We start from the raw sequence: 115,343 nt of genomic DNA on the forward strand, positions 1-115,343 counted from the left end.
GGATCACGTGAATGTCGCTGGCGTGCCAGTGCAGAGGCACCTCCTGGCCTGCGCGCAGGTCGCGGGCCTGGGGGCCGGGAATACGTACGCGCAGGGGCGTGGCGCCGACACGACCGATGGCCAATACGCTGTCGCCGTAATTCACCGCGCTGTCGATGCGCAAGGTGGCGCAGGGCGGTTGGTCGCCGGCCAGGCGGATCATTTCCGGGCGCAGCAGCAGGTCCACCGGGCTGCCATCGGCCAGGGCCAGATCACAGGCCTGCAACGGGCCCAGTTCTGCCACGCTATACCGGCCGGCGCCCAGGGCGGTGGCGCTGATCAGGTTGTTGTCGCCGATGAACGAGGCGACGAATCGAGTGGCCGGGCGCAGGTACATGTCCTGGGGCGCGGCGATCTGCTCGATGCGGCCCTGGTTGAACACGGCGATGCGGTCGGACATGGTCATAGCCTCGGTCTGATCGTGGGTGACGTAGACCATGGTCACGCCCAGCTCGCGATGGATGCGCTTGAGCTCCACCTGCATGTGCTCGCGCATGTTTTTGTCTAGCGCGCCCAGAGGTTCGTCCAGCAGGATAAGGTCGGGCTCGAACACCAGGGCGCGGGCCAGGGCCACCCGCTGCTGCTGACCGCCCGACAATTGCGCCGGCTTGCGTGCGGCCAGGGCGCCGAGGCCAACCATCTCCAGCGCGGCGCCAACCTTGCGGTGTTTCTCAGCCTTGCCCAGGCCGCGCATGCGCAGTGGGAAGCCGACATTGTCGGCCACGCTCATGTGCGGGAACAGCGCGTAGTTCTGGAACACCACACCGATGTTCCGGGCATGGGCGGGCATCTTGTCAATGGTGCGTCCGGCCAGGTGAATGTCGCCGCTGGTGGGTTGCTGAAAGCCGGCGATCATCATCAAGGTGGTGGTCTTGCCCGAGCCCGAGGGGCCCAGGAAAGACACGAACTCACCGGGTTCGATCTGCAGCGACACGCCGTCCACGGCAGGTTGCAAGTTGTCGTAGCGTTTGACCACATGGTGCAGAGAAAGGGAACGGGCGGGCATGACGGTACTCCGGTAAGTCAACGGGCAAGGTGGCCGGCGGCGCTGCCGCTGGAGCGCCGGGTCAGGCGCACGGCCAGCGGCAGCAGCAGGGCGGCCAGTACCAGGATGAACAGGAACGAGGAGGCGGCAGAGATCACCGGGTCTGCCTCCATGCGGAAGCTGTTGAACATCTGTCGCGGCAGGGTCGCGGTGTCGCGGCCGGAGATGAACACGGCGATCACTGTTTCGTCGAACGACTGGATGAACGCGAACAACCCCGCCACCAGCACCGCCGGGCGCAGCACCGGCAGGGTCACCAGCCAGAAGGTCGTTAGCGCCGGCGCGCCCAGGCTGTGGGCGGCATGCTCCAGGTTGGCGTCGAAGCTGCGCAGGGCAGCCGTTAGTATCAGCGTCGCCACTGGGATGCCCAAGCAGGTGTGGACGATGATGATGCCGGTGAAGCTCTGGGTCAGGTGCAGGCGGCCGAAGTACAGGTAGTACCCCAGCGCCATAACGATCTGCGGCACGATCATCGGCAGCATCAGCAGCAAGTTCAGCGCCGTGCGGCCGATGAAGTAATGGCGCACCAGGGCGAACGAGGCCGGGATCGCCAGCGCGAGGGTCAGCAGCGTGGTCGCCAGGCCGATGTACAGGCTGTTGAACAGCGGCTGCATCCAATTTATGTCACTGAAGAAGTGCTGGTAGTTGCCCCACCAGTAGGCGCTGGGCGGGAACTGCAGCGAGGCATTGGCGCTGAACGACATGGGCACCACGATGAACAGCGGCACGGCGATGAACAGCGCGATCAGCACGGCAAGGGTCTTGAGGCTTTTCATGATCAGCGACTCCACAGGCGGTCAAGGCCGACGAAGCGGTGGTACAGCCAGAACAGGGCAAGCACCACCAGCAGCAGGATCACCGACATGGCCGAGGCTGCACCGAAGTCCAGCACCTGTTCGATCTGATCGCCAATGACGCCCGAGATCATCTGCTGGTTGGGGCTGCCCAGCAGCACCGGCATCACGTAGAACCCCAGGGTGGTGATGAACACTAGGGTGCAGCCGTTGACCACCCCCGGCAGGCTCAGCGGCAGGTACACCAAGGCGAACGCCCGCAGCGGATGGGCGCCCAGGCTCTGTGCGGCGCGCACGTAACGCTCATCGATGCGCTTCATCACCGCGTACACGGCCATGACCATGAAGGGCACCATGGCGTGGGTCATGGCTACCGTGGCGCCGGTGCTGGTGAACAGCAGGCTGGGCGGTGGCCTCCAGCCCAAGCTGGCCAGCCAATGGCTGAGCGGGCCCTGGCGGCCGAAGATGACCATCCAGGCATAGGTACGTACCAGAAAGCTGGTCCAGAAGCTAAGGGCGATCACCCCCAGCAACACCCCGCCCAGGCGCCGCGCGGGACCGGCGGCGACGTAGGCTAGCGGGTAGCCCAGCAGCAGCGCGCAGACCGTCACTAAAGCGGCGGTTTGCAGGGTTTGCAGCAGCACCATCAGGAAATGCCGCGAACCCAGCAAGGCGGTGAAGTTGCCAAGCCCTGGCCGCGGTTCGGTCAGGCTCATGACCACTACGTAGCCCAAGGGCACTATAAAAAAGGCAAGCAGGAACAGAGCGGCCGGCAAGTACAGCGGCAGTGGGCCCTTGAGCAGCGCGCGCAGCAGGCCGGCGGCAGCCGTGGTGCCGCCCGGCCGAGGCACACCGTCGGCGCCCTGCAGGCTGGATGTTTCGTTCATGTCGGTCCCCCGGACAACGGGTGAGTGGAGTGTGCCGGCCCCGCCATGGGGTGCCGGCCTCAGCGGGTCGCGGTGCTCAGCTGCTGATCCAGCGGTCGAAGCGCGCGGCGATCTCGTCCAGTTGCGGTAGCAGCGCCACGCCGTCCAGCACTACAGCCTTGCTCAGGTGGGCCTGGTTGGTGGGGGCGTTGGCCGCACTCTTGGCGTCCATGTGGGCGAAGGCCTCGGGATTCAGCGGCCCAGATTCGTCCACCGCGCAGAACTTGGCCATGCCTTCGGCGTTGTGGGCGATGGACTCGATCAGCCGCCAGGCGTTATGCGCACGCGGCGTGCCCTTGGCCACCACCCAGCAGCTCTTGTCGATCAGCGCCTGGTCCCAGATCACCTCCACGGGTTGCTCGGAGCTTTCCTGAATGTTGGTGGCGTAGTCGTTCCAGATGCCGATCATGTCCACCTCGGTGTCGCGCAACAGTTGCTGGGACTGCGGGCCTTGGGTCCACCACACGCGGATCGCCGGTTTGATGCGGTCCAGGGCAGCGAAAGCGCGGTCCAGGTCATAGGGGAACAGCTGTTCGGGCGGCACGCCGTCGGCCATCAGGGCAAAGGCCAGTACTCGCACCGGGTAGCGCTGCAGGCTGCGGCTGCCGGGGAATGTTTGCAGGTCCCAGAAATCCGCCCAGTTGTGCGGATGGCCGTTGGGGAAGCTGTTCTTGTGGTAGGCGATCAGGTTGGCGAAGGCATGGGTGGCCACGCCATTGGCGTACACTGCGCCGGGCCACAGTTTGCTTTCGTCGATGTTGCCCTGGGCCGGTTTGATCAGGTTGGCGGCATTGGCCCGGGCGATTTCCGCCAGGCCCAGGGTTGTCACGTCAAACTCGTACTGGCCGCTGCGGGCCTGGGTGGCGAGCTTGGCGAACGAGATAGGCGAGACGGTGCGAATCTGGATACCGGTGTCGTGTGTAAAGGGGGCGAACAGGAACTCCTGCGCCGCCTTTTCCCAGTTGCCGCCCCAGGTGTTCACGTACAGTACGTTGTCGTCGGCTTGCGCCTTACGCATGAACGGCGGCAAGGCGGCCACTGCGGTACCGGCCAGGCTCGCGCCGAGGAAGTGGCGGCGCGACAGTTCAAACTTGCTTTCACGATCACTCACGGATGTTTTCCTTATAGAGCTGGTTCGTGGCAGATTCAAAAAAAAGTGGCGTTTAGCCAAAGACTTCCTGGTACAGGCGTAGCCAGTTACCGCCGAGAATCTTGTGCGATTCTTCTTGATTGAAACCGGCGCGGCTCAGGCCATCGGCGACCACGTGCAACTGCCCGGCCTTGAGCAGCCATTCGGGTTTGCGCGCAGGGCCTGGGCTTGCGGCCGAGCCGGCGCCGTACTGCACAGTGCGGGTCCAGCGGCCCTTGCGCATCCAGTCGTAGTCGCGCGGCTGCATGTTGTGGCTATAGTCGGTGCCGATGCCCACGTGGTCGATGCCAATCAGGTCCACCGTGCGGGCGACCATCTCGCACCAGCCGTCCACTGTGTCGCAGGCGGCCTGAGGGGTGATGTTGCGGTAGGCCACGCAGCCGATCACGCCGCCATTGTCGCGCAGGGCGTGCAGCACCGCGTCGCTCTTGTTGCGCGTGTGGGCGAACAGGCTGGCGGCGTTGGCGTGGGTGATGGCCACCGGCTTCTGGGACCACTGGATGGCTTCCAGGCTGGTGCGATCACCCACGTGAGACAGGTCCACCACCATGCCCACGCGGTTCATTGCGCGGATCACTTCGCGGCCGAAGCGTGCCAGGCCACTGTCCACTTCTTCGTAGCAACTGCTGCCCAGTTCGTTCTGGTTGTTGTAGGTGAGCTGCACCACGCGCACGCCCAGCTCGGCGAACAATTCGACGAAGGCGATGCGGTTGTCGAACAGGTTGCTGTTCTGGTAGCCCAGTACCACGGCGATGCGGCCGCTGCGCTGGGCTTCGCGGATGTCATCAGTGGCGCGCGCGATCAGCATCAGGTCGCTGCACTCGCGGGCCATGTGGCGCCAGTGGCCGAGGGCGTCAAGGGACTCGATGGCGCCTTCCCAGAAACCCAGGGTAGGGGTCACGCAAGCGTAGCCGCCGGCCTTGAGCTCTTCGAACACCTGACGATCGAAATGGCCGCACTGCAAAGCATCGATAAGCATGGTCTTGCCTCCTCGGTCAATGGGTGGGCGCAGTGGTACCGGCAGCGACGCCGGCCATCAGCAGCGACAAATCGGTTTCGTCTTCGTCGGGGCGGCCCACCAGGCGGCCTTCGGCGTCGACCATGATGGAACCGGCGTGGCGCCGCGATTCGAAGGAGTCCGGTGCCAGCGCCTCGTTGGCGCGGTTGAACAGCGTCCACCATAGCCCCTCGTCCACGCTCAGGCCCTGGGCTCGTACGCGTTGTAGGGTGGCGGGCGCAATGGCGGCTCGGGGCTGGGCCTCGAGCGCGATGCCTTGGCCGGTGGTGCTTACGGTCACGTGCAGGCCATAGCGTTCGCCCAGGGCCTGAATCACGCGTAACTCGTCCGGGGCCTGGACGTTGGTGACTATCAGGCGCGCGCTGCCGTGGCACTGAAAGTCATCGGCCAGCAGGTCCAGCAGGCTGTCGGCCACGCGCCAGGCGTGCTGGCCGGTGCAGTCGATCACGCCGTGCGGATGGTCCTGGGTCAGGGGCGCCGCGGCGCTGTTTTCCAGCATGTGCAGGTGCTGTTGCAGGGCGTTGAAGCCGCCCAGCTCGAGTGCGGCCGAGTACAGCGCGCAGTCGCGCAGGGCCGGGACCATGCCGGGTGGGGTGCCGATGACTTGCATCAGGCGCTCAAGCACCAGGCGGCATTCACGCAGGCTGACCTGCAGGGTGTGGGGGCTGTGCGGTGTGTTCACAAGCTGGGCTCCGATGGGTAGAACCAGTGGTTGTCGGCGTTGCCGGCGGCCAGGTCCTCGGGGAGCGGGGCGCCGTGGAACAGCACGCCGCGCAGGTTGCGGTTGAGGTAGTCGCGGGTCTTGTCGATGCCATGCAGGCCGACATTGAGCAGGCGGGTGATGTGCGCAGGCACGAAGGCCTCGCTCATGATGTCGGCGTGGGGCGAGTGGTAGGGCGTGCCCGCCAGGGCCTGGACGCGGGTGACGATCGCCCGGTGCCAGGGGTGCGCCAACAGGAAGCGGGCGCTGCTCAAAGTAGCAGGCTGGCGAGCCAGGTCGGCATTCAGGGCGGTGATCAGGCGTGGCAGATCCAGGCCTAGGTTGGCTACCTCGCCAACGGCTTCGCGCGGGCCACGCCGTGGCTCTTCGGCGGTGGCCGATTTGTACCACACGTATTCGCCGGGTTGCTGGCCCAGGTTCATGGCGAAGGCCCAGGGGTATTCGCTGCACAGCAATTCGCGCAGGCGGGCGACCGGCATGGTCGGTTCACCCACCAGTTCTTCGTCGAGGATCAGCTGGCGGCATAGGCCGTCGGCGGTGTCGGGCACCAGTTCGATCAGCAGGCTGTGCAGGGTTTCCAGGGTTTCATCGTGGATGCGACCTTGCAGGGAGCGGCACAGGTGGTCGAACGGTAGGTCGGCGCGTGTGGCGAGGGACAGGCGTTGCGCCTCGCTGTGTACCTGGGCCAGCTCTTCGGCGACTTGGGCGCTGCTGACAAACGATTCGTACACGCCACGGTCCTGGCGGCGAAACACGGCGGCGCGTTGCAGCAGGGTCAGCAGGGTGGGCAGTTGCGCCAGTGCCTCGGCGGCGGGCAGTCCCTTGGCGGTGGCCAGGGCTTCCTCGCGCGCCCACAGCCACCGTTCGATCAGGCGCGGGTGGTTGTTGACGAACAGCATCAGGCCTAGGGCCGAGCCGTTGCCCACGCCCAGAAAGCGGCGCAACTGCGGGTCCATGGCGCAGGCCGTGGGCGAGGCGAGGCGGGCCAGGTGCTGCACCAGGTCCTGGGCGTACACGCGCATCATGTAGGCGCACAGCATCTGCGAGGCCAGCGACCAGCGCAGCGGGTGATCGGCCTCGTAGGCCAGGAAGCTCTTGGTGCCGAAGGTCCCGTTGCCGTCCAGGCCGGTGTTGCGCATCAGGTAGCAGGTTTCGGCCAGCACCCCCACGTCCGGCTGGCGGCCGGCGGCCAGGGCTTCCACAGCCTGGTTGAAGAAGCGTGCGCTGCGGTTGGAGCGGCACCAGATCAGGGTGCCGGGAGTGGCCCGGCCTTCATACAGCTTGGGCAGCTCTTCGCCGGTCTTCTTGAAATCCTCGGGGCTGATATCGCCTTCCACCAGGGCGCCGAGCATGTCCCACGAGCGGCCGATGATGCGCCCGGTGCGGCCTTGCGCCGACGGCTCGAAGGCGAACACCGGGAAGGAGAAAGTCCAGTCGCCGATGTCGATGCGGTAGCAGGCTTCGCCGCGGCCACGGGTGTCGATGTCGAACCGCGTGCAACTGATCTTCCAGCGCTGTTCGATGGCCTGGGCCATCAGGGCACGCGAGGCGCTGATGCGCGACGGCTGGATGACCGACAAGCGTTGGGGCGTCATCAACTCGGCCGGGCTGCGCATCAGGCGCGCCAGGCGATGGGCCGGCGATTCGGTGAGGGGGTTGGGTAGGGCGGTCATGCTTGGGCTCCACGCAGGCGCGCATTCACCACGTCCGCGGCGGCGGAGGCAATAGCAGCGCATTTATCGAGATCGAAACCGGCTTGCGGACCGGAGATCGCCAGGGTGGCGATGCACTGGTCATGACTGTCGAAAACGGGCACAGCCACCGCCGACACTGCACGTGGGCCGGACACCCCGGACACCGCATAACCCTGGCGACGGTACAGGGCCAACTCGTCTTCGCTGGGCAGCTTGACGCCTTCAGCCTGTAGCTGGGCGATGAGTTCGGGGCGAGCGTGGGCCATCAAGATGCGGCCCATTGCGCTCAGTTCCAGGCTCAGGCGAGCGCCGACGCGCAGGTCGGCGCGCAGTATGCCGTTGGATTCCACTCGCCGCAGGATCACCGCCTCGTGGCCTTCCAGCACCGCCAGCGAGGCGGTTTCCAGGCTGTCGGTGACCATATCCTGCAGCACGTCCGCCACGCGTTCGCCCAGGTTGCCCTGCTCCATGGCCATGCTGGCGTAACGCACGATGCGCAGTGTGAGGCGATAGGCGCCTTCCTCGGTCTGCTCGATCCAGCCACCGTCGGCCAGGGTGATCAGCCGCTGGTGGGTGGCGGCGCGAGCCTCCTCCAGCGCCTTGGCCACTTCGGTCAGGCGCACCGGTCGCGGGGAACTGGCGACGTAGTCGAGTACGGCGAGGGTCTTGGTGACGGAGGAAAGCGTACGTACGGCCATTTATTCTCACTCGCGTGATGTATTCTATTAGAATACGTTGTATTCATATGAAATAACTTTGACCCTGACCTTGGTGCATGTCAATGCCCCAGGCGTTTTTTTGTGGGCGTTGGAAAAAGTTGGCGGCTCGGAGTAAATGAATCCACGGCATGCCGGATCTTCGTCAGCGGGTGCTGCTGTCGATCGACGAGCATGCGCGTGTGGACGAAACCTGGTTTGTCAATTGAAAAGCGAGGAAAGCTACTTCGAGGAGGGTAATCGCCAACCGCTGTACGGCAGCGTGAATGCCCATGGCCGCCCGAAAAGTGCGTTCGTGACGGCCAAACCGTGCTGGTGGAGCAAGCTGGCGTTATCTTCCGCCAGATCTGAGGCAGAACCCGACAGCGTAAGGTCCATCTTAGATATCGGAAGCCATGACTGGAGACGCGATTGATTTAACTCGCGGGCGTATGCGACGTATTAGTGTGTTAGATCACGGCAGCCCATTAAGCGTCCTGGGTGATCTGGCTTCAGTGACCGCTTCTGGCGATCGCGTCCCTGGAGGTGGTGTAACTTATCATGGCTCTAGCCACTAAGTTTGCCATTTAGTTGATCATGGCCAACTTGGCCTGCGGATTATCGCTGACCGCCTCGAAGGCTTCCAACTGCATATAACGCCTTTGCAGGCACTACTCGTCGTTCTGCTCCAGCAACATCGCCCCGACCAGCCTGGTGATCGCCAGATCGTTAGGGAAGATCCCCACGACATCCGTACGCCGTTTGATTTACGCGTTAAGCCTCTCCAGCGGGTTCGTGCTGGGGAATTGCTGGCGATGAGCCCTCGGGAAGGCTATAAGTGCCAGCACTTCATCTTCACAGCCGTCCATTAGCGCTGCGATTTTTGGGTATTTCTCACGCAACTGGACGGCCGCCAAGCGCCACTGCTGATGGCATTCCTGACGGCTATCTTGAGCGAAGACGGTACGCAGCAAGGCCGCGACAACGTGATCAGAAATATTGCGACAAGCATAGTGCCAGCTATGACTAGTCCTAGAGCATCATGCCTATCTTCGTTACGTCTCGCCTCCCAGCACGGGCAAGGAGATCAGAGGCAATTTTGAAATCATCAGTCATATTTCAAAGCAGTCCCGCCCATTGGCCCTTATTGACCCAATGGCTGCCGGGCACGCCTGGCCGGCTGATTTCGATTACAAATAATCTACGGCAGTTTGACCGGGTACAGGGGTGCACGTCGAAGACGGGATATAGCCAACCACGCCTTGGCGCACTAGCTTTGCGGCGTTGCCCTTTAGCGATACTGCAACCGGTAACCCACCGGCCATGTGTCGAGCCGGTAGCGCGCTACGATGCGCTCGCAATAACTGGTGCGGGCCAAGTATGCCCCCGGCCCCTTGAGGAACATGCCGATGTCTGGGGCGGCACCGCAGGGTTCGAACACCCACCCTTTGAGCAAGCCTGCCGCCTGGCCTGAGCGTAACGCGCCCAGTGGCGTTTCGTCGGAGACGATCAGCGCCCCGGCGGGCGTGGCCCTTTCGTAGTGCGCGGCAAAGTCTGCCGCCGAGGTATCGCGCAGGTAAGGCACCATCAGGTAATGAATGTCGTCGCGGTAAGGCACCGATTGCGCGTGGGTGGGCAGCTTCACCCAACCATGGGCGTATAACATCCACATGGCCAATAACGCCAGCGGGCCGGCTACCAGCGAACCGTTGAACAACAGGCGGCCGCCGGCGTTGCGCGGCAACCAGGTGTCCAAGCGCAACACACCGAGGATACAGGCCAACGCAATGCCCGGTACGAAATAGGTAAAGCGGTCGAAGACGTTGTACGACGCCACGCCCACCACATTCAGCCACAATGCCCACCACAGCAGCCGCTGCTTGCCACAGGCGGGGCGGCACAGCAAGCCGAACACCTGCGGCCCCAGCAACGACAACATCAGCAGCAGCAGCGAATTCTTCTCGTGCCACATCAAATCGAAGCGCAGCAGAGCATTCTCGCGCCCGCTGCCGGGGGCCAGCGGCGAAAAGCCGGTAACGTAGTGCCGGGCGACCTCAATGGGGCGTAGGCCGCTGGCCAGCTCGCCGAACAGCGCCGGCCAGGCGGCAGCGAAGCCCAGCGCAGCAGCCGCCATGGCGACCGCCACGTACCCGCGATATAGCTGCGACAACTGCAGGTATAACGGCGCCAGCAATAACAAGGCCAGCGGGTGAACACTGGCACCAAGGCCGCTGCACAGGCCGATAGCGACCAATCGCTGGCCATCCCCCAGGCGCAGGCGTTGATCGAAGTGCAGGGCATAGGCCAGTAGTACCCACAGCGTGAGCAGCAAGAAGATATCGACCTTGCTTGCCTGCCAGAACGTGCCATGGGCGAGCAGCGCCACGGCCGCCGCAGCCCACGCCAGGTGGCGTTGGGCGCCCAGTGTGCGCGCCAACCAGAACACTACTGCCGCTAACGGCACCAGCAGGCCGGTATTGAGCCACACCACCACCGCGGGGCCGCCCATTTGGTACAACAAGGTGGTCAGGGTTTGGAACAAAGGGTGGTCCAACGGCCCGAAACCGTTGCTCAACCATTGCCCTGCAGCGGCGTTCGCCAGGTACTGGCCGTTGTCCATCCATTGTACGGGCCCGCTGGCGGCCCAAAAGCCCAACGCCACTGCCAGCAGCAATAGCACCATCGGCCACGCCTTGGCCGAAGGGTTGAATAGGGCCATTTAGGTTGCACTCCATTGCTTCAAATCATTTGTAAGCGAAATATACCTATAAAAACGATCGAATATTCTGAAATAAATCAATTCACACTTAGCAGCCCGCCATCGCCTTGACGCCAAAAAGCAAAGTTATACCAGTGGTATTCTACGCAAGCGTCAAAAGTTAATCCCTGTGTTCGGCGTGACACTGTTGTGATAGTTCTCTAAGATAGACGGCACACTGCTATATCCGGTTTTTCAATGAACGACTCCAGCTTACCGGCGCTCGACAGCACCGACCGCCAACTGATCGCCGCGCTGCAGCTCAATGCACGTGAAAGCGTCGCCACCTTGGCCCGCAACCTAGGCATCGCCCGCACCACCGTTACCTCGCGGCTGGCACGCTTGGAACGCACCGGGGCGATTACCGGCTATGGCGTACGCCTCGGCCAGCGAGCGCTGGAAGGCAGCCTGCAGGCCTATGTGGGGATTACCGTGCAGCCCCGCGCCAGCAAGGATGTGCTGCGCCGGCTCAATGCCATGCCGCACATCCAGCAGTTGTGCGCGGTCAGTGGCCAATTCGATTATGTCGCTTGGCTACGTTGCGAATCCCCTGAACGCCTCGACGCCCTACTCGATGCCATCGGCACTATAGAAGGCGTGGAAAAAACCACCACGTCGATCGTGCTTAGCACTAAAATCGATCGCGGCCGGGATTAAACTGCATTTAGCCCAACTGCGTCGTCGTTTTAAGTAAAACCGCCGTCATAATTCGTCATTTTCTGTCTTATTTTAGTGCTTCGCGCTTTCTAGAATAGCCCTGTGCTTTTCTATACCCATTCCCCCGGAAAGCCTGCGCGAGGCCCAACGATGCATAAGCCCAACCGCCACCCCAGCGGCAGCGAACCCCCTGTCACGCTGTTCGGCCCGGACTTCCCGTTCGGCTTCGATCACTGGTTGGAGCACCCGGCGGGCTTGGGTGAAATCCCTGCTGAGCACCACGGCAAAGAGGTGGCCATCGTCGGCGGTGGCATCGCCGGCTTGGTGGCGGCTTACGAGCTGATGAAACTCGGGCTCAAGCCAGTGGTGTACGAAGCCTCACGGCTGGGCGGGCGGCTTCGCTCACAGGCCTTCGAGGGTGCCGAAGGGGTGGTGGCGGAGTTGGGCGGCATGCGTTTTCCGGTGTCCTCCACCGCCTTCTACCACTATGTAGACAAACTTGGTCTGCAAACCCAACCGTTTCCCAATCCGCTGACTGGCGCGTCCGGTAGTACGGTGATCGACCTTGAGGGGCAAACCTACTACGCCGAGCACCCCAGCGACCTACCGGCCATCTTTCAGGAAGTCGCGCAGGCCTGGGCCGATGCCCTCGAAGAACGCGCGCACTTCAAGGGCATTGAACAGGCGATCCGCGAGCGCGACACCGCGCGCCTCAAAGCCCTATGGAACGAGCTGGTGCCACAGTGGGACGACCGCACCTTCTACGACTTCGTTGCCACTTCGCGATCCTTTGCCAAGCTCAGCTTTCAGCACCGGGAAATTTTCGGCCAGGTAGGCTTCGGTACCGGCGGCTGGGACTCGGACTTCCCCAACTCGATGCTGGAGATTTTCCGCGTGGTAATGACCCACTGCGACGACCACCAGCACCTGGTGGTTGGCGGGGCCGAGCAGGTGCCGCTGGGGCTGTGGCGGCATGCGCCGGAGCGTTGCGCACATTGGCCGGCCGGCACCAGCCTGAGCAGCCTGCACCATGGCGCTACCCGTGCCGGCGTGCAGCGTATCGCGCGCACGGCGGCCGGGCAGTTTGGCATCACCGACACCTGGGGCCATGAGCGCCAATACCCAGCGGTGCTGGTCACCTGCCAGAGCTGGCTGTTGACCACCCAAATCGAGTGCGAGGAGTCATTGTTCTCGCACAAAATGTGGATGGCGCTGGATCGCACCCGCTATATGCAGTCGTCGAAAACCTTCGTCATGGTCGACCGGCCGTTTTGGAAAGACAAAGACCCAGACACCGGCCGCGACGTGATGAGCATGACCCTCACCGACCGCCTGACCCGTGGCACCTACCTGTTCGATAATGGCGAAGGCAAACCGGGGGTGATCTGCCTGTCGTATTCGTGGATGAGCGATGCGCTGAAAATGCTGCCGTATCCGGTGGAAAAGCGCGTCAAGCTCGCCCTCGAGGCGCTGAAAAAAATCTACCCCAAAGTGGATATTGCCAGCCATATCATCGGAGATCCGATCACCGTGTCATGGGAGGCCGACCCGCACTTTCTCGGCGCCTTCAAGGGCGCGCTACCGGGGCATTATCGCTACAACCAACGCATGTACGCGCACTTCATGCAACAGGCGCTGCCGGCCGCGCAGCGGGGTATATTCCTCGCCGGCGACGATGTGTCCTGGACCCCCGCCTGGGTAGAGGGTGCGGTACAAACCTCGCTTAATGCGGTATGGGGCATCATGACCCACTTCGGTGGCCACAGCCCTGCCGAGAACCCTGGCCCGGGCGATGTATTCGACCGTTTGGGCCCGATCGCCTTACCCGATTGAGCCACTATGAAACTTGCCCTCTGCCAATGTACACCGCTACCGCTCGACAGCGCCGGTAACCTCGCCCGCCTGGAGCGCTTCGCGGCACAAGCCGCCGGCGAGGGTGCCCGACTGCTGGTGCTGCCCGAAATGTTCAGCAGCGGCTACAACATTGGCGCAGCAGCGGTACGGCAACTGGCCGAAGCCGCCGATGGGCCCTTCGCCCAGGCGGCTGCCGCCATCGCCCGGCGGCACCGGATTGCCCTGTGCTACGGCTACCCCGAAGCCGGCGGCGGTGGCGCCGTGTACAACAGCGCCAGGCTGCTCGATGAGCAGGGCGCGCCGCTGCTCAACTACCGCAAGCTGCAACTGTTCGGCGACCTTGACCGGCAACAATTCAGCGCAGGCGCTTGGCTGCCCACAGTGGCAATGCTGCACGGGTGGCAAGTGGGCCTACAGATTTGCTACGACATCGAGTTCCCCGAAGGCGCGCGCTACTTGGCGCGAGCTGGGGCTGAACTGATCTTGGTACCGACCGCCAATATGCGTGGGTTCGAATTCATCGCCGAGGTGACCGTGCGCAGCCGGGCCTACGAAAACCAATGTTTTGTCGCCTATGCCAATTACACAGGCGCAGAAGGCGCCCTTCAGTACTGCGGGCTAAGCAGCGTCAACGGCCCGGCAGCCAGCCGCGAAGCGATGGCTGCCGGGCAAGAAGGGCTGCTATACGCCGAACTGGACAAAGCTGAGCTGACAGTATCACGGCGTGAGAACCCTTATTTGGCAGACCTGCGCACAGGCGTTTTCCTTCCCCGGCGCTGATATAAGCATTTTTTTGACAGTGACCGATAGCGCGCCACCGCAGGAGCATTATTTTGGCGCCATAAACAGTAATGGCTAGTAGCCACTCCTTACGCTTTTTTTCACGCTTGCCAGCCTTGGTTAATGCCTCAGGCCCCCGCCAACTGGGGCTTAGCGGGTGGCCGAAGATCGCCTGCCGCAGAAAAAAACTAATGCGCCATCAATTTAGCGGCGCCAAAAAATAAATCCCATGAAAATCAATATAATAAGTAATTTATGTGCGCCAAAGGTGTTTAGGTGCCGCTTTTATGGCAAAACCGGTTGACACCGGTTGCGCCGCAGTCGATATATGGCCCACCCACGGCGCAGACCTGGGATGCCCAACCAACACTGTTCGACCGTTGACCTTTAGCCACCCTTTGGCTCACTCCCTACATAAAGTTCTAAACCCGTCTATGGGGCAATGCGGCATTACATTGCAAAGCACTCCGGCCTATGAACGGCTGAGCGGGCGATAGCCGAGTGAATGAAAGATAAGGAAGTTGCAACTTGTTTAACTGGCCCCGTGTAGGCCGTGCGGCATTGTCGCCCGCGTTTGAATGAGTTCACGTGACTGAAGTTTAACTTTAACAAGGAAGAGTGAATTGCCATGTCGCCATTGCACAACCTCGAAGACGCCGTAGCGCAACGCCTGGTCAACGATATGAACTGCCAGGGCTACGCGGTGCTTGAAGGCGCCATCGACGCCGAGGCGTTGCAAGGCTTGCGCGGATACGTCGACGCCCAGGCCGCGCGCCATGGCCAGCAGTACTTTGCCTACCATGGCTACCCGGCCTTGGCCGGTAGCGCTTTGGCGCAATTGGCCAGCGCAGCGGGGTTCAGCGCCACATTGGCACGCCTGCACCGCGGCGGTAGCGGCAAAGACGCGGCAGACACACAGGTATTCCCGGTGCTGCGCTGCGTACAGGGCGGCAGCGGGCGCAAGGAATCCAACGCATTTCACTACGACGCGACACTGATCACCATGTTGCTGCCGATCCACATTCCCAGCGAGGGCCAACAGCGCGGCGACCTTGTTTTGTTCCCCAATCTGCGCCGTGTGCGCCCCAGCGTGGTGCTGAACGTGCTGGAAAAAGCCCTGCTGCAGAATAAGTACAGCCGCCGCCTGCTGTGCGCCGGCATCGACCGGGGCTGGCTCAAGCCGACGGTGCTGCGCATAGAGCCGGGCAATGTGTATTTCTTTTGGGGCTACCGCTCGCTGCATGCCAACCAACCGTGTTCCCCCGAGGTGCGCCGCGCCACGGCACTGTTCCATTACGGCGACCCCCATGCCGGTAGCCTGGCTACCCGGCTGATGCTCAAGCTCAACCAACACCGGGCCCGGCGTGCCATCGCGCGGGCCACCGACACCGCCTGAACCCACCGCAATAACCCCGGATAGCCGACGTCCACACACGCGCATGGTTTGCGCATGGGAGTTTTGCATGATCAATGTGACCAAGCCCTACATGGGCAACATCGACAAGTTCAAGGCGTATGTCGACACCCTTTATGCCAGCCGCTGGCTAACCAACCATGGCCCGCTGTGCTGCGAGCTCGAAGAGCGGCTGAAGGAGCACCTGGGCGTGCGCAACATCGTGCTGACCAACAACGGCACCTCGGCGTTGCAAATCGCCTACCGGGCGTTGGGTATCACCGGCAGCGCGGTGACCACGCCGTTCAGCTTCGTGGCCACCAGCAGCACCCTGCAGTGGGAAGGCATCCGCCCGCTGTTCGCCGACATTGACCCGCACACGTGGAACCTGGCACCCGAACACATCCAGGCCGCACTGCAGCCCGACACCCAAGCGATCGTGGCCACCCATGTGTTCGGCAACCCGTGCGCGGTGGCCAGCATCGCCGAGGTGGCTGCGCACAACCAGTTGAAGGTGGTCTACGACGGTGCCCACGCCTTCGGCGCACGCCAAGGCGGGCAATCGGTGCTCAACTTTGGCGACGTCACGACCCTTAGTTTCCATGCCACCAAGCTGTTCCACACCATCGAGGGTGGGGCGGTCATCACCCACGACGACGACCTGGCCGAACGCGTGCGGCTGCTGTGCAACTTCGGCATCGCCGACTTCGAGACCATCGAAAGCATCGGCATCAATGCCAAACTCAACGAGTTCTCCGCCGCCATGGGGCTGTGCATCCTCGACGACATCGAACTGATCTTCGAACAGCGCGCCGAGATCGGCGACTTCTACGCGCGCACCCTGGGCGACTACCTGCAGTTACAAGAAGCCGCCGCCGACAGCCAAATCAACTACAGCTACTTCCCGGTCGCGCTGCCCAACCATGCCTCGATGCTGGCGGCACGTGCCGCCCTGCAAGGGCGCGGCATCAACCCGCGGCGTTATTTCTACCCCTCGCTTGACACCCTGCCCTACCTGCAACCGCAGCGGCCGCAAGCGGTTTCCCGCGACCTGGCCGAGCGCGTGCTGTGCCTGCCGATCTACCCGGGGCTGGCGCGCGAGGTGCAAGAAACCGTGGTCGAGACGCTGCTGCGCCAGCATGAGCCGCTGGCCGTGAGCCTGCTGGCCGGAACCCAGGCGCGATGAAACCAAGATGCCAAGGCAGGGTGCGCCCATGAGCCGCAAGCTTTCAGTTATCCATAACACCACCCTCAGCTACCTGGGCCAGGCTTACGCGTTGCTGGTCGGTATTCTGATCATGCCCTTTTACCTGGGGCATCTGGGTGCGGAAGTTTATGGCCTGATCGGCTTCTACACGGTGATGCAATCCTGGCTGCAGTTGCTCGACGTCGGCCTGTCGGCTTCGCTGGTTCGCCAGATCGCCCACCACCAAAGCTTGGCCGAACAAGGCCAGCGCAGCGGTGGTTGGTTAATGCGCTCGTTCGAGATCATCTTCCTGCCGATGACCCTTGGCACTTTGCTGGCCGTGTACCTCGGCAGCCCTTGGTTGGCCGAGCATTGGCTCAACGCCCAGGCCCTGGATACCCGCACCCTGGTCAACTGCATCGTGCTGATGGGCGCGATGGTGGGCCTGCGCCTGTACGCCACGCTTTACAAAAGCGGCCTGCAAGGGCTGGAAATGCACGCCTGGCTGAACCTGGCCAATGTGTTCATCGCCACCCTACGTTACTTCGGCGGCTTGTTCCTGGTGGCGTTCGTGTCCCAGCAGGCGCTGGTGTTCTTCGAATTCCAGTTGGCTGTAGCCATCATCGAAACGCTGATCTTCGCCACCAAGGCCTATGCGCGGTTGCCCGCGCCGTCGTTGTGGAGCGGCTTCAACAAGGCGCTGGTGCGCCCGATCATCCCGTTCGCGGCGAGTATTTCGTTTACCTCGGTGCTGTGGATCGTGCTCACCCAACTCGACAAGATGCTGCTCTCCGAGCAGTTGCTGTTAACCGAGTATGGGTACTTCTCGCTGGTGGCGTTGATGACCAACGGCATCCTGATGTTGATCAACCCGCTGGTGCAAACCCTGCTACCACGCATGACCGTGCTCAAGGCCGAGGGCCGCGACCAAGACATGCTGCAGCTGTACCTGGCGGCCAGCCGCTTCACTTGCACGTTCTTGTTCCCGCTGGCGGCGGTGATGGCGGTCCATTCGGGCGACCTGCTCTATGCCTGGAGCGGCGACCGCGAGGCCGCCGACTGGGGCGACCCGATCCTGTTTTGGTACGCCTTGGGCGCGGCGATCATGGCCGCCAGCGCGTTCCAATACCACCTGCAATATGCCCACGGGCGGATCCGCCTGCACGTGTGGTACAGCCTGGTTTCGGCATTGATCACGGTGCCGACCATGGCGGCGGCCATCTATTACCAAGGCGCACTGGGCGCTGCGGTGGCCTGGTTCGCGCTGCGCTTGGTGTCGTTCGCGCTGTGGCCGCAGGTGGTGCATCGCAGCCTGGCACCGAACATCCACCAGCCGTGGCTCAGCGACATCCTGCGCATCAGCTTTTTCACCGTAGTGGGCTTGGGCATCAGCCAGCCGTTGTACCGCGCGGTCGCCGGTGGTGGCCGCTTGAGCATCATCCTGGGCTTGGGTTTATGCGGCTTGCTGACATTGGCCCTGGTCGTGGCCAGCTACAAACCGATGGTCACGCGCCTTCTTCTTCTTCTGAGCAAGCCGAGCGTAGGCCGATGAGCAGTAGAACCGAACAACAGATCATGCAGGGCTGGGACCCGGCGGCGGAACCGCTGCTGACCATTACCTGCCCGGCTTACAACCAGCGCGAATACATCGCCCAGACCCTGGACAGCTTTCTTGCCCAGCAAACCGATTTTCCGTTCGAGATCTTGGTCAACGACGACGCCTCTCATGATGGCACCGCCGGGGTGATCGCCAACTATGCCGCGCGCTACCCACGCCTGATTCGCCCGGTGTTCCATCAACAGAACCAGTACCAACAGGGCAAGTATTGCTTCCCGGCGCTGTTCAATATGGCACGCGGCCGCTACATCGCTTACTGCGATGGCGACGACTATTGGTGCGACCCACTCAAGCTGCAAAAGCAGGTGGACTTCCTACAGGCCCACCCCGACTACGTGATCACCTACCACGACGCAGTGGTGGTGGATGCCCAGGGCGAACATGGCCTGCAATTGGGCCCGCAATTGCGCTGCAATGCCACCAACATGGACCTGCTGAAGGGGCGGCGTATCTCGACCCTGACCGCGGTGTTTCGCAACGTGCTGCACGAGTTGCCCCGGGAGCTTGAACAAGCGCCGATGCTCGACCTGTGCTGGTGGTCGCTGCTCGGCGCATACGGCAAAGGCAAGTACATGCCCGACATCGCCCCAGGGGGTTACCGCGTGCATTGCGGCGGCGTGTTCTCGATGCGCTCGAACAAGCGAAAAATTCACATGTCGCTGCAAACCCACATGGCGCTGGCCAACTACTACCAGCACCAAGGCGACCAGAAGCTTTACGAGCATTACCTGGTACAGGTGTTTGGCCTGGCCCTGGCGGCCATTTCCCCAGGGCAAAAGCTGCGGGCCCTGGCGCTGATGCTGCGCAACGTCACCTTCAACCTGTTCAAGCGCCTGAATTTCAGCGCCACGAGGGGGTAGGCGATGTTCAACAAAGTGTTGGTGCTGTGCGTGGGCAACATCTGCCGCAGCCCGATGGCCGAAGCGCTGCTTCGCCAGCGCCTGCAAGGGCGCAACGTGCAGGTGGCCTCGGCCGGCTTGGCGGCATGCGTCGGCGCCGGTATCGACCCCAGCGCCCAGGCGGTGCTGGCCCAAGCGCAGCTCGAGGCGCGCGAGCACCGCGCCTGCCAGGTCAGCATCGACATGCTCAATTGGGCCGAGTTGGTATTGCTGATGGACCAGCCGCAGGTCAGCAATGTGGTGCGCTTGGCGCCCCAGGTGCGCGGCAAAGCCTTCCTGATCGGCAAATGGCAGGGCGGCCTGGAAATCGTCGACCCGTTCCGCCGGCCGAAGAAAGTGTTTCAACAAACCTACCAGCACCTGTCGCGCTGCGTCGATGACTGGCTGCCGTATCTGAGTCATTAGGAGCTACACCCATGACTGTTGCAATGAGCCGCTCGAACCTTGAGCTGTACAAAGACCCTCAGATCGACATCGCCACCCTTCTGCGCATGCTGATCGACCATAAGTGGCTGATCGCCTCGATGATGGGGCTGTGCACTACGCTCGGCGTGCTCTACGCCGTAGTGGCCACCCCGGTGTACCAGGCCAACTCGATGATCCAGATCGAACCGAAGAAAACCGGCATCGATGCAACGCCCGTGGTCAACAGCAAGCCCACCTCGGTGTCGGAGGCGGCCACCGAGATCGAGTTGATCAAGTCACGCGCCGTGCTCACCCGGGTAGTCAATGACCTCAAGCTCGACATCACCGCCACCCCGCGCTACTTCCCAGGCATCGGCCGCTGGGCGGCGCGGCGCTATAAACCCAACGGCAGCGAAGCGCTGGCCGCGCCACCGCTGGGGCTGGGTGCCTACGCCTGGGGCGGCGAGCACATCGACGTTTATGCCTTCAATGTGCCCGATGCCATGCTCGGCCAACGCCTGGTGCTCACCGCCGGAGAAAAGGGCGCCTATACCGTGCGCGACAAAGACGGCGCCGTGCTGGTCGAGGGCCAGGTGGGTGATGAAATGAACCAGCACGGCGTGCAGCTTCAACTGGCTGAACTCACCGCTCGCCCGGGCACCGAGTTCTACCTGTCACGCCATCGCGAGCTGCCGACCGCGCTGGAGTACCAACAGCGCCTGAAGGTGGTCGAAGCCGGCAAAGACTCCGGCATCGTTTACCTGTCGATCCAGGACCCAGACCCGGCCAAAGCCATCGCTGTGCTCGAGGAAGTGAGCCAGCTGTATGTGCGCCAGAACGTCGAGCGCAGCTCTGCCGAAGCTGCCCAGCGCCTGGAGTTCTTGCGTTCGCAACTGCCGGTGGTACGCAAGGAACTGGAGCGCTCCGAGCAGGCCCTGAATGATTACCAAGCAAAGTCCAAGTCGGTGGATATCAGCCTGGAAACCCGCTCGGTACTCGACCAAGTGGTGAACTACGACAACCAATTGTCGGAGCTGCGCCTCAAGCGCGCCGACATGGACCGCTTGTACACCCGCCAGCACCCGGCCTCGATTGCCTTGGGCCAACAGATCAGCCAGCTCGAAGCGCAAAAGGCCAGCCTGCAAGAGCGCATCAAATCGCTGCCGCAAACCCAGCAAGAGCTATTGCGCCTGACTCGCGACATGCAGGTCACCACCCAAACCTACACCTCGCTGCTGAACAAAGCGCAGGAGCAAGACATCATCCGCGCCGGCAATATCGGCAACGTGCGCATCATCGACAAGGCCGACAGCAACATCGAGGAGCCGGTCAAGCCGATGCGTACACTGATCGTCGCCCTTGCCGCGCTGCTTGGCGCGTTGCTGGCGGTGGGCATCGTGTTCCTGCGCCAGGCGTTCTACCGCGGCGTCGAAAACCCCGAAAGCATCGAAAACCTCGGCATGCCGGTATACGCCTCGCTGCCGCTGTCACGCCGCCAAGAGCGCCTGAACAAACAGCGCAAGCCCAGCCGCCGGAGTAGCGGCCAACGCAGTGCCACTCAGCGCAGTGCCGCCCAACAAGATGCGGCCGCCCCACCGCGGCTGCTCAGCGTGGTCGAGCCCACCGAGTTGGCCGTGGAGTCGCTGCGTAGCCTGCGCACCAGCCTGCACTTCGCGATGCTCGAAGCGCGCAACAACGTGCTGATGATCACCAGCCCCACCCCGGGGGTGGGCAAGTCGTTCGTGTGCGGCAACCTGGCAGCGGTCATCGCCCAGGCTGGCAAGCGGGTGCTGTTGATAGATGCCGACATGCGCAAGGGCTACCTGGCCAAAACCTTCGGTTTGCAGCCCGAACTGGGCCTCTCCGATGCCCTGGCCAACCGTGCGGCGATCAGCCAAGTGATCAACGACACCGGTATCGACAACCTGCAACTGATCGCCTGCGGCTATGCCGCGCCCAATCCGTCCGAGCTGCTGATGCACGACAACTTCAGCAAGCTGTTGCGCGAGGTGTCGGTGCATTACGACCTGGTCATCATCGACACCCCACCGATCATGGCCGTGACCGATGCCGCGCTGGTCGGCCGCCAGGCCGGCACTACGTTGCTGGTGGCGCGCTTTGGCCTGAGCACAGAGAAGGAAATCGAAACCTCCAAGCGCCGCCTGGGCCAGAACGGCGTGCTGATCAAGGGCGCGATCTTCAACGCGGTGCTGCGCAAGGCCAGCACCGCCGAGTACGACACCGCCGCCTACGGCTACGACTATTCACCGCGCGGCCAGTAACGGCAACCGCCACGGAGGTAACGGGCATGACCACCACCCTTGCAATGATGCAGCCGTACTGGTTTCCCTACCTGGGTTACTTCCAACTGATCGCCGCCGCCGATGCCTTCGTGCTCGGCGACGACTTGCAGTACGTTAAGGACGGCTGGGTCAACCGCAACCGTATCCTCTGCGCGGGCCAGCCGTGGATGTTCAGCCTACCGCTGAAAAAGGCCGCCCATGGTTTGAACATCAACCAGCGGGAACTGGCCGACGACGCCCCGGCCAGCTTGGCGCGGTTGCTCAAGACCATCGCCCTGCACTATGCCCGGGCGCCCCAGCGGGGCGAGGTATTGCCGCTGCTGGAAACCCTGCTGCTGCACCCGGAACGCAACCTGGCCCGTTACCTTGAACACTCGCTGCGCAAAACCTGTAGCTACCTCGGGATCGACACGCCGATCCTGGTGGCATCGGACCTGCACATCCGCGAGGTGCAAAACAAACAAGACCGGGTGGTCAAAACCCTGCACAAGCTCGGTGGCCAGCGCTACCTCAATCCCATCGGCGGCCTCGACCTGTACGACGAAGCGACCTTCGCCGCCGCCGGGTTGCAGTTGCGCTTTCACCGAATGAACACCGTGCAATACCCGCAGTTCAAGGGGCCATTCGTGCCCTACCTGTCGATCATAGACGTGATGATGTTCAACCCCGTCGAAAGGATTCGCCAGTGGCTTGCCGATTTCACTTGCCTGCCCCCGCTGGGGTCACCGCCCTGCTGCGAGAAACGCCTGCCAAGCCTGAGCCTCGGGTAACCCCGGTGGCCTTTCTCGTGGCAGCGCCGCGCCCCTACACCAGCATCTTCAAGCCATTGTATTTGCATAGGAATGCACACATGAACGCGTTCACCCAGCCCGCCCCAGCCCAATGGTTTCTCATCCAGACCAAGCCCCGCCAGGAAGCCCGCGCCGAGGAGCACCTGCTGCGCCAACGCTTCGAGTGCTACCGGCCGCTGCAACCGAACAACGAAGCCCGCCGCGGTGCCGAGCCGGCGCTGTTTCCCGGCTACTTGTTCATTCGCATGGCGGCCCAGGATAACTGGTACCCGATTCGCTCTACCCGTGGCGTGACCCGGGTGGTGTCGTTCGGCACGTCCCCCTGCCCGGTGCCCGACGCGCTGGTGGAGCAAATCCGCCTGCGCCTGGCCAAGCCGTGTGCGCCCGTCAGCTTCGTCCAGGGCGAAGCCGTGCGGGTGAAAGCCGGCACCAGCGAACTGCAAGCCATCTTCCTGTGCGACGACGGCCAGGAACGTGCGGTGATCCTGCTCAACCTGTTGCAGCGCCAACAGCGGGTCAGCCTGCCCAAGCAGCAACTGGCCCGGCTGGTCGCCCATGCCTGTTGAGCCTTCACCTCTGCAACCGGAGCCGCTGATGAACGCCACCACGACCTTGGTCACACTGACCTACGGTGACCGCATCGACTACCTCAAGGCCTTGATCAGCCGCTCACTGGGCAGCCCGCACATTGCCCGGGTCATCGTGGTCAGCAATGCCTCGCGCTCGAACTTGCACAGCCTGCACTCGCAATGGCCAGGCCAGGTAGAGCTGGTGGAGCTGCCCGCCAATACCGGCTCGGCCCATGGTTACAAAGTGGGCATCCAGGCCGCCCTGGATCGCGGCGCCGAGCACATCTGGCTGATGGACGATGACAACGCGCCCACCCTGGGCGCCATTGAAGCCCTGCACCAGCGCCTGGCCGAAAGCCAAGCCGAGGTCGGCCAGGAAAACGCCGCGGTCATCGGCTTTCGCCCCACCCACCAGGCCGACATTGCCGCCGGCGTGCCACGCGCCTTCGCCGTGCAGTGGCGCTCCAGTTGCTTTGGTTTTCACATTGCCCAGTTGCCGTACAAGGTATGGCGCCGGCTGCCCTTTGGCCGCCCGCGGCCCAAGGCGCACCCAGTGCCGCTGGTGAAGTTGCCCTTCACCACCTATGGCGGCCTGCTCGCCCACGCCAGCCTCTTCCGCAAGATCGGCCTGCCGTTGTCGGCGTTGGTGCTGTATGCCGACGACACCGAGTACACCCGGCGCATTACCGCCAAGGGGGGCTGTATCACGCTGGTGACCGGGGCGCTGCTGGATGACCTGGAAGCCTCATGGAACATCAAGGCGCGCAGCAACAACATTTACGAAGCCTTCCTGCTCGGCAACTCCGACCTGCGCGCCTACTACACCGCGCGCAACCAGGCGTGGTTCGACAAGTACGTATGGGCAGGCCCGGCCTGGCTGTATCGGCTTAACCGCGCGCTGTTTTTATTCCTGCTGCGCCAGGTGGCACGGCGCAAGGGCACCGGGCACCGCTTAGCCCTGATCGAACAAGCCATCCGCGACGGCGAAGCCGGCCGCCTGGGCATGCATGAGGCCTTTCCTTTATGAAAATCCTGTTTCTCAGCAGCTTGTATTCGCCCCATGTCGGCGGCGGTGCCGAAATCGTGCTGCAACGCACTGTGGAAGGCCTCAAGGCGCGGGGCGCTGACGTAGTGGTGTTGGCCACCGGCCCGCAACCGGGGCTGCACGTGACCGAGGTACGCGGCGTGAAGGTGTACCGTGCCGGGCTGCTCAATACTTACTGGCACTTCAGCGAACAGCGCCCCAACGCCCTCGCGCGCCTGGGCTGGCACCTGCGTGACCGCTACAACAGCGGCATGCGCCGCTTCATCGCCGAGGTGCTCAGCCGCGAAGCGGTGGAACTGGTGGTGTGCCACAACCTGGCCGGTTGGTCGGTCGCGGCCTGGGATGAAATCGCCCAGGCCCGGTTGCCCAGCGTGCAGGTGCTGCACGACATGTACCTGTCATGCCCTGGCAGCAACATGTTCCGCAAGGGCAGCGCCTGCGCCAGCCCTTGCACCTTATGCCGCAGCTTTCGCCAAGGCCACGCCGAGCGCTCCGCGCAGGTGGATGCAGTGGTCGGCGTCAGCCGCTTCCTGCTCGATCGCTTGCGCAGCCAGCAGTTCTTCCGTGGGGCCCATGCACAAGTGATCTACAGCGCCAGCGCCCCGCCCGATGCGCTGGTGAGTGCGCGTTTCAACGAGCCGCGCCGTACCGACCGGCCGCTGCGTTTCGGCTACATGGGCACGCTCTCCGAGCAAAAGGGGCTGCGCTGGCTGATCGAGCAGTTTCGCACCTTGGCCTTTCCAGCCACCCTGAGCATCGCCGGGCGCGGCCAGGCAGATTACGAACAGACCCTCAAGGCCCTGGCCGGTACACCAAACATCACGTTCATCGGCTACCAGTCGCCAGAAAGCTTCTACCGCCAGGTTGACGTCGCGGTGGTGCCGTCGATCTGGAACGAGCCCTTCGGCCTGGTGGCGGTAGAAGCGTGCGCCCACTCAGTGCCGGTGATCGCCAGCAACCGCGGTGGCCTGCCGGAAATCATCCGCGATGGGACCAATGGCCTGCTTTGCGACCCCGCCCAGCCACGCTCGCTCGGCCAGGCCATGGCGCGCATGAATCGCGACCCGGTGCTGCGCGACCGGCTGGCCAGCCAGGCCCGCGCCAGCGTCGAACACTTCCTGGACACCGAGCAGATGCTCGACCGCTACCAGGCGCTCTTCCGCCAAGTTGTGCAAAACAGAAGCCCTCGCCATGATAACGACGTTGCCCTTTATAGCCTCTGAAACGTCAGCCCGGCGCCAGTGGCTGGCCTTTCACGTCTCCACCTTGATGGTGTGGTCCGCGATCAGCCTGATCGTGATCGAGACGTTCTCGGGGGCCTTGCGCTATTACCTGGACCTCGCCCACCTGGCGCCGTTGATGTATGTGCCCAAGGTGCTGTGCGCGGTGATGTTCACCTACGAACTGATGCGGGTGAAAGTCAGCCGCACCTTCTGGATGTGCATGCTGGCGCTGGTGGCGTCCAGCGTGTTGGCGATGCTGCACGGTGCCGCACTGAACAACGTGGGGTTCAGCCTGTTCATGTACAGCCCGCTGCTGTTCGGCATGGCCTGTGGCGTGCACCTGGAACACCGCAAGCGCTTGCTGGCGTGGGTCATCGGCCTGTGCCTGCTGGCGTCGATCCTGGGCGTGCTGCTCGACCGCTATTCGGTGGTGCCGTGGAAGGGCTACAGCTACACCCTCGGCGACACCGAACTGAGCGGCAACACCGCCTGGACCTCTGGCGACACCGACCGCTTGGCCGGTTTCGCCCGGCAATCGACCATGGCAGCCATGCTGATGGCGACCCTGGCGCTGTACCTGAGCGCTTACACCCGCTCCTGGTTCAAGCTGGCCGTGCTGTTCGCCGCCACCTTGGCGGCCATCTACATGACTACCAACAAGTCCACCGCTGCCGCGCTGTTCTTCACCCTGTTGCTGTTGCCGATACTGCGCATGCCTTGGGTGTGCCGGGCGATGTTCATCCTGGTGGTCGGCATCGGCCTGGCGCTGCCGCTGGTCAGCCTGGGGGTGGATTTCGACCCGCACAAAACCACCGGTGCGTCCGTGCTGGCCTCGTTCTACGACCGGTTGGTGAACACCTGGCCCTCTACGGTCAGCATGCTCACCGAGCAAGGCCTGGACTGGACACTGTTCGGCGCCGGCTTTGGCATGGTCGGCAGCAGCGTGGCGTTGTTTCCGGTGCTTGGCGCGCCGCTGCCCTCGGTGTGCGACAACACGGCCGTGTACCTGTGGGCGGCCTTCGGCCTGGCGGGCATCGTGCTGTACCTGGCGGTGCTGCCGCTGGCGGCTGGCCTGCTTGCCAAACGCGCCTCGCCCACCGCCGTGGCCTATCTGACCATCACCTTCTGCACCGTGCTGGTGAGCTGGACCACCGATGTGCTGGAGCTGTCGGTCTGCAATTTGTTCCTGGGGCTGGCCGTTTCCCACGTACTGCTGCGCAAAGCGATGCCCACGCACCCTTCATTGGCCGACCAGAGAGCAGTCGATCGTGACCACTACCGTGAACCGTTCAAAGCGCTTTAACCCCAGCGGCATGCTCTGCGGCCTGCTGCTGGGGCTCGCGGCCAGCGCACAGGGCGGTGAATTCATCGTCGGCGCCGGCACCCACTTGCTCAACCGTACCGGTGATGTGGCACCGGCCATGGCCATGGCCCAGCAGGCCGGCATCGCTTCGCTGCGCGACGACGCCTGGTGGAGCAGCATGGAGCTGCAACCCGGTGTGCTGCACACCCCTGCCGAATGGCGCAAATACCTGGCCGAACAACAACGGTTGGGGCTGGGCAACGTGCTGATCCTCGGCTACGGCAACCAGTTCTACAACCGCGATGCCAAGCCGATTGCGCAAACCGTGCGCAACGGCTTTGCGCGTTATGTCGATGAGGTGACCCAACGCCTCAAAGGCCAGGTGGATTACTGGGAAATCTACAACGAATGGGACATCGCCAAGCCGCGCTTGGCCGGCGATGCCGACAGCAGGGCCTACCTGAAGCTGGTCCACGACACCGCCCCACAGGTGCGCAAAAACGACCCCAAGGCGCTGCTGCTAGCCGGCGCCGTCACCACCGATGGCATCGAAAAAGGCTTCGCCGAGCGGTTGGTGCAGGGTGGGGTCATGAATATGGTCGATGGGCTGTCGCTGCACCCCTATGTGCACTGCGCCAAGGCCGGCGGCGGTAATACGCCCGAGCACTGGGCCGGCTGGCTGCGCGACCTCTCGCAACAGTTCGATCGGCTGGCCGGGCGGGAGGTGCCGCTTTACCTCACGGAAATGGGCTGGCACAGCACGGGCGACCGCCACCCCTGCGGCATTGCCAGCAACACCCAGGCGGCGTTCCTGGCGCGTAGTTTTCTGCTCGCCAAAACTGTCCCGGCCATCAAGGGCATGTGGTGGTACGACCTGGTTAACGATGGCGACGACCCGGCCGACCCGGAACACAACTTCGGCCTGGTGCGCCAGAACTTGTCACCCAAGCCGGCCTATGCCGTGCTCAAGGCGCTCAGCCCGCTGCTGCGCCAGGGCGTATTCGAAAGCCAGGCCACTGGCGCCGACAACAGTTACCAACTGCTGTTCAGCCTGGGCGGCGAGCAACAACTGGCAGCGTGGGCGCCGGGGCGCACCCGTGCGGTGACGATCCACGCCGGTGGCCCGCTCGATGGCCCGGTGCGGCTGCTCGATACCCGCCACCCCGAAGCCGGCAGCGTCGACAGCGACAGCCATTGGCAGTGCCAGGGTGAGCAGTGCAGCGCTCAGCTCGCCCTGGGCGAATTCCCACTGCTCATCAACCTCGGCAAAGCCCGCTGGCTGCCCCCCACCGCTGCGCAGGAATGAAGCCATGATAGTAATCAATGCGCGTTTTTTAACCCAAGAATTACGGGGTGTGCAGCGTTTTGCCGAGCAAGTGTGCCTGGCCCTGCGCGAGTTGCGCGACGACCTGGTATTCGTCTGCCCACCAGGCATCCGCATGCAAGCCACGGCCCAGGCACTGGGCGCCCACGTGATCGGCCGCCACGGTGGCCACCTGTGGGAGCAATGGGACCTGCCACGTTACCTGGCCCGCCAGGGTCACCCGCTGTTGCTCTCACTGTGCGCCACTGCGCCGTTGTTCTATCGCAATCAACTGGCCACCCACCACGACATTACCTACGTGCGCCACCCCGAGAGTTACAGCCGCGCGTTCCGCACCAGCTACCGGTTGATGACGCCCCTGCTGCTGCGTGCGGCGCATGGGCTGATCACCGTAAGCCAGTTTTCACGGCGCGAAATCAGCGAGCACTACCGCTACCCCAGCGAGCGCATCCTGGTGGTGGCCAACGCGGTCAGTGGCGCGTTCCAACCGGGCGAGCCGCTGCAGGCCGAGCCGAGTTACCTGCTGGCGGTCTCCTCGCCCAGCGCGCACAAGAACTTCGCGCGGATGATCAGCGCGTTTCTGGCCTTGGAGAACATGGACCACGTGGAGCTGCGTATCGTCGGCGCCGCCAATGGCATTTTCGCCGACCCCAGCCTGCAGCAGCAGGCGGCCGGCGATGGGCGCATTCGCTTTCTCGGCCGCCTGAGCGACGAGGAGCTGATTGCCCAGTACCAAGGTGCGACCGCGTTCGTGTTCCCCTCGCTGTACGAGGGCTTCGGTATTCCGCCGCTGGAAGCACAAGCCTGTGGTTGCCCGGTGCTGGCGGCCAACGCCGCGTCGATCCCCGAGGTGCTGCAGTCCAGCGCCTTGTATTTCGACCCACTGGACACCGAGCACATGGCCCGGGCGATGTCGCTGGTGCTGAGCAACCTCACCCTGCGGCAACACCTGCGCACGCTGGGGCTGCAAAACGTGGCGCGGTTCAGTTGGGAAGCGTCGGCGCGGCGAATCAGCGAGCGCATCGACAGCCTGCTGCAAAACCCGCAAGGCCAGCACCCTACACACAACGAAGAAAAACCACACCTACAAAGGCGCTGACCGCGCCAAGGAGCCTCCATGAAAATCGCCATCGTCCATGATTGGCTGGTGACCTTCGCCGGGGCCGAACGGGTCTTGGCCTCGATGCTGAAGCTGTGGCCGCAAGCCGACCTGTTCGCAGTCATCGATTTCCTCAGCGATGAAGACCGCGCCCGCCTGGGTGGTAAACGCGCCAAGACCACGTTCATTCAGCGCCTGCCCAAAGCGCGCAGCGCCTACCAACGTTACCTGCCGCTGATGCCCCTGGCCATCGAGCAATTGGACCTCTCTGGCTACGACCTGATCTTGTCGAGCAGCCACGCGGTGGCCAAAGGCGTGCTCAGCGGGCCGAACCAGCTGCACATCAGCTACGTGCATTCGCCAATCCGCTACGCCTGGGACCTGCAACACCAGTACCTGAACGAAAGCGGCATGGCCAGCGGCTTCAAGGGCAGCGTGGCGCGAATGGCCTTGCACTACATGCGCCTGTGGGACCAACGCACCGCCCACGGTGTGGATACCTTCGTGGCCAATTCAGCCTTCATCGGCCGGCGAATCGAAAAGGCCTACCGGCGCGAGTCCACGGTGATCTACCCGCCCGTCGATACCCGAGGGTTCAACCTGCAGGTAGAGAAACACGACTACTACGTCACTGCCTCGCGGATGGTGCCGTACAAGAAGGTTCCGATGATCGTCGAAGCCTTCAAGGCCATGCCTGACAAGCGCCTGGTGGTGATCGGCGATGGCCCGGAAATGGCCAAGGCCCGCCAGGTAGGTGCCAGCAACGTTACCTTGCTGGGCCAGCAGAGCTTCGAGGTGCTGCGCAGCCATTTGCAAAACGCCAAGGGCTTCGTGTTCGCCGCCGAAGAAGACTTTGGCATCAGCCCGGTGGAAGCCCAGGCGTGTGGCACGCCGGTGATCGCCTTTGGCCGCGGCGGCGTGCTGGAAACCGTGCGCGGCCTGGGCAGCGACGCGCCGACCGGCGTGTTCTACGACCAGCAAACACCTGAAGCGCTGATCAACGCCATCACCCAATTCGAAAGCCAGGCGCAGCGCTTTAGCGCGCAGGCATGCCGCGACAATGCCGAGCGTTTCTCGGAGCACCACTTCGAGCGGCAATTGCGCCAATTGGTAGAACAGCAACTGGCCAGTACCGGCCTCGGCGAACCTATCGCCCCGCGCTTGGCCCTGGCCGCCACCCACCCATTAGTGCCAGCCGCGGCCACCTCGGCCTGAGCCGCATTCAACCGCACGAGACGTTTGACTCTCCAAGGACGATCACCATGAAATGCAAAGTTTTGGTTGCTCTGATGTGCAGTGCAATTCTGCAAGGGTGTGCTTTCGCCCCCGGCCAACACATGACGCCGGGCGACGTAAAGGACGACGCCATCACCGACCCGGTGAACGTGGTGCAAATCACCAGCGCCACCGCCCACCAGCAACAGGTTATCTACTCGGCGCCGCCGGTGGCGCCGGAGCTGCTGGCTTACCGCCCCAGCGACTACCGCATCGGCCCGGGCGATGGTCTGATCGTCACCGTATGGGAACATCAAGAGCTCAATTCTCCCGCCGGCCAGGAACAGGGCAACTCCAGTTCGCGCATCGTGCGCAACGACGGCACCCTCTACTACCCCTACATCGAATCGATCAAGGCCGGCGGCAAAACGGTCGAGCAATTTCGCGATGACCTGCAGGCGGCGTTGTCCAAATACCTCACGGTGGCCAAGGTAGACGTGAACGTCGAAGGCTATAACAGCCAGCGGGTGATTCTGTCCGGCGCATTCCGCACCCCTGGCCCACAACCGTTGACCAACCTGCCGCTGTCGCTGGTCAATGCGGTGAGCCGCGCCGGTGGCGAGGCCGACAACGCCAACCTGGCCGGCCTGATTTTGCGGCGCGATGGCCACGAGTACGTGCTGGATGTGGACACCCTGAACCGGCCTGACTCGCAATTGGGTGGGATCTACCTGAAGGACGGTGACCAATTGCATTTGGGCAACAACCGCGCCAATACCATCTATGTGCTGGGCGAAGTGCATAGCCCACAGGCAATGACTTACGGCACCAGCACCTTCAACCTGATGCAGGCACTGGGCAACGCCGGTGGCATTGCCCAGGAAACCGCGGCCGCCGAGGCGATCTATGTGATCCGCAGCGCCCAGACAGGGGCCAACCAGCCAGCGACCGTGTTCTGTTTGAATGCGAAAAAACCCACGGCCTTTTTGCTGGCGCGCCAGTTCGACCTGCAGCCTTATGATGTGGTGTTCGTGGGCCCGGCCAACATCACCCGCTGGAACCGCTTCATCAGCCAATTGTTGCCATCAGCCACCGTGGTGGGCACCACCGCAGCGTTCAGAAACTGACCCGCGCCCCCGCAGCCCAGGCGGCGGGGGGTGCAACCCGTCTGGTTTTACCTGTTGTTACACCCTGCTTATCCGCTAGGATTGGTCCCTCTTGCCCACGGATCGGATCCTTGCCCATGTCGTTAAGCCATGCCAGCTGCAGCGAGCTGCTGCTCGAAAATGGGCTCAAGGTGCGCATCCTGCACGAGCCCCGGCTGCGAAAGGCCGCCGCCTTCCTGTGCGTAGATGCCGGCAGCCACGATGTCGACCCGGCGTGGCCGGGCATGGCGCACTTTCTCGAGCATTTATTTTTCCTCGGCACCGAGCGCCACAACGGCGAACAAGCGTTGATGGCCTACGTGCAACGCCAGGGTGGCCAACTCAACGCCAGTACCCGCGAGCGCAGCACCGAGTTTTTTTTCGAGGTCCCCCCCACAGCGTTGTCTGGCGCGTTGGAGCGGCTGTGCGACATGCTCGCCCGGCCACGGCTATCGGCGGCCGACCAGCGCCGCGAACGTGAAGTGTTGCACGCCGAGTTCATTGCCTGGTCGCGCGACGCCGAAGCGCAGCACCAGTTGTGGTTAACTGCGCCGCTGTCGTCACGCCACCCACTGCGCGCCTTCCATGCGGGTAACCGCTACAGCCTGCCGTTGGGCAGCGCCGAGTTCCAGGAGGGTTTGCTGGCGTTTCACCAGCGTTTTTACCATGCCTCGCAAATGACACTGTGCCTGGTGGGCCCGCAATCGCCCGATAAACTGCGCGCGGTGGCCCAGCGCTGCGGGCAGCTGTTGCCCGCCGGTACGCGCGCGCCACGGCCACTGCCACCGCCGCTGCGAGACGACAGCGGCGACCACCCGGCGCCCAGCGACCCGCGCCGCCTGAACCTGGTATTCGCCTGCGAGGGCCTGCCCGAGGGCACCGCCCCGGCTATCGACTTTCTCACCACCTGGTGCAGCAACCCGCAGCCCGGCGGGTTGTTCGCCGAACTGCAACGGCGCGATTTGGTCGAGAGCATGCAGGTCCGGCTGCTGTACCACTATGGCGGCCAGGCGGTCATCGATTTCGATTTCAAGTTGACCGCCGCGGGCGGCCCGGCCGCTGCCACCGTTGGCCACCTCTGCCTCAGTTGGCTGGAGTTCTTCGAGGCGCTGGGCGACTGGGGCCCCTTGCGCGAGGAATACACCCTGCTGCGCAAGCGCCGGCAGTTGGTCAGCAGCGCGCTGGAGCTCGCCCGCCAGTACATCGACGCGGCCGGTGACCCTGCCCAATTGAGCGAGCCCGTCACGCGCGCCCTGGCCTCTGTGTTAGCGCAGCTCAAAGCCGAGCAGTTGCTGCACCCGGTTCCGCTACCCAGCGGCGCCAACACACCGGCGGTGCAATGGCGGTTGCCGCAACGCAACCGTTTCTTGCGCCCCAACCGCCGCCCAGAGCAGCCGGTGGCCGACCCGCCCGCCGTGCAATACCGGCCCAGTGCCCCGAACAGCCCCCACGAAGGCGAATTGTTCGTACGTTGGAGCGCCCATGCCTCGCGCCATCCGGGTAGCACCCGGGTGCTTGACCGCAGCCTGCGGCGCCTGGCCGACGAAGCCCGCCAGGCCGGTGTGCGTTTGGCCTTCAACCGCCTCGGTGACGACTGGCAACTACGCCTGTCGGGGGTCGCCGAGCCGATGCCGGCATTGCTGGAGCAAGTGGCCGCGCATTTCAGCGCCCCGCCCACCGAAGCCTGGCGCCACCACGAAGCAATCCCGGCGGCGCCGCAAACCCCCATTCGTGAGTTGCTCAAGCGCCTGCCCGAACACTGCCTGGGCTTTTACCACAGCAGCCAACATGATGGGCGCGAGCAGGTGCAACCCGCCGCCCTGCAAAAACTCTGGGCCAGTGCTGGTTGGGAAGCCTTGGCGATTGGCTTCGACGGGGCTGCCCGCAGTGCATTGAACAACGCCCTGCGCCGCCTGCCCGGCCGCCCCGGCCAGGCCACGCCGGTACACTATCCACCGCTGGGCCGCCATTGGAGCACCGTGCCCGGTGGCAGCGGCGAGCATGCGCTGTTGCTGTTCTGCCCCGCCCCTAACGGCTCGATGGGCGACGAGGCGGCATGGCGGTTGCTCGGCCACCTGTCGCAGACGGCGTTCTACCAGCGCATGCGGGTAGAACTGCAACTGGGTTACGCCGTGTTCGCCAGCTTTCGCCAGATCAGCGGCCGCCCCGGGCTGGTGTTCGGCGTGCAATCACCCGGCACCGACCCAGCCGGTATCCTGGGCCATATCGAGCAATTCTTCGAGCAATTACCTCGTTGGTTGACCAATTTGGGTTCCAGCGCGGTCATGAGCCAAAGCCAGGCCATGGCTGCGCGCTGGAGCTTGGAAGAACTCGAGGCGCCCCAACTGGGCGAAACCCTTTGGCAAGCCCACCTGGGCGGGCACCCTGGCGACTACCTGGGCCAACTGCAACGCGCCCTGGCCGCCTTGCGCCCCGCGGATGTGATCAACGCCGCCCAACGCCTGCGCAGCGCCGACGCCGGCTGGCTGGCATTGGCCACGGCGGCAGCACCGGATGAGCGCTGGGTACCGCTGGGGTGAGAGGGCGGCTGGCGCCCCGCGGCTTGGCGGGTCACCCCATCATTCGGGCGGGTTCATCGCCGCCCGATAACGGGCCAAGTTCTGCTCGTTCGGCGGGTAAAGGCCTGGCAATGCCGCGCCCTTTTCAACCTGCCGGAGGTTCCAGGCCTCAAGGCGCTCTTGCTCCTCGGCGACCTCGACCACCTCTGCCAGCATGGCCTGCGGAATGACGACCACGCCGTCGTTATCCAGCACGATGATATCGCCTAGAAAAACTGCTACTCCACTATAGGCCACGGGGGCTTGCCAGCCAACGAAGGTCAGCGCCGCGACCGCCGGCGGCGATGCCGTACCCTGGCACCACACTGGCAGGGCGGTGGCGCTGGCGCCATCGATGTCGCGGATCACGCCGTCGGTCACCCGCGCGGCGACACCGCGCTGCTGCATCCTGGCGCATGGGCCCGCAGCATTTCCTCGGTGTCCATGGCCATCAAGTTGCGCAGGTACATGCTGGTGGGGTGCGGGAACGCCTCGGTGATGGAGATGGTGGGAATACCATCGGCAACCCGCCGGCCAGGAAGATGCCTCGCTTGGCCGCTTCGATCAGTTGGGCGAGGTTGCCATGGCAGGGGTTGTAACTGCTGAAGGTGTCGATGATCGGCCGGTCGAGCATATCGCTGGAATAGCCCGCCCCCTTTGATGAACGCCTTTCGCAGAAACAGGGAAAATTCGGTGTCGCCGTAATTGGCAAGCCCGTCGGCAAAGCCCTTTTTATTCATCGCTGGGTTATCCATCGGTGTGGTCCATTGTTGTTGTGATCGCCGGGCAGCTTGGCCGCCTGCGCGTGCACCCAATATGAACCGGCCGGCCGAGGCGAAAAACCTGCCCAGGCTAACTTCAACCATTAGTTGTTGTAAGGTGTGCCCGGTACAGCCACCGCCGCCCGCCAGACCGTTACCGTTGCGGTGAAACTGCATTGCAGTGTTTTCACCATCCGGGCCATTTCATTGGAGTAGAATTGGCGCACCGATCATTCGAACGCCTGCGCGTGGGCGTGGACTAAGATCTGTAGACACATCCCGCAACCTCGAAGGAGAGCTCCTATGTGGACCAAGCCTACCTACACTGACCTGCGTATCGGCTTCGAAGTGACCATGTACTTCGCCAGCCGCTGAGTTTTCAGCATCGCTGTACAGCGCCTCGGTCAGCCGGGGCGTTTTCGTTTTAAAGGCGCCTGCCGGAGAGGCCATGTTCATCCAAATTCTAGGTTCAGCCGCCGGCGGCGGCTTTCCGCAGTGGAACTGCAACTGCGCCAATTGCCACGGCCTGCGCAGCGGCACCCTACGGGCGACACCGCGTACCCAGTCATCCATTGCGCTGTCCGACGACGGGGTGAACTGGGTACTGTGCAACGCGTCCCCCGACATTCGCGCGCAGTTGCAAAGCTTTGCCCCGCTACAGCCTGGGCGTGCATTGCGCGACACCGGGATCCAGGCGGTGGTGTTGCTCGACAGCCAGATCGACCACACCACCGGCCTGCTCAGCCTGCGCGAAGGGTGCCCACACCCGGTATGGTGCACCGAGATGGTCCACCAAGACCTGACCAGCGGTTTTCCGCTGTTCAATATGCTGGAGCACTGGAACGGTGGCCTGCTGTGGAACCGCATCGAGCTTACCGGCCACTTTACCGTGCCGGCCTGCCCGAACCTGCGCTTCACGCCGCTGCCCCTGCGCAGCGCCGCCCCGCCCTATTCGCCGCACCGCTTCGACCCGCACCCAGGGGATAACATCGGCCTGGTGGTCGAAGACCTGCGCACCGGCGGCACGCTGTTCTATGCCCCAGGGCTGGGCCAGGTCGATGAAGCCTTGCTGGCGACCATGGCCAGCGCCGACTGCCTGCTGGTCGATGGCACGCTTTGGAGCGACGACGAAATGCAGCGCCGCGGCGTGGGCATGCGTACCGGCCGGGAGATGGGCCACCTGGCGCAGCACGGCCCCGGCGGCATGCTCGACGTGCTCGAGGGCCTACCCACACCGCGCAAGGTGCTGATCCACATTAACAACACCAACCCGATCCTCGACGAAGACTCCCCCGAGCGCGCCGAACTGGTGCGGCGCAACGTCGAAGTCGCCTTCGACGGCATGAGCATCGAACTCTAAACCGCGAGAACCCCATGACCACTGCCCTGACCCCCGCCGAATTCGAACAGGCCCTGCGCGCCAAAGGGGCCTTCTACCACATCTACCACCCCTACCATGTGACGATGTACGAAGGCCGCGCAACCCGCGAGCAAATCCAGGGCTGGGTCGCCAATCGTTACTATTACCAGGTGAATATCCCGCTCAAGGATGCTGCGATCCTGGCCAACTGCCCCGACCGTGAAGTGCGCCGCGAATGGATACAGCGCCTGCTCGACCATGACGGTGCCCCAGGGGAGGATGGCGGCATCGAGGCATGGCTGCGGCTGGGCCAGGCCGTGGGGCTGGACCCCGACCAACTGCGCTCGCAGGAACTGGTGTTGCCGGGGGTACGCTTCGCCGTAGACGCCTACGTGAACTTCGCCCGCCGCGCCAGTTGGCAGGAGGCGGCCAGCAGCTCACTGACCGAACTGTTCGCCCCGCAGATCCACCAGTCACGGCTCGACAGTTGGCCCCAGCATTACCCGTGGATCGACCCCAGCGGCTATGAATACTTCCGCACCCGCCTGGGCCAAGCCCGGCGCGACGTCGAACACGGGTTGGCGATCACCTTGCAGCACTACACCACCTACGACGCGCAGCAGCGGATGCTGGAGATCCTGCAGTTCAAGCTCGACATTCTTTGGAGCATGCTCGATGCCATGAGCATGGCCTATGAACTGCACCGCCCGCCGTATCACAGCGTGACCGGCGAGCGTGTTTGGCATAAGGGAATCACCCTATGAGTTTCGACCGCGAGCAAAAGCCCGCTTGGCGCCCCGGCTACCGCTTCCAGTATGAGCCGGCGCAAAAGGGCCATGTGCTGCTTTACCCCGAAGGTATGATCAAACTTAACGACAGCGCCAGTGCCATTGGCGGGTTGATCGACGGCCAGCGCAGCGTCGCTGAGATTATCGCCGCGCTCGAACAACAATTCCCCGGTGTACCGGAGCTGGGCGACGATGTGGAGCAATTCATGGAGGTTGCCCGTGAACAGCACTGGCTCGAATTTGCCTGAGCTGCCGGCCACGCCTGAAATAGGGCTGCCCTTGTGGCTGCTGGCCGAACTGACCTACCGCTGCCCGCTGCAGTGCCCTTATTGCTCCAACCCGCTGGACTTCGCCCAGCAGGGCCAGGAACTGACCACCGAACAGTGGAAGCAGGTGATGCGCCAAGCGCGTGAAATGGGCGCGGCGCAATTGGGGTTTTCGGGCGGCGAGCCCTTGGTGCGCCAAGACCTCGCCGAACTGATCGGAGAAGCCCGCAGCCTTGGCTACTACACCAACCTGATCACCTCCGGCATCGGCCTGAGCGAAGCCAAGATCGAGGCGTTCAAGCAGGCCGGGCTCGACCATATCCAGATCAGCTTCCAGGCCAGCGACGAAGAGGTGAACAACCTGCTGGCCGGCTCGCGCAAGGCATTCGCGCAAAAGCTGGAAATGGCCCGCGCGGTAAAGGCCCATGGCTACCCAATGGTGCTGAACTTCGTGACCCACCGGCACAACATCGACCAGATCGACCGCATCATAGAGCTGTGCGTGGCCCTCGAAGCCGATTTCGTCGAACTCGCCACCTGCCAGTTCTATGGTTGGGCGCATTTGAACCGCGCCGGGCTGCTGCCCACCCGTGCCCAACTGGAGCGCGCTGAACGCATCACCAACGAGTACCGCGCCCGCTTCGAAGCCGAGGGGCGCAAGGTCAAGCTGATTTTCGTGACCCCCGACTATTACGAAGAACGCCCCAAGGCCTGCATGAACAGCTGGGGCAATATCTTCCTCACCGTGACCCCCGACGGCACCGCACTACCCTGCCACGGGGCGCGGCAACTGCCGATCGCCTTCCCCAATGTGCGCGAACACAGCCTGCAGCACATTTGGTATGACTCGTTTGGTTTCAACCGCTTCCGCGGCTACGAGTGGATGCCCGAGCCGTGCCGGTCCTGCGATGAAAAAGAAAAAGACTTCGGCGGCTGCCGTTGCCAGGCGTTCATGCTTACCGGCGATGCCGCCCAGGCAGACCCAGTGTGCAGCAAATCGCCACACCATGGGGTTATACTCGCTGCGCGTGAAGAAGCCGAACACGCCACTGCCCCTCTTTCCGACCTGAGTTATCGCAATGAACGAAACTCACGCCTCATCGCCCGCGGTTGAAGCCATCAGCGCACGCGACGCCGTAGCAGCCAGTATCGACTTCGCCGAGTTACAAGCAGGCCAGGAAGGCCTGTTCTGGAACGAGTACCGCCCGCAAGACGGCGCCTGCCGCCTCTGGCGTTGGCAGCAGGGCCAGCCGGTATGCCTGACCCCAAGCGGTTTCAGCGTGCGCAGCCGGGTGTACGAGTACGGCGGCGGCAGCTTTTGCCTGGCCCCACAGTGTGTGGTGTTCGTCAACGACAGCGACCAACAACTCTACCGCCAAGCCCTGGATGGCAGCGCCCCGCAACCCCTGACCCACGGCCAGAAGCGCTATGGCGGGTTGGCCTATGCCGCAGGGCTGGTGCTGGCCGTGGAAGAAGAAGCCGCCAGCCCGATGGACATCCACCGGGTGGTCGCCATCGAACTAGCCGGCGGCGGCCGCACGGTGCTGGCCGAAGGCGCAGACTTCTATGCCAGCCCGATCCTCTGCGACGATGGCACGCGCCTGGCTTGGGTAGAGTGGAGCCGGCCCCATCAGCCGTGGGGCGAAACCCGCTTAATGTGTGCCGAGCGGCGCGCCGATGGCGGCTGGTTCAAGCCGGTGTGCCTGGCCGGCGACGGCCCGGAGCCCGAAAGCCTGCAGCAGCCGCGCTTCGATGCGCTCAGCCGGCTGAAGTGCCTCACCGATCGCAACGGCTTCTGGCAGCCGTGGGGTGAAAGCGGCGAAGGCTGGTTACCCCTGCCGAGCCTGCCGGCCGACCACGCCGGCGCCCCCTGGCAGTTGAGTGCCAGCAGTTGGCTGCCGTTGCCCGGCGATGAATTCCTCGCCACCTGGTACGACGACGGCTTCGCCCGCTTAGGGATCTGCCACGCCGACGGCCGCATCGAAGACTACACCGGTGCGTTCAGCCATTTTCGCAGCCTCGCCGCCGACACCGACCACCTTTACACCATCGCGCAATCGCCCCAGCAACCGGCCGCGGTAGTAGCCATCGACCGCCACAGCCATGCCTGCCAAGTGCTGGCTGGCGGCGCCAGCCCCTTACCCGCCGAAGCGGTGAGCCTGCCCGTGGCGCTGAGCTTCCCCAGCGGCAACGACTACGCCTATGCGTTCTTCTACCCGGCCCAGGGCCGCCAAGGCCCGGCGCCCCTGGTGGTATTCATCCACGGGGGGCCTACGTCGGCGTTCTATCCGGTGCTCGACCTGCGCCTGCAGTTTTGGACCCAGCGCGGCTTCAGCGTGGCCCAACTGAACTACCGCGGCAGCACCTGCTATGGGCGCGCCTACCGCCAGGCACTGCACCTGCATTGGGGTGAAACCGACGTAGAAGATGCCTGTGCGCTGGTGGCCTGGCTGGGCGAAAAGGGCCTGGCCGACCCCGCATCGGCGTTTATTCGCGGCAGCAGCGCCGGTGGCTATACCACCCTGTGCGCGCTGGCCTTTACCGACGTGTTCCGCGGCGGGGCCAGCTTGTACGGCGTAAGCGACCCGGCCGCGCTGGCCCGCGACACCCACAAATTTGAAGCCGATTATTTGCACTGGCTGATCGGCGACCCCGACATCGACCAGCCGGTGTATGCCGCGCGCACCCCGCTGCTGCACGCCGACCGGATCAACGTGCCGGTAGTGTTTTTCCAGGGCGAGCTAGACAAAGTGGTAGTGCCCGAGCAAACCCGCGCCATGGTCGATGCACTGGCGCAGCGAGGCGTGCCGGTCGAGGCGCATTACTACCCCGAAGAACGCCATGGGTTTCACCAAGCGGCGAACATGGCCGGGGCGCTGGAAGCGGAGTGGCGGTTTTATGAGGCGGTGCTGAACGCGCCAAACCCTTAGCCGGCCGCCGCGCGATAAGGCCGTGGTACCGGCGGCGTATTCCCGCCCATTAGCTGAACGGCGAACGGTTCAACCGGGCAGTAGGTGCTGGCGATGTTCGCTGGGGTTGCCGCGGACGCCACCCTGCCTCGTGCCCTGCTGGTAGACGAGTGGGACGCCAACCTCGATACCGCTCCGTGACCCGCGCAGCCAGTGGCTGGATGACGTGAGCCAGCGGCGGGTCATTGTCGAAGTCCGGCATTGGCGCGGTGGCTCAGAGGCTGGCATAAGAATGGCCGCGTGCTGGCTCAAAATACTACCGTTTAGCAATGATATACACCGCGTGCACGATCCCCGGGATATACCCGCACAGCGTCAGCAGAATGTTCAGCCAGAAGGCCCCACCAAAGCCCACCTGGAGGAACACACCCAGCGGCGGAAGGATAATGGCGATGATGATGCGGATCAGGTCCATGGCGGTCGCTCCTTGGTCAGCAGAAGGTGATTGCACTTCAGACCCCGGCGCCGGCGATGCGGTTCAGCCGCGAAAAAAACGCCCGGGCCGAAGAGGCTGGCCCGGGGCGAGGCGCAGAGACGCCAGACGGTATTCAGTGGGCGCGCTGCGCCTTTTGCAGCCGGGCCAGGGCGCGCCCCAGGCGCATGAGCATGTCGTCGATGTTACCCCGGCTTACCGTCAATGCCGGGGTGAAGCGCAGCACGTCGGCCTGCGCGGCATCGAGCAGCAAGCCCTCGTCGCGCGCGGCGCCGAGCACCTGGGCGGCGTGCCAACCGGGCATTGGCAGCCCCCAGAGCAAACCGGCGCCACGCGGCGCACCCAAACCGTAGCGCAGGGCCAGCCGCGCCAGGCCATCGCGCAGGTGCCCGCCAAGCGCCTGCACCTGCGGTAAAAACTCCGGCTGCTGCAAAGCCTGTAACACCGTGCTGGCGGCAGCACAGGCCAGCGGGTTGCCGTGGTGGCTGCCGGCATAATCGACCAGGCGCAAACCGCTGGCACGTTCGCGCACCAGTACGGCAGCCGCGCCTACGCCACCGCCCAGGCCTTTGCCGAGGGTGACGATGTCGGCGCGCACACCATAGCGTTGCTCAGCCAGCAGCGTGCCGCAGCGGCCCATGCCAGTGCCCACTTCGTCGAGAATCAACAAAATGCCCAAGGCCCGGCACAGCTTTTCGGCGCCCTTGAGGTAGGCTTCGCTGGCCGGGATCACGCCGGCTTCACCTTGCACCGGTTCGAGCAACACGGCCACGGTGTCGGCATCCACCGCCGCGTGTAGGGCGGCAAGGTCATTGAACGGCACTTGTTCGAAGCCTTCAAGGTTGGGGCCATACTGAAGCCGCGCGGTGCAGGAGCGCGCGCCCAGGCCATGGCCGTGGCAACCGCCGCGGGCGCTGAGTATCCGGTAAGCGCCACGACGATGGCGCCCCCCCCATTGCCGGGCCAGCAACACGGCGGCCTCGCACGCCTCGCTACCGCTGCCAAGCATATAACCCCGGGCGCTATCCGTGGCTTCGCACAGCTGCTGCAACAACGCCAACTGGCCATGGTGCTCAAAGCGCGCGCCCGGGTTAACCAATGCCGCCACCTGCGCTTGCACAGCCTCGACCAGCGCCGCGGGGCTGTGGCCGAGGCTGTTGACCCCCACCCCCTGAGAGAAGTCCAGGTAGGCCCGGCCGGTGTTGTCCCATAGCCATGAGCCTTGCCCACGCACGAACACCTGCTCCGGGCGGCTGGCCACCTGCAGGCGGCGGGCACGCGCGGCCTGTACGTCAAGCGCCGGGCCAAAGGGTTCGGCACGGCTCAGGCTGAACAGGTTCATGCGCGCAGGCCCTCTAACGGTAAGCCCAACAAGCGTGCGCTCCAGTCTTCGACTTGGCCGCTGCGCAGGCGCTCGCCCGCCAACTCGCGCCAGCGCTGCGACAACGCCGGGCAGGCCACCAGTTTGGCCAGGCCGCTGTGTTCGAGCGGCTCTTGGTAGAACGCGCGCAATGCCCAGGCCACCGTCAGGCCGGGGTAACTGCGTTGAATCAGTTCAAGGGTATCCTCGGCGCTGATGAAGCCTGGCCGCAACACCCGGTAAAACCAGCCACAGCGGCCATTGTCTTGTGCCTGCTGCGGCATGTTGTGCAAGCCGTGAGGGTGCACCAACCGGTAACAGGGCGAGCGCGGCTGGCTCACCTGCAACAGCGCGCCGCCAAAGCGAAAGATATCGCCCAAGCACACCTGCTCTTCGGTCACGCCCAGGGTGGAGAGGTTTTCACCGAAGGCCGGCGCCCGCCAGGCGATCTGTGGGTAGCGCCGCGCCCAGTGCTGGTAGTGCTCGGCGGGGTAATGGTGCAGGGCCCTGTCGGGACCGGTGTGAAAGCGCGGGTCGGCATGCTCGTCTTGGCCTAGCCCTTGTGGCCACAGCCACAGCCTTTTGGCAAGTGGCTGTTTGTCGGTATCGGTGAGCAAACCTTGCCCGAGGTTTTTCGCCCGGCCTATGTAAACACCCTCAATACGCACGTGGTTCATGTTTCCTCATCGGCTCTGGTGGCCCTTGAATACGGGTTAGACTAGGGTCAACAGGGCTCCACGGCCATTTCGTTTTAGCACCTTTTCCGATAAGTAAAAGTTATGGATTTTCGCCAACTGCGGTACTTCGTCGCGGTCTATGAAGAGGGCCATGTAGGGCGTGCCGCCGAGCGCTTGGCGATCTCGCAGCCGGCGCTGTCGCAACAGATCCGCCAACTCGAACATGGCTTGGACCTAGCCCTGTTCGAGCGCGGTAACAAGCGCCTGCTGCCTACCCTGGCCGCGCACACCCTGTATAACCACGCTCAACCGCTGCTCGACGGCCTGCAGCAGGCCCAACAAGCCATGCAGGCGTTCAAGGGCCGCGCCTTGCGCACCCTGGCCATCGGCGTATTGCAAACCGTACACCCCAGCCTGGTGCCGCAATTGATCGAGCGCATGCACCGGGCGCAGCCGCACCTGGTGGTGCAGATCTATGAGCTGTCAGGGCTTGAAATCGAGCGCAGGCTGCTCGGCGGCACCTTGGACATCGGCATTGGTTACCTGCCACCGCGCCAGCCCGGCCTGCACGGCGTGGCGCTGTACGAAGACGAACTGCAACTGGTGGTGCCGCGCAACCACCCGCTGCAAGCGTTCAAGAAGGTGTCCATGGCGCAAGCGGCGCAACTGCCGATGCTGCTGCTAGGCGAGGAATTCCAGATCCGCCAGGTCTGGCAGGCGCAACTGGCCAACCTAGGCCGCCGGCCACAAGTACAGGCCGAGTTGAATACCATGGCGGCGATTCTTGACACCCTCCCGCACACCCAACTGGCCACGGTGCTGCCAGGGCGTGCCCAAGTGATGTCGGCGGCGGCCGACCTGTTGTGGAAGCCATTGACCGAACCCCGGGTGCCGTTGAAGGTGGGGCTGGTATACCGCGATGCCCAGCGCCAGCAGGCGACGGTGGAGTTGTTGCGGCAGTTGTTGGAGGAGGTCATCAGCCCGTAAATAAGAAAGCCCCGCACGAGGGCGGGGCTTTGCAGACGGTTTCCCAGATTTCCTTATCGAGCCACCTTCCTGGCAGCATTCCTTGCGTGTCCCTGTTTTCCTTGGCGCTTTCCTGCGCAACGTCCTTGGAAGCCAGAGTACGCAGCAACGGGGCAAGGCGCCATAGCTGAACGCCACCACGTTGCGTAAGCCATGGCTTACACCCTTAGAACTCGGCCTCGTCCAGCATATATAACGGCTCACTACCTGCCTTGACCGAGGCGCTTAGCGAGTGAATACGCGGCAATAGGCGGGCGAAGTAGAACCGCGCCGTGCCAAGCTTGCTGGTATAGAACGCGCTGTCGCCCGTACCGTGCTGCGCAGCTTGGGCCATCCGCGCCCATAGGTAGGCATAGGCGGTGTAGCCGAACACATGCAGGTACTCGACCGAGGCGCTGCCAATTTCCCGTGGGTCGCGCTTGGCTGCGTCGAGCACCCAGGCGGTCAATGCGTCGAGGTTATCCAATGCGCTGGCCAGGGGTTGGGTGAACTCGGCCAGCGCCGGCCCAGCGTTATCGATGAAGTGCCATATTTCGTCGGCAAAGCGCTGGTAATAGGCGCCGCCGCTGCCCACCACCTTGCGGCCTACGAGGTCCAAGGCCTGGATACCATTGGTACCTTCGTAGATCTGCGTGATGCGCACGTCACGCACCAGTTGCTCCTGGCCCCACTCGCGAATGTACCCGTGGCCGCCAAACACCTGCTGGCCATGCACGGTGGTTTCCAGGCCCAGGTCGGTCAAGAACGCCTTGGCGACCGGGGTCAGCAGTGCCACCAGTTCTTCGGCATGCTGGCGGCTAGCTGCATCGTCACTGAACTTGGCGGTGTCCAGTTGCATCGCGACGTAGGTGGAAAACGCCCGCCCGCCCTCGTTGAACGCTTTCATCGTCAACAGCATGCGGCGCACGTCTGGGTGCACGATGATCGGGTCGGCGGGTTTGTCTTTGGCTACCGGGCCGCCGGGTGCGCGGCTTTGCAGGCGCTCGCGGGCATACGCTATGGCGTTTTGATAAGAACGCTCACCGGACGCCAAACCCTGGATGCCCACCCCGAGGCGCTCGTAGTTCATCATGGTGAACATCGCCGCCAGGCCTTTGTGCTCATCGCCGACCAAGTAGCCCTCGGCATCGTCGAAGTTCATTACGCAGGTGGCCGACGCCTGAATACCCATTTTGTGCTCGATCGACCCGCAGCTCACGCCGTTGCGCGCGCCCAGGCTCCCGTCGGGGTTAACCCGGAACTTCGGCACCAGAAACAGTGAGATACCCTTGGCCCCGGCCGGCGCATCGGGAAGCTTGGCCAGCACCAGGTGGATGATGTTCTCCGTCAGATCGTGTTCGCCGCCGGTGATGAAGATCTTCGTACCGCTCACCCGATAACGGCCTGCGCCCGCTGGGGTAGCACGGGTGCGGATGATGCCCAGGTCGGTGCCGGCGTGCGGCTCGGTCAAGCACATGGAGCCGGCCCAGGTGCCGGCATACAGCTTCGGCAGGTAAGTGGCCTTCAGCGCCTCGTTGGCGTGGGCGTGGATCGCCAAACATGCACCGGCGGTGAGCATGGGGTAAAGGCCAAAAGCCAGACTTGCCGAATTGACCATTTCCTCGACCTGGGCCGACACCACCTTGGGCATGCCCATGCCACCGTATTCGGGTGCGCCGCCTACGCCTACCCAACCGCCTTCGGCGTAATGCCGGTAGGCATCGATAAAGCCTGCCGGCGTTCGCACCGCACCATCGCGCCAATGGCAACCTTCTTCATCGGCCGCACGGCTAAGCGGCGCGATACCGCCGGCGCTGAGTTTGCCAGCTTCCCCCAGTACGGCCGCGACGGTATCGGCATCCGCCACCTCGGCCAAGGCGGGCATCCGCGCCCATAATGCGGGCACGTTGAACACTTCGTTGAGCAAGAAATGCATATCGCGCAGCGGCGCTTTGTAGTCGGCCATGGGCACCTCATCGCAGCAGAATAAGCAGGTGCGGCCAGTGTACTCCAACAACATTTCAGAGACGTAGCGTCATGGTGTGACCATACGGTACTGACCAGTCATGCCGTGCTGTTACTGCGCACGGCGCCGCGGCGTTGCTGGCCGGCGCTGATCACACAGTTGCGCCCGGCGCCTTTGGCGGCATAGAGCGCTTGGTCCGCAGCCTTGAGCACTTCTTCAGCGGTGCGGTGCTCAGCCAGGCGCTCGGCGACGCCGATGCTGACCGTTACCGATACCGCGCCGGTGGCATTCGCGCCGCGCTTCTGGCGGCCTTGCAGGTCGTCGCGTGGGCGGTCGGGCTGGCGCAGGTGAATCACATAGCTTTCGATCACACCGCGGATCAATTCCAGGTGCGGCAAGCATTGCTCCAGGCCTTTACCGGCGAACACCACGGCGAACTCTTCACCACCGTAACGGTAGGCCCGGCCGCCGCCACTCACCTGGCCCAGCTTGCTAGCCACCAGCCGCAGCACTTGGTCACCCACATCATGGCCGTGGGTGTCGTTGAATTTCTTGAAGTGGTCCACGTCGACCATGGCCAGTACATAATTGCGCCCCAGCCGCTGCAAGCGTTCGTTCAACGCGCGGCGCCCGGGCAAGCCGGTAAGCTCGTCGCGAAACGCCATCTGGTAGGTTTCGTGGGCCACGGAAGCGGCCAGCATCAGCATCACCTGGCTACACATGATGTTCAGGGTGAATGGCAAGATGAACGTTTTGGGCAACATCCAGAACAGCCCCACCAAGCCGGTGATCTGCGCCGCATGCAACGGCCGTGGCTTATGCACGTACAAACCCACCAGCACCGCGAACGCCAGGAGGAATACCGGGTAACACAGCTGGATCAGGTTCATCCAGCGCCAATGCAGCGCCGGCCAGTGAATGGTGGCCAGCCATTGCAGCAAGCCTTGGGGGAAGCTCTGCTCAAGCCCCACGGCTACCGCGCCCACCGCAACCAGCACGGCCAAGCGCGCCAACAGGTCTTGGGCCAGGTGCGTGCGCTCTTCCCAGAACCCGTAAAGGGCATACAGGGCGGGCAACAGCAGGCAACACAGGTGGAAAACCACCGCTGCGTCGTCGCGCACCCGGCCGTTGTCGCGGTAAAAGTCGGTCTGGGTATCGAGCAGGAAATACCCGATATACACCGTGACCATCAAGAACAGTTCACGCTGGCGCTTGTACACCGCGCAGTATGCCCCGCCCAGCAATAGCACCAGCGTGGGCAGCACGTTGAATAGCGACGTGAAGAACACATTGAGGTCGCGCACATAGGCCGCCGCCAGCCCGCCGATTAGCAGCACCAGCGAGGGCAAAAAGTGGCTGATGCGGTAGGCGGGAAGTCGCGGCAAGAAACGGCTCCGGTGCAGCGTACAGGTTCAATAGCATTGTGCCTGCATTTGTATCGACCGTGTGCGGTAAAAGATAAACCCTGCAATGAAGCGGGCGGCAGGTTTTCAAGCGGCCGGGGATATTGCGCCACTGGGCAGGTTGTATGCCCAGGCATGCCGCGCAGCTAAAAAAAACCGCGCCTGCGCGCGGTTTTAACCCGGTCGAAACGGCCTACCAACCCAGCCCAAAGGCCTCTTCACCCATGGCCATCACGTTGTCCGCACCGGACAGCATAGTCACCACCAAGGCGCGGGTGCGCGGCAGGATGCGCTGGTAATAGAAGCGCGCGGTATCGAGCTTGGCTTGGTAGAAAGCGGCATCGTCCGCCCCTTCGGCGAGTTTTTGCACAGCCACCCGGGCCATGTCGGCCCAGAAGTAGGCCAGGCAGGCATACCCGGAATACATCACGTAGTCCACCGAGGCAGCACCGACTTCTTCACGGTTCTTCATCGCTGCCATGCCGATTTTAAGGGTGATTTCGCCCCATTCCTTGTTCAGTTGGTTCAGCGGCGTTACGAATTCGGCGACGGCCTCGTTGCCTTCCTGCGCCTGGCAGAACTTGTGCACCACCTTGGTGAAGCCCTTGAGCGCTTCGCCTTGGGTCATCAGCACCTTGCGCCCGAGCAAGTCGAGGGCCTGGATACCGGTGGTACCTTCGTACAGCATGGAGATACGGCTGTCGCGCACGTTTTGCTCCATGCCCCACTCGGCGATGTAACCGTGGCCACCGTAGATTTGCAGGCCGTGGTTGGCGGCCTCGAAGCCGACTTCGGTCATGAACGCCTTGGCGATCGGAGTCATGAACGCCAGCAGGGCATCGGCGCGTTTGATGGCTTCTTCGTCGTCGCTGTATTTGACGATATCCACCAGTTTGGCGGTGAAGTACACCATCGCCCGATTACCTTCGGCGAAGGCTTTCATGGTCAGCAGCATGCGCCGTACATCCGGGTGCACGATGATCGGGTCGGCCGCTTTGTCGGGCGCCTTGGGGCCGGTCAGCGAGCGCATTTGCAAGCGGTCGCGGGCATACTTCAAACCGCCTTGCAGGGCCACCTCGGCGTGCGCCAGGCCTTGTAGCGCGGTGCCCAGGCGGGCAGTGTTCATGAAGGTGAACATACAGTTCAGGCCCTTGTTGGCCGGGCCGATCAAGTAACCGGTCGCGCCGTCGAAGTTCATCACGCAGGTGGCGTTGCCGTGAATGCCCATTTTGTGCTCGATCGAGCCACAGCTCACAGCGTTGCGCTCACCGATGCTGCCTTCGGCCGAGGGCACGAACTTGGGCACGATGAACAGCGAGATGCCCTTGGTACCGGTGGGGGCGTCGGGCAGGCGGGCCAGCACGATGTGCACGATGTTCTCGGCCATATCGTGCTCACCGGCAGAGATGAAGATCTTGGTGCCGCTGATTTTGTAGCTGCCATCGGCCTGGGGTTCGGCTTTGGTACGCAGCATGCCCAGGTCGGTGCCGCAGTGCGCCTCGGTCAGGCACATGGTGCCGGTCCATTGGCCGCTGACCAGCTTGGTCAGGTAGGTATGCTTTTGCTCGTCGGTGCCGTGCGCCGAAAGGGTATTCATGGCGCCATGCGACAGCCCCGGGTACATGCCCCAGGCCCAGTTGGCGCTGCCCACCAGTTCACTGACGGCAAGCCCCAGGGACTCCGGCAAGCCTTGGCCGCCATGCTCGGGGTCGTGGGCCAGGCTCGGCCAGCCGCCTTCGACAAATTGCCGATAAGCCTCTTTGAAGCCACTGGGGGTTTTTACCCCGGCTTCGCTCCAGGTGCAGCCTTCGGTGTCGCCCACGCGGTTCAACGGCGCCAGCACCTGCTCACAGAACTTGGCGCCTTCTTCCAGGATGGCATCGACCATGTCCGGGGTAGCATCCTGGCAGCGAGGCAGGCTTTGGTAATGGTCGCCATAGCCGAGCAGCTCGTCACGGACAAACCGGATATCACGCAGGGGGGCTTTGTACTCAGGCATCACGGAACCTCTGCTTTCGAATTCGGGAGGGCCCCGCCACAGGGCGGGTCAAACAGGTGTTTGAAACATACGTTTCCATGCGGAATATTGTCAAGGGGCTTACCCGGCCATGGGCTAGGGCAAAATTCCACCCACCGGCCCGCGCACCGCCTCCGCTGCGGATTGGCGCGGCAGGGGTGGTTTTATCGCAGACGAGCGGTGAGCTTTTTTATAGCGAACCGATGAAAGGTTACACGCTGGTGCCGCTTAGGGCGCCAGCAGCGCCCACTGAAGGCAGGCTGCAACCTGTTCGGCAGTGGCCCGCTCAAACCGCGGCACGCGCCCCAGGCACGGGGCGGGCAGGCGTTCGGCCAAGGTGGCGAGGTTTTCTTTCAGCCGCGACGTATGCGGGTCGATGATATTGGCCACCCAGCCGGCCAGCGGTAGGCCATCGCGCTCGATGGCTTCGGCGCTGAGCACGGCGTGGTTGATGCAGCCCAAGCGCACGCCAACCACCAGTATTACCGGCAAGCCCAAAGCAACGGCGAGGTCCGACAGGTTGGCCCGGCCGGCCAGTGGCACGCGCCAGCCACCAGCACCTTCGATCAAGGTGAAATCGGCTTGCTGCGCCAGCACCTGGCGCATCGGGGCGAGCAATGCGGCCACGCTTAAATCGGCCTGCGCTTCGCGGGCAGCCAGGTGCGGGGCGATGGCCGGTTCGAAGGCGAAAGGGTTGGCCAGCGTGTAAGGCACTTGCACGCTGCTTTCGGCCATTAACGCCAGGGCGTCCGGGTTGCGCAGGCCCTCGGCCGTGGTGAGGCAACCGGATGCAACCGGCTTGGCCCCGAGCGTGCTAGCACCGCTTAGCCGCGCCGCATGCAGCAAGCCGGCCGCCACGGTGGTCTTGCCCACGTCGGTGTCGGTGCCGGCCACGAAATAGGCAGCAGTCATTTACCCAGCACCCCATACACCACCTGGTAGGTGGCCGGCAGGCCGTTGGGGCCACGGTACTGCTCGTAAGCCTGCAACAGCGCGGCCACCCGCGCCCGCCCGGTAAGGCCGCTGGGCCTGCCCGGGTTGAGGTTATGCGCCCCAAGCGCCTTCAGCTCATGGGTCAGTTGGCGCACGCCGGGGTAATGCAGCACATGGGGGCACACCTGCAGTTCGAGCGTGCTCAGCGAACTGGCGGCGCATAGGCGCTGGTAATCCTGCGCCGCCCGAAAGCGGTTCACGTGCACGGCGCCATCGACTTGCTGCCAGCTACCTTGCAATTCATATAGCGTACCTTGGCACAGGCTGGTGAATGCCAGCACCCCACCGGGCCGCAACACGCGGGCGGCTTCATCCAGCACGGCGGCGAAGTCGCTGCACCATTGCACGGCCAGGCTGGTGAAAATCAACTCGGCGCTGGCACTGCGAAGGGGCAGCCGCTCGGCATCGCCAACGACGTGATAGCAGGCGCCGCCCAGCGGCCGCGCATGGCGCAGCATGCCCTCGGCGATATCCACCGCCACCCCGGTGGCGTGGGGATAACGCTGGTACAGGGCCCGGCTGAAATAGCCGGTGCCACTGCCCAGGTCTACCCATTGCCGTGGTTGCAGCGGCGCGGGCAACCGCGCCAGCAGCGCCTGCCCCACGTCGCGCTGTAGCTGCGCGACACTGTCGTAGCTGGCCGCCGCGCGGGAAAACGACGCCGCCACCTGCTGCTTGGCTGGGTGTGGCTGGGGCAAGGGCGGTTGGCTCAGGTCAGCCATGGCTGTGCATCCAATCGAGAATGTGTTGGGCTACCCCTTGCGGGGCTTGCACCGGGAAGGCGTGGCATGCCCGGTCGAGCAACACCACCTGGGCCCGAGGCGCCAGTGCGGCCAATGCCGGGTAGGCGGCTGCCGGCACCAATGCATCGGCAGCGCCCAGCAGGTGCAGTTGCGGCCCTGGGAACGCGGCCAGCGCTTGGCGGTTGTCGAGCCCGGCAAGCAATGCCAGCCCATCGGCAGTGACCTCGGCGGGCGCCGCCACCAACTGCCTGGCCAGTTCGCGTGCCTGTTCGCTGCCTTGGCTGCACAGCAGGCTGAAGCGTTTGAGGGTCGCCGCCGGGCTTTGCCTGCAGCCGGCCAAGAACGCATCGAACGTAGCGGCCGGCATTGCCGCCGGCCATTGCTCACGGGCGGTGAAGCAGGCGTTGCTGGCAAGGCTCACCACACCTGGGCAGGCGCTGCCGCGCTGGGCGGCCAGGGCCACGGCGAGCATGCCGCCCAGCGACCACCCCGCCAGCCAGGCGCCCTCGGGTATCCGGGCATGCAGCGCCTGCAGGCAACCCTCGAAGGTAGGCAGCGCGGGCAAGGCCAGCGGTGTCACCTCGAATGCCGGGTGCAACGCCTCGGCCAATGGCCCCAGCAGTTGCACGCTCAGGCCCCAGCCGGGCAGCAGGTAAAGCGGTTCACCCATGGCTGGGGCCCAATCGTGCATAACCTTCGGCGAGCACTTCCAGCAAGCGCTGCACCTGTTGCGGGGTGTGGGCGGCCGTTAGGGTTACCCGCAACCGGGCGCTGCCGGCGGGCACCGTGGGCGGGCGGATGGCGCTGACCATCAGGCCGTGCTCGCGCAAGTATCGCGACAGCGCCAGCGCCCGCGCGGCATCCCCCAGTACGATCGGCTGGATCGGCGTTGCGCTGTCCATCAGCTCAAGGCCGATCTGCCGCGCGCCCTGGCGGAACTGGCGGATCAACAGGCCCAGGTGCTCACGGCGCCAATGCTCCGCGCGCAACAGCTCCAGGCTCTTGAGGGTGGCGCAGGCCAGCGCCGGCGGCTGGCTGGTGGTGTAGATGTACGGCCGGGCAAACTGCACCAGGGTTTCAATCAGCGCTTCGCTGCCGGCCACGAACGCCCCGGCCGTGCCGAAAGCCTTGCCGAGCGTGCCGACCAGCACCGGAACCGCCTCTGGCCCTAAACCGAAATGCTCCACGGCCCCGCCACCGTTCTGGCCCAAGGTGCCAAAGCCGTGGGCGTCGTCGACCATCAGCCAGGCCCCCTTGGCCCGGCAGGCATGGGCAAGGGCGGGCAGCGCGGCGGTGTCGCCGTCCATGCTGAATACGCCATCGGTCACCACCAGCGTATCGCCCTCGCACTTGGCCAAGCGGCTGGCGAGGCTGAGCGGGTCATTGTGCAGGTAGCGGCTGAAGCGCGCGCCGCTGAGCAACCCGGCATCGAGCAATGAAGCGTGGTTGAGGCGGTCTTGCAACACGCTGTCGCCCTGCCCCACCAGCGCCGTGATCGCGCCGAGGTTGGCCATGTACCCGGTGCTGAACAACAATGCCCGTGGTCGCCCAGTGAACTCGGCCAGTGCCAATTCAAGCTCATGGTGGGGGCCGCTGTGGCCCACCACCAGGTGCGAGGCGCCGCCGCCCACGCCCCAGCGTTCAGCCCCACGCTGCCAAGCCGCCACCACTTCAGGGTGGTTGGCCAGGCCAAGGTAATCGTTGCTGCAGAATGCCAGCAGCGGCGTGCCATCGACCACCACCTGCGGCCCCTGTGGGCTTTGCAGCAGGGGCCGCTGCCGGTACAGGCTGGCGGCCCGGCGCTCGGCCAGGCGTGCCTCAAGGTCAAAACCCATGGCCAGTTATGCCGAAGCGGCGTCGTAGAACAGCTCGCTGCTCTTTTGCTCGGCCAGCGCTTGCTCGATCGCCGCCTGGTGCACTTCGTCGGCGTGCTCCTCGCGGGCCTCGGGGCGGATGCCCAGGCGCGCGAACAGGCGCATGTCGCTTTCGGCTTGTGGGTTGGCGGTGGTCAGCAGCTTTTCGCCGTAGAAAATCGAATTGGCCCCGGCCAAGAACGCCAGCGCCTGCATTTGCTCGTTCATCTGCTCACGCCCGGCCGAAAGGCGCACATGGGACTTCGGCATCAGAATGCGCGCCACCGCCAGCATGCGGATAAAATCGAACGGGTCTACGTCCGCTTCGTTTTCCAACGGGGTGCCGGCCACTTTCACCAGCATGTTGATGGGCACCGACTCGGGGTGTTCAGGCAGGTTGGCCAGTTGGATCAACAGCCCGGCGCGGTCGTCGAGCGACTCGCCCATGCCCAGGATCCCGCCGGAGCAGACCTTCATGCCCGCCTCGCGTACGTAGGCCAGGGTTTGCAGGCGCTCGCCATAAGTGCGGGTGGTAATGATGTTGCCGTAGAACTCGGGCGAGGTATCGAGGTTGTGGTTGTAGTAATCCAACCCCGCCTCGGCCAGCGCCTCGGTTTGCTCGCGGTCCAGGCGGCCGAGGGTCATGCAGGTTTCCAGGCCCAGCGCCTTCACGCCCTTGACCATCTGCAACACGTAGGGCATGTCTTTGGCCGCCGGGTGCTTCCAGGCCGCCCCCATGCAAAAGCGCGTGGAGCCGATCGCCTTGGCGCGGGCGGCCTCTTCAAGCACCTTTTGCACTTCCATCAGCTTTTCTTTTTCCAGCCCGGTGTTGTAGTGGCCAGACTGCGGACAATATTTGCAATCTTCCGGGCAGGCGCCGGTCTTGATCGACAGCAGCGTCGACACCTGCACCTGATTTGGATCGAAATGCGCGCGGTGCACACTCTGCGCCTGGAACAGCAGGTCGTTGAACGGTTGGCTGAAGAGGGCCTTGACCTCTTGCAGGGTCCAGTCATGGCGCAGGGTGGCCTGGGTGCTCGCGCTCATCGGCAATTCCTTGGTTATGCTCAAGTTTCACGCGCCGGGCAGGCAATAGCCACAGGCGCAACACGGGTATCGCATAGTCAAGGAAAGCCTAATGCGCTGTCAACCGATCAGAAGCTTTATAGTCAACATATGGTCAAATAATAACCAACCCTGTTTATTGTGTGACCAGCCGGCCGGCCAAGCGCTGCCGCTGTGCATCGAGTGTGAATACGATCTGCCCTGGCTCGGCGACGGCTGCGCCCTGTGTGCGCTGCCAATGCCTGGAAGCCTTTGTGCGGATTGCCTGCTGCGCCCACCGCCATTCACCCGGGTCGAGGCCGCCCTAAGCTATGGCTTTCCGGTGGATGCGTTGATCACCCGCTTCAAACACCAGGCCCGCTGGCCGTTTGGGCGCCTGCTCGGCGCATTGCTCACGCGCCACCTGCGGCACCGCTACCAAGAAGGCCTACCCCGCCCTACGTGCTTGCTGCCCGTGCCGCTAGCGCCCAAGCGCCTGCGCCGGCGCGGCTTTAACCAAGCGCAGATGCTGGCCGGTTGGCTGGGTAAAGGGTTGGGCATAGCCGTGGCTGCCCACCTGCTACGGCGCAAGCGCGACACCGCCGCCCAGCAACGGTTGGGCTTCGAGGCGCGCCAGCACAACCTGCACGGCGCATTCGAGGTCGCGCCCCGCGCGGTGTTGCAAGGCCGCCATGTGGCCCTGGTAGACGACGTGATGACCAGCGGCGCCACCGCCCGGGCGCTGGCGCGCCTGCTCATCGATGCTGGGGCCCAGCGGGTGGATGTGTACTGCCTGGCGCGCACGCCCAAGCCCACTTGACGCGCACTGCTCGCGGCAGGCACCGTGCACCCATTGCCCTTTAATGCCAGCCTGCCTCATGCCCTTGCCTGCGAGCCTTTCCCAGTACCTCTACCGCCGCCCACAGCGCATCGCGTTGCTGCAGCATGTGGCTGAACAGGGCTCGATCACCCGCGCCGCCAAGGCGGCGGGCCTGAGCTACAAAGCCGCCTGGGATGCCATCGACGAACTGAACAATCTGGCCCATACCCCCCTGGTGCAACGCAGCGTCGGCGGCAAGGGAGGCGGTGGGGCCCGGTTATCGGCAGAAGGTGAACGGCTGTTGCGCCTGTACCAGCGCCTGCAAGCGTTACAGGCGCAGGTGCTGGAGGCGGCCGAAGACGCCGACGACTTCGACCTGCTCAACCGCCTGATGCTACACACCAGCGCCCGCAACCAACTGCATGGGCGGGTAGTGGCCATCGATGCGCAGGGGCGTAACGACCGGGTGCACCTGGACCTGGGCGCGGGCCTTTCGCTCAGCGCCGTGATCACCCATGACAGCACCGAGCGTTTGGCCCTCGAGCCCGGGGTGGCGGTGGTGGCACTGATCAAGGCCGGGTGGCTGGCACTGCACCCGGCCGCCAGTGTGTCGGCCGAGGGTGATAATCACCTGGAGGGCGAGGTGCAGGTGGTGCTGGATGACGCCGAAGGGCCCAGCGAAGTGCGCATTGGCCTGGCCAATGGGCAAACGCTGTGCGCCCTGGCACCGCCGGAGCGGGTCGCCGAGTTGGCGCTCAAGGCCGGGCAGCCGGTGGCGGCGCGCTTTGGGCCAAGCATGGTGTTGCTGGGTAAGCCGCTGTAGCCAGTGTGGGTTTGCCCTGCCGTGGGCGCATGCCCGGCGCTACGTTTGCGCCCCCTCGCCGAGGAACCGCCGAATGATCATCGCCACCGCCTCGGCTGGCGGCATCAGCGCGCTGTTCAGGGTAAATGGCGTGCCATCCCATGCTTCATATTCATGGCTCAATACAGCCTGCCAGGTCGGTGGGGCCAGCCCGACCACATCACCCTGCCTGGTTTCTACCCGCCGCTGGTGTTCCCGCTTATCAGAGCACACCACCTGGATATTCACTAATGGAACCCCAGCGCTGGCCGCCACCTCGCGCCAAGCCTGCCGGCTTTCGGTAACCGGGTTCACGCAATCGGCGATCACCGTACGGCCCAAACGAAGATTACTTCGCGCAAGCTCGTTGGCCACGCAGTAACCGCTGCGCCCCACGCCCCCCGCCAACGCAGCGCAATTGCGGATAGCCTGCTCGATCGTATCGATTCGCAGGTATACCGCGCTTATTTGGCTGGCGAGGGCGCTGGCGATAGTGGTTTTTCCGGTGCCCGGCAGGCCGCTGAAAACGATGAGCATTGCACGCCTCTGAATGCATTCACCGGCGCAGTGTAGGTGACTCACCAGCCCCATAACAGCCAGCAGCGCAAAAGGGCGCCGGGCAGGAAGGCGACGAAACACCCGTCTGCCCTTGGGGCGCTTCCCCACATCGCTCCAGGCACATCACCAACGTAGCAAATCACCGGTGGGGGCCTGGCGGCGCAGGTCCACCCTGATCAGTTCTTCATTAACGAATAACAAGTATTGATACGCCCCGCCATTGGGCCCATACACCAGCACATCGGTTTTTTGCGCGCCCCGGCGGGGGCTGCCGTTACCTTTATGGGCCGGGCCTTGGCTGGCCTGGGCCACGGGCGAACCACACACTTGGATAACCTCTGCCAACCGGTCACCCCCGTTGATCAGCCGGGTGCCACAACGCATCGAAGCATGGGCGGGTAAGGCAACCGCCATCAGCGCGGTGGCCATCACGCGTGGGAAGCGTTTCATAAGGTTTTCGGCGTTCATCATCCGTTCACATTGCAAGAAATTGTAAAACCCGCGGGAAGCGCGGGCTGCTGTTAACTGCATTGGGCTGCCGCGACTGCGCTACCATGCAGGCAGGCGCGGCAGCCCGCCGCGCACAGGAGTCACCATGGCGCATCCCTTCGACACCCTTACCCCCGACCTGGTGCTCGACGCCGTCGAAAGCTTGGGCTACCTCAGCGACGCGCGAGTGCTGGCCCTCAACAGCTATGAAAACCGCGTGTACCAAGTGGGCCTGGATGTAGGCGAGCCACTGATCGCCAAGTTCTACCGGCCGGGCCGCTGGAGCAACGAGGCAATCGCCGAGGAACATAGTTTTACCGCGGAATTGGCTGAATGCGAGGTGCCGGTGGTAGCGCCGTTGCAGCGCGACGGGCAAAGCCTGTTCGAGCACCAAGGTTTTCGCTTTGCGCTGTTTCCACGCCGTGGCGGCCGTGCGCCGGAGCCGGGTAACCTCGACCAGCTCTACCGCCTGGGCCAATTATTGGGCCGGCTGCACGCCGTGGGTGCCACCCGCCCATTCAAGCATCGCGAAGCGCTGGCAGTGGACAACTTTGGCGAGCAATCGCTACAGACATTGATCGACGGCGACTTCATCCCACCCAGCCTGCGCCCGGCCTATGTGTCGGTAGCCCGCGACTTGCTCAGCGCGGTAAACGAGCAATGGCGCCGCGCGGCCCATAAAAGCATCCGCCTGCACGGCGACTGCCACCCGGGCAACATGATGTGCCGCGACGAGGTGTTTCATATCGTCGACCTGGACGACTGCCGCATGGGCCCGGCGGTGCAAGACCTGTGGATGATGCTGGCGGGCGACCGCCAGGAACGCCTGGGGCAACTGGCCGAGTTGATGGATGGCTACCGGGAGTTCCACGATTTCAGCCCGCGCGAGCTGGCCCTGATCGAACCGCTACGCGCCTTGCGGCTGATGCATTACAGTGCGTGGCTAGCTCGGCGCTGGGACGACCCGGCCTTCCCCAGAAGCTTTCCGTGGTTCGGCAACGAGCGCTACTGGGGCGACCAGGTGTTGGCCCTGCGCGAACAATTGGCGGCGCTGGCCGAGGCGCCGCTGGCACTGTTTTGACCCAACCGACAAGGACGCTACATGCACGCCGTAAACCCGCGCCGCGGGTATATTTTGGGCCTGACCGCCTATTTGCTGTGGGGGCTGTTCCCCCTTTATTTCAAACTGCTCGACAGCATCCCTTCGATCGAAATCATCGTCCAGCGCGTAGTTTGGTCGGCGCTATTCGCCGCCTTGGCGCTGACGATTTGGCGCCACCCGGGCTGGTGGGCAGAACTGCGCGCCCACCCCACGCGGCTGGCCATTCTGGCAGGTAGCGGTGCCCTGGTAGCGGGCAATTGGCTGATCTACGTGTGGGCGGTAAACAACGGGCGCATGCTCGAAGCCAGCCTGGGTTATTACATCAACCCGTTGGTGAACGTGGTGCTGGGCATGGTGATCCTGCGCGAGCGCCTACGGCCCTTGCAATGGTTGGCCGTGGCGCTGGCCGCGGTAGGCGTGCTGCAACAGGTGTGGCAGGTGGGCAGCCTGCCCTGGGTGTCGATAGCACTGGCGCTGACCTTCGCCTTTTATGGGTTGATTCGCAAACAAGCGCCGATCCAGGCCCTGCCTGGGCTGACCGTGGAAACCTGGTTACTGGTGCCGGTCGCGCTGGGCTGGTTGTGGCTGCACGGCGGTGCAGTGACCGCGCAGGGCGAATTCTGGACCTCGGCACAGGCGCTGTGGTTGGTCGCCGCCGGCCCGGTCACCTTAGTGCCGCTGCTCAGCTTCAACGCCGCGGCACGCCACCTGCCCTACGCTACCTTGGGCTTCTTGCAATACGTGGCGCCCACCCTCGTGCTGGTACTGGCAGTGGGCGTATTCGGCGAGCAGTTAGCTGGGGCCACGCTGGTCGCGTTTGCGTTTATCTGGGCCGGGCTGGCCGTTTACAGCGTCGATGCCTGGTTCGCCCTGCGTCGGCGTACCTGATCAAAAAACACTCAACAGGCTGCAGCCCTCGCCAGTAAAGGGCTGCAGCACTATCCCCAGAGCTTATCCACAGGGCGATCCACGGCCTGTGTGCACAAGCCCTTGATTATTGGCTATTTTTCGCTCACTTGCAGCCAAGCCCCGGCTGGCGTGGCCGGCAAAGGAGCGCCCCCAGGTTATCCACAACTGGGTGCAGTTTTTCCATGAACAACTCGTGGGGTGGCTCAGAAGGTGCCTTTTGCAAAATGTGGCTTTCTTGCCATAGCCCGCCACGGCGCCTTAGCTGGGGCGGCATCCACCGCCAATGCTTAGCACCCCATTGGCCTAGGGCTGGCTGTGCAGCGTCAGGTCTACCATCATCTCGCTCGCCAACCCCTCCAGCCGCGCTTGCAAGGCTTCCAAGGGTAAGGTCAGGGGCACTGCCAGGGTCGCCTCGGCAGTGAATAATGGCTCGCCGCTCATCGGTGCCGGCTCTACGTCTGTGGCCAGGCGCTCGACGTTCACGCCTTGCTCGGCCAGCACCCGGGTAATGTCGCGCACGATACCGGGGCGGTCGTTGCCTACCAGCTTGAGGTCTATGGTGCGCCAACTGCAGGGCTGCTCAGTGCCACTCTCGGCGACCAACACACGGATACCGTGGGCGGCCAGGGCCTGAAGGGCCGCCACCAGTACGTCGTAAGCCTCGGCCGGCACGGCCACGCGCAAGATGCCGGCGAACTGCCCGGCCATGCGCGCCATGCGGCTGTCGAGCCAATTACCGTGGTGTGTGGCGATGCACTGGGCGACCCGTTCGACCTGCCCGGCTTTATCGGCGGCCAACACCGTCAATACTAACTGGTTCACACTGCACCCTCCGTTGATGGTTCAAACAGTATGGCGCAGAAAATTGTGTACGCTTCTGGCTTCAACGTGGAACAATCAGCAATACAAAACACGATGGCGGAACGGCTGGCATCACGAAAAACGTGACCTATCAGTCTCATTTTCCCCACCGCTGGCGCTCATGTAGTATTCAAAGAAAGCGCTACATAGTTACCGCCCCTGCGCAATAAGAGTGAGGCAAGCAATGACTGATTATGTGCAAGCCAGTGGCCTGAAGGTCGCCAAGGTCCTGTTCGACTTCGTCAACAACGAAGCCATTCCCGGCACCGGCGTAAACCCGGAGGCGTTCTGGGCAGGCGCGGCGCAACTGATCGAGGCACTCGCGCCGAAGAACCGGGCATTGCTGGCCAAGCGGGACGACCTGCAAGCGCGCATCGATGCCTGGCACCGCGAGCGCACCGGCCAGGTGCACGACGCCGCGGCTTACAAGGCGTTCCTGCAACAGATCGACTACCTGCTGCCGGAGCCGGCGGGCTTCGAAGCCAGCACCGCCCAGGTCGACGACGAGGTCGCCCGCATGGCTGGCCCACAGTTGGTCGTGCCAGTGATGAATGCACGCTTCGCGCTCAATGCGTCCAATGCCCGCTGGGGCTCGCTGTACGACGCGCTGTACGGTACCGACGCCATCCCCGAAAGCGGCGGCGCGGAAAAAACCCAGGGTTACAATCGCGTGCGCGGCGACAAAGTTATCGCCTTCGCCCGCGCCTTTCTCGACGAAGCCGCCCCGCTGGCGAATGGCTCCCATGCCCAGGCCACGGCTTACCGCATCGTCGACGGTGCGCTGCAGGTGGCGCTGGCGGGCGGCCACACCAGCGGCCTTGCCGACACCCGGCGACTGCTGGGCTATCGCGGCGATGCCGCCACGCCGCAGGCCATCGTGTTCACCCACAACGGCCTGCATTTCGAGATCCAGATCGACCCGCAAAGCCCGGTCGGGCAAACCGATGCCGCCGGCGTGAAAGACCTTCTGCTCGAGTCGGCCATTACCACCATCATGGACTGCGAAGACTCCGTGGCCGCGGTAGATGCCGACGACAAAGTGGTGGTGTACCGCAATTGGCTGGGCCTGATGAAGGGTGACTTGGCCGAGGAGGTCAGCAAACAGGGCAGTACCTTTACCCGCACCATGAATGCAGACCGCCACTACACCGGGCTGGACGGCCAGCAGCGGACCCTGCATGGCCGGTCATTGCTGTTCGTGCGCAACGTGGGCCACCTGATGACCGTGGACGCCGTGCTCGACGCCCAGGGCAACGAAGTGCCAGAGGGCATCCTCGATGGCTTGTTCACCAGCCTGGTCGCGATCCACGACCTCAACGGTACCACCCAACGCAAAAACAGCCGGCAAGGCTCGGTGTACATCGTCAAACCGAAGATGCACGGGCCGGAAGAGGTCGCCTTCGCCAACGAACTGTTCGATGGCATCGAGGCCGTGCTGGGGTTGCCCGCCAACACGCTGAAAATCGGCATCATGGACGAAGAACGGCGCACCACGGTTAACCTCAAGGCCTGCATCCAGGCAGCGAGCGCGCGGGTGGTGTTCATCAATACGGGGTTCCTGGACCGCACCGGCGATGAAATCCACACCTCGATGGAAGCGGGCCCCATGGTCCGCAAAGCCGCCATGAAGGCGCAAAAGTGGATCGCCGCCTATGAAAACTGGAATGTCGACATCGGCCTGGCGTGCGGCCTGCGTGGGCGCGCGCAGATTGGCAAGGGCATGTGGGCGATGCCCGATTTGATGGCCGCCATGCTCGAGCAAAAGATAAGCCACCCATTGGCCGGCGCCAACACCGCCTGGGTGCCCTCACCCACCGCGGCCACCCTGCATGCGCTGCACTATCACAAGGTCGACGTTCAGGCGCGCCAGGCCGAGCTGGCCACCCGTGAGCGAGCCTCGCTCGACGATATCCTGAGTATCCCGCTGGCCACCGACACTGGTTGGTCGGCCGAGCAGATCCGCAACGAGCTGGACAATAACGCACAGAGCATCCTCGGTTACGTGGTGCGTTGGATCGACCAAGGGGTGGGCTGCTCGAAAGTGCCAGACATCGACGACGTCGCGCTGATGGAAGACCGCGCCACGCTACGGATTTCCAGCCAACTGTTGGCCAACTGGCTACGCCATGGCGTAGCCACCGAGCAAGAGGTCGTCGAAAGCTTCAAACGTATGGCCCCGGTGGTCGACCGGCAGAACGCCGGCGATGTGCAGTACCGGCCGATGGCGCCGAACTTCGACGGCAATATCGCCTTCGAAGCGGCACTGGAGCTGGTGCTCGAGGGCGCCAAGCAGCCCAACGGCTACACCGAGCCAGTGCTGCACCGCCGCCGCCGGCAGTTCAAGCAGGCGCAGCGGGGTTAACCCCACGGCCAGGGTGAGCGCAACCGCAACCATGGGCAAGCACCCGCCCCGCCCTGGATGAACCCAGTGGCGGGGCCATCACAGGTCCAACTCCCGCCTCACCAGTGTTATAAGCTGGTCCACATCGATCGGCTTGAGCAAAAAATCGACCACGCTCAGGTGCATTGCTTCGATGGCGTCCTTCACCCCGGCGTTGCCCGACACCACGATGATGGGCAATGCCGCGCGCTCCGATTCACGCACCTGGCGAATCAGGTCCAGGCCGCTCTCGGCCCCCAGGCGTAGGTCAGTCACCAGCAAACTGACAGCACGGTTGGTCATCAGCAGGTCGAAGCCTGCCTGGGCATTGTCTGCAACCAAGCATGGGATGCCATGCAGGGTGAAAATCTCGGCAAGCAATTCGCGCGAGTCAGCATCGTCGTCGACCACCAGCACACGCCCAGGCGCCGCTTGGGGGGCTAATAGCACTTCACTGAGTGCTTCACGTTCGGCGTCGGTGAGAATATCCAGGTCAACCATAGGCACAGTGCCCACCACCATCCCTTTGCTGGCTTCGCCCCCCCATGGGGGTAAAGCTCCGTTTTGTCCATAACTTGCAGCATTACGCGCCGCAAAGCGAATATTTCCTTTTGTTTCTACTTTATAGGCTTAAAGCCTACAGGCAGCTACATTCGCGGGGCGGGGCCTCATGTGGTGGCTTAGAGGATAGGCTGCCGGGCCGCATTGCCGCTGCTCGGCCGGCATAAAGCCCGTGCGCCAATGCGGTGCGGACCGTTGGAACATCACACCAAAATTACGGCGAATAAGAGCGGTTGAATGCCATCAGCACGGCACCGGGGCAGCCGCCGCACCGCCGGGATCGAGTACCTTGCGCGGTCGCGGCAGCCAACCGGCCGACGACCTGAACACATCTTAGGCAAGCGCCGATTGCCAAGGCGCTAGCCCCCTGCCACAATCGCGAATAAGTCTCATTGGTTAACCTTTCCATTTCGGAGTGTTGCGTTGAACGCAGCCCGGAACGCCCATTATCAAATGATCGGCTCGCTTTACCGCGACCATCGCCCCTGGCTGCTCGCTTGGCTACGGCGCAACATCGCCTGCCCGCAACGCGCCGAAGACCTGAGCCAAGACACCTTTGCGCGGCTGCTCGGCCGCCCGCAATTGCCGGCCACCCGGGAACCCCGCGCGTTCCTGCTGACGGTGGCCAAGGGTTTGTTGTTCGACCATTTTCGCCGGGCAGCGTTGGAGCAAGCGTACCTGGACGACATCGCCAAGCTGCCCCAGGCCGAACAACCCAGCCCAGAAACCCAACACCTGATCCTCGAAGACCTCAAGGCGATCGACCTACACCTGGGTAAGCTTTCGAGCAAGGCGCGCAGCGCGTTCGTGCTCAACCGCCTTGATGGCCTGGGCCATGCCGCGATCGCCGAACAGTTGGGCGTATCGGTGCCGCGGGTACGCCAATACCTGGCCCAAGCCATGCGCCAGTGCTACATCGCGCTGTATGGCGAGCCCACTTGAGTGCCCGCGAACGGCCGGTGCCGGCCCAAGTGCTCGACGCCGCCATCGCCTGGCAACTGTGCCTGGATGGCGGCGGCACGGCGCAGCAACAAGAGGCGTTTCGCAGTTGGCATGCTGCCGACGAAGCGCACGCCCGTGCCTGGCGCCAACTGGGCATGCTCGACCACCGCCTCGCCGCCGCCGCGGGCCCCGTACGCAAAGCCCTGTTGCAAGCACGCCAGCGGCGCCAGTTGGGCCGCGGCCTGGCGGCGTTGGCCATGGTAATCGCCGGCGGCTGGTATGCCAGCCAAACGCAAACCGCCGATTACTGGCTGGCCGACCAACGCACCGCCACCGGCGAAATTCGCAGCCTGCGCTTGGCCGATGGCACCGAGGTAGCGTTGAACACCCACAGCGCCATCGATATCCGCTTCAACGCCAGTGAGCGGCGCATCGTGCTACAAAGTGGAGAAATCTTCGTTAAAACCGCCCATGGCGATAACCGCCCATTCATCGTGCAAACCGCCGACGGCCGCTTACGCGCCCTGGGCACGCAGTTTTTGGTCAGCCGCGAAGCCGGCGGCACCCGCCTGGGTGTGGTGCAATCGGCCGTGGCGGCGCGCCCGGCACGGGCTGCTGATGAGCGCGTGGTCGGCCAAGGCGAGCAAGTGCTGATGCGCCAGGGCATGCTGGGTGGCGCCACCCACCTGCCTGCGGGTGCCACCGGCTGGACCCACGGCATGCTGGTGGTCGACAACGTGCGCCTGGCCGATTTGCTCGAACAACTCTCGCACTATCGGGTAGGGCTGCTGCAAGCCACCCCGCAGGTATCCGACCTGCGCATCACGGGCAGTTTCCCACTGCATGACATCGACCTGGCCTTGCGCGCATTGCAACCCACCCTGCCGGTTCGCATCGAGCAACGCACCCATTGGTGGGTCACGGTCAAGGCGGCGACGGAATAATTTTGTTACCACGCCCTATCACTTTCTTCGCCTCGTTCGGCAAACAGGCATTACGGTCTATTTCCGGAGTGTCTTGCATGCCTCGCCGTTTACCCACGTTCGTTCGCCCCAGTGTACTGGCAGCCGCCATCGTGCTGGCCAGCCCCCTGACCGCCCTGCCTGCCCATGCCGCCACACAAGGCTCGCTGCGCAGCTACAATGTGCCGGCCGGCCCGTTAGCCAGCACGTTGAACCAAATCGCCAGCCAGGCAGGGCTTGCCTTGACCATGGACCCAGGGCTGGTCAGCGGCAAGAACGCCGCGCCCGTGAGCGGGCAGTACGACGCCCTCGGTGCGCTGCAGGCCGCGTTGCGTGGCACAGGGTTGCAGTTGGTCAACAGCGGTGGCAGCTACACCCTGGTGGCGGTGGCCGCGGGCGAGCTGAACTTGCCCGCCACCAACGTCAATGCGCACAGCGAAGCGGAGAGCGCTTGGGGCCCCACCACCGGTTACCTGGCCACTCGCACGGCGGCCGGCACCAAGACCGACACCCCGATCGCCGAGCTGCCGCGCTCCGTATCGGTGGCCACCCGTGAGCAGATGCGCGACCGGGCGGTGCAGAACCTCGACGATGCGGTGCGTTACATGCCCGGTGTGATCGCCAGCAGCTACGGCAGCGACGCCCGTGCCGAATGGTTGAAGGTACGTGGCTTCGAGCCCACCCAGTTCCTCGACGGCCTGCCACTGCCCAAAGGCTCGTACGTAATGCCCAAGCTGGATACCTGGGACCTTGAGCGCGTGGCCCTGCTGCGTGGCCCGGCGTCATCGGTGTACGGCCAAACCCCAGCCGGCGGCCTGCTCGACATGGTCAGCCGGCGCCCCGATGCCATCGCCAGCCACGAAATTCAGGCCCAGGTGGGCAGCTACAACCGCAAACAGGTGAGCTTCGACAGTACCGGCCCATTGGATGACCAAGGCCAGTTCCTTTACCGCGTCAGCGGCGTGGTACGTGACAGCGGCACGCAAATCGAACACATCGACGACAAGCGCTACAACATTGCGCCCAGCCTGACCTGGAACATCGACACCGACACCAAGCTGACACTGCTGACGATGTTCAACCGCGACGACACCGGCATCACCAGCCAGTTTTTACCGCTGCAAGGCACCAAGTTGAGTACCCCGGCCGGTAAAATCCGCTACCACAAGAACCTCGGCGACCCGGATTGGGAGTTCTACGACAAAACCTATTACGCCCTCGGTTATGCCTTCGAGCATCGCTTCAACGATGTTTGGCAGTTCCGCCAGAACCTGCGCTACACCAAAAGCGACCTTTCGTTCCAGAGCATCACCGGCGGTAGCTATTATGGCGCGGTCAGCGATGACGGCACTGAGCAACGCGGCGCCAATGTGGTCAACGAAGACATCAGCCAGTTCGCCGTAGACAACAACTTCCAAGCCGACTTCGCCACCGGGGCGGTGGCCCACACATTATTGCTGGGCTTGGACCATCAGCGTATCAACCACAACTACCAGTGGTTGTATGGCTCAGCACCGACCAGCAACATCATCAAGCCCATCTATGGGCAGGATTTCAGTAACGTCGAGTACACCGCCTACAACGACTACGACCAGAAAACCTTCCAGACCGGCGCCTACCTTCAAGACCAAATGGCCTTGGATAACTGGCGCCTGACCCTGGGCGGGCGCGAAGACTGGGTGCACACCGGCTCCAAATTCTACAACGCCAACGGCGCCACCAGCACCCGCAGCGACAGCCACTTCAGCGGCAACGCAGCGATCAGCTACGTATTCGATTCGGGTATCACACCCTACGTGTCGTACGCCGAGTCCTTCCAGGCCGAACCCGGCGGCGCCAATGGCGCGGCCTTCCGCCCCAGCACCGGCAAGCAGTATGAAGCAGGCATCAAGTACCAACCGCCGGGCATGGACATGCTCTTTACTGCCGCGGTGTATGACCTGACCCGCGAAAACATCGTGATCACCACCAACAACGGCATCAGTGCCCCAGTGGGCGAAGCCAAGGCGCGTGGCTTCGAGCTGGAGGCCACCGGCAATGTGAACGAGAACCTCAAGCTCACCGCCTCGTATACCTACACCAACACCAAGATGACCAAGGTCGACGACCCGCTCGACAAAAACCGCCCGCTGCCGCTGACCCCGGAAAACCAGGCATCGGCCTGGGCCGATTACACTTGGCACCAGGGCCTGCTGGACGGTTTCGGCCTCGGTTTCGGTGTGCGCTACGTAGGCGAAACCGACAACATCGCCATCGGCAGCATGGGCTACGTGCGTGACAAGTCCGACGGCCACACCGGCTCGTACACCGTGTACGACGGTGCCGTGCACTATGACCTCGGCCGCCTGGGCAGCGCGCTCAAGGGTGCCAGCGTTGCACTCAACGCCAACAACCTATTCGACAAGAAGTACATCTCGACCTGCGACGGGTTTTACTGCTACTACGGTGACCGCCGTAGCGTGTTGGCCAGCGTGAACTACCAATGGTAATGGGATAGCGCGCCCGTACCTTGCAGCCGGTGGCCTGCCCTTAGCGCGAACAATCCGGCTGCCCGGCCACATACCGGCGCGCCGGGTTCACCGCCGCGCCGAACTCACGCAGGCCCTTGGCGCCGATCAGCAGCGGGTAATTGAAGTGGCTGCGGTCGGTAAGGTTCACCTCGATGGTGCGCTGCACCTCGCCCAGGCACATCGTCAACTCGATCACCGGGCGCTGGGCGACGTCCCCGCTCTCTTCTTCAGCGTCGTTCTCGTCGGCGCGGCTTTTGATGTGGCTGATGCGCGCCACCTTGTGCTCGTACAACTGGCCATCGCCATCCTTGATCGCCAGGCGAAAGCTGACCCAATCGTCACCGTCGCGGGAGAACGTGGTGATGTCCTTGGCCGACAGCGAGGCGGTCAGCGCACCGGTGTCCATTTTTGCCTTCAGCGTTTGGTTAAGCTCAGGCAGCTCGAAGTATTCATAGCGGCCGTAAAGCTTCGGTGGGTCGGCCAGGGCCGGTAGCGCTAGCAATGACAACAGCGCGAGCAGGCATTTCACGTAGGGCAATCCTCTTAGGAGCGGGGCGCACCGGTTGGGCCGAAACGCCAGCGGTGGTTCGCCTAAGGTAAATGCTGATCCAGTATTACAAAAAGTAAAAAAATAGTGCAGTCACTGCCCCTTGTATGAATTTGGCGTGGCGGCCCTTCCCCCGTATCATGGCGGGCCGAAAAACGACCCTGAGTACCCTATGCTTCTTGGCCTGGCCACCGCCCTGCTGCTGCTTCTGAATACGTTGGTGCTGATCGGCCCCTTGTTGGTGCTGGCCCTGCTCAAGCTCATCGCGCCGGGGCGCGGCCGCGACTACATGTCGTGGGGCGTAATGTGGATCGCCGAAACCTGGGCTGAGATCAACAAGGCCATCTTCGCCCTGTGCATCCCGACCCGTTGGGATATCCGCGGCCTGCAAAACCTCAACCTACAAACATCATACCTGGTGGTCAGCAACCACCAATCATGGGTCGACATCCCCGCCCTGGTCCAGGCATTGAACCGCCGCGCGCCGTTCTTCAAGTTCTTCCTGAAAAAAGAGCTGATCTGGGTGCCGTTCCTGGGCCTGGCTTGGTGGGCCCTGGACTACCCGTTCATGAAGCGCTACAGCCAGGCCTTCCTCAGCAAGCACCCGCAACTGCGCGGCAAAGACTTGGAAATCACCCGCAAGGCCTGCGAGCTGTTCAAGCGCCAGCCGGTCACGGTGGTGAACTACCTAGAAGGCACCCGTTTTACCCAGGCCAAGCACGATGCCCAATGCTCGCCGTTTCGCCACCTGCTCAAGCCCAAGGCGGGCGGGGTGGCCTTCGTGCTGGCGGCGATGGGCACGGAGCTGGAACGCCTGTTAGACGTCACGGTGGTCTACCCCTGTGCGCGTGCGCCGGGCTTCTGGGACCTGCTGTGCGGGCGGGTGAAGCAAGTGATCGTCGACATCCAAGCCCATCCGATCGACCCGGCGCTGGCGCAGGGCGATTACGAGAACGACCCGGCGTTCCGCCAGCGGGTACAGGCGTGGGTGAACCAGCTGTGGTGGGAAAAAGACCAGCGCATCAGCCAACTGCGCCAGCAGGCCATGGGCGGCTGACCCCCCGCGCCCATGGCCCTAACGGTCGCGGCTTAGCCTTTCACCCCCCAAATCGACGCCAAACTCTGCAATGTCGAACCGCTGGTGCCCTGCTGCCCCAAATACTGCAGGATCACCGGCGCGAACTGGGAAACCATGCCGCTGTTCATGCCCAACTGGCCGAACGCGCTGTTCACGTCGCTGGTGGAGTTCACGTTGCCCAGGGCGTTGTTCAAGGCAGTGGAGTTGCCCGCCTGCCCGAGCATCCCGCTAAGGCCGCTGGCCCCGCCTAAGGCATTGGCGCCCGCCAGTTGGTCGAGCCCCGGTACTTTTTGCGTCAGTTCCCCGTATTGGGCGCTGCTGAGCTTGTTCTTGGCCAGGCCCAACATCGCACCGGTACCGCCCACCGCCTGCTCGGGCGTCACCTTCAACTGGCTGCCCAGCGTATTGAGCAGGCCGGCGGCCTTGGGCGCAGCCGTAACGGAGGCGCCGTTCTGGTTACCGTTTTGCAGGGTAGAGGCGGCGTTTACCGCGTCGTTGAGGTTGAGCGCGAACGCTTGGCCGGCCAGCAGGGCCAGGGTGGCGGCGAGGGTGAGGCGATTGAGGTACAGCATGGCAGTCTCCCACTGAATGCAGCGTTGGATGGCGCACACCCGGCAATGTTCCACCCCTTTCAATGAAAAAGGGCCGCCCATTGGCTGCCCTTTTGCTTGGCGCCGTGGCCGGCTGCCTCAGGCCGCGCTGAACAACTTATGCGGGTCGATCACAAACTTCTTCGGCACCCCGGCATCGAACTCGCCATAGCCCCGCGGCGCTTGGTCCAGGCTGATAACCTCTACCCCGACCACTTCGGCAATGTTGATGCGGTCCCACATGATCGCCTGCATCAGTTGGCGGTTGTACTTCATCACCGGCGTTTGCCCGGTGTGGAAGCTGTGCGACTTGGCCCAGCCCAGGCCGAAGCGAATGCTCAGGCTACCGACCTTGGCAGCGGCGTCAGCGGCGCCAGGGTCTTCAGTCACGTACAGCCCGGGAATGCCGATTTTGCCCGCCACCCGGGTGATGCCCATCAGCGAGTTCAGCACCGTGGCTGGCGCTTCACTCTGGGCGCCGCTGTGGCCATGGCCACGGGCTTCGAAGCCTACCGCATCAACCGCGCAGTCGACCTCCGGCTCCCCCAGCAGGGCGGCGATCTGCTCGTGCAGTGGGGTGTCCTGGGACAGGTCGGCGATTTCGAAGCCCTGGGCCTTGGCATGGGCCAAGCGGGTGGGGTTCACGTCACCGACAATCACCACCGCCGCGCCCAGCAGGCGCGCCGAGGCGGCAGCCGCCAGGCCCACCGGGCCGGCACCGGCCACGTACACGCTGCTGCCGGGGCCTACCCCGGCAGTCACCGCACCATGGTAACCGGTGGGCAGGATGTCCGAGAGGCAGGTCAGGTCGCGGATCTTGGCCATGGCCTTGTCACGGTCGGGCAGCTTGAGCAGGTTGAAGTCGGCATAGGGCACCAGCACGTACTCGGCCTGCCCACCGGTCCAATCGCCCATGTCGACGTAGCCATAGGCGCCGCCGGCACGGGCCGGGTTGACGGTCAGGCACACGCCGGTGTGTTGCTCCTTGCAGGAACGGCAACGGCCGCAGGCCACGTTGAAGGGGACCGACACCAGGTCGCCGATGCTCAGGTTCTCGACGTCCGAACCTTTTTCGATGACTTCGCCAGTGATTTCATGACCGAGCACCAGGCCGACCTGGGCAGTGGTACGGCCACGGACCATATGCTGGTCAGAGCCGCAAATGTTGGTGGAAACGACGCGCAAGATCACACCGTGTTCGATCTTGCGGCCGCGCGGGTCCTGCATTTTCGGGTAGGCAATGGTTTGTACTTCGACCTTACCAGCGCCCAGGTACACCACACCACGATTGCCAGACATGCGTTCACCTCACTTTTTGTTGTTGTAATAAACAATCCGTTTCCGCTGTTACCTCACAGCACCACCGTTCTGTTCGCGTTCAGGAATACCCTCCGTTCTATGTGATAACCCACCGCACGGGCCAAGGTCAGGCATTCGATGTCGCGGCCCTTGGCGATGAGGTCTTCGGGGTAGTGGCTATGGTCTACCACTTCCACACCCTGGGCGATGATCGGGCCTTCGTCCAGGTCGTTATTGATGTAGTGCGCCGTGGCACCCACCAGTTTCACGCCCTTGTTGTACGCCTGGTGGTAGGGCTTGGCGCCTTTGAACCCGGGCAGCAGCGAATGGTGGATGTTGATCGCCCAGCCATCGAGCCGGCGGCAAAGCTCCGGCGACAGTACCTGCATGTAGCGGGCGAGAATCACCAGCTCGGCCTGGCTTTGCTTGATGACCTCCAGCACCTGGCGTTCCTGCGCGGGTTTGTCGTGAGCGCCGCCGCCCGCGGCCAGCGGAAAGTGGTAGTAGGGGATGGCGTGCCAGCGCGCCAAGGGCTCAAGGTCGGGGTGGTTGCTTACCACCGCCACCACGTCCATGGCCAGTTGCCCTATGCGCTGGCGATACAGCAGGTCGTTCAGGCAATGGTCGGCCTTGGACACCATGATCACCACCTTGGGCCGGTATTGCGGCGGCACCAATTCGAACACCATTTCAAAAGCACTACCGCGTGCGGCAAGGCCGGCACGAAACTGCTGCTCGTCGAAGGCATCGGGCTGGCGGAACTCCACGCGGATAAAAAATCGCCCGCTGAGGCGGTCGTCGAACGAGTGGTGCTCAGTCACGTAGCAGCCCTGCTCGTACAGGTAGCGGGTGACCGCATCGACTGTACCCAGCCGGCTCGGGCAGTCCGCGGTGAGTATCCAAGTATCGGGGGCGCGGCCCATGGCTGTGGCCTCCGTTATTCTGCGATCGCCAGGCCATATTCGGCCGAAGCGTCTTGCAACCACAGCCACCAGTAGTCGGCGAAGCTGCGGCGGATCACCAGTTCCCAGGTGTCTTCGGCCATGTGCCGGATGATCAACTGCGATTTGGCGAACACGGTGCTCACCGCTTTACCGACCGGGAAGTTGTCCGGGTGCACGTCGTAGCTGGTGGATTTCATCAGCACCTGGCGCACGCTCGGCCCGCTGAGTTCAAGCAAGGTTTGCCCGCCGCTTACATTCACCACTTGGATGTGCAGGCCGGCCAGCGCCTCGCGCAGTTGTTGCTCCAGCGCGAACTCCTGGCCGCGCGGGCAAATCAGCAGCCATTCATCCGGCCCCATCCATTGCAGCGACAGTTCGCCCTGGCTGACGACGCCCAGCGCCACTGGCAATTCCAGGCCCAGGGCTTTGTGCACACCGCCGCTGAAGGCGCTGTCGTGAGCCTCACCGCGCAGGGTGAGGTGGCCAAGCAGTTTACGCTCGCGCAGGGTAACGCCTGGGTTGTTGCGGCCCTTGCCGAACAGGCTCGGCAGGTTGGCGTGGTGCAGTGGGGTTTCGGCTTTTACGTCGTCGCCCGGGCGCTGCTGGTAAACATTGGCTGTGGTCATCTGTACGCACCTTTGTAAATCGTGGAACCGCGGCCGCACCGTTGGCGGCCACGGTGGCCGGGCTTAAACGTTCTGCCGTTCGTTTTTCGGGTCGACGAACACCGAAGCGCAAATCTCGGCTTCGATAACGCCACCGTCGACCAGCGGCGCCCAGACCTTCTCGCCCATGCGCTTGAGGCCGCCCTTGACCACGGCCAGGGCGAAGGAGCGGCCCAGGGTCGCGCTCATGTAACTGGAGGTCACGTGGCCAACCATGTCCATGGGGATCGGCTGCTTGGGGTCAAATACCAATTGGGCGCCTTCGGGCAGCACTGTGTTCGGGTCTACGGGTTTGAGGCCCACCAGTTGCTTGCGGTCCTCGCGCAGGCAATCCTCGCGGTTCATGCCGCGCCAGCCGATCCATGAGAACGGCTTGTTGCGCCCTACCGCCCAGCCCATGTTGAGGTCGTCCGGTGTCACCGAACCGTCGGTGTCTTGGCCGACGATGATGAAACCCTTTTCGGCCCGCAGCACGTGCATGGTTTCGGTGCCGTACGGGGTAAGGTTATACGCCTTACCGGCCTCGGCGATTTTCTCCAGCACGCCCATGGCGTAGTCGGCCTGCACGTTCACTTCGTAGCTTAGCTCGCCGGTGAACGAGATACGGAACACCCGCGCCGGCACGCCGGCGACCAGGCCCTCTTTCCAGGTCATGAAGGGGAATGCGTCTTTGCCCAGGTCGATATCGGTCACTTCGGCGAGCAGTTTGCGGCTGTTGGGCCCAGAAAGCGTCAGCGTCGCCCAGTGGTCGGTCACTGAGGTGAAGTACACCTTCAGCTCTGGCCACTCGGTTTGCTGGTAGATTTCCAGCCATTGCAGTACCCGCGCGGCGCCGCCTGTGGTGGTGGTCATCAAGAAGTGGTTGTCGGCCAGGCAAGCCGTCACGCCGTCGTCGAAGACCATGCCGTCTTCCTTGCACATCAGGCCATAGCGGGCCTTGCCCACGTCGAGCTTGCTCCAGGCGTTGGTGTAAACACGGTTGAGGAACTCCCGCGCATCTGGGCCCTGGATGTCGATCTTGCCCAAGGTCGAGGCATCGAGCAGGCCCACACTGTCGCGCACCGCCTTGCATTCCCGGGCCACGGCCGCGTGCAGGTCTTCACCGCGCTTGGGGAAGTACCACGGGCGCTTCCATTGGCCGACGTCTTCGAACGTAGCGCCGTGCTTTACATGCCAGGCATGCAGCGCGGTGAGGCGCACTGGCTCGAACAGGTGGCCACAGTGGCGGCCGGCAACCGCGCCGAAGGTGACCGGAGTGTAGTTGGGGCGGAACATCGTGGTGCCCATCTCGGGGATGGTAATGCCCCGGCTGCGCGCCGCGATCGCCAGGCCGTTGATGTTACCCAGCTTGCCTTGGTCGGTGCCGAAACCCAACGCCGTGTAGCGTTTGACGTGCTCCACCGATTCGAAGCCCTCGCGAGTGGCCAGTTCGATGGCCGCGGCGGTCACGTCGTTCTGTTGGTCGACGAACTGCTTGGGCGCACGCGCCGTGCCTTTGTCGTGAGGCACCAGGAACAACGCCAGGGTGGGTTCCTCGGGCTTGGCCAATACCTGCGGTAACACGCCTTCGACGACCTTGAACCCGGCTTCGGCTGCCGCGCGGGCGCCGCCTTCGAAACCATCGGCCAGCGCATCGGCCAGGCCGAACACGCCATTGATACCGCCCACGCACACGCGTTTTTGCGGCGCGTCGCCGGGCACGAAGCCAAGGATGTCTTCGCGCCACACGGGTTTGCCGCCCAAGTGCGAGGCCAGGTGAACCACCGGGCTGTAACCGCCGGAGCTGGCCACCAGGTCGCAATCGAGCCATTCGCCGTTACTGGTCACCTTCATCGATTGGGTATCGATGGCCGCCACGCGGGCTGCGGTCACCCGTTTGGTGCCACGGGCCTCGATCACCGCACTGCCGGTGAGGATACGCACGCCACGGGCACGGGCTGCTTCGACCAGCGCACCGCGCGGGTTACCGCGCGCATCGGCCACGGCCACCACCGGCAAGCCCGCATCGAGCCAGTCGAGCACCACGCGGTAGGCGTGGTCGTTGTTGGTCGACAACACCAGTTTCTTACCCGGGGCTACGCCATAACGGCGCACGTACACCGACACGGCGCCGGCCAACAGGTTGCCTGGCACGTCGTTGTTGCCGTAAACCAGCGGCCGCTCATGGGTGCCGGTGGCCAGCACCACCCGCCCGGCGCGCACCCGGTGCACACGCTGGCGCACCGTGCCGATCGGGGCGCGGTCGCCGAGATGGTCGGCCAGGCGCTGGTGAATCGTGAGGAAGTTATGATCGTGGTAGCCGTTGACCGTGGCCCGCGGCAGCAGGGTAACGCCCGGCAGGCCTTGCAACTCGGCAATCACCTTGGCCACCCAGTCGGCGGCCGGCTGGCCATCGAGGGTTTCGCGGGTGTCGAGCAGGCTACCGCCGAACTCTTCCTGTTCATCGGCCAGGATTACCCGCGCGCCACTGCGCCCGGCGGCCAACGCGGCGGCCAGCCCCGCGGGCCCGGCACCGACCACCAGCACATCGCAATGCTGGTTCATGTAGTCGTAAGTGTCCGGGTCGTTTTCCAGCGGCGAGCGGCCCAGGCCCGCAGCCTTGCGGATGTACTTTTCGTAGGTCATCCAGAAGGCTTTGGGGTACATGAAGGTCTTGTAGTAGAAGCCCGGCGGCATCAGCTTGCCGCCTACCTTGCCGAGGATACCCATCATGTCGCTGTTCACGTTCGGCCAGCCGTTGGTGCTGGTGGCTACCAGGCCCGGATACAGCGCCTGCTGGGTGGCACGCACGTTGGGAATCTGCGTGGCCTCGCTGGCGCCGATCTGCAGCACGGCATTGGGCTCTTCGGCCCCGGCGGCGATGATCCCCCGTGGCCGCGAGTATTTGAAGCTGCGGCCGATGATGTCTACACCGTTGGCCAGCAGCGCCGATGCCAAGGTGTCGCCTTCGTAGCCGGTGTAATGCTGGCCGTTGAAGGTGAAAGACAGTGTTTTGCTGCGATCGATGCGACCGCCGTTGGGCAAACGATTGACTTGGCTCATGCCTATTCCTCCCGCGCCGCGGCTTCGGGCACGGCCCCAGCCGGCTTGGCGGTCACTTGCGGTTTCTCGCCAATTTTGTAGGTTTCGAAAATTTCGTAGGTGACGGTGTCACGGGTGGCATTGAAATACTGGCGGCAACCGGCGGCGTGTATCCACAGCTCGTGGTGAATGCCACGGGGGTTGTCGCGAAAGAACATGTAGGTGCCCCATTGTTCGTCGGTGCACGCGGCGGGGTCTAGCGGGCGCGGGATGTGGGCTTGGCCAGAGGCATGAAATTCCTCTTCCGAACGCAGCTCGGCGCAATGGGGACAGAAGATCTGCAGCATGGTGGTTCTCCTGTTAGTGCGCGACGGCGGCGGCGCCGTGTTCGTCGATGAGCGCGCCGTTATAGAAACGGTCGATGGAAAACGGCTTGGCCAGCGGGTGCATTTCACCTTTGGCCAGGCTGGCGGCGAAGACGTTGCCCGAGCCTGGCGTGGCCTTGAAGCCACCGGTGCCCCAACCGCAGTTGAAGAACAGGTTATCGACCGGGGTTTTCGAGATGATCGGGCAGGCATCCGGGCAGGTATCGACGATCCCACCCCATTGGCGGTTCATGCGCACGCGTGACAACACCGGGAACATCTCGACGATCGCCTGCAGCGTGTGCTCGATGATCGGGTACGAGCCGCGCTGGCCATAGCCGACCCAACCGTCGATACCGGCACCGATCACCAGGTCGCCCTTATCGGATTGGCTGATGTAGCCGTGCACCGCATTGGACATGATGACGCTGTCGATAATCGGCTTTAGCGGTTCGGACACCAGCGCTTGCAGCGGGTGGGATTCCAGCGGCAGACGAAAACCCGCCAGGCGCGCCATGTGCCCAGAGTTACCGGCGGTGACCACGCCCACGCGTTTGGCACCGATGAAGCCTTTGTTGGTTTCTACGCCGATGACCTGGTTGTTTTCCTTGCGAAAGCCGATCACTTCGGTTTCTTGGATCAGGTCTACGCCCAATGCATCAGCCGCGCGGGCGAACCCCCAGGCCACGGCGTCGTGCCGGGCTACGCCACCACGGCGCTGCACGGTGGCCCCGAGGATCGGGTAGCGGGTGTTCTTCGAGCAATCCAGGTAGGGCACTTCTTCAGCCACTTGGGCGGTATTGAGCAATTCACCGTCCACGCCGTTGAGGCGGTTGGCACTCACCCGCCGCTCGGAGTCACGCATGTCTTGCAAGGTGTGGCACAGGTTGTACACGCCGCGCTGGGAGAACATCACGTTGTAATTGAGGTCTTGCGACAGGCCCTCCCACAATTTCATGGCGTGCTCATACAGGCGCGCAGACTCATCCCACAGGTAGTTGGAACGCACGATGGTGGTGTTGCGCGCGGTGTTGCCGCCACCCAGCCAGCCCTTCTCGACCACCGCTACGTTGCTGATGCCGTGTTCCTTGGCCAGGTAATACGCCGTGGCCAAGCCATGGCCGCCACCGCCCACGATCACCACGTCGTAGACCTTTTTCGGTACTGGCGTGCGCCACATGCGCTGCCAGTTCTCGTGGTGGCTCAGGGAGTGCTTGAAAAGGCCGAAGCCCGAATAACGTTGCATGGTCGCTTACTCCAACACGCTCAGCGGTAAACCGGGAAATCGGCGCACAAGGCAGCCACGTTCTTGGCCACATCGGCTTCCACGTCGGCGTCGCCCAGGTTGTCGAGGATGTCGCAAATCCAACCGGCCAGGGTCACGCACTGCGCCACCTTGAACCCACGGCTGGTCACTGCCGGGGTGCCAATGCGCAGGCCGGAGGTCACGAACGGCGACTGCGGGTCGTTGGGCACCGCGTTCTTGTTCACCGTAATGTGCGCGCGCCCCAAGGCGGCATCGGCGTCTTTGCCGGTGATGCCCTGGCGGATCAGGCTGACCAGGAACAGGTGGTTGCGGGTACCGCCCGACACCACGTCGTAGCCGCGTTCGATGAACACCGCGGCCATCGCCTGGGCGTTGTCGATCACTTGCTGCTGGTAGGTCTTGAACTCAGGCTCCAGCGCTTCCTTGAAGCACACCGCCTTGGCGGCGATCACATGCATCAACGGGCCGCCCTGGGCGCCGGGGAATACCGCGGAATTGAGCTTTTTCTCGATCTCTTCGTTCTTTTTCGCCAAGATCAGGCCGCCGCGCGGGCCGCGCAGGGTTTTGTGGGTGGTGGTGGTCACCACGTCGGCGAACGGCACCGGGTTGGGGTACACGCCAGCGGCGACCAGGCCAGCCACGTGGGCCATGTCGACGAACAGGTAGGCACCCACTTTGTCGGCGATGGCGCGGAAACGGGGGAAGTCCAGCACTTGCGAGTAGGCCGAGAAACCGGCCACGATCATTTTCGGCTTGTGCTCCAGCGCCAGGCGCTCGACTTCGTCGTAGTCGATCAAGCCGTTGGCGTCGATGCCGTACTGCACCGCGTTGTACAGCTTGCCCGAGGAACTGACCTTGGCACCGTGGGTCAGGTGGCCGCCGTGGGCCAGGCTCATGCCCAGGATCGTGTCGCCCGCTTGCAACAGCGCCAGGTAAACGGCGGCGTTCGCTTGCGAGCCCGCATGGGGCTGCACGTTGGCGTAGTCGGCACCGAACAATTGCTTGGCGCGGTCGATGGCCAATTGCTCGACCACGTCGACATACTCGCAGCCGCCGTAGTAACGCTTGCCCGGGTAGCCTTCGGCGTACTTGTTGGTCAAGCCGGTGCCCTGGGCCTGCATCACGCGCCGGCTGGTGTAGTTTTCCGAGGCGATCAACTCGATGTGGTCTTCCTGGCGCTGCTCTTCGGCCTCGATGGCCGCCATCAGTTCGTCATCGTAGCCCTGGATCTGGTCGTGCTTGCTGAACATCGCGAATCTCCCCGGCGGCGCCTTCGCACCCTGTTGTATTAAGGGCAGCGGGCAGGGCCCGAGCCTTTAGCCGCGATGTTAGGGCGCTACTTCGCTTGCCAGATGCCTGCCCACGCCGCCGGGCGGTGCATTTACGACATTAGCCTGCAGGGGCTCAAACGGGTGCCCTATCAGCGCTATATAACCGCCCTACAGCCCACAGCGCAGGGCCTTTGCGCCGCAACGCCCATCGCCACCGGGCATACACCTCCACGGCCGGTTTAGCGCTAGAAGGCCCGAAAACGACACTGATCCAAGGGCCAGCAAGCCCCGGCGCTTCGCCTGCGCGCCCCCGGGGAATTAAGGTAGTATCCGCCGATGACCGGCGCATTCGGATGCCGATACCGGCCCCCATGGCAGCCTGGTGAAGACGCAGCCGTACCGGAGAGAAAACATGGCAAGAATGAAAGTCCAGCATTTCGGCCCGATACGCGAAGGCTTTACTGAAAATGACGGCTGGATGGACTTCGCTCAAGTCACCGTTTTCATCGGCAACCAAGGTGCTGGCAAAAGCACATTGGCAAAGCTTTATGCGACTTTCAGTTGGCTGGAGAAAGCCATCGTCAGGGGTGACCACGAACGCAAATGGTTCGAACGTAAGAACCGCTTCAGAACCCAGTTTTTGCGCTATCACCGGCTGGAACATTATTTTTCAGGGGCGGGCCCTGCACCTGTCATAGAGTACGAAGGCGAGGCATGCCGCATCGTTTACCGCCAAGATTGCCTGCACATCGAGGGCGTACACACACAGCGCTATTCATTGCCGCAAATCATGTACGTACCGGCAGAGCGAAACTTCATTGCCTACGTTAAAAGCCCTAAGGAGCTCAAGCTCTCTTCCGATGCTTTGATAGAGTTTCTCGTTGAGTTCGACATCGCCAAGCAGGAATTACGAACGCCCGTCCGATTACCCATCAACGATACCTATTTGGATTACGATCGGCTCAATGATGCACTGAGCATCCGCGATGAGCACTACAAGCTTCGCTTGACCGATGCCTCCAGCGGTTTCCAATCGGCGGTGCCGCTACTCCTGGTGAGCCAGCACCTTGCATCGACGATCGTCAACGACGCCCGCCGGGATGCCCCAGACGGCCAGCCTATCAGCACTGAACAGCTTGCTCGCTTTAGAAAAGAGATCGAACAGATCTTCAAAGGTGTAAACATGACCGAGGAGCTCAGGCGCGCCGCGTTGTCCGCAGCCTCTGCCCGGTTCGCCAAGAGTGCGTTCATCAACATCGTCGAGGAGCCCGAGCAAAACCTCTACCCCTTGTCTCAGTGGCAAGTGCTCCAGCGCTTGCTGCAATTGAATAACGCAAATAACAACAACCGCCTCGTCATGACATCCCACAGCCCGTACATCCTCAATTACCTCAACATCGCTGCCTTCGGCCACTCGCTCAAGCGCAAAATTGAAACCCGGCAAACGCCTGGCTTGCTCGAGCAGCTCGGTGAGGTCATCGCCCTAGATGCGCTGGTCGACCCTGGTCATTTGGTGGCTTACCAGGCCAGTGAAGCAGATGGCACGGTGCGTCGAATAAAAATGACTGACGGTGTTTTGGCCGATGCGCACGACCTGAACGAATTCCTTCGTGAGGGCAATCGACTGTTCGATCGGCTGTTGGACATCGAAGAAAGGTTGCCTCAATGAATTTCTTCGACCCCGCCTGCCAAACCGGCCCACACACGGCCGCAACGTTCGGGCTTTGTGACGATGAAAACGGCAGCGTGGCCTACGTGGACACTGGCCGGCCACAACGCTGGATCGCAACGGTCAACAACAGATCCGGGCACAGCGTCACCTTTACGGCGATCGATAAGTGCGTGATCCAGGACGCCGAACATCCCGGCCGGGGTCGATGCGATGCCATGCTTACCACACCCACCCACCTGTATCTGGTGGAACTAAAAAATCAGCGTGCCGGGTGGATAGACCATGCCTTGGCGCAGCTCGAATCCACCCTGGCGTTTCTGGTGGCGGCCCATGATGTGAGCGTTTATTCGCGCCGCAAAGCTTATGCGTGCAACAAGCGGCATCCCCACTTCGTCGAAATCGAACAGGAACGTAAGCTTCGGGTGATGAGGCGTTATGGGTTCAGGCTGGATATTCAAGCGAGCGTGGTGATAGTCGACTGACAACGCTGTGCGGGGCATACAGTGTTACTGCATAGGCTTATCACTCGGGTTAAGTCGATGGTTGAAGACATCAAAGGTATCCGTATGAATGACAACAGCCAACAGTTCGCCAGCGACAACTATTCAGGCATTTGCCCAGAAGCCTGGGCGGCGATGGAACACGCCAACCACGGGCACCAGCGCGCCTATGGCGACGACGACTGGACGGCCCGCGCCGCCGACCGCTTTCGCCAGTTATTCGAAACCGACTGCGAGGTGTTCTTCGCCTTCAACGGCACCGCCGCCAACTCACTGGCGCTGGCGGCGCTGTGCCAGAGCTACCACAGCGTCATCTGCTCAGAAAGCGCCCACGTTGAAACTGACGAATGCGGGGCCCCGGAGTTCTTTTCCAATGGCTCCAAATTGTTGGTAGCCCCGTCGGTGGCCGGCAAGCTAACCCCTGCGGCGATCCGCGAAGTGGCACTGAAGCGCCAAGACATCCACTACCCCAAGCCGCGGGTGGTCACCCTGACCCAATCCACTGAAGTGGGCACGGTCTACCAGCCCGACGAGTTGCAGGCGATCAGCGCCACTTGCAAAGACCTGGGCTTGCATCTGCATATGGACGGCGCGCGCTTTTCCAACGCCTGTGCGTCTCTGGGTTGCAGGCCGGCCGAGCTCACCTGGAAGGCGGGTGTCGACGTGTTGTGCTTTGGCGGCACCAAAAACGGCATGGCGGTGGGCGAGGCGATACTGTTCTTTCGCCGCGACCTGGCCGAAGATTTCGACTACCGCTGCAAACAGGCCGGGCAATTGGCCTCGAAGATGCGCTTTTTATCGGCCCCCTGGGTGGGCCTGCTCGAAGGGGACGCCTGGCTGCGCTACGGCGCCCATGCCAACCAGTGCGCGCGCCTGCTGGCGCAGTTGATCGACGACGTGCCGGGTGTGGAACTGATGTTCCCAGTGCAGGCCAATGGCGTGTTTCTGCACATGCCCGCGCGGGCCATCGAGGCGCTGCGCCTGCGCGGCTGGCGCTTTTATACGTTTATCGGCGGCGGCGCGCGCTTCATGTGCTCATGGGACACCCAGCCCGCGCGCGTCGCCGAACTGGCGGCCGACATCCGCGAGGTAATGGCCGGCTGATCACAGCCTGAAGCCGCCCATCTGCCGGGCCAAGTCCTGCGCCAAGGCGGCCAATGCCTGGCATTGCGCGCGGCACAGTTCAACCTCGGTGGCGGTGTCCCGGGCAAGGTCGGAAATCCCTTGCACGTTACGGTTGATGTCTTCGGTCACCGCAGACTGCTCTTCAGTCGCGGTGGCCACCTGTTGGTTCATTTCGCTGATCTGCTCGACCTGGCCGCTGATCCGCCCCAGTGACGCACCCGTGCGCTGGCTTGCTGCCGCGCCGGTGCCAGTGGCGGCCTGGCCGGTTTGCATGCGCCCCACGGCGTTCTGCGCACCTTGCTTGAGCTGGGCGATGATCTTCTGGATTTCGTCGGTAGAGCCCTGGGTGCGTTGTGCCAGCGTGCGCACCTCGTCGGCCACCACCGCAAAACCACGGCCCATCTCGCCGGCGCGCGCTGCTTCGATCGCGGCGTTCAGCGCCAACAGGTTGGTTTGTTCGGACACCCCGCGGATCACCGCCAACACCTTGTCGATGGAGGCAACCTGTTCGGCCAGCTCGGCAACCGCTTCGGCCGCCGTGCCGATGTCTCGCGACATCTCTTCGACATGGACAATGGACTGCGCAACTTCCTGCCCAGCCTGTTGCGCTTCCCCGCGCGCGGCCTGCGAGGCGTCGGCGGCATGGGCAGCATTGCGTGCGATTTCTTGCACCGTGAGGCCCATTTCGTGCACCGCGGTGGCAACCCGGTCGGTCATGTCTTGCTGCTGCATCGAGCGGGCGCTGGTGTTTTCCACCACTTGCGCCACCTGCTCGGCGGCCTGGCGCAACCGTTCGCTGGTGCCCAGCACGTCGCCGATCAGGCTGCGCTGGCCTTCGACGAAGCGGTTGAAGCCGTCCGCCAGGGCGCCCAGTTCGTCGGCCCGGCCCACCACCAGGCGGCGGGTCAGGTCGCCCGCCCCGCTGCCGATTTCGACCAAAGCGGCGGTGACCTGGCGAATCGGCCGCACCAACGAACGTGACAGCCACACCACCAGCACCAGGCATAGCACCGCCACGCCCAGCCCGATCGCCCCGGTCAGCCACATCGCCTGGCGGGCCTGGGCGTACACTTGGGTTTCAGGCACTTCGGCGACCAGTGTCCAGTTCATCTCACGCAGCGGCTGGGCCAAGGCCAAAAAGCGCTCGCCGCCCCGCTCGAAGCTTGCTTGCGCCAACGCCCCCTTGCCCAGCAAGGCCGCAGCCGGCTCAGCGCCGAGCAAATCTGCCAGTTGGCGCTTGCCGCTCAAGGCGGCGTCGGGGTGAACCTGCACCAAGCCGTCATTACGCACCAGGTACACGCGGCCACGTTCGCCGAAGCGGTAATGCTGAATCAACTCGCTCAGCGCATTCATGCTCAGCCCCAGGCCAGCCACGCCCAATGCCTTGCCGGCCTGCTCCACGCGCAGGTCGATGAACAGCGTCAACGCACCGGTGCCGGTATCGTTGTCGATGTTCAGGGTGCGCGGCTGGCCGCTGTCCATGAAGGTGTAAAACCAGGCATCCTTGGGCTCGCTGCGGCTCAAGGTGCGTTCCAGGCCCTTTTCGCTGTAATAGTGGTTGGTACCCGCGCTGGCGATAATTGCCGTGAATGCTTGGTGGTCTTTGCGCAGGCCTTCGAGGTAGCGGTAAAACGCCGGTGCCTGCGCACTGTTTTCGCCTTCAGCGAGCCAATCGCGCACCAAACTGTTACCGGCGATATCGGCTGCGGCTGTCAACGGCACGCCTAACAGGCGCTCGATATCGTTGCGGGTCGCCTCCACGCTGGCCGGTAATGCCGTGTCAACCAGGTAGCGCTGGGCCAGCCGGTCAACCACAACCGTATAGATGCCGACCACCAGCACCAGGCTAAGCAGCAAGGCGCCCCCCATGCCCAGAATCAGCTGCCATTGAATACTGCGTCGCCAAAACTGCATGGTGAACCCTCAAGATGTAATAACCGCTGCACTGCAACAGGCATGCCGATTGTATACGTCTTGAGTAAAAAACCAGAACAATGCCGGCGGCGGTTATTCCTTGGCCAGCGTACGGGCCAGGCTCTCGACCGTGGCCTCGACCTGCCCCTGCGCTTGCGCCAACTGCTGCTGGTGTAACTGGCGCGCTTCGATCAATTGGGAGCACACGTTCATGGCGGTAAGCACCAGCAGGCGGTCGCCAACCAAGGCCGGGAACTGCTTTTTGGTGGTCGCCAGGGCCTGCTGCAGCATCTCGGCGGCTTGCAGCAGCGTTTGCTCGCCACCCGGTGGCGCCTTGAGCGTGTACTCGTGGTCGAGGATGGTGATGACTTCGGTACGCTCGTATCGGTCGGTCATGCCGGCACCACCCCAGGTGAAGCGCGTTCGATCAAGGCCTGGATGCGTGCAGCCATGGCGCCCTGTTTTTCTTCCTGCTCAAGCAACGACAACTGCAGCGTATCGTTCTCTTCCCGGGCTGTGGCCAGCTCGGTGCTCAGGGTGCGATTGGCCTCGCTCAGGCGGCCATTCTGCTCGACCAGTTCGTGGACTAGTGTTTCAAGTTGATTCAGAGACGCTTCCAACATTTTGATTTACCGAGCTTTTCAGGGAGTTTCAGGCGGGCACGTAAGATAGAGAAAAAGCGCGCCTGGGGCCAGTAAAGTTCTGACAGACACGCCTGAAGCTTATGTAGGAAATCTCTCAAGTTGGCCGCCCGTTAGACGCTCGCCCATGGACTGCCCATACCCCACGATGTTCCCTCCGCCGCCCGTTAATGGACAAGCGGCGCCTTGCAAAGTAGTGGCAAATCGCCGCAGGCCCTCAAGTACGCCGGCAGCCACCCGATAGCGGTTCACCATTCGACCTCGCATGGACGCGATCCTGACCTATAGGGGCTACTGATGTCACTGCGTCACCTTTCCATCGCTCAGCGCTGCATGCTGGGTTTCGCCGTGATCGGCCTGCTGATGATCATCCTCGGCGCTTTTGCTCTGCGGCAGATGGCCCAGATACGCTCGGCCGGCGAAACTATCGAGTCCGACAGCCTGCCGAGCATCACCAGCCTGGATGAGTTCACCCAACTGACCTTGCGCTTGCGGGTGCTGTCGTATCGCCTGCTACTTAACCGTGAGCCTGAGGTGCTGAGCAAAACCCTGCAGACTTTCGAGCAGCGCAATACCCAGATCCAAAATGCCCAAGCGCGTTATGAAAAGCTTATTTCCGGCACCGAGGAGGCCACTGCCTATGAAGAGTACAAGGGCCTGCTAGCGCAGTACCGGCAACTGGAAAGCCAAATGAAAAGCCTGTCGGGCGCCGGCAAGTTGGATGAGTTGCGCGCCCTGCTCAACAGCGAGCTGCTGAGCAACTCCGACGCGGTCAACACCGTGCTCGACCGCTTGGTGAAGGTCAACACCCAACAAACCGCCAATACCAACGCACAGGCTGCCGCACAATATGCCCGCGCGTTCAGCCTGGTGGTGGCGCTGTTGGTGCTTGCAACGGTGTTAACGGTGCTGTTCGCCTGGCTGCTGACCCGTAGCATCACGCAACCAATCAAGGTCGCGGTCAGCGCCGCCGAGCAGATCGCCAATGGCGACCTGACCCAGGCCATCGTCGTCCATGGCAAAGACGAAGCCGCCCGCCTGCTGGCGGCCATGCAAAGCATGCAAGAGCACCTGCGCGACACCTTGCAACACATCGCGGGCTCTGCCAGCCAACTGGCATCCGCAGCCGAAGAGCTCAACAGCGTTACCGATGAAAGCGCGCGCGGCCTGACTCAGCAGAACGACGAAATCGAACAGGCCGCCACCGCGGTGAATGAAATGACCAGCGCCGTGGAAGAGGTAGCCCGCAATGCGGTGAGCACCTCCGAGGCCTCAGGCGAGGCGACCCGGTCGGCCAGCGACGGCCGCGACCTGGTGGTGGAGACCGTCCAGGCCATCGAACGGATGGGCGTAGAGGTGCAGGCGACCGCCGAGCTGGTGGCACAACTGGCGGGGGAATCGCGCAACATCGGGCAGGTGCTGGACGTGATTCGCGGCCTCGCCGACCAAACTAACCTGCTAGCGCTCAACGCCGCGATTGAGGCCGCCCGTGCCGGCGAAGCCGGCCGCGGTTTCGCGGTGGTGGCCGATGAAGTGCGCGCCCTCGCCCATCGCACCCAGCAATCGACCAGCGAAATCGAGCGGATGATCGCCAGCATCCAGAGCGGCACCGACAAGGCGGTGGCGTCGATGCGCGGCAGTACCGAACAGGCTGCAACCACCCTGAACATCGCCAAAGGCGCGGGCCTGGCCCTGGACACCATCCACGGTGCCGTGGCGCAGATCAACGAACGTAACCTGGTGATCGCCAGCGCTGCCGAGGAGCAAGCGCAAGTGGCACGGGAGGTGGACAAGAACTTGGTGAACATCCGCGACCTGTCGGTGCAAAGCGCCGCGGGCGCTAACCAAACCACCGCCGCCAGTGCTGAATTGTCGAAGCTGGCGGTGGACTTGAACGGGATGGTGGGGCGTTTCAGGGTATGAAACGAACCGCCACGAGCCGCAAGCACTGGCCTGCGGCTTGGGCCGGCCCCCTCGGTGGCCCCGGCGCGCTCATGGGGTGCTTCAGACGTTCGCACACCCATTAACGCGTGAATGTTGCCGTCGGGCAAGGCGCCGTGATGCGTCATAGCCGGGCTATGGCGAGGAGGGCAACGCCGCCCGGCAGCCAAAGGCACCGTCAGAAGGGTGCAGCCAACGTCTGCAACATAACGCTAGTATTCGACGCGCACATCCCCCTTCGGAATGCTGCAGCACGACAAGATATACCCTTCGGCTTCGTCCTCCTCGGTGATGCCACCGTTGTGGTCCATCTCCACCTCGCCGCTGAGCTTGAGCACCTTGCAGGTACCGCAGATCCCCATGCCGCAGGCTTTGGGGATCATCAGCCCCAGCTTGGCGGCCGCGCCATGTACGGTCTCGCCCGGCCCCACGCGGATGCTCTTGCCGGTTTCGGTGAATTCCACCTGGTGCAGGTCGGCGGCGGGTACGTCTGGGGCATCCGCGGCCTGCTCGGCTTGCTCCACCGCGTCGGCCTTCGCCTCGGCCGGGGTGGCGCCGAACGACTCCTCATGGTAGCGGCCCATATCGAAGCCTGCGTTTTCCAGCATGCGCTTGACCGCGTGCATGTACGGGGTCGGGCCGCAGCAGAACACCTCGCGCTCCAGGAAGTCCGGGGCCATCAGTTCGAGCATCTGCCGGCTAAGGTAACCACGGTAGCCCGCCCAGGGCTCGCCCAAACCGTGTTTTTCACAGATTACGTGCAGGCCGAAATTCGGGATACGCGAGGCCATCTGCTCCAACTCGCGCTGGTAGATGATGTCTTTGGGCGAGCGGGCGCTGTGCACGAACACCATGTCGACGTTGGCGTTGGTGTCGTAGAACCAGCGCGCCATGGACATCACCGGGGTGATACCGACGCCACCGGACAGGTACAGCACCTTTGCCGCCGGGAAATCCATGGCATTGAACAGCCCCACTGGGCCGTGTACCGCCAGTTCCTGGCCCTCGTGCATCGTCTCGTGCAGCCAGTTCGACACGCGCCCGCCGGGCACCCGCTTGATGGTGATCGAGAAGCTGTACGGCACGGACGGCGAGCTGGAAATGGTATAGGAACGCATCACCGGCTGGCCGTCGATTTCCAGCTCCAGTGTCACGAACTGGCCGGGCTTGAAAAAGAACATGATCGGCTGGTCGGCCATGAAGCAGAAGGTGCGCACGTCCCAGGTTTCCTGGATAACTTTCACGCACCGCACCAGGTGGCGCCCATTGGCCCACGTCTGGGTGGTGACCGGGTTCAGGAAATTATTGGACATCACGCTCTCCACGGCCGACCACCGGCCTTTATGGGTGCGATTCTGCTCGGCGTAAACGGCGCGGTCTTTCCTATTCACGACATCGGCATGCTTATGGCAACCAGCCTTGCAGGGCATGGCCTCGCGCGTCGGAAACGGATTGGGCCATGTCGCGTTTGGGCAAGGTTCCGGCCGTGGGCGGGCCCACACTCCACCGCAAATCAGACCGTGATTTCACACGCCTTGCGTCGCACCCGTGAAGCGCCGATAGGTGCCAACCAAGCCATTCGCCGGCCACGCCGTGGCCATGAGGAATATCGATGGACGTCACCCAACACTTGAGCCTGGGCGATCCACTGGAACCGGCCCGCAAGGCGACCGCCGACATGCTGCAAACCCGCGAGCGCACCTACTCGCTGCCGCAGCCGTTCTACTGCGACGAGCGCGTGTTCGATATCGACATGCAGGAGGTTTTCCACAAGGAATGGCTCGTTGCCGGCATGACGTGCGAAATCCCCACCAAGGGCAACTACCTAACCCTGCAGATTGGCAAGAACCCGATCGTGGTGGTGCGCGCCGCCGATGGCTCGATCAACGCCTTCCATAACGTGTGCCGCCACCGTGGCTCGCGCCTATGCACCAAGGAAAAGGGCAAGGTCGCCAAGCTGGTATGCCCCTACCACCAATGGACGTATGAGCTCGACGGCCGCTTGCTGTATGCCGGCAGCGAAATGGGTGCCGATTTCGACATGAAGCACTTCAACCTCAAGCCGGTGAACGTGAAGGTTGCAGGCGGTTACATCTTCATTTGCCTGGCCGAAACCCCGCCGGCCATCGATAATTTTCTCAGCACCTTGGCCCATTACATGGAGCCCTACGACATGGATAACACCAAGGTCGCGGTGCAAACTACGTTGGTCGAAAAAGCCAACTGGAAGCTGGTGATCGAGAACAACCGCGAGTGCTACCACTGCAGCGGTTCACACCCGGAGCTGCTTAACACCCTGCTGGAGTGGGACGACACCGACGACCCCCGTGCCGACCAAGCGTTCAAGGACCACGTAGCGCAATCGGCCGCCGCCTGGGAAGCGGAGAACATTCCCTACCTGCACGCGGGCTTCGGCCTGCGCAACCGTATCGTGCGCATGCCGCTGCTCAAGGGCACCGTTTCGATGACCCTGGACGGCAAACAGGGCTGCAAAAAGCTCATGGGCCGCATCCAGAACCCCGACCTCGGTTCAATGCGCATCCTGCACCTGCCCCACTCTTGGAACCACTGCATGGGCGACCACATCATCGTGTTCACCGTGTGGCCGGTCAGCGCCCAGGAAACCATCGTTACCACCAAGTGGCTGGTGCACAAGGATGCCGTGGAAGGCGTGGACTACGACATCGCCCGCCTGCGCGAGGTGTGGGACGCCACCAACGACCAAGACCGCCGCCTGGCCGAAGAGAATCAGGTGGGCATCAACTCCACCGCGTATCAACCCGGCCCATACTCGAAAACCTACGAGTTCGGCGTGGTGAACTTCATCGACTGGTACAGCGAACGGGTGCTCGCCAATTTGGGGGCAGAGCCTGCGGCCTATTTGAAGGAAGTGAAGGTGCACGAGTAAGGGCCAGCGCTGCGCAGCAGCGGTTAACAGAATAAAAGCCAGCTAATCAGCTGGCTTGTATCGACAGTTATTCCCCAGGGCACGCTGCTCGGTGATTACCCTTGGCCTCTAAGCGATGCCTATCTCAGCGCCAAGCACTTCATGGATTCTGCAATGTCATTGAGTTGGGCGACCACTCTTGCGCCCACCTCTTGATCCCCGCCCATCGCCTTGTTGCGTTGGAAGTCGCGCTTGATCTGCTCCCAGCGGGCGGTTTGATCCGCGCAGAGCAGCCCTCGCAGTTCCGCCAGCTTGAGCAGGTTCTCCTCCGCGCCGGTAGATAGCAACTGCGCCTCACCCTGGTAATGGTCAGCCACCAGTTGCATAAGCTCGGCGTTGTTCATCACGGCCGAAACCTTTTCGGCCATCTTGTTCATATTGCGATAGCTGCCTTGAAGCCTGAAGGCCGGCTCTGATCGGTACGTGTCAGCCTGGGCAGCACTGTCGATGTACTGGCGGTTGACCACCGTCACCACATCCCTGACCTTCACAAGCCGCTCGAGCACATCGCTTATTTCATTGAGTTGCGCAGCGCTGTAAGTGTGGCTCAGGTCGTTTGCCGTGAATGGCTTGCCCTGCACTTTATCGATGAATCGATAGAGGTCATTCATGTCCCGAGTTGCCAGCGGCGCCAGCACCGGGTTCGAAGTCAACGCGTTCTCGATATAGCTCAGGGCAAACGCTTCCTCCATGCCTCCCAGTGTGTCGCCCAGGTTGTAGATGTCGGCGCGGTTCGCCAGCATGTCCGGTATTTTGAATACCTCGCCGGTTTCTGTGTACGGGTTCCCGGCCATTACCACGCAGAATTTTTTACCGCGCATATCGTAGGTCTTCGTCTCGGCCTTCCAAACCCCCTCGATACGACGCGTGCCATCACACAAAGAAATAAACTTCTGCAAGAACTCCGGGTGGGTGTGCTGGATGTCATCCATATAGAGCATGACATTGTTGCCCATCACCAGGGCCAGGTTCAGTTTCTCCAGTTCCTGACGGGACGTGGCATCAGGCGCCTTGGCGGGGTCCAGGGACCGCACCTGATGGCCCAGGGCAGGCCCGTTGACCTTCATGAAAACCAGCCCCAGCCGGTTGGCAACGTACTCCATCAACGTGGTCTTGCCATAGCCTGGCGGGGAAATGAGCATCAACATGCCCATGAGGTCCGTACGTTTGCCCTCACCGACGGTGCCCATTTGTTTGGCCAGGTTGTCACCGATGACCGAAAGGTAGACATCGTTGATCAGTTTGTTCCTGACGAATGAACTGAGAGGGCGAGCCCTGAACTCGGACAGGCGCAGAGACGCCCTCTCCTGCCGCAGTAGCCGCTGGCGCAACGCCTGATAGTGTTGCAGCCGTGGCAGATACTCGGTCGAATGGCGTGCGAAGCGAGTCCCAAAGTCGTCAGCAGCCAGGCGAAGCCGGCCCTCGACAATGCGCTCATGCTCACCCAGTAACCCGCTTACCTCAGCGCTGTAGGCCGCATCGCTGAACAGCCGGCGCTCAACGGGCAACAACGAGATCGCAGCGGCCTCCCGAACGAAGGCCTGGTAAGCCGTGAGCGTGGGGTCGTTCGCGACAAGGCCGTGAAACCAGTCGATAGCGATGGACCATGCCGCGCCTATGTCACCCTCCAACGCACCTAAGGTGTCGAGGTAGCCCTGATAGGCGCCAGCGGCTTCGAGCCGACTCTGGAGCGCGTCCATCAAGTGTTTTGCATACCGGCTGAAGGTCAAGGCCTGGTCAGTCGATGACAGCGTTTCCACAAGGTACTCAGCAGCCTGTTTTTGCTCGAAAGCGCCCTGCGGGGCCCCAGCTTCGGTAAGGAAATCCAGAATCCATTCCCCAATGGAAGATTGAACCCCGGCAAAACTCTCGCAGGAGCCGAAAACGGAGCGCAACTGCCTGGCCGACCGCGCACGATCGCACCACTGCTTCGCAGCCTGCGGCGCGCTTTTGATCACCGCCTCCCAGCAGAGCAGCGCGATGGCCCGGGCGTCAGCGCTATAGCGCAAAAGGCCCGCTGCGCTTCGAAGCGGTAGCAGTTGGGCAAGAATCAGCGCGGCGTCGTGATCATGGATACCCTTTTGGTACCCCTCTTTATAGCGAGGGGCGCAGAAGTCTCGGATATGCTTGGCCAACTCACTTGGGCTCTGCGCCATCGCCGTGAGCCGTTCCAGTGTTGTGCCGCCCCTCCCGGCCACCGCAGCGTCGAGAACCAAGCCGGCAAGGTACTCACCCCGGTACAGCGCTGGCGATTCCGACGCCAAGCGCGCATTCCAGAACGGGCGTAGTGCCGCGAGCTCGTCATTGTCGATAGGCTCCATAAAATCGGTGCCCGTGAGATGAAGGTACATCGCGTCACCACGAGGCATCAGTGTGAGATCAAGCGCTTGGGTGTTCACGCTGAACCGGTGGCGCGGGCCGAGCTTAATGACGTTGCCACCCTCGTCGAACAGTTCCGTCTTGTCTCGAAGCGATCGCACCGCTTGGTCGCGGGCGCCTTTCAGCTGTGCTTCAACATCATCAGCCCTGACCGAATCCTTCAGGCCTCGCAGCCGGGCGGCCATATCCCTGAGTTTTAGAATGAGTGGGTCAGCCGCGAAGAAGGCGTTCAACTCATCCATGTTTGAAAGGCGCGACACGCGTTGCGGCAGGCTTTCAAGGATACGTGCTGCCGCGTCGACCACAGCCTGTGCGCGGCGCTGGCGGTCATCCAACAAGCTCTGCCTGTGTGCCTCGAACGTATCAACCATGTCCTGGCGTTTTTCCAGGATGCTGGTCAAAAATGCCTCGTGCTCACCAAACTGGCTTTCCAGCTCTTCCAACTGGACGCTCAGGCGTGACAGTTCTTCATCGCATCGTTCTGGGTCAGCGGCCAGTTGCAGGGCGTTCGTGATCGCCTGGCCGAACAGCTTGAACTGTGCCCCGAACTGCGCGACAGCTTCTGCCGAACCAAGCCCTTTACGGCGCTGCTCGGCACGCGCTTTAGCCTGGTTGAGCCGGGCATACACTTCGCAGATAGCGTCGACGATCTCAGTACGCTTTGTCGCGTCATCAATCGGGAGGCTAGCCATCAGCTTCGACAACATGTCCAGGGCCGCCGCCATTTTGGCTAGGCCGTCCAGCGGCTGGCGCAACTGAGCGACCGTCGTTGCAGCCAGAGCCTGAGCATCCCACTCATCGAGCTCGGCATTGAAGGGGCTCAGGGCCGCTTCGCTGCCGAGGAAGGCCACCGTGCTGGCACCCACCTGCTCGTGCACCGCCAACAACTGCTGCTGGAGCGCATCGACCTGTTCGGTATCGATGTAGCGCAGGTCACGAATGGTCAGGAGTTGCCCACGCTGGCGAGTGATATCGTTCAGCGCGTCGACATAGTCTTGCGCCGTTTGCCACCCGCCTGCGCGCACACGTACAAGCAGTTTTCTTTGCTGGTTCCGCGCGTTACCCAAGGCTTTTTCAGAGTGGCCCCTGATGCTCTGAACCTTCTCGAATTCGTCGAGGATCTGCTCGCTGGTCGATGCAAGCTCGTGCAGCAAAGCGCCGAGCCCGCCGGCTTCGGCCGCGTCTAGCCAATGGTAGGCATTAAGCACTTTACGGGTACTTTCACACAACTTGCTGTAGCGCTGCACGCTAACGGATTGGGTGTCGATATCCCTGACAAGCTCATGAAGATCGGAAATCCCACGCACTAATTCCGCGTTGCCGATCTTGCCGATGAAACCGTCACGCGGGGCCTGGTGCGCCGCAAATTCCGCTGTGTAGAACGGCGTCGACCAAACGACCATCGGGTGAATTCGGGTCGGCTCGTTGCCCTCTGCGCAGAAGATGACCGTACGGCCGTCTTCAAGCCTTGCGTAGCCATGGCCGAGCAGCGGGATCTGCAGTTGCCGGGTGATCATGTTGTAGGTCAGCAGCGCTGACCGGCCACTGGCAGGCTCGTAGAATGAGTACTGAACGTCTTCGCCGTTCGGGCTGCGAACAACGCGCTTGAAGCGCATTCCCAACATATCCTGGTCAAAGGTTTTGTGGTCGCCGTTCTGCAGGTAGTAGCCGCCGGGGAATATGATCCCATGGTCTTCTGGAAGTTGGCGGCAGGCCTGGCCAATCGCATCGATGCGCAACGCCGTTCGGGTTATGGTATTGAACACAATGTAGCGCCATTCAGTCTCGCGATAGGGCAGTACCTTGAGAATCAGCAGGCTGCCCAGGCGGGCAAACTCGAAATGGCCGTCACTGAGGGATTGATTGGGATCCTTGACCGGCTCCGAATAAATACCTTCCCCGGTTTGGGTATTGTTTTCGATCTTGATCGTGAGGTCACCCCCGATGGTTTCGACGAAAACCGTATCCAGGATGTTGATGTGGCCATGCTTACCGGTCACCACCCTATCCTGTGTAGATTTACTCCACTCAAAGTCGAACTGCGCCGGTAATGCCATATCCCGCTCGCCGCGGCTATCGATGTAGCTCAGTTCAGTTCCACCCTTAGCGATCGACCATCGAAAAACGCGAATATCGGAAAGCTTGTCACCTACCTGGAAACTGGCGAGCAGCTTCTCATCACGAACAGCCAACTGCAGTAGTTTGGTGTTGCTATAAAATGTATGAAGTTCGGTGAAGTCGCGGATAAACTCCGGGGCGGTGAGGTATGTGCCGCGCAGGGAAACGGGTTCGGCCTCGTACCCACCCTCAGCGTCATTCAGCTTGTACAGAGAAAAAACGTCCGCAACGGCCGTTTTTTTCTTCAGGCCGATGAAGACGTTGTATCCGAACAGCAGCCAGTCACCAACACGGACGATATCCCGGGCGATGCAGTTATGCTCTGTGCGAATCCGGACCCTGCCCAGCACGGTCATTTGGGTCTCGCCAAATTCAGCCAACCGCTGCTTATTCAACCATTGAGCAGCCGCTGTGAGCCGATGCCCTTGGTCCTTGAGCCGTTTGCCCAGGACTTCATAAGCGCCGCCTTGAGCCACTGCCTGGTCCAGTGCCTCGGCGGTGGCGGTCTGGTTGGGGAAATCCGACATCATCAGTTCCTGATCCGTTCGGATGACAGGTCAGACACGGGCGCGTCTACCGGCGCCGGAACCTGTGCGATCCTGGAAAATAAAACCCCCCGGCTGAGGCCGGAAGGTGAAGCCGTTCAGGCGCCTTGGGGCTGGTGTGCTGTTTCAGAAGTTCGCACAAGTATTGACGTGTGAACGTTGCTGCCGGGCAAGGCGCCGTGCCGAATCATGGCAGGGCCATGGCGAGGCGCGGCGACCTAGGCCGGCGGCAAAAGGCGCCGCCAAAGGGTGCAGCCAACGTCTGAGGCACCCCATTAGGTCTCAGCCCGAGTTGCATTCGCTGGTTTGGTTAGCCTTGGGTCCGAGGCTTTGCCGCCAGCCCGAGCGACCAACGCGGCGAGAGTGCCCTGGACGACTGGGCTTCGGCCCATACCCTCGAAGATCTTTCCAATGCCCAGGCCGGTGGCCAACTGATCTGCGACCTCGCCGCCCGGCCCACCAATGATCTCGATTTTGGCGTTCTTTAGCGCTGCCCCCAGAACTGCTGCGCTTTCGTGGGCAATGTCCTTCGAGGCTTCCACTTGAGCCAGAACCTGCTCTTGGGTCGCATTGAGCTCCATACGGAATTCTTCATGGGCGCGTGCTTCGGCGCTCAGCCCGTTCAAGGCCGCAAATTTCGCGGTCAGGCCCTTGGCCTCGGCGCTGTAGCGGGCCTCGATGATCTCGGTCTCGGCGGTGCCCTGCGCACGGGTAGCTTCGGCAGTGGCTTCAGCCAACGCTTTCTTACCCCGTGCTTCTGCGGCCATACGCTGCTCGGTCACTTTCGCCTCGGCGAGACCTACCGCCTCCAATGCTTCAGCGCTTGCTTTGCGTACCTTGGTATCGGCCAAGCCGAGCGCTGCTGTCTCAGCCTCGATGCCGGCGGCGAGGCTCGTCTTCGCTTCCGATTCACGCTGGGCCGAGCGGAGATCGGCTTCAGCTGCGACAGTGACTGCTCGGGCACGATGCTCAGCAGACTGAGCCTCTGCCTCGGCCCCGGCAATCGTAGCGACCTTGCTTTCTTCAGCAGCAGCCTGCGCTTTAATCACCCGCACCTGGCGAGCACGGTCAGCCGCGCTGACCTCGCGAAGTTCGTTGATCGCTTCTTCCTCTTTGGCCACTGTCTTGTCGATTGCGACGCGTTCACGCACGATCTCGGCAATCTCGGTTTTCTTCTTTTCGACTTCGCCATCCGCATCGATCTGGCGTGACTGGACTTCGCGCTGGCTGTCGACCTCGGCCAGCAAGCGTGCTTTGTTAACACCTTCCTCCTCGACCACCACCGCCTTGCGCCGTGCCGCCGCAGCAAGCTCAACTTCACGCAGCAGGCCCTCTTGCGCCACCTGAACTTTCGTATCCGTATGGATTCGAGCCTCTTCGCTGGCCAGGCGGGCCTCTTGCTCTACCACTGCCGCACCAGATTCGCCCCTCGCTTTAAGCTCGGCGATCTCACGTGTTTGCCTGGCGGTGGCTTCAGCCTGGCGGCGTTCAAGCTCAAGTTCTTGCTCTTTCGCTTCAACGTTGCGGTTCTTGATCGCCAAATCTTGTTTGCGCTCAAGGTCGTTGGTCACGATGTTCTGCTCGGAGGTGAGTTCGGTAATTCTCCGAATGCCCTGGGCGTCAATGATGTTCCCAGGGTCGAGATGAGATTTGCTGGTCATCTCGAGGTGGTCAATAGCCACGTCTTCGAGGATGTAACCGTTCAAGTCCTTACCTATGGCGTGAACGATGTCATCGCGAAACGTAAGGCGGTTCTGGAATAAATCCAGCAGTTCGTGTTGCCGGCCGACCGATTTCAATGCCTCGCTGAACTTGGCCAGGAAAAGCTCGCGGATGGCCCCGCCGTCGGATGCTCGTTGTACGCCTACCGCCTTGGCAACCTTCAGGACGTCCTCGGCCTTTTCGTTCACACGAACGTAAAACACAACGTCGATATCAGCGCGAAGGTTGTCCTTACAGATAAGGCCTTCCGGTCCGCGGCGACTCAATTCGATCGGCACCAGCCGAAGTGGCATTTCTTCGGCGCGGTAAATGATGGGATAAACCATAGCCCCGGTGAAATGAACCTTAGGCTCGGCGGTAAGGTCGTTAACAATCAGAGCAATACCTTGATCCACCTTGCGATAGAAGACCTTAAACATGGCAAGGGACCCCACAAACAAGGCAGCAACCACCACGGCCCCCATCATGAAGGGAGCAGCCAGTTCGTTCATAATTCACATCTCCTAGGCCGTTTAATCGCAGGCCAACTGCAGTTAGCGGTTGAATTCGTATTCGCTGATAACCAAGTAGCAATGGTTAGCCGGTTGGTATTCGAGGAGCGCTACGTTGTCCCCACGTGAAAATGTCGCCCCGTTCATGGAACGCACATTTAGGATTAGGCCGGCACCCCCGTCTTCAAAAATGGCCTCACCGGTATTACCGGTCACCGTTCCGCTACGGACGGTAGCGATGCGCCCGATGATCGAACCGGCGGTCGGTGCGACGATTTTTTTGAACACCCGACGTAGAGGGCGAATCAGCATATTTGTGATGACGATGGCTAAGGCGCCAGCCGCCACGAAAGAAGTAACACCCAGCAACAGAGAGACGGCCCCGCCGCGGATATGGCACAGAACATAGAGTTCAGCGATGTAAGTAGAAAGCCAACCCCAAAGGGAAACAAGCGTGAACACTATCGGCAGTGGCACGCCGTCGAGACCGGCCTTCATCAGCAAACCGCCCAGCCCCTCAAGTAGGCCATCAGCCTCAACAGCGGGACTGTCCATGTCAAACAGCCCGAACATAGCGACAACCCAATAGAGGAAAGCAATAAAGAGCATGAAGCCGAATATCGCTACCGGAAATGATAGCGATACCTCAACAAAGCGGTCCATTCCGCCCTCCTTATAATTATGCTCAGCGCTGGCATACACGATGATCACATAGTCTAAGCACACATCGTTATCAGCCTGAAATGTACAATGTTTCCAGCCATTACCTAGCCCGCAACAGGGCTCGAAATTTCATGCCTGCCTAGCGCCAGTTGTGGCAAGAAACAATTTGTATCTTTGGTTAGGGGGTACAGTCTTCACGAATGCCGATCGCTGCCGGTACGTCTTTCAGCGCCCATAGGCCGATCAGTGCGAAGTGTTACCAAACGTGGAGCGGAGCGAATGGCGGGAGAATGGCGGGAGAATGAATAGCGCGCCGGTGTAGGGCCTGTCCTCGGCGAGGCGCGCACCGGTCGCAGCTGCTTGATACGCTGCTGGACTGGGAGGCCACCAACGACCACTAGCGCTGCCTGGCTGAATAGAACGAGGTGGGCCTCAACGACATGCCGAAGATACCCGGATAGCTCGTTTTCAAAACTGAGTTACTTCTACGCCCCTATTGCTGCCGGGGCTCGCCGGCGGCATTGGGCTAGGGGGTGGAGAGGATAAACGGCGCACTGAGGTCAGTGGCGGATTACCCTGTAATCCCAATTCGATATCGACCGGCCTGGGCTCGACCCTGGGGAACCCCCGCCGGGTGGCCAATCTGGCCCCACTCAGCTCGCCGCCCGTGGCAAGCAACACGGAGGCCGGGTTGATCTGGTTCTCCCGCGCCAACCTGATCCACGCCCTGCCGTTTTCTACCGCCTCCCAAATGCCTGACGTATAAAGGGTGGAGCCGGTGAAGCTGGCCATAGCCGCCACATTGGCCGCGCTGCTCGCCCCATTTGTAATGGCACCAACCGCATTAATCGTATTCGACACACTGGTAAAGGAGGCGCCGTAAATATTTGTGATACGCCGAACACGAACCGCCGTGGACGGCACCACACCACTCCCAACCGAGTAACGCACGATATCCAGCGCCGTCTCGTTGATAACGCCAGCCCAAACGCCCGCCGTTGCGACTGAGTCGACCAGTGGCGCCAATAACCCAAAATAGGCGCCGTTACGGTCGTGCCGATTGACGGGGTCGCCTGCACAATAGCTATAGGTATTGAGGCCACCTTGCCCGAACGGGCTGTGCGCATCCGGGTGCAAGAAGCACCCAAGGGTCGGGGAATAAGCGCGGTAACCGTTGCCGGGAAGGTACAACCCGGCCGTTGGCTCGCGATACAAGCCGGCATAAGCCGCCCTGGGCTGGGCAGCACGGTTGGCCGAATACCCATACGGTGTATAGGCATGGCGGCTGCCCGTGGCGGGCACGCCCAACAGGGCCGAGCGCTGGCGGTCGACACCCAGCAGCCACGCCCGTTGGCTCGATGGTTTCACGAAGGCGTTCTCCGGCTTGCGTTGGGGCCGGCCGCAGGGCCGTGTTGCAAGCGGTTACTGCGGGGTATGTGTGCCACGGCGCGTCACCCAGCGTGTCGGTCGAAACCCACTCTAACCCGGACTCGGCCTGGCGAAACCTAGCAAATCTGCCAGGGTGTCAGCGGATCACCCCTTCTTCTATCAATAATTTCATCACCGCTTGCGCCCCTTCGCGCGCGCTCACGCCCTTGAGCACTTGCCCCGTGCCGCCACTGGCCTTGGCGGTGGCGGCCTTCATACGGTCGGCGCCACTTTTGGCCTTGATCACCTTAAGGCGCTTGGGCCGGGGCTTGGCCGGTTGCAGGGCGCTTTCAGCCAGCAACGGATCGTCGAAAATGTCGACTTCGTGGGCCTGCAGCTCTCCACGCTGGGCGGGGCCATAGGCGGATTGGCGTGGGGTGGGCGCGGCGTTGTCGACAGTGGCCAGCATGGGCAGGCGTACCTTCAGGCGGCGCCGCTGGCCACGCGGTAAAGCCTGTAACACGTGGGCTACGCCGCCGTCGATGGACTCGACCGCGGCCAGGCCCACCACCACTGGCCAGCCCAATTGCTCACCCAGCAAAAACGGCAGCATGCCCGAGCCCTCACCGGTTTCGGCTTGGGTGCCGGCCAGCACGATCTGCGCCGCAGCGTCACGCAGGTACTCGGCCAACGCCGGCAGCGCATCGCTGCCGGCGGGCTGCTCCAGCACGTGAAGGCGCGCCAAGCCCATGCCCAGGTAAGCGCGCAAGGCGGGTTCTTCGGCCTTGCCGGCGTGCAGCACCTGCAGGTTATCACCCACCAACTGTAGCCCCAGTTCCACCGCGCGGGCGTCCTGTTCGGCGCGGCGCGCGCGCCCTGAGGTGGGGTGGGCACCCACCGACACCAGGCTTACGATCTTCACACTCATGCTTTCACCTTATGCCGCTTCGCGCTTGGCGCCGTGTCGGTACTGCTCTACGGCTTCGATCAGGGCCAGCATCAGTTCGTGGCTGTCGCCGATGATCGACAGGTCGGCCCGCTTGATCATGTCGCAGCCCGGGTCGAGGTTAATGGCGATGACTTTTTCGCAGGCGCCGATGCCCTGCAAGTGTTGGATCGCCCCAGAAATGCCCACCGCCAGGTACACCCGGGCGGTGACCCAGGTACCGCTCGCACCCACCTGCCGGGCCCTGGCCATATGGCCGTTGTCCACCGCCACCCGCGAGCCCCCCTCGGTAGCACCGAGGGCCTCGGCGGTGCGGTGGAACAGCGCCCAGTCGCTGACGCCGTTACCGCCAGAGAGAATGAACTCAGCCTCGGCCATGGGGATGGCGGCCGGGTCCACCGCCACCGCACCCAGGTCTTCGATGCGCGGCAGGCTGCGCGCCACGGCGCCGTGCAGGCTCACCGGCAATACCTCGTGGCGGGTTTCGTCCACAGGTTCGGCGCACTCAGCCGCGGCCAAGATCAACCGCGGCAGGGCGCGGCTGATGTCTTGTTGGCCGGCGCCGGCCCGGCCAGTGCACTGGCTGCCCGCCGGGCCATCCTTGATTTGCCAAACGCGCGTGGCGGGCCGTTCGCCCAGGCTGGCGCCCAGGCGCCGGCCAAGCTCGCCACCGCCGCTGCGGCTGTCGGGCAGCAGCCAATGGCGCGGCTGGAACTGGCCGTCGACAGCGCGCAGGCCCTGCACACGCTGTTCCGGTGCATAGCCTTCGAACTCACTGCCGTCGATCTGCAGCAGGCGGTCGACACCGGCGGTATCGAACGCGCTTTCTTTGTGCTCACCAAAGATCACCGCCAGCACTGCCCCCTCCTGGCCGGCCAAACGGTGGGCAAGGCCAAGCAGGTCGCGGTCGTGGCTGCCCAAGCGCCCGCCGACCATGTCGGGAACCACTGCGATATAGAAGGCCGGTTCTGCGACCCGGTGCAGTGGCAGCTTGGCCTCGGCGGCAGCGGTGCGGCGCACGTTGCCGCCCTGCTGGGCGCCGCTGCGGTCGATACGCTTAAGCCCGTTGGGGCCCATGAAGCCCAGGCCATGGGGGTTCTTGCGGACCACCCCGTGGGGGCCCATCCATTGTTGCGGCTGGGGCTGCATCGCCGCATGCAGCGGGTGCAGGCGGTTGCGGGCAATCCATTCGGCGCGTGGGTCGCGGCGGATAATGTCGCTCATGGGTTCACCTGCGCGGCTTCACGTTTGCTGGAGGCCACGCTGTTGGCCCGTAGGGGCGCCTCGATCAGCGCGTCGGCCACCAGCTCGGCGATATCTTTAATGGCTGGGCGCGGCTCTACCACACCTTCGAGCATCGCCGTGCATTGCGGGCAACCCACCGCCACCAGCTCCGCTTCGGTTTGGCGAATATCCTCCATGCGCATGTCTGGGATGCGCTGCTTGCCGGGCACGTCGGTGATCGGCGCCCCGCCACCGCCGCCACAGCAGCGCGAGCGAAAACCCGAACGCTGCATTTCGCGGACCTCGATGCCCAGCGCGCGCAGCACCTCACGCGGGGCCTCGTATTCGCCGTTATAGCGGCCCAGGTAGCAGGGGTCGTGGTAGGTCACGCTGCCGCCGGTATGCTGGCCAAGGTTGAGCCGGCCGCCCTGGATCAGTTCGGCGATGAACGTGCTGTGGTGCCGCACCTCGTATTGGCCACCAAAAGCGGCGTATTCGTTTTTGAGTACATGGAAGCTGTGTGGGTCGCAGGTCACGATGCGCGTGAAACGGTACTGCGCCAACGCCTGGATGTTGCGCCTGGCCAGCCCTTGGAACGTTGCTTCGTCACCCAGCCGGCGTGCCACGTCGCCGCTGTCGCGCTCTTCCAGGCCCAGCACGGCGAAATCCACGCCGGCGGCCTTGAGCACCTTGACGAAGGCGCGCAGGGTACGTTGGTTGCGCATGTCGAAGGCGCCATCGCCCACCCAAAACAGCACCTCAGCCTGCTGCACGTCGGCCATTACCTTCAGGTTCAGGTCCGCCGCCCAGTTCATCCGCCCGCCAGGGGCGAAGCCACCAGGGTTGTCGGTGGCGATCAGGTTATCCAGCACTTCGGCGCCCTTGTTGGGGGTGGCGCCTTTTTCCAGGGTGAGGAAGCGGCGCATGTCGACGATGGCGTCGACGTGCTCGATCATCATCGGGCACTCTTCGACGCAGGCGCGGCATGTGGTGCATGACCACAGCGTGTCGGCATCGACCAACCCGTTGACGATCGGTTGGTGCGGATTGCCGCTGTGCTCACCTAGGGGCTTGCCCGGGTAAGGGCTGCCGGCGAAGCGGGCGTCGTTGCCACCGGCCAGGCCAATGACCATGTCCTGGATGAGCTTTTTCGGGTTCAGTGGCTGGCCGGCAGCAAATGCTGGGCACATGGCCTCGCACCGGCCGCATTGCACGCAGGCGTCGAAGCCCAGCAGTTGGTTCCAGGTGAAGTCCTTGGGTTTTTCCACGCCCAGTGGCGTGCGCGAGTCGGTAAGGTCCAACGGCTTCAGGCCCGTGGAGCGGCCACCGCCAAAGCGTTCGGCGCGGCGGTGCCAGGCCAGGTGCAGGGCCCCGGCGAAGGCATGCTTCATCGGCCCACCCCAGGCCATGCCCAGAAACAGCTCCGACACCCCCCACAGCACACCGACGCCGAGGATAGCGGCCATCGCCCAGCCACCGAAGTGCTCCGGCAGCACCCCCGCCACCGGCAGGGTGGCCAGAAAGAAACTCCCGGAAAACGCCAGCAAGCTCTTGGGCAGGCGCATCCAAGGCCCCTTCGAGAGGCGTGCCGGGGGGTTAAGCCTGCGCTTGTAAACGAACACTGCACCGGTAAACATCAGCGCCGTAGCCGCCAGCAAGGCGAAGCCGAGGACGCGGTTATGCAGGCCAAAGCCATGCACCACGATCGCCAGCAGCGCCGCCAGTACGAAGCCACCGGCGGTGGCCACATGGGTATTGGCGATGTACTTGTCGCGGGCTACCACGTGGTGCAGGTCGACCGCATAACGCTTGGGCATGGCCAGCAGGCCCCCCAGCACATCGACCTGCGCCGGCCGCCCACGCCGCCACAAAGCGATACGCCGTAGCGCGCCGAAGGCGGCCAGCGCCAGTGAGGCAAACAGCAGGGTGGGTAGAATGACGCTTAGCATGGGGAGGCACCTTTGAGGTGCAAACAGCCGGTGCCCAGCGGCACCCTTCACGCTGCGGGCAACAGCGCCAGTACAGCGCCATTGCCATTGAGCCTGAAGCGGGCCCGTGGCCCCTGGCGGTTTGCCTCTGCGTTAAAAATCCTTACAAAGCCGCAAGGCGTCATAGATGGCCGCGTGTACGTTACGTTGCGCTACACAGTCGCCAATGCGGTACAGCAAGTAGCCCTCGCCCGCCTCGCTCAACGCCGGTTGCGGCTGGATCGCGAACAACGCTTCGATGTCGATCTGGCCCTTGTTGCGCGATGCCTGCTTAAGGCCGTAGTACAGGGCCTCGTCCGGGCGCACGCCGTTCTCGACCACCACTTGGTCCACCACCCGTTCTTCCTTGGCTCCGGTGTATTCGTTCTCCAGCACCGCCACCAGTTTGTCGCCCTCGCGGTAGACCTTTTCCAGCATCAAGTCGCCGGTCATGATCACTTCCTTGGGGTACAGGCTGCGGTAATACGTAGGGAAGGTGGTCCCGCCCATGGCCACGCCGGGCTTGATATCATCGGTCACGATTTCGACCTGGCTACCTTTGTCGGCCAGGTAATCGGCCACCGACATGCCGGTGAACTCGCAAATGGTGTCGTACACCAGCACGTTCTTGCCGGGTGCGACGGTGCCGTCGAGTATGTCCCAACTGCTCACCACCAAGCCTTGCTCGGCGCCCCAATGCTCGTTCTGCTCCAGGAAGGGGTGGCCGCCATTGGCCAGGATGATCACCTCTGGGCGCAGATCCTGAATGGTCGGGATGTCGGCGGCTGTGCCCAGGCGCAGGTCTACCTTCAGGCGTGCCAGCTCCAACTGGTACCAGCGGGTGATACCGGCGATCTGGTCCCGCTGCGGTGCCTTGGCGGCAATGCTGATCTGCCCGCCGATGTGTTCTTTTTTCTCGAACAGCGTCACGTCATGGCCGCGCTCGGCCGACACACGGGCCGCCTCCATACCCGCCGGGCCAGCACCGACGATCACCACCTTGCGCTTGGGCCCGCTGGTTTTCTCGATGATGTGCGGCACCCCCATGTATTCACGGGAGGTGGCAGCATTTTGGATACAGAGCACGTCCAGCCCTTGGTATTGGCGGTCGATGCAGTAGTTGGCACCCACGCACTGGCGGATCTGATCGACCTGGCCCATTTTGATCTTGGTGATCAGGTGCGGGTCGGCGATGTGTGCACGGGTCATGCCGACCATGTCGACGTAACCGCCTTCGAGGATACGCGTGGCCTGGTTCGGGTCTTTGATGTTCTGGGCGTGCAGCACCGGCACCTTGACCACTTCCTTGATGCCCGCCGCCAGGTGCAGGAATGGCTCCGGCGGGTAGCTCATGTTCGGGATCACGTTGGCCAGGGTGTTGTGGGTGTCGCAGCCGGAACCGACCACGCCGATGAAGTCGAGCATGTCGGTGGAATCGTAATACTTGGCGATCTCCTTCATGTCTTCATGGGAGAGGCCGTCGGGGTGAAATTCGTCGCCACAAATACGCATGCCCACGCAGAAGTCGTCGCCCACTTCCTGGCGCACCGCCTTGAGCACTTCCAGGCCGAAGCGCATGCGATTTTCAAAGGTGCCGCCCCACTCGTCGGTACGCTTGTTAACCCGCGGGCTCCAGAACTGGTCGATCATGTGCTGGTGCACCGCCGACAGCTCGATGCCGTCGAGCCCGCCTTCCTTGGCCCGGCGCGCGGCCTGGGCGTAATTGCCGATCACCCGCCAGATTTCTTCCGGCTCTATGGTTTTGCAGGTGGCGCGGTGTACCGGTTCGCGGATGCCCGAGGGAGACATCAACGTGGGCCAGTGCTCACCGTCCCAACGCGAGCGGCGGCCCATGTGGGAGATTTGAATCATGATCTTGGCGCCATGCTTGTGCATGGCATCGGCCAGGTTCTGAAAGTGCGGGATAATTCTGTCGGTCGCCAGGTTCACCGACTTCCACCAGCCCTGTGGGCTGTCGATGGCGACCACCGAAGACCCGCCGCAGATCGCAAGGCCGATACCGCCCTTGGCTTTCTCTTCGTAGTACTTCACATACCGTTCGGTGGTCATACCGCCGTCGGTGGCGTACACCTCGGCATGGGCCGTTGACAGCACGCGGTTACGGATGGTCAGTTTGCCGATCTGGATCGGCTGGAACATTGCTTCGAAAGCCATCTCACGGTCCTCGGCTTTTACAACGGTTTGACGACGAACAGCCCGTCATCGTGGCCCTCTTCGGAGCCTCCGTAGACTTGTTCTGCAACGGTACGAACCGGACTGCCCTTGGCGGCGAGGATCTGGTCCATGGCGCCGGCGAACCAGCCCGTGAACATGTAATCGACCTTGCGCCCGCATTTGCCGTACACGTATACGAACGCCGAATGTTCCAGCTTCACGCTGCAGGTGCCTTGTTCCAGGTCGATGGCCTGGATCTTGAACAACCCCCAGCCCCGTTGCGACAGGCGCTTCATGTAGTGCTCGAACACCGCAGCGCCTTCCAGGCCATGGCACTCGGCCTCTTTCTCGCACCAGTGCCAGGCGGATTTGTAGCCGGCCTTGTAAAGGATCTCGGCATAAGCGTCGGCACCGAGCACTTCTTCGATACCCATGTGGTTATTGACAAAAAAATGCCGAGGCACATACAGCATCGGCAGCGCGTCGGTGGTCCATACACCGGTTTCGCTGTCGACTTCGATCGGCAATTCGGGGGCGTGCTTAGCCATGGAAACTTAACTCCAACAAAATAAGGTGGGTGCCCCCGCCCAGCGGGCGGGGGTAGACAAGGCGGTGTAGCGGCGCTTATTCGCCCCAGACTTCTTTAAGAACGTTCACCCAGTTTTCGCCCATGATCTTTCTCACTACCCGCTCGGGGTGGCCGCGCTTGAGCAGGGTTTCGGTGAGGTTGGGAAACTCGCCCACGGTACGAATGCCCAGCGGGTTGATGATCTTGCCGAAGCTGGTCAGGCGGCGGGCGTAGCCCTTGTCGTGGGTCAGGTACTCGAAGAAGTCCTGGCCGTGGCCCTGGGTGAAATCGGTGCCGATACCGATGGCATCTTCACCCACGATGTTCATGACGTACTCGATGGCTTCGGCGTAATCGTCGATGGTCGAATCGATGCCCTTGGCCAGAAATGGCGCAAACATGGTCACGCCGACGAAGCCACCCCGGTCAGCGATGAACTTCAGCTCTTCATCGGACTTATTGCGCGGGTGCTCTTTGAGGCCCGACGGCAAGCAGTGCGAATAGGTGACCGGTTTCTTCGATTCCAGGATCACTTCTTCGCTAGTCTTGGAGCCCACGTGCGACAAATCGCACATGATGCCTACGCGGTTCATCTCGGCCACCACTTCACGGCCAAAGCCCGACAACCCCCCGTCCCGCTCATAGCAGCCGGTGCCCACCATGTTCTGGGTGTTGTAGCACATCTGTACGATGCCCACGCCCAACTGCTTGAACACTTCTACATAACCGAGCTGGTCTTCGAACGCCTGGGCGTTCTGGAACCCGAACAAGATGCCCGTTTTCCCCAGTTCCTTGGCCTTGCGGATATCGGCAGTGGTGCGCACCGGCATCACCAAGTCGCTGTTCTCGCGGATCAGCTTCTGGCTGGCGGCGATGCTGTCGACCGTGGCCTTGAAGCCCTCCCACACCGACACGGTGCAGTTGGCCGCGGTCAAGCCGCCCTTGCGCATGTCTTCGAACAGCTCACGGTTCCACTTGGCGATGATCAGGCCATCGATCACGATGCTGTCGGCGTGCAATTCGGCTGGGCTCATCAGGCGGTCCCCTTGTAGTGATGTGCGCGCCAAGCCGGCTGCTGGCGCTTTTAGGCAGCATATGCCTGCGCGGCCCGTGAGCCGGATGCAAAAACGACAGGGGAATTGCCGAAAGCGTCAAAGCGTGGCAAGGCGCCCAGTGCAAGCACTAAACAAGATGAAATCGCTTACCGGCGCTGTTCTTTAGCCAAGCCTTAAGCCAGAATTCAGCGCATCGATAAGACACGACGGAGCGTCGTCAATGAAACCAATGTTGTGGCTGCTGGCAATCCTGCCATTAGGCGCTTACGCCGCCGACGACGATGGCCCTACCCCGTGCGACAACGTGGAAACCGCACAGCAGAGCCTGGACTGCTCGGCCTATAACCGCAAAACCGCCGAAGGCGAGCTCGAAGACGCCTACAACGGCCTCACAGCGCGGATCAGCGCACAATACGGCGACCAGCCCCAGGTGCTCAAAGACTACCTGAACAAAGTGCGCATCGCCCAAGACCTCTGGCGCAAGCTGCGCGACGACGACTGCGCGGTGGAAGTGCTGGAGGCCGACAAAGATGGCAATGCCAGCCAAACCGCTGAAAACGACTGCATGGCCCAGCGCAGCGACGAGCGCTCCGAATACCTGCAAACCCTCGGCACCCAAGCCGACGAGGCAGACACGCCAGATAATTGAGCAAACTCCCCCGTTAGGGTAGCGCCCCCGGCTACCCTGCCCCACACCTGTGCGATGCCCGGCCCCGCTCAGTCGGCACGGCGGTCTTGCCGCGGGCTACAACCAAAGCGCCCCTTGTAGCGCCGGGCAAAATACGAAGGCAATTCGAAGCCGCACGCCACGCTGATCTCCGTCACGCTCATGTCGGTTTGGCGTAGCAACTGGCGGGCTTTGTCCAAGCGCAGGGCGAGGTAGAAGTTGCTCGGGGTTTCCTCCAGGTGAACGCGAAACAGCCGCTCTAACTGGCGCCGGGTTACCCTGATCCTCGACGCCAGCTCCAGGGTCGACAGCGGCGGTTCGGTGTGCCGCTCCATCTCGCCGATCACTTGCACCAGCTTTTTATTGGTGGTGCCGTAGCGCGCCGCGATCTGCATGCGCTGGTGATCCTTGGGTGGGCGAATGCGCCCTAGCACGAATTGCTCCGACACCTGGATCGCCAGTTCGCTGCCATGGGCACGGGCGATGAGGTCAAGCATCAGGTCGATCGACGCTGTGCCACCGGCGCAGGTGATGCGCGACCGGTCGATCTCGAACAACTCCTGGGTGGTGGCAATGGTGGGGAACGACTCGCGAAACGCTTCTACCGCCTCCCAGTGCAGGGTAGCCCGGTAGCCCTCGAGCACCCCCGCACGTGCGAGGGCGAAGGCGCCGGTGTCGATGCCGCCTAGCACCGCACCCTCCCGCGCCAAGCGCCGCAGCCACTGCTGCAGGGCATGGGTGTAATGCTTGAGCGGCTCGAAGCCTGCCACCACCAGTACGGTGCTACCTGCCGGCACCGGGCCGACTGGCCCGTCGGCATTGACCGACATGCCATTGCTGGCGGCCACCGGCCCGCCATCCAAACTCAGTATCTGCCAGCGATACAACGCACCACGAAAACGGTTGGCCACCCGTAGGGGCTCAATGGCACTGATGAAGCCAATTGCCGAAAAACCCGGCAACAACAACAAGCGAAATTCCTGTGCCATGGCGTGGCTCCGAAGATGAAGCCCGGTAGATACCGTACAGGTCGAACCGGTGCAAGTGGCAGTCGCTTGCGTGAGGCTTGGCCCAGCGTGAGCGGCGTAGCGTGCACGGCATCACCTGCACAGGAGCCCTGCAATGAATCACGAGGTCATCGTCACCTGCGCCCTGACCGGCGCGGGCGACACCACCGGCAAAAGCCACCTGGTCCCGGTCACCCCCAAACAGATCGCCGAGGCCGCGGTGGAAGCGGCCAGGGCCGGCGCCACGGTGGTGCACTGCCATGTGCGCGACCCGCAAACCGGCACGTTCAGCCGCGACGTAGCGCTGTACCGCGAGGTGATGGAACGTATCCGTGAAAGCGACGTAGACATCATCGTCAACCTCACCGCTGGCATGGGCGGCGACCTCGAAATCGGCCCGGGGGAAACCCCCACTGACTTCGGCCCGGGCACCGACCTGGTCGGGCCGCTCACCCGCCTGGCCCATGTAGAAGAACTGCTGCCCGAGATCTGCACCCTCGACTGCGGCACGCTGAATTTCGGCGACGGTGACACCATTTACGTGTCTACCCCGGCGCAACTGCGGGCCGGCGCCAAGCGCATCAGCGAGCTGGGGGTAAAGGCCGAGCTAGAGATCTTCGACACCGGCCACCTGTGGTTCGCCAAGCAGATGATCAAGGAAGGGTTGCTGCACGATCCGTTGTTCCAACTTTGCCTGGGCATCCCCTGGGGCGCGCCGGCCGACACCACGACCATGAAGGCGATGGTCGACAACCTGCCCGCTGGCGCGACCTGGGCCGGTTTCGGCATCGGCCGCATGCAGATGCCGATGGCCGCGCAAGCGGTGCTGCTCGGCGGTAACGTGCGCGTGGGCCTGGAAGACAACCTCTACCTCGACAAAGGCGTGCTCGCCAGTAACGGGCAACTGGTCGAGCGCGTGAGCGAAATCCTGACCCGCCTCGGCGCCCGCGTACTGACCCCGGCCGAAGGCCGCGCCAAGATGAACCTGACCCGCCGTTAACGGAGCCGCCTGATGCGCTATATCACCGATGTGAAAACCTTTGCGGCCTTGGGCAGCGGCGTGATCGGCAGCGGCTGGGTGGCCCGTGCCCTGGCCCACGGCCTGGACGTGATCGCCTGGGACCCGGCCCCTGGTGCTGAGGCAGCCTTGCGCCAGCGGGTGGCCAATGCCTGGCCGGCGCTGGAAAAACAAGGCCTGGCCCCTGGCGCTGCGCAAAAGCGCCTGCGTTTCGTCGACACCCTCGAGGCCTGCGTCGCCGAGGCAGACTTCATCCAGGAGAGCGCACCGGAACGCCTTGATCTCAAGCTGGAGTTGCACGCGCGGATCAGCGCGGCGGCCAAGCCCGATGCGTTGATCGGCTCCAGCACCTCTGGCCTGTTGCCCAGCGAGTTCTTTGAAAGCGCCACCGACCCCCAGCGCTGCGTGGTCGGCCACCCGTTCAACCCGGTGTACCTGTTGCCGCTGGTCGAGATCGTCGGCGGCCAGCATACCGCGCCGGAGGCTATCGATGCGGCCAAAGTGGTGTACCGCAACCTAGGCATGCGCCCGCTGCATGTGCGCAAGGAAGTGCCTGGGTTCATCGCCGACCGCCTGCTCGAAGCGCTATGGCGCGAAGCCCTGCACCTGGTCAACGATGGCGTGGCCAGCACCGGCGAGATCGATGACGCCATTCGCTTCGGCGCGGGCCTGCGCTGGTCGTTCATGGGCACCTTCCTGACCTACACCCTGGCCGGCGGCGACGCTGGCATGCGCCACTTCATGCAGCAGTTCGGCCCGGCGCTGCAACTGCCCTGGACCTACCTGCCCGCGCCCGCCTTGACCGACCAACTTGTCGATGATGTGGTCGAAGGCACCGCCGCGCAATTGGCCGGGCACAGTATCGCGGCATTGGAGCGCTACCGCGACGACGCCTTGCTCGGCGTGCTGGCGGCGGTGCGCCAGGCCAAGGCGCAACACGGGCTCGCCAGCGATGACTGAGCCCTTGATCACCTGGCGCGGGCAGGTTTTGCCGGAATGGACCGATTACAACGGCCACTTGCGCGATGCGTTCTACCTGCTCATCTTCAGCTACGCGGTAGACGGTTTCATGGACGTTATCGGCCTCGACACCGAGGGCCGCGAGGCCAGCGGGCATTCATTGTTCACCTTGGAGTGCCACCTGAACTTCTTGCATGAAGTGAAGCAAGCCGAGGCGGTGGAGGTACGTGTGCGCCTGCTCGGTAACGACCACAAGCGCGTGCACTTGTACCTGGCGTTGCACCAGGCGGGGGGGGCCACTGAACTGGCCGCCAGTGAGCAAATGCTACTGAACGTAGACATGGCCGGGCCGAAGTCCGCGCCCTTCGACCGGGCAACGGCGCAGCAGCTGGCGAGCCTTGCCCAGCAACAGGTGGGGCTACCCGCGCCGCAATGGACCGGGCGGGTCATTGGCTTGCCCGGGCGCCCGTGACATTCGAAGCTGCGTTGGCTGAAAACGACCTCTTCATGCCCACCGCTGCCATTGGGGCACGTACCTATTGCCGCCTGGCCACGCCTTCAACAAAATCGGCCCATGCCCCCTCGAAGAAGGACACCGACCATGATGCACGCTGACCTGATCGACCAGGACGACCTATTGGGCAAGCTGCGTGCCCTGGGTTTCGAGATGCCCGCCGGCGCCAGCGCCGAGCAGGCCTGTGATTGCGCCGTGCGCGGCCTGGACCCCGCGCGGGCGCGGGCCCTGCGCAGCATGGTGGAACAATTGTTCAGTGGCGGCGCGACCATTCTGCCGGCGGTGCGCCAAGCCATCGACCGGAACTTGCTGCCGGCACTGGCGCAATTCAACCAGCAACGCCCCTAGCCGGGCGCCTGAAACGCCCCTCCGGCTACCGTTCGGCCGGCCGGAGCGGTTCGCCCCGCTGCGCTACACCCTTACGCTGGCAAAGGTCGACTCGTTGCGGGCCTGGCTCAATGCCGCCATGGGCCCAGACAATGGCGCCACTACCAGGGCCTGCGGGATCGGCAACATCGCCACCTGCTGGGCAGTATTCGAGCCCACCCGCTCGTCGCGCGGCGGGATACCGAAGTATTCGCGGTAACACTTGGAAAAATGCGGCGTAGACACGAACCCGCACACCGAAGCCACCTCGATGATCGACATCGGGGTTTGCTTGAGCAACTGCCGCGCGCGGATCAGCCGAAGCTTCAGGTAATAGCGCGACGGCGAACAGTGCAGATACTTCTGGAACAGCCGCTCCAGTTGCCGGCGCGACACCTGTACGTACACCGCCAGTTCGTCGAGGTCGATCGGCTCTTCGAGATTCGCTTCCATCAGCGCGACGATTTCCTGCAGCTTCGGCTGGTTGGTGCCAAGCATATGCTTGAGCGGCACCCGCTGGTGATCTTGCTCGTTGCGGATGCGCTCGTACACGAACATCTCGGAAATCGCCGCGGACAGTTCACGGCCATGGTCGCGGCTGATCAGGTGCAGCATCATGTCCAGGGGCGCGGTACCACCAGAGCTGGTGAACCGGTTACGGTCGAGAGTGAACAGGCGCGTGCTCATGCCTACCCGCGGGAAGGCTTCCTGCATGGACGCCAGGCATTCCCAGTGCACGCTGCATTCAAAGCCGTCGAGCAGGCCGGCGCAGGCCAGCGCCCAACTGCCGGTACACACCGCGCCCAACCGGCGCGACTGGCGTGCTTGGCTCTGCAGCCAGCTCACATGCTCGCGGGTGACCGCGCGCTGGATACCCACGCCACCACACACGATCACGGTGTCGACCTGGGGGGCCTTTTGCATGGCGGCGTCCGGCGTGATCTGCAACCCATCACTGGCCCAGACTTGGCCGCCGTCCAGGCTCAGGGTGGTCCAGCGATACAATTCGCGGCCAGACAATTGGTTGGCCATGCGCAGCGGCTCCACCGCTGAGGCTAGCGAGATGAGCGTGAAGTTGTCCAGCAGCAGAAAGCCGATGGATTGAGGCGTGCGGGTCTGGGGGTTGGCCCCGGAGTTGAACGACGTCATCACAGTATCTCCTCACACAAAGCGGTGGTTGGCCCCAGGCAGAGGCTCTTGTTCTGGCCGCGGCGACAGCCGGCCGGCTATATCTAGTTATGAGGCAAATGCCATGCCGAACATTGAATGGGCGTTCAATAAAACCTGAGAACGACGTCGCAAACAGTCTATCGCGGGGCTGCGACAGAGTGCCCGAATGCAGAGATCATGGGCCCTGGCGCTTATGCTGAGCAGTTCGGTAGCACTGCTGTGCAAAAGGGGGGCCCATTCGGCCCGGAGCGTGTCACCGCAGGCACAACCGCGAAAACAACGGAGAGCGTGAAGCAGGTTCTTGCGCCAAAACACGGCGCGGCGGGCCCGCAGTGATCGAAAATCGAGCAGTGCTCAGCATTCGATGGCGTTGACCGCCAAGCCGCCGCGGGAGGTTTCCTTGTACTTGGCGTGCATGTCGGCGCCGGTGTCGCGCATGGTGCGAATCACTTTATCCAGCGAAATAAAATGGGTGCCATCGCCACGCAGCGCCATTTGCGCCGCATTGATGGCCTTGACCGCAGCAATGGCGTTGCGCTCGATGCATGGTATTTGCACCAACCCGCCAACCGGGTCGCAGGTTAGCCCCAGGTTATGCTCAAGGCCAATCTCGGCCGCGTTTTCGACCTGTTCAGGGGTAGCACCGAGCACTTCGGCGAGCCCCGCGGCGGCCATCGCACAGGCCGAGCCCACCTCGCCCTGGCAACCCACCTCGGCGCCAGAGATCGACGCATTCTTTTTGCACAGGATGCCCACTGCCGCCGCCGCCAGAAAAAAATCCACTACATTGGCCTCGCTGACCTGGTCGCTGAAGCGCATGTAGTAGTGCAGCACCGCCGGGATGATCCCCGCCGCGCCGTTGGTGGGCGCGGTGACCATGCGCCCGCCGGCGGCGTTTTCTTCGTTCACCGCCAGGGCGTAGAGGTTCACCCATTCCATGGCGCTGAGGGTGGAACCGATCACGTTGGGTTTGCCCAGCTCCTTGAGGCTACGGTGCAGGCGCGCGGCACGGCGGCGCACATTCAAGCCACCAGGCAGGATGCCCTCCTCGCGCAGGCCCTGCTCGACGCACGCTTGCATGGCATGCCAGAGCGTAAGCAGGCCGGCGCGGATCTCAGCCTCGCTGCGCCAGACCTTTTCGTTTTCCAGCATCAGTTGCGACACCCCCAGCCCATGGCGCCGGCACAGCGCCAGCAGCTCGGCGGCGCTGTTGAAGTCATAGGGCAGTTCCGTGGCGTCGGCATCGAGCACGCCGCTGGCGGCCTGGGCGGCATCGACCACAAAGCCGCCACCGACCGAGTAGTAGGTGTCTTCATGCACAATGCCGCCATCGCCTTCGGCCACCAGCGTCATCGCGTTGGGGTGGTACGGCAGGTTTTCGTCGAGCAGGCGCATGTCTTGCGCCCACACGAAGGGCACCTCGAAGCGGCCGTCGAGCAACAGCCGGTTGTGCTGGCGCACGTCGGCCACGCTGGGCCCAATCAGTTGCGGGTCTACGGCGTCTGGCCATTGCCCCATCAGCCCGAGGATCACTGCATTGTCACTGCCATGGCCCACCCCGGTCGCCGACAGTGAGCCGTACAAGCGCACTTCGACGCGGCGCACGCGGCTCAACTCGCCACGTTCGCGCAGGCCTTGGGTAAACAGTGCCGCCGCGCGCATCGGCCCCACGGTATGGGAGCTGGAGGGGCCGATACCGATCTTGAACAGGTCGAACACACTGATTGCCATTTTTTGTGAAACCTCCAGGGCCATTTGCGGTCTGCGAACCTGCTACGCTCAACACGCAAGCCGCCAATTGCCTTGATCATCAGCCTTTTGCAAGGCTACGCGTCGTCTGCAACCGACTTGCTCTTGTCCAGCAACGCCCTGCCGCCAAATGGGCCGTTTTCGGCCGCCATGTCGCCTTATTCCGGGGCCGCCACGGCGTGATCGCTACTGTATGCGACGTCACCGACACTGGATGCGACCCTGCCTGTACTGGTTACGACGCACCCAGTAGGCGTTTGAATTGCACTGGGAGATTATCGAAAGCGTCCCGTTTGCACGGCGCCCCGGCCAAAGCAGCCGCAAGCAGCGCGAAGCCCCGGTTTCGCAGCACCCTAATCACGACGATCGCCAGGTCGTTGACGTGAATCGCCAAGGAGTCCACTCGATGAAAGTTTCACCGCCCCTGTTGTTGGCCGCCACGCTCTGCCTGCCGGCGATGGCCCACGCTGCCGACCCTGCGCAGTGCTCCACCGTGAACTTCTCGGACGTTGGCTGGACCGACGTGACCGTGACCACCGCCGTTACCAGCGCCGTACTGCAAAGCCTGGGCTACAAAACCAATACCACGATGATTTCGGTACCGGTCACCTTCAAATCGTTGGCCGACGGCAAGAACATGGACGTGTTCCTGGGCAACTGGATGCCGACCATGGAAAACGACATCAAGCCCTACCGCGAGGCCGGCACGGTGGTCACCGTGCGCGCCAACCTCGAAGGGGCCAAGTACACCCTGGCCGTGCCGGAAGCACTGTGGAACGAAGGCTTGAAAGATTTCGCCGACATCGCCAAGTTCAAGGACAAGCTCGGCGGCAAGATCTATGGCATCGAGCCCGGCAATGATGGCAACCGCCTGATCCAGAGCATGATCGACAAAAACGCTTTCGGCCTGAAAGACGCGAAGTTCCAAGTCGTCGAATCCAGCGAAGCGGGCATGCTTACACAGGTTGACCGCGCCGAAAAACGCAAAACCGCGGTGGTGTTCCTGGGCTGGGAACCGCACCCGATGAACGCCCGTTTCAAAATGAAGTACCTGACCGGTGGCGATGAGTATTTCGGCCCGAACTTCGGCCAGGCCACCGTCTACACCGTGACCCGCAAAGGTTACGCCGAGCAATGCCCCAACGTGGGCCAATTGCTGAAGAACCTGAGCTTCACGCTCGGCATGGAAAATACCCTGATGGGTAATGTACTGGACGACAAGCTGAAACCGGACGTCGCCGCCAAGGCCTGGTTGAAGAAAAACCCGCAGGTGCTCGACACCTGGCTGGCCGGCGTGACCACACTCGACGGCAAACCCGGCATCGAGGCTGCCAAGGCAACACTCACGCAGTAAGCCGCTGAACTCCCGGCGGCCCAGGCCGCCGGGCTTTGTACCCCAAACCGCAGGTGGATGCTCGATACCATGCTGACAGATCACAAACTCCCTCTAGGCGAATACATCGCGTCGTTCGTCGACTGGCTGACCCAACACGGTGGTAGCATCTTCGACTGGATCGCCGTGACGCTCGAGGCCATCATCCATGGCTTCACCGACGCCCTGACCTGGTTCAATCCGCTGGTATTGATCGTTTTATTCGCGGCCCTGGCCTACTACTTCCAGCGTAAGATCAGCCTGACGATTTTCGTCGCGGTATCTTTCCTGCTTATTCTCAACCTGGGCTACTGGCAAGAAACCATGGAGACCCTGGCCCAGGTGACCTTCGCCACCCTGGTGTGCGTGATCCTCGGCGTGCCACTGGGCATCGTCGCCGCACACCGGCCCTGGTTCTACACCGGCATCAGGCCATTGCTCGACCTGATGCAAACGGTGCCCACGTTCGTGTACCTGATCCCGACCCTGACACTGTTCGGCCTGGGTGTGGTGCCCGGGCTGATCTCGACGGTGGTGTTCGCCATCGCCGCCCCTATTCGCCTGACCTACCTGGGTATCTGCGACGTGCCCAGCGAACTGATGGACGCCGGTAAAGCCTTCGGTTGCTCGCGCCGCCAACTGCTGGCGCGCATCGAATTGCCACACGCCATGCCGAGCATTGCCGCGGGCATCACACAGTGCATCATGCTGTCGCTGTCGATGGTGGTGATC

99 protein-coding genes and 2 pseudogenes (2 of these 101 cut by a window edge) are annotated in these 115,343 nt (G+C 63.1%); 47 read left to right on the plus strand and 54 right to left on the minus strand.

What is annotated here, in order from left to right:
- The 10 genes and pseudogenes from HAQ05_RS00300 to HAQ05_RS00345 all read right to left on the minus strand — a co-directional run.
- Window positions 1–1,045, minus strand: the 5' portion of a protein-coding gene (locus HAQ05_RS00300) for an ABC transporter ATP-binding protein (protein WP_190416585.1). 17 nt of this gene lie to the left of the window's left edge; only the first 1,045 of its 1,062 coding nucleotides appear in the window; it begins with the start codon at window positions 1,043–1,045; the stop codon falls past the left edge of the window.
- A gap of 17 nt (window positions 1,046–1,062) precedes the next feature.
- Window positions 1,063–1,860: an ABC transporter permease gene (locus HAQ05_RS00305; protein WP_194719538.1), complete on the minus strand. Its 798-nt coding sequence runs from the start codon at window positions 1,858–1,860 to the stop codon at window positions 1,063–1,065.
- 2 nt (window positions 1,861–1,862) lie between these two features.
- Entirely contained in the window at window positions 1,863–2,765 is a 903-nt protein-coding gene (locus HAQ05_RS00310; protein WP_190416586.1) for an ABC transporter permease, read from the minus strand.
- 76 nt (window positions 2,766–2,841) lie between these two features.
- Window positions 2,842–3,915, minus strand: a complete 1,074-nt coding sequence (locus HAQ05_RS00315; protein ID WP_202988024.1) for an extracellular solute-binding protein — start codon at window positions 3,913–3,915, stop codon at window positions 2,842–2,844.
- Between the two features lie 52 nt (window positions 3,916–3,967).
- Window positions 3,968–4,933 (minus strand): membrane dipeptidase, encoded by a 966-nt coding sequence (locus HAQ05_RS00320; protein ID WP_190416587.1) that lies wholly within the window; start codon window positions 4,931–4,933, stop codon window positions 3,968–3,970.
- A gap of 16 nt (window positions 4,934–4,949) precedes the next feature.
- The gene (locus HAQ05_RS00325; RefSeq protein WP_190416588.1) at window positions 4,950–5,654 is read right to left on the minus strand and encodes a hypothetical protein; all 705 of its coding nucleotides are present in this window, start codon (window positions 5,652–5,654) and stop codon (window positions 4,950–4,952) included.
- Window positions 5,651–7,366, minus strand: coding sequence for a hypothetical protein (locus tag HAQ05_RS00330; RefSeq protein ID WP_190416589.1), 1,716 nt, complete (start codon window positions 7,364–7,366; stop codon window positions 5,651–5,653). The genes HAQ05_RS00325 and HAQ05_RS00330 overlap by 4 nt, the downstream gene beginning before the upstream one ends.
- On the minus strand, window positions 7,363–8,085 hold the full coding sequence (locus tag HAQ05_RS00335; protein WP_190416590.1) for an IclR family transcriptional regulator: 723 nt from the start codon (window positions 8,083–8,085) through the stop codon (window positions 7,363–7,365). The genes HAQ05_RS00330 and HAQ05_RS00335 overlap by 4 nt, the downstream gene beginning before the upstream one ends.
- A gap of 584 nt (window positions 8,086–8,669) precedes the next feature.
- Window positions 8,670–9,068 (minus strand): annotated as a pseudogene (locus HAQ05_RS00340) (transposase); the annotation flags it as partial.
- A gap of 305 nt (window positions 9,069–9,373) precedes the next feature.
- The gene (locus HAQ05_RS00345; protein WP_190416591.1) at window positions 9,374–10,801 is read right to left on the minus strand and encodes a DUF2723 domain-containing protein; all 1,428 of its coding nucleotides are present in this window, start codon (window positions 10,799–10,801) and stop codon (window positions 9,374–9,376) included.
- Between the two features lie 237 nt (window positions 10,802–11,038).
- Between HAQ05_RS00345 and HAQ05_RS00350 the strand changes: the two genes are divergently transcribed.
- The 19 genes from HAQ05_RS00350 (at window position 11,039) to pqqF (ending at window position 34,189) form a co-directional block, all read left to right on the plus strand.
- Window positions 11,039–11,497 (plus strand): Lrp/AsnC family transcriptional regulator, encoded by a 459-nt coding sequence (locus tag HAQ05_RS00350; RefSeq protein ID WP_190416592.1) that lies wholly within the window; start codon window positions 11,039–11,041, stop codon window positions 11,495–11,497.
- 150 nt (window positions 11,498–11,647) lie between these two features.
- A complete protein-coding gene (locus tag HAQ05_RS00355) occupies window positions 11,648–13,330 on the plus strand; it encodes a flavin monoamine oxidase family protein (protein ID WP_190416593.1) in 1,683 nt (560 codons plus the stop codon).
- A gap of 6 nt (window positions 13,331–13,336) precedes the next feature.
- A complete protein-coding gene (locus HAQ05_RS00360) occupies window positions 13,337–14,131 on the plus strand; it encodes a carbon-nitrogen hydrolase family protein (RefSeq protein ID WP_190416594.1) in 795 nt (264 codons plus the stop codon).
- 628 nt (window positions 14,132–14,759) lie between these two features.
- Window positions 14,760–15,527, plus strand: coding sequence for a hypothetical protein (locus tag HAQ05_RS00365; RefSeq protein WP_190416595.1), 768 nt, complete (start codon window positions 14,760–14,762; stop codon window positions 15,525–15,527).
- Between the two features lie 67 nt (window positions 15,528–15,594).
- Window positions 15,595–16,710, plus strand: coding sequence for a DegT/DnrJ/EryC1/StrS family aminotransferase (locus tag HAQ05_RS00370; protein WP_190416596.1), 1,116 nt, complete (start codon window positions 15,595–15,597; stop codon window positions 16,708–16,710).
- Between the two features lie 28 nt (window positions 16,711–16,738).
- Window positions 16,739–18,262, plus strand: coding sequence for a lipopolysaccharide biosynthesis protein (locus HAQ05_RS00375; protein ID WP_190416597.1), 1,524 nt, complete (start codon window positions 16,739–16,741; stop codon window positions 18,260–18,262).
- Window positions 18,259–19,188: a glycosyltransferase family 2 protein gene (locus tag HAQ05_RS00380; protein ID WP_190416598.1), complete on the plus strand. Its 930-nt coding sequence runs from the start codon at window positions 18,259–18,261 to the stop codon at window positions 19,186–19,188. Before HAQ05_RS00375 ends, HAQ05_RS00380 begins: the two co-directional genes overlap by 4 nt.
- A gap of 3 nt (window positions 19,189–19,191) precedes the next feature.
- Window positions 19,192–19,632: a low molecular weight protein-tyrosine-phosphatase gene (locus tag HAQ05_RS00385; protein ID WP_190416599.1), complete on the plus strand. Its 441-nt coding sequence runs from the start codon at window positions 19,192–19,194 to the stop codon at window positions 19,630–19,632.
- Window positions 19,633–19,643: 11 nt separating this feature from the next.
- On the plus strand, window positions 19,644–21,914 hold the full coding sequence (locus tag HAQ05_RS00390) for a polysaccharide biosynthesis tyrosine autokinase (protein WP_190416600.1): 2,271 nt from the start codon (window positions 19,644–19,646) through the stop codon (window positions 21,912–21,914).
- Window positions 21,915–21,940: 26 nt separating this feature from the next.
- On the plus strand, window positions 21,941–22,705 hold the full coding sequence (locus tag HAQ05_RS00395; protein ID WP_190416601.1) for a WbqC family protein: 765 nt from the start codon (window positions 21,941–21,943) through the stop codon (window positions 22,703–22,705).
- Window positions 22,706–22,785: 80 nt separating this feature from the next.
- A complete protein-coding gene (rfaH, locus tag HAQ05_RS00400; protein ID WP_190416602.1) occupies window positions 22,786–23,292 on the plus strand; it encodes a transcription/translation regulatory transformer protein RfaH in 507 nt (168 codons plus the stop codon).
- A gap of 28 nt (window positions 23,293–23,320) precedes the next feature.
- Window positions 23,321–24,322 carry a glycosyltransferase gene (locus HAQ05_RS00405; protein ID WP_190416603.1) on the plus strand — a complete coding sequence of 334 codons (1,002 nt, stop codon included), beginning with the start codon at window positions 23,321–23,323 and terminating at the stop codon, window positions 24,320–24,322.
- Entirely contained in the window at window positions 24,319–25,563 is a 1,245-nt protein-coding gene (locus tag HAQ05_RS00410; protein ID WP_190416604.1) for a glycosyltransferase family 4 protein, read from the plus strand. The genes HAQ05_RS00405 and HAQ05_RS00410 overlap by 4 nt, the downstream gene beginning before the upstream one ends.
- Entirely contained in the window at window positions 25,532–26,866 is a 1,335-nt protein-coding gene (locus tag HAQ05_RS00415; RefSeq protein WP_190416605.1) for a hypothetical protein, read from the plus strand. Before HAQ05_RS00410 ends, HAQ05_RS00415 begins: the two co-directional genes overlap by 32 nt.
- Complete coding sequence (locus HAQ05_RS00420) at window positions 26,832–28,172, plus strand: hypothetical protein (protein WP_338050066.1); 1,341 nt, start codon at window positions 26,832–26,834, stop codon at window positions 28,170–28,172. The genes HAQ05_RS00415 and HAQ05_RS00420 overlap by 35 nt, the downstream gene beginning before the upstream one ends.
- Before the next feature lie 4 nt (window positions 28,173–28,176).
- Window positions 28,177–29,289, plus strand: coding sequence for a glycosyltransferase family 4 protein (locus HAQ05_RS00425; RefSeq protein WP_190416606.1), 1,113 nt, complete (start codon window positions 28,177–28,179; stop codon window positions 29,287–29,289).
- Between the two features lie 18 nt (window positions 29,290–29,307).
- The gene (locus HAQ05_RS00430) at window positions 29,308–30,504 is read left to right on the plus strand and encodes a glycosyltransferase family 4 protein (RefSeq protein ID WP_190416607.1); all 1,197 of its coding nucleotides are present in this window, start codon (window positions 29,308–29,310) and stop codon (window positions 30,502–30,504) included.
- A gap of 47 nt (window positions 30,505–30,551) precedes the next feature.
- Window positions 30,552–31,631, plus strand: a complete 1,080-nt coding sequence (locus HAQ05_RS00435) for a polysaccharide biosynthesis/export family protein (RefSeq protein ID WP_190416608.1) — start codon at window positions 30,552–30,554, stop codon at window positions 31,629–31,631.
- Between the two features lie 116 nt (window positions 31,632–31,747).
- Window positions 31,748–34,189, plus strand: coding sequence for a pyrroloquinoline quinone biosynthesis protein PqqF (pqqF, locus tag HAQ05_RS00440; RefSeq protein WP_190416609.1), 2,442 nt, complete (start codon window positions 31,748–31,750; stop codon window positions 34,187–34,189).
- A 39-nt stretch (window positions 34,190–34,228) separates the two neighbouring features.
- Here pqqF and HAQ05_RS00445 read toward each other — a convergent pair whose 3' ends face one another.
- Window positions 34,229–34,615 carry an RraA family protein gene (locus tag HAQ05_RS00445; RefSeq protein ID WP_190416610.1) on the minus strand — a complete coding sequence of 129 codons (387 nt, stop codon included), beginning with the start codon at window positions 34,613–34,615 and terminating at the stop codon, window positions 34,229–34,231.
- A complete protein-coding gene (locus tag HAQ05_RS00450; RefSeq protein WP_202988025.1) occupies window positions 34,585–34,962 on the minus strand; it encodes a hypothetical protein in 378 nt (125 codons plus the stop codon). The genes HAQ05_RS00445 and HAQ05_RS00450 overlap by 31 nt, the downstream gene beginning before the upstream one ends.
- Window positions 34,963–35,271: 309 nt before the next feature.
- Between HAQ05_RS00450 and pqqA the strand changes: the two genes are divergently transcribed.
- From pqqA to HAQ05_RS00480, 6 genes are all read left to right on the plus strand, one after another.
- A complete protein-coding gene (gene pqqA, locus HAQ05_RS00455) occupies window positions 35,272–35,343 on the plus strand; it encodes a pyrroloquinoline quinone precursor peptide PqqA (protein WP_074750225.1) in 72 nt (23 codons plus the stop codon).
- A gap of 73 nt (window positions 35,344–35,416) precedes the next feature.
- Entirely contained in the window at window positions 35,417–36,328 is a 912-nt protein-coding gene (pqqB, locus tag HAQ05_RS00460; RefSeq protein WP_190416611.1) for a pyrroloquinoline quinone biosynthesis protein PqqB, read from the plus strand.
- A gap of 14 nt (window positions 36,329–36,342) precedes the next feature.
- Window positions 36,343–37,092: a pyrroloquinoline-quinone synthase PqqC gene (gene pqqC, locus HAQ05_RS00465; protein WP_190416612.1), complete on the plus strand. Its 750-nt coding sequence runs from the start codon at window positions 36,343–36,345 to the stop codon at window positions 37,090–37,092.
- Window positions 37,089–37,364: a pyrroloquinoline quinone biosynthesis peptide chaperone PqqD gene (gene pqqD / locus HAQ05_RS00470; RefSeq protein ID WP_190416613.1), complete on the plus strand. Its 276-nt coding sequence runs from the start codon at window positions 37,089–37,091 to the stop codon at window positions 37,362–37,364. The genes pqqC and pqqD overlap by 4 nt, the downstream gene beginning before the upstream one ends.
- On the plus strand, window positions 37,336–38,496 hold the full coding sequence (gene pqqE, locus HAQ05_RS00475) for a pyrroloquinoline quinone biosynthesis protein PqqE (protein WP_338050067.1): 1,161 nt from the start codon (window positions 37,336–37,338) through the stop codon (window positions 38,494–38,496). Before pqqD ends, pqqE begins: the two co-directional genes overlap by 29 nt.
- Window positions 38,462–40,312, plus strand: a complete 1,851-nt coding sequence (locus HAQ05_RS00480; protein WP_190416615.1) for a S9 family peptidase — start codon at window positions 38,462–38,464, stop codon at window positions 40,310–40,312. The genes pqqE and HAQ05_RS00480 overlap by 35 nt, the downstream gene beginning before the upstream one ends.
- 295 nt (window positions 40,313–40,607) lie before the next feature.
- Here HAQ05_RS00480 and HAQ05_RS00485 read toward each other — a convergent pair whose 3' ends face one another.
- The 3 genes from HAQ05_RS00485 to HAQ05_RS00495 form a co-directional block, all read right to left on the minus strand.
- Window positions 40,608–40,766 carry a YqaE/Pmp3 family membrane protein gene (locus HAQ05_RS00485; RefSeq protein ID WP_190416616.1) on the minus strand — a complete coding sequence of 53 codons (159 nt, stop codon included), beginning with the start codon at window positions 40,764–40,766 and terminating at the stop codon, window positions 40,608–40,610.
- A 133-nt stretch (window positions 40,767–40,899) separates the two neighbouring features.
- Window positions 40,900–42,126, minus strand: a complete 1,227-nt coding sequence (locus HAQ05_RS00490; RefSeq protein ID WP_190416617.1) for an aspartate aminotransferase family protein — start codon at window positions 42,124–42,126, stop codon at window positions 40,900–40,902.
- Window positions 42,123–42,821, minus strand: coding sequence for an MOSC domain-containing protein (locus HAQ05_RS00495; protein ID WP_190416618.1), 699 nt, complete (start codon window positions 42,819–42,821; stop codon window positions 42,123–42,125). Before HAQ05_RS00495 ends, HAQ05_RS00490 begins: the two co-directional genes overlap by 4 nt.
- Window positions 42,822–42,923: 102 nt before the next feature.
- Here HAQ05_RS00495 and HAQ05_RS00500 point away from each other — a divergent pair, with 102 nt between their 5' ends.
- Window positions 42,924–43,808: a LysR family transcriptional regulator gene (locus tag HAQ05_RS00500; protein ID WP_190416619.1), complete on the plus strand. Its 885-nt coding sequence runs from the start codon at window positions 42,924–42,926 to the stop codon at window positions 43,806–43,808.
- Window positions 43,809–44,013: 205 nt separating this feature from the next.
- Here the strand turns inward: HAQ05_RS00500 and HAQ05_RS00505 are convergent, their stop codons facing one another.
- From HAQ05_RS00505 to bioB, 8 genes are all read right to left on the minus strand, one after another.
- Complete coding sequence (locus HAQ05_RS00505; protein ID WP_190416620.1) at window positions 44,014–45,792, minus strand: acyl-CoA dehydrogenase C-terminal domain-containing protein; 1,779 nt, start codon at window positions 45,790–45,792, stop codon at window positions 44,014–44,016.
- 98 nt (window positions 45,793–45,890) lie between these two features.
- Entirely contained in the window at window positions 45,891–47,177 is a 1,287-nt protein-coding gene (locus HAQ05_RS00510; RefSeq protein ID WP_190416621.1) for a GGDEF domain-containing protein, read from the minus strand.
- Between the two features lie 211 nt (window positions 47,178–47,388).
- Window positions 47,389–49,194: a phenylacyl-CoA dehydrogenase gene (locus tag HAQ05_RS00515; protein ID WP_190416622.1), complete on the minus strand. Its 1,806-nt coding sequence runs from the start codon at window positions 49,192–49,194 to the stop codon at window positions 47,389–47,391.
- A 246-nt stretch (window positions 49,195–49,440) separates the two neighbouring features.
- Window positions 49,441–50,124 (minus strand): dethiobiotin synthase, encoded by a 684-nt coding sequence (gene bioD, locus HAQ05_RS00520; RefSeq protein WP_190416623.1) that lies wholly within the window; start codon window positions 50,122–50,124, stop codon window positions 49,441–49,443.
- Entirely contained in the window at window positions 50,121–50,927 is an 807-nt protein-coding gene (gene bioC, locus HAQ05_RS00525) for a malonyl-ACP O-methyltransferase BioC (protein ID WP_190416624.1), read from the minus strand. Before bioC ends, bioD begins: the two co-directional genes overlap by 4 nt.
- Entirely contained in the window at window positions 50,920–51,618 is a 699-nt protein-coding gene (locus HAQ05_RS00530; RefSeq protein WP_190416625.1) for an alpha/beta fold hydrolase, read from the minus strand. Before HAQ05_RS00530 ends, bioC begins: the two co-directional genes overlap by 8 nt.
- Complete coding sequence (gene bioF / locus HAQ05_RS00535) at window positions 51,611–52,783, minus strand: 8-amino-7-oxononanoate synthase (RefSeq protein ID WP_190416626.1); 1,173 nt, start codon at window positions 52,781–52,783, stop codon at window positions 51,611–51,613. Before bioF ends, HAQ05_RS00530 begins: the two co-directional genes overlap by 8 nt.
- A gap of 6 nt (window positions 52,784–52,789) precedes the next feature.
- Window positions 52,790–53,848, minus strand: a complete 1,059-nt coding sequence (bioB, locus tag HAQ05_RS00540) for a biotin synthase BioB (protein WP_190416627.1) — start codon at window positions 53,846–53,848, stop codon at window positions 52,790–52,792.
- A 91-nt stretch (window positions 53,849–53,939) separates the two neighbouring features.
- Here bioB and HAQ05_RS00545 point away from each other — a divergent pair, with 91 nt between their 5' ends.
- Together HAQ05_RS00545 and HAQ05_RS00550 are read left to right on the plus strand one after the other, a co-directional pair.
- On the plus strand, window positions 53,940–54,665 hold the full coding sequence (locus HAQ05_RS00545; protein ID WP_190416628.1) for a ComF family protein: 726 nt from the start codon (window positions 53,940–53,942) through the stop codon (window positions 54,663–54,665).
- A gap of 58 nt (window positions 54,666–54,723) precedes the next feature.
- Window positions 54,724–55,488: a TOBE domain-containing protein gene (locus HAQ05_RS00550; RefSeq protein ID WP_190416629.1), complete on the plus strand. Its 765-nt coding sequence runs from the start codon at window positions 54,724–54,726 to the stop codon at window positions 55,486–55,488.
- A 39-nt stretch (window positions 55,489–55,527) separates the two neighbouring features.
- On the opposite strand, the gene HAQ05_RS00555 is transcribed toward HAQ05_RS00550, so the two are convergent.
- Window positions 55,528–56,043 (minus strand): P-loop nucleotide/nucleoside kinase family protein, encoded by a 516-nt coding sequence (locus tag HAQ05_RS00555; protein WP_190416630.1) that lies wholly within the window; start codon window positions 56,041–56,043, stop codon window positions 55,528–55,530.
- A gap of 144 nt (window positions 56,044–56,187) precedes the next feature.
- Window positions 56,188–56,514, minus strand: coding sequence for a DUF2845 domain-containing protein (locus HAQ05_RS00560; RefSeq protein ID WP_190416631.1), 327 nt, complete (start codon window positions 56,512–56,514; stop codon window positions 56,188–56,190).
- 145 nt (window positions 56,515–56,659) lie between these two features.
- Between HAQ05_RS00560 and HAQ05_RS00565 the strand changes: the two genes are divergently transcribed.
- Entirely contained in the window at window positions 56,660–57,634 is a 975-nt protein-coding gene (locus HAQ05_RS00565) for a serine/threonine protein kinase (RefSeq protein ID WP_190416632.1), read from the plus strand.
- A 21-nt stretch (window positions 57,635–57,655) separates the two neighbouring features.
- Window positions 57,656–58,543: an EamA family transporter RarD gene (gene rarD / locus HAQ05_RS00570; protein ID WP_190416633.1), complete on the plus strand. Its 888-nt coding sequence runs from the start codon at window positions 57,656–57,658 to the stop codon at window positions 58,541–58,543.
- 324 nt (window positions 58,544–58,867) lie between these two features.
- Here the strand turns inward: rarD and HAQ05_RS00575 are convergent, their stop codons facing one another.
- Window positions 58,868–59,386 (minus strand): ACT domain-containing protein, encoded by a 519-nt coding sequence (locus tag HAQ05_RS00575; protein ID WP_190416634.1) that lies wholly within the window; start codon window positions 59,384–59,386, stop codon window positions 58,868–58,870.
- Window positions 59,387–59,609: 223 nt separating this feature from the next.
- Here HAQ05_RS00575 and HAQ05_RS00580 point away from each other — a divergent pair, with 223 nt between their 5' ends.
- Window positions 59,610–61,787, plus strand: a complete 2,178-nt coding sequence (locus HAQ05_RS00580; RefSeq protein ID WP_190416635.1) for a malate synthase G — start codon at window positions 59,610–59,612, stop codon at window positions 61,785–61,787.
- Window positions 61,788–61,865: 78 nt separating this feature from the next.
- On the opposite strand, the gene HAQ05_RS00585 is transcribed toward HAQ05_RS00580, so the two are convergent.
- Complete coding sequence (locus HAQ05_RS00585) at window positions 61,866–62,306, minus strand: response regulator (protein WP_190416771.1); 441 nt, start codon at window positions 62,304–62,306, stop codon at window positions 61,866–61,868.
- Between the two features lie 513 nt (window positions 62,307–62,819).
- Here HAQ05_RS00585 and HAQ05_RS00590 point away from each other — a divergent pair.
- The 3 genes from HAQ05_RS00590 (at window position 62,820) to HAQ05_RS00600 (ending at window position 66,759) form a co-directional block, all read left to right on the plus strand.
- Window positions 62,820–63,308 (plus strand): RNA polymerase sigma factor, encoded by a 489-nt coding sequence (locus HAQ05_RS00590; protein WP_420825731.1) that lies wholly within the window; start codon window positions 62,820–62,822, stop codon window positions 63,306–63,308.
- Window positions 63,305–64,252: a FecR domain-containing protein gene (locus HAQ05_RS00595; RefSeq protein WP_190416637.1), complete on the plus strand. Its 948-nt coding sequence runs from the start codon at window positions 63,305–63,307 to the stop codon at window positions 64,250–64,252. The genes HAQ05_RS00590 and HAQ05_RS00595 overlap by 4 nt, the downstream gene beginning before the upstream one ends.
- 77 nt (window positions 64,253–64,329) lie before the next feature.
- A complete protein-coding gene (locus HAQ05_RS00600; RefSeq protein ID WP_190416638.1) occupies window positions 64,330–66,759 on the plus strand; it encodes a TonB-dependent siderophore receptor in 2,430 nt (809 codons plus the stop codon).
- A gap of 40 nt (window positions 66,760–66,799) precedes the next feature.
- Here HAQ05_RS00600 and rloA2 read toward each other — a convergent pair whose 3' ends face one another.
- Window positions 66,800–67,309, minus strand: coding sequence for a retropepsin-like aspartic peptidase RloA2 (rloA2, locus tag HAQ05_RS00605; protein ID WP_190416639.1), 510 nt, complete (start codon window positions 67,307–67,309; stop codon window positions 66,800–66,802).
- Window positions 67,310–67,499: 190 nt separating this feature from the next.
- On the opposite strand from rloA2, the gene HAQ05_RS00610 reads away from it, so the two are divergent.
- Window positions 67,500–68,384, plus strand: coding sequence for an acyltransferase (locus tag HAQ05_RS00610; RefSeq protein WP_190416640.1), 885 nt, complete (start codon window positions 67,500–67,502; stop codon window positions 68,382–68,384).
- 32 nt (window positions 68,385–68,416) lie between these two features.
- Here the strand turns inward: HAQ05_RS00610 and HAQ05_RS00615 are convergent, their stop codons facing one another.
- From HAQ05_RS00615 to glyA, 8 genes are all read right to left on the minus strand, one after another.
- A complete protein-coding gene (locus HAQ05_RS00615) occupies window positions 68,417–68,977 on the minus strand; it encodes a DUF2780 domain-containing protein (RefSeq protein ID WP_190416641.1) in 561 nt (186 codons plus the stop codon).
- A 117-nt stretch (window positions 68,978–69,094) separates the two neighbouring features.
- A complete protein-coding gene (gene fdhA / locus HAQ05_RS00620) occupies window positions 69,095–70,294 on the minus strand; it encodes a formaldehyde dehydrogenase, glutathione-independent (protein ID WP_190416642.1) in 1,200 nt (399 codons plus the stop codon).
- Window positions 70,295–70,347: 53 nt separating this feature from the next.
- On the minus strand, window positions 70,348–71,217 hold the full coding sequence (gene purU / locus HAQ05_RS00625) for a formyltetrahydrofolate deformylase (protein WP_190416643.1): 870 nt from the start codon (window positions 71,215–71,217) through the stop codon (window positions 70,348–70,350).
- A gap of 14 nt (window positions 71,218–71,231) precedes the next feature.
- Window positions 71,232–71,864, minus strand: coding sequence for a sarcosine oxidase subunit gamma (locus HAQ05_RS00630; protein ID WP_190416644.1), 633 nt, complete (start codon window positions 71,862–71,864; stop codon window positions 71,232–71,234).
- A gap of 63 nt (window positions 71,865–71,927) precedes the next feature.
- A complete protein-coding gene (locus HAQ05_RS00635) occupies window positions 71,928–74,945 on the minus strand; it encodes a sarcosine oxidase subunit alpha (protein ID WP_190416645.1) in 3,018 nt (1,005 codons plus the stop codon).
- A gap of 2 nt (window positions 74,946–74,947) precedes the next feature.
- Window positions 74,948–75,271 (minus strand): sarcosine oxidase subunit delta, encoded by a 324-nt coding sequence (locus tag HAQ05_RS00640; RefSeq protein ID WP_190416646.1) that lies wholly within the window; start codon window positions 75,269–75,271, stop codon window positions 74,948–74,950.
- A gap of 13 nt (window positions 75,272–75,284) precedes the next feature.
- A complete protein-coding gene (locus HAQ05_RS00645) occupies window positions 75,285–76,535 on the minus strand; it encodes a sarcosine oxidase subunit beta family protein (RefSeq protein ID WP_190416647.1) in 1,251 nt (416 codons plus the stop codon).
- 20 nt (window positions 76,536–76,555) lie between these two features.
- Window positions 76,556–77,806 (minus strand): serine hydroxymethyltransferase, encoded by a 1,251-nt coding sequence (gene glyA, locus HAQ05_RS00650; protein WP_190416648.1) that lies wholly within the window; start codon window positions 77,804–77,806, stop codon window positions 76,556–76,558.
- Between the two features lie 433 nt (window positions 77,807–78,239).
- Between glyA and HAQ05_RS00655 the strand changes: the two genes are divergently transcribed.
- The 3 genes from HAQ05_RS00655 to HAQ05_RS00665 all read left to right on the plus strand — a co-directional run bounded on the left by HAQ05_RS00655 (window position 78,240) and on the right by HAQ05_RS00665 (window position 81,103).
- The gene (locus tag HAQ05_RS00655; RefSeq protein WP_190416649.1) at window positions 78,240–79,496 is read left to right on the plus strand and encodes an ATP-binding protein; all 1,257 of its coding nucleotides are present in this window, start codon (window positions 78,240–78,242) and stop codon (window positions 79,494–79,496) included.
- On the plus strand, window positions 79,493–79,981 hold the full coding sequence (locus HAQ05_RS00660) for a hypothetical protein (protein ID WP_190416650.1): 489 nt from the start codon (window positions 79,493–79,495) through the stop codon (window positions 79,979–79,981). Before HAQ05_RS00655 ends, HAQ05_RS00660 begins: the two co-directional genes overlap by 4 nt.
- 84 nt (window positions 79,982–80,065) lie before the next feature.
- Window positions 80,066–81,103, plus strand: a complete 1,038-nt coding sequence (locus HAQ05_RS00665; protein ID WP_190416651.1) for a threonine aldolase family protein — start codon at window positions 80,066–80,068, stop codon at window positions 81,101–81,103.
- Here the strand turns inward: HAQ05_RS00665 and HAQ05_RS29345 are convergent, their stop codons facing one another.
- The 4 genes and pseudogenes from HAQ05_RS29345 to HAQ05_RS00680 form a co-directional block, all read right to left on the minus strand.
- Complete coding sequence (locus HAQ05_RS29345) at window positions 81,104–81,856, minus strand: methyl-accepting chemotaxis protein (protein WP_420825732.1); 753 nt, start codon at window positions 81,854–81,856, stop codon at window positions 81,104–81,106. It lies immediately after the preceding gene.
- Window positions 81,857–81,970: 114 nt separating this feature from the next.
- Window positions 81,971–83,038, minus strand: a pseudogene (locus HAQ05_RS29350) (HAMP domain-containing protein); the annotation flags it as partial.
- Window positions 83,039–83,131: 93 nt separating this feature from the next.
- Window positions 83,132–83,434 (minus strand): cell division protein ZapA, encoded by a 303-nt coding sequence (locus HAQ05_RS00675; protein ID WP_190416653.1) that lies wholly within the window; start codon window positions 83,432–83,434, stop codon window positions 83,132–83,134.
- Entirely contained in the window at window positions 83,431–83,661 is a 231-nt protein-coding gene (locus tag HAQ05_RS00680) for a hypothetical protein (protein WP_190416654.1), read from the minus strand. Before HAQ05_RS00680 ends, HAQ05_RS00675 begins: the two co-directional genes overlap by 4 nt.
- Window positions 83,662–83,976: 315 nt before the next feature.
- On the opposite strand from HAQ05_RS00680, the gene HAQ05_RS00685 reads away from it, so the two are divergent.
- On the plus strand, window positions 83,977–85,602 hold the full coding sequence (locus HAQ05_RS00685; protein ID WP_190416655.1) for a methyl-accepting chemotaxis protein: 1,626 nt from the start codon (window positions 83,977–83,979) through the stop codon (window positions 85,600–85,602).
- Between the two features lie 230 nt (window positions 85,603–85,832).
- Here the strand turns inward: HAQ05_RS00685 and gbcB are convergent, their stop codons facing one another.
- Window positions 85,833–86,933: a glycine-betaine demethylase subunit GbcB gene (gene gbcB, locus HAQ05_RS00690; protein WP_190416656.1), complete on the minus strand. Its 1,101-nt coding sequence runs from the start codon at window positions 86,931–86,933 to the stop codon at window positions 85,833–85,835.
- Between the two features lie 299 nt (window positions 86,934–87,232).
- Between gbcB and gbcA the strand changes: the two genes are divergently transcribed.
- Window positions 87,233–88,528, plus strand: a complete 1,296-nt coding sequence (gene gbcA / locus HAQ05_RS00695; protein WP_190416657.1) for a glycine-betaine demethylase subunit GbcA — start codon at window positions 87,233–87,235, stop codon at window positions 88,526–88,528.
- 119 nt (window positions 88,529–88,647) lie between these two features.
- On the opposite strand, the gene HAQ05_RS00700 is transcribed toward gbcA, so the two are convergent.
- From HAQ05_RS00700 to HAQ05_RS00745, 10 genes are all read right to left on the minus strand, one after another.
- Window positions 88,648–93,591 (minus strand): DNA repair ATPase, encoded by a 4,944-nt coding sequence (locus HAQ05_RS00700; RefSeq protein WP_190416658.1) that lies wholly within the window; start codon window positions 93,589–93,591, stop codon window positions 88,648–88,650.
- Window positions 93,592–93,884: 293 nt separating this feature from the next.
- Window positions 93,885–95,822 carry an SPFH domain-containing protein gene (locus HAQ05_RS00705; RefSeq protein ID WP_190416659.1) on the minus strand — a complete coding sequence of 646 codons (1,938 nt, stop codon included), beginning with the start codon at window positions 95,820–95,822 and terminating at the stop codon, window positions 93,885–93,887.
- A gap of 42 nt (window positions 95,823–95,864) precedes the next feature.
- Window positions 95,865–96,485 (minus strand): hypothetical protein, encoded by a 621-nt coding sequence (locus HAQ05_RS00710; protein WP_190416660.1) that lies wholly within the window; start codon window positions 96,483–96,485, stop codon window positions 95,865–95,867.
- Between the two features lie 468 nt (window positions 96,486–96,953).
- Entirely contained in the window at window positions 96,954–97,853 is a 900-nt protein-coding gene (locus HAQ05_RS00715) for an RHS repeat-associated core domain-containing protein (RefSeq protein ID WP_190416661.1), read from the minus strand.
- Between the two features lie 157 nt (window positions 97,854–98,010).
- The gene (gene etfB, locus HAQ05_RS00720; RefSeq protein ID WP_190416662.1) at window positions 98,011–98,781 is read right to left on the minus strand and encodes an electron transfer flavoprotein subunit beta; all 771 of its coding nucleotides are present in this window, start codon (window positions 98,779–98,781) and stop codon (window positions 98,011–98,013) included.
- Window positions 98,782–98,790: 9 nt separating this feature from the next.
- Window positions 98,791–100,023: an electron transfer flavoprotein subunit alpha gene (gene etfA, locus HAQ05_RS00725; RefSeq protein WP_190416663.1), complete on the minus strand. Its 1,233-nt coding sequence runs from the start codon at window positions 100,021–100,023 to the stop codon at window positions 98,791–98,793.
- Window positions 100,020–101,972: a dimethylglycine demethylation protein DgcB gene (gene dgcB, locus HAQ05_RS00730; protein WP_190416664.1), complete on the minus strand. Its 1,953-nt coding sequence runs from the start codon at window positions 101,970–101,972 to the stop codon at window positions 100,020–100,022. Before dgcB ends, etfA begins: the two co-directional genes overlap by 4 nt.
- A gap of 132 nt (window positions 101,973–102,104) precedes the next feature.
- On the minus strand, window positions 102,105–104,165 hold the full coding sequence (gene dgcA, locus HAQ05_RS00735; RefSeq protein WP_190416665.1) for a dimethylglycine demethylation protein DgcA: 2,061 nt from the start codon (window positions 104,163–104,165) through the stop codon (window positions 102,105–102,107).
- A gap of 17 nt (window positions 104,166–104,182) precedes the next feature.
- Complete coding sequence (locus HAQ05_RS00740; RefSeq protein ID WP_190416666.1) at window positions 104,183–104,713, minus strand: 4-vinyl reductase; 531 nt, start codon at window positions 104,711–104,713, stop codon at window positions 104,183–104,185.
- Between the two features lie 76 nt (window positions 104,714–104,789).
- Window positions 104,790–105,767 (minus strand): dipeptidase, encoded by a 978-nt coding sequence (locus HAQ05_RS00745; RefSeq protein WP_190416667.1) that lies wholly within the window; start codon window positions 105,765–105,767, stop codon window positions 104,790–104,792.
- Window positions 105,768–106,008: 241 nt separating this feature from the next.
- Between HAQ05_RS00745 and HAQ05_RS00750 the strand changes: the two genes are divergently transcribed.
- The gene (locus tag HAQ05_RS00750; RefSeq protein WP_190416668.1) at window positions 106,009–106,437 is read left to right on the plus strand and encodes a lysozyme inhibitor LprI family protein; all 429 of its coding nucleotides are present in this window, start codon (window positions 106,009–106,011) and stop codon (window positions 106,435–106,437) included.
- Between the two features lie 68 nt (window positions 106,438–106,505).
- Here the strand turns inward: HAQ05_RS00750 and HAQ05_RS00755 are convergent, their stop codons facing one another.
- Complete coding sequence (locus tag HAQ05_RS00755) at window positions 106,506–107,444, minus strand: GlxA family transcriptional regulator (protein WP_190416669.1); 939 nt, start codon at window positions 107,442–107,444, stop codon at window positions 106,506–106,508.
- Between the two features lie 133 nt (window positions 107,445–107,577).
- On the opposite strand from HAQ05_RS00755, the gene cdhC reads away from it, so the two are divergent.
- The 4 genes from cdhC (at window position 107,578) to HAQ05_RS00775 (ending at window position 110,302) form a co-directional block, all read left to right on the plus strand.
- The gene (gene cdhC / locus HAQ05_RS00760; RefSeq protein WP_190416670.1) at window positions 107,578–108,462 is read left to right on the plus strand and encodes a 3-dehydrocarnitine:acetyl-CoA trimethylamine transferase CdhC; all 885 of its coding nucleotides are present in this window, start codon (window positions 107,578–107,580) and stop codon (window positions 108,460–108,462) included.
- Between the two features lie 12 nt (window positions 108,463–108,474).
- A complete protein-coding gene (locus tag HAQ05_RS00765) occupies window positions 108,475–109,440 on the plus strand; it encodes an L-carnitine dehydrogenase (protein ID WP_190416671.1) in 966 nt (321 codons plus the stop codon).
- The gene (locus HAQ05_RS00770; protein ID WP_190416672.1) at window positions 109,433–109,912 is read left to right on the plus strand and encodes a thioesterase family protein; all 480 of its coding nucleotides are present in this window, start codon (window positions 109,433–109,435) and stop codon (window positions 109,910–109,912) included. Before HAQ05_RS00765 ends, HAQ05_RS00770 begins: the two co-directional genes overlap by 8 nt.
- A 129-nt stretch (window positions 109,913–110,041) precedes the next feature.
- Complete coding sequence (locus HAQ05_RS00775; protein WP_190416673.1) at window positions 110,042–110,302, plus strand: hypothetical protein; 261 nt, start codon at window positions 110,042–110,044, stop codon at window positions 110,300–110,302.
- 63 nt (window positions 110,303–110,365) lie between these two features.
- Here the strand turns inward: HAQ05_RS00775 and gbdR are convergent, their stop codons facing one another.
- Both gbdR and HAQ05_RS00785 read right to left on the minus strand, forming a co-directional pair.
- Entirely contained in the window at window positions 110,366–111,469 is a 1,104-nt protein-coding gene (gbdR, locus tag HAQ05_RS00780) for a choline metabolism transcriptional regulator GbdR (RefSeq protein ID WP_190416674.1), read from the minus strand.
- Window positions 111,470–111,844: 375 nt separating this feature from the next.
- A complete protein-coding gene (locus HAQ05_RS00785) occupies window positions 111,845–113,221 on the minus strand; it encodes an L-serine ammonia-lyase (protein WP_190416675.1) in 1,377 nt (458 codons plus the stop codon).
- A gap of 424 nt (window positions 113,222–113,645) precedes the next feature.
- Between HAQ05_RS00785 and HAQ05_RS00790 the strand changes: the two genes are divergently transcribed.
- Both HAQ05_RS00790 and choW read left to right on the plus strand, forming a co-directional pair.
- Window positions 113,646–114,593, plus strand: coding sequence for a choline ABC transporter substrate-binding protein (locus HAQ05_RS00790; RefSeq protein ID WP_190416676.1), 948 nt, complete (start codon window positions 113,646–113,648; stop codon window positions 114,591–114,593).
- Window positions 114,594–114,662: 69 nt separating this feature from the next.
- On the plus strand, window positions 114,663–115,343 hold the 5' portion of the coding sequence (gene choW, locus HAQ05_RS00795) for a choline ABC transporter permease subunit (protein ID WP_190416677.1). The gene runs 165 nt beyond the window's last position; the window shows 681 of its 846 coding nt (coding positions 1–681); its start codon is at window positions 114,663–114,665; its stop codon lies beyond the right edge, outside the window.

The organism is Pseudomonas typographi (assembly GCF_014694385.1).
GTDB lineage: Bacteria > Pseudomonadota > Gammaproteobacteria > Pseudomonadales > Pseudomonadaceae > Aquipseudomonas > Aquipseudomonas typographi.

Excerpts from the sequence above, each read along its gene's own strand:
- HAQ05_RS00610 (WP_190416640.1), top strand. The coding sequence starts at position 67,500 with ATGCTTCTTGGCCTGGCCACCGCCCTGCTGCTGCTTCTGAATACGTTG.
- gbcA (WP_190416657.1), top strand. The coding sequence starts at position 87,233 with ATGGACGTCACCCAACACTTGAGCCTGGGCGATCCACTGGAACCGGCC.
- HAQ05_RS00350 (WP_190416592.1), top strand. The coding sequence starts at position 11,039 with ATGAACGACTCCAGCTTACCGGCGCTCGACAGCACCGACCGCCAACTG.
- HAQ05_RS00775 (WP_190416673.1), top strand. The coding sequence starts at position 110,042 with ATGATGCACGCTGACCTGATCGACCAGGACGACCTATTGGGCAAGCTG.
- HAQ05_RS00550 (WP_190416629.1), top strand. The coding sequence starts at position 54,724 with ATGCCCTTGCCTGCGAGCCTTTCCCAGTACCTCTACCGCCGCCCACAG.
- glyA (WP_190416648.1), bottom strand. The coding sequence starts at position 77,806 with ATGTTCAGCAAGCACGACCAGATCCAGGGCTACGATGACGAACTGATG.
- pqqB (WP_190416611.1), top strand. The coding sequence starts at position 35,417 with ATGTTCATCCAAATTCTAGGTTCAGCCGCCGGCGGCGGCTTTCCGCAG.
- bioC (WP_190416624.1), bottom strand. The coding sequence starts at position 50,927 with ATGGCTGACCTGAGCCAACCGCCCTTGCCCCAGCCACACCCAGCCAAG.
- etfB (WP_190416662.1), bottom strand. The coding sequence starts at position 98,781 with ATGAGTGTGAAGATCGTAAGCCTGGTGTCGGTGGGTGCCCACCCCACC.
- HAQ05_RS00600 (WP_190416638.1), top strand. The coding sequence starts at position 64,330 with ATGCCTCGCCGTTTACCCACGTTCGTTCGCCCCAGTGTACTGGCAGCC.
- HAQ05_RS00405 (WP_190416603.1), top strand. The coding sequence starts at position 23,321 with ATGAACGCCACCACGACCTTGGTCACACTGACCTACGGTGACCGCATC.
- HAQ05_RS00630 (WP_190416644.1), bottom strand. The coding sequence starts at position 71,864 with ATGACCACAGCCAATGTTTACCAGCAGCGCCCGGGCGACGACGTAAAA.
- HAQ05_RS00330 (WP_190416589.1), bottom strand. The coding sequence starts at position 7,366 with ATGACCGCCCTACCCAACCCCCTCACCGAATCGCCGGCCCATCGCCTG.
- HAQ05_RS00635 (WP_190416645.1), bottom strand. The coding sequence starts at position 74,945 with ATGAGCCAAGTCAATCGTTTGCCCAACGGCGGTCGCATCGATCGCAGC.
- HAQ05_RS00360 (WP_190416594.1), top strand. The coding sequence starts at position 13,337 with ATGAAACTTGCCCTCTGCCAATGTACACCGCTACCGCTCGACAGCGCC.
- HAQ05_RS00345 (WP_190416591.1), bottom strand. The coding sequence starts at position 10,801 with ATGGCCCTATTCAACCCTTCGGCCAAGGCGTGGCCGATGGTGCTATTG.
- pqqC (WP_190416612.1), top strand. The coding sequence starts at position 36,343 with ATGACCACTGCCCTGACCCCCGCCGAATTCGAACAGGCCCTGCGCGCC.
- HAQ05_RS00390 (WP_190416600.1), top strand. The coding sequence starts at position 19,644 with ATGACTGTTGCAATGAGCCGCTCGAACCTTGAGCTGTACAAAGACCCT.
- HAQ05_RS00310 (WP_190416586.1), bottom strand. The coding sequence starts at position 2,765 with ATGAACGAAACATCCAGCCTGCAGGGCGCCGACGGTGTGCCTCGGCCG.
- HAQ05_RS00335 (WP_190416590.1), bottom strand. The coding sequence starts at position 8,085 with ATGGCCGTACGTACGCTTTCCTCCGTCACCAAGACCCTCGCCGTACTC.
- HAQ05_RS00755 (WP_190416669.1), bottom strand. The coding sequence starts at position 107,444 with ATGGCACAGGAATTTCGCTTGTTGTTGTTGCCGGGTTTTTCGGCAATT.
- HAQ05_RS00700 (WP_190416658.1), bottom strand. The coding sequence starts at position 93,591 with ATGTCGGATTTCCCCAACCAGACCGCCACCGCCGAGGCACTGGACCAG.
- pqqD (WP_190416613.1), top strand. The coding sequence starts at position 37,089 with ATGAGTTTCGACCGCGAGCAAAAGCCCGCTTGGCGCCCCGGCTACCGC.
- HAQ05_RS00370 (WP_190416596.1), top strand. The coding sequence starts at position 15,595 with ATGATCAATGTGACCAAGCCCTACATGGGCAACATCGACAAGTTCAAG.
- HAQ05_RS00580 (WP_190416635.1), top strand. The coding sequence starts at position 59,610 with ATGACTGATTATGTGCAAGCCAGTGGCCTGAAGGTCGCCAAGGTCCTG.
- gbdR (WP_190416674.1), bottom strand. The coding sequence starts at position 111,469 with ATGACGTCGTTCAACTCCGGGGCCAACCCCCAGACCCGCACGCCTCAA.
- HAQ05_RS00445 (WP_190416610.1), bottom strand. The coding sequence starts at position 34,615 with ATGCAGCAGCGCGGTGTCGCCGCGCGGGTGACCGACGGCGTGATCCGC.
- HAQ05_RS00660 (WP_190416650.1), top strand. The coding sequence starts at position 79,493 with ATGAATTTCTTCGACCCCGCCTGCCAAACCGGCCCACACACGGCCGCA.
- HAQ05_RS00395 (WP_190416601.1), top strand. The coding sequence starts at position 21,941 with ATGACCACCACCCTTGCAATGATGCAGCCGTACTGGTTTCCCTACCTG.
- HAQ05_RS00490 (WP_190416617.1), bottom strand. The coding sequence starts at position 42,126 with ATGAACCTGTTCAGCCTGAGCCGTGCCGAACCCTTTGGCCCGGCGCTT.
- HAQ05_RS00750 (WP_190416668.1), top strand. The coding sequence starts at position 106,009 with ATGAAACCAATGTTGTGGCTGCTGGCAATCCTGCCATTAGGCGCTTAC.
- HAQ05_RS00790 (WP_190416676.1), top strand. The coding sequence starts at position 113,646 with ATGAAAGTTTCACCGCCCCTGTTGTTGGCCGCCACGCTCTGCCTGCCG.
- HAQ05_RS00355 (WP_190416593.1), top strand. The coding sequence starts at position 11,648 with ATGCATAAGCCCAACCGCCACCCCAGCGGCAGCGAACCCCCTGTCACG.
- dgcA (WP_190416665.1), bottom strand. The coding sequence starts at position 104,165 with ATGGCTTTCGAAGCAATGTTCCAGCCGATCCAGATCGGCAAACTGACC.
- dgcB (WP_190416664.1), bottom strand. The coding sequence starts at position 101,972 with ATGCTAAGCGTCATTCTACCCACCCTGCTGTTTGCCTCACTGGCGCTG.
- rfaH (WP_190416602.1), top strand. The coding sequence starts at position 22,786 with ATGAACGCGTTCACCCAGCCCGCCCCAGCCCAATGGTTTCTCATCCAG.
- HAQ05_RS00645 (WP_190416647.1), bottom strand. The coding sequence starts at position 76,535 with ATGCAACGTTATTCGGGCTTCGGCCTTTTCAAGCACTCCCTGAGCCAC.
- HAQ05_RS00590 (WP_420825731.1), top strand. The coding sequence starts at position 62,820 with ATGATCGGCTCGCTTTACCGCGACCATCGCCCCTGGCTGCTCGCTTGG.
- HAQ05_RS00495 (WP_190416618.1), bottom strand. The coding sequence starts at position 42,821 with ATGAACCACGTGCGTATTGAGGGTGTTTACATAGGCCGGGCGAAAAAC.
- cdhC (WP_190416670.1), top strand. The coding sequence starts at position 107,578 with ATGAATCACGAGGTCATCGTCACCTGCGCCCTGACCGGCGCGGGCGAC.
- HAQ05_RS00375 (WP_190416597.1), top strand. The coding sequence starts at position 16,739 with ATGAGCCGCAAGCTTTCAGTTATCCATAACACCACCCTCAGCTACCTG.
- HAQ05_RS00430 (WP_190416607.1), top strand. The coding sequence starts at position 29,308 with ATGAAAATCGCCATCGTCCATGATTGGCTGGTGACCTTCGCCGGGGCC.
- gbcB (WP_190416656.1), bottom strand. The coding sequence starts at position 86,933 with ATGTCCAATAATTTCCTGAACCCGGTCACCACCCAGACGTGGGCCAAT.
- etfA (WP_190416663.1), bottom strand. The coding sequence starts at position 100,023 with ATGAGCGACATTATCCGCCGCGACCCACGCGCCGAATGGATTGCCCGC.
- HAQ05_RS00305 (WP_194719538.1), bottom strand. The coding sequence starts at position 1,860 with ATGAAAAGCCTCAAGACCCTTGCCGTGCTGATCGCGCTGTTCATCGCC.
- HAQ05_RS00555 (WP_190416630.1), bottom strand. The coding sequence starts at position 56,043 with ATGCTCATCGTTTTCAGCGGCCTGCCGGGCACCGGAAAAACCACTATC.
- bioB (WP_190416627.1), bottom strand. The coding sequence starts at position 53,848 with ATGAGCGCGAGCACCCAGGCCACCCTGCGCCATGACTGGACCCTGCAA.
- HAQ05_RS00480 (WP_190416615.1), top strand. The coding sequence starts at position 38,462 with ATGAACGAAACTCACGCCTCATCGCCCGCGGTTGAAGCCATCAGCGCA.
- HAQ05_RS00740 (WP_190416666.1), bottom strand. The coding sequence starts at position 104,713 with ATGGCTAAGCACGCCCCCGAATTGCCGATCGAAGTCGACAGCGAAACC.
- HAQ05_RS29345 (WP_420825732.1), bottom strand. The coding sequence starts at position 81,856 with ATGCAGCAGCAAGACATGACCGACCGGGTTGCCACCGCGGTGCACGAA.
- HAQ05_RS00415 (WP_190416605.1), top strand. The coding sequence starts at position 25,532 with ATGATAACGACGTTGCCCTTTATAGCCTCTGAAACGTCAGCCCGGCGC.
- HAQ05_RS00380 (WP_190416598.1), top strand. The coding sequence starts at position 18,259 with ATGAGCAGTAGAACCGAACAACAGATCATGCAGGGCTGGGACCCGGCG.
- HAQ05_RS00785 (WP_190416675.1), bottom strand. The coding sequence starts at position 113,221 with ATGGCAATCAGTGTGTTCGACCTGTTCAAGATCGGTATCGGCCCCTCC.
- HAQ05_RS00410 (WP_190416604.1), top strand. The coding sequence starts at position 24,319 with ATGAAAATCCTGTTTCTCAGCAGCTTGTATTCGCCCCATGTCGGCGGC.
- HAQ05_RS00585 (WP_190416771.1), bottom strand. The coding sequence starts at position 62,306 with ATGGTTGACCTGGATATTCTCACCGACGCCGAACGTGAAGCACTCAGT.
- HAQ05_RS00450 (WP_202988025.1), bottom strand. The coding sequence starts at position 34,962 with ATGGATAACCCAGCGATGAATAAAAAGGGCTTTGCCGACGGGCTTGCC.
- bioF (WP_190416626.1), bottom strand. The coding sequence starts at position 52,783 with ATGGGTTTTGACCTTGAGGCACGCCTGGCCGAGCGCCGGGCCGCCAGC.
- HAQ05_RS00770 (WP_190416672.1), top strand. The coding sequence starts at position 109,433 with ATGACTGAGCCCTTGATCACCTGGCGCGGGCAGGTTTTGCCGGAATGG.
- HAQ05_RS00320 (WP_190416587.1), bottom strand. The coding sequence starts at position 4,933 with ATGCTTATCGATGCTTTGCAGTGCGGCCATTTCGATCGTCAGGTGTTC.
- HAQ05_RS00435 (WP_190416608.1), top strand. The coding sequence starts at position 30,552 with ATGAAATGCAAAGTTTTGGTTGCTCTGATGTGCAGTGCAATTCTGCAA.
- bioD (WP_190416623.1), bottom strand. The coding sequence starts at position 50,124 with ATGACTGCTGCCTATTTCGTGGCCGGCACCGACACCGACGTGGGCAAG.
- HAQ05_RS00515 (WP_190416622.1), bottom strand. The coding sequence starts at position 49,194 with ATGCCTGAGTACAAAGCCCCCCTGCGTGATATCCGGTTTGTCCGTGAC.
- HAQ05_RS00500 (WP_190416619.1), top strand. The coding sequence starts at position 42,924 with ATGGATTTTCGCCAACTGCGGTACTTCGTCGCGGTCTATGAAGAGGGC.
- HAQ05_RS00615 (WP_190416641.1), bottom strand. The coding sequence starts at position 68,977 with ATGCTGTACCTCAATCGCCTCACCCTCGCCGCCACCCTGGCCCTGCTG.
- purU (WP_190416643.1), bottom strand. The coding sequence starts at position 71,217 with ATGGGCCGCGCCCCCGATACTTGGATACTCACCGCGGACTGCCCGAGC.
- HAQ05_RS00665 (WP_190416651.1), top strand. The coding sequence starts at position 80,066 with ATGAATGACAACAGCCAACAGTTCGCCAGCGACAACTATTCAGGCATT.
- pqqF (WP_190416609.1), top strand. The coding sequence starts at position 31,748 with ATGTCGTTAAGCCATGCCAGCTGCAGCGAGCTGCTGCTCGAAAATGGG.
- HAQ05_RS00655 (WP_190416649.1), top strand. The coding sequence starts at position 78,240 with ATGGCAAGAATGAAAGTCCAGCATTTCGGCCCGATACGCGAAGGCTTT.
- HAQ05_RS00425 (WP_190416606.1), top strand. The coding sequence starts at position 28,177 with ATGATAGTAATCAATGCGCGTTTTTTAACCCAAGAATTACGGGGTGTG.
- HAQ05_RS00685 (WP_190416655.1), top strand. The coding sequence starts at position 83,977 with ATGTCACTGCGTCACCTTTCCATCGCTCAGCGCTGCATGCTGGGTTTC.
- HAQ05_RS00745 (WP_190416667.1), bottom strand. The coding sequence starts at position 105,767 with ATGAGCCCAGCCGAATTGCACGCCGACAGCATCGTGATCGATGGCCTG.
- HAQ05_RS00675 (WP_190416653.1), bottom strand. The coding sequence starts at position 83,434 with ATGACCGACCGATACGAGCGTACCGAAGTCATCACCATCCTCGACCAC.
- HAQ05_RS00565 (WP_190416632.1), top strand. The coding sequence starts at position 56,660 with ATGGCGCATCCCTTCGACACCCTTACCCCCGACCTGGTGCTCGACGCC.
- rarD (WP_190416633.1), top strand. The coding sequence starts at position 57,656 with ATGCACGCCGTAAACCCGCGCCGCGGGTATATTTTGGGCCTGACCGCC.
- HAQ05_RS00705 (WP_190416659.1), bottom strand. The coding sequence starts at position 95,822 with ATGAACGAACTGGCTGCTCCCTTCATGATGGGGGCCGTGGTGGTTGCT.
- HAQ05_RS00765 (WP_190416671.1), top strand. The coding sequence starts at position 108,475 with ATGCGCTATATCACCGATGTGAAAACCTTTGCGGCCTTGGGCAGCGGC.
- HAQ05_RS00680 (WP_190416654.1), bottom strand. The coding sequence starts at position 83,661 with ATGTTGGAAGCGTCTCTGAATCAACTTGAAACACTAGTCCACGAACTG.
- fdhA (WP_190416642.1), bottom strand. The coding sequence starts at position 70,294 with ATGTCTGGCAATCGTGGTGTGGTGTACCTGGGCGCTGGTAAGGTCGAA.
- HAQ05_RS00710 (WP_190416660.1), bottom strand. The coding sequence starts at position 96,485 with ATGGACCGCTTTGTTGAGGTATCGCTATCATTTCCGGTAGCGATATTC.
- HAQ05_RS00505 (WP_190416620.1), bottom strand. The coding sequence starts at position 45,792 with ATGGCCGACTACAAAGCGCCGCTGCGCGATATGCATTTCTTGCTCAAC.
- HAQ05_RS00530 (WP_190416625.1), bottom strand. The coding sequence starts at position 51,618 with ATGGGTGAACCGCTTTACCTGCTGCCCGGCTGGGGCCTGAGCGTGCAA.
- HAQ05_RS00365 (WP_190416595.1), top strand. The coding sequence starts at position 14,760 with ATGTCGCCATTGCACAACCTCGAAGACGCCGTAGCGCAACGCCTGGTC.
- HAQ05_RS00560 (WP_190416631.1), bottom strand. The coding sequence starts at position 56,514 with ATGAAACGCTTCCCACGCGTGATGGCCACCGCGCTGATGGCGGTTGCC.
- HAQ05_RS00385 (WP_190416599.1), top strand. The coding sequence starts at position 19,192 with ATGTTCAACAAAGTGTTGGTGCTGTGCGTGGGCAACATCTGCCGCAGC.
- HAQ05_RS00485 (WP_190416616.1), bottom strand. The coding sequence starts at position 40,766 with ATGGACCTGATCCGCATCATCATCGCCATTATCCTTCCGCCGCTGGGT.
- HAQ05_RS00545 (WP_190416628.1), top strand. The coding sequence starts at position 53,940 with ATGCGCTGTCAACCGATCAGAAGCTTTATAGTCAACATATGGTCAAAT.
- HAQ05_RS00640 (WP_190416646.1), bottom strand. The coding sequence starts at position 75,271 with ATGCTGCAGATCTTCTGTCCCCATTGCGCCGAGCTGCGTTCGGAAGAG.